This window comes from Paenibacillus sp. FSL P2-0173 (assembly GCF_038008045.1).
GTDB classification, from domain to species: domain Bacteria; phylum Bacillota; class Bacilli; order Paenibacillales; family Paenibacillaceae; genus Paenibacillus; species Paenibacillus polymyxa_B.
Genome location: NZ_JBBOYK010000003.1, coordinates 346,029 through 461,371 on the forward strand (window position 1 = coordinate 346,029; position 115,343 = coordinate 461,371).

Genomic DNA, 115,343 nt, shown 5'->3' on the forward strand with positions numbered 1-115,343 from the left:
TAAGGGCGAAACCCGAAATCAAGGCGCCTGCTGTAAACAGTAATTTAGAACGTGTTTTCCACATCGTCTACATATCCTTTTTCCATTGTTTAATTTTTTGTTCCAGACGTTCGATCAACTTCGGATCGGCCACCTCCAGAGCATCAATCATATGATTGACAGCAAGCGGACCAAATTCATCAACCAATTCGTGACTCAGTCCCTTGGATTGCTCATCCATGAACTCATCCCTGCTTAATACTGGACGATATAAAGACGTTCTCCCACGTATACTCTTACTCAGTATTCCCTTTTCCACTAAACGGTTCATCACGGTCATTACCGTATTGAAGTTAAAGTCCCGATCCCCCTCCAACGCGGTCTGCACTTCTTTGATACTCCGATCCGAAGTGGACCATAAAATATCCATAATTTTGGCTTCCAGAGGTCCGAAAAATCGGTTAAGCCCGGTTTCGCCAGCTTTAAAATTCAGTCGTTTCATAAGAAGCACCTCACACTACCGATTGTAGTGTATATATCCGGATAAAGTCAACCGTCACACCTAATGTCAGTTTCTTCATGGAATCATATACAAACCGCCGAATGTCTCCATCCGGCGGAAATTCATCGGTATTCATAGCTTTTAGTTCAATCTGCCAATCTGTATCCTACACCTCTTACGGTTGCAATATATTCAGGTTCTGCAGGTCGATCATCCAGCTTCTTGCGCAAACTTTTGACATGCACATCTACAACGTTGCTGCCTCCTACAAAATCCGTCTCCCAGATATCGTGCATCATTTGCTCGCGGGAGATCACTTTGCCTTGAGCATCAATCAGCTTCAGCAGCAAATCGTATTCTGTTTTAGTCAGATTCAATTGACTCTCTTCTTTATATACCAGCATTTTATCTCGGTCAATCCAGATGTCCTTGAATACCGTACGACGGCTGGCTTGCGCTACCTGACGGGAAGCGGCAGGATGGCGTACAATCATCCGTTCAATGTCATGCACCATATGATTGGAAGCCAGCGGCCACACCAGCACCTCTTCTGAAGGAAGCAGCTCATGCGCATGTACAGACACCCGATCCTGTACCACATACATAACCGGTGTGTCTTTCATATGTTCTACCTCAAGACGATTGCGGATATCCAGTAATTCACTCTGTGGTTCGGTGGCGGTCAAATCGTAAATCAACAAATCGCTTCCCAGATGACGCTGCACTTCAGGCTCCCAGCGATGAAAAACCATCACATCAAAACACGCATCTGACAACGTACGCACCAACCCATGAACTACACCCGGTACCGAACTGATCAGAATGATACGACGTGTAGTCGGACAATACAAAGGCTCATTGGAGGGAACGGTCTGCACCGTAGGTGTAGAGGGAGCTGCTAACATCGATGTCCAACTGCCCTTCACCCGTCTAGGCATGTCAGCCACTTTGAAACGATTCGTTATCTGATTCGCTTGCTTTGACATTCCTTACACACTCCTCCGAATACGACATGGGCATGGGCAATATTATACCCCGTTTCATGCGCAACCGTGTCAATCCAATCATGTGGGACTTCACTCATTACTTCATCTACTCGGCCGCATACCTGACAAATAATATGCTGATGATCGTCCATCCGTCCATCATAACGACTAGCAGCTTCCCCCAGCTTCAATTCACGGATTAATTCCTTATCCGTCAAATAACGTAGGGAATTATATACTGTTCCATAGGCCAGATTATATCCGCGCTCCATCAACCGATTCATAACATCAGCCGCAGTAGGATGATCGTGGGCTTCACGAACCACATCATATACCGCTTGGCGCTGCGAAGTTAAATTTAAAGTTCTCATACCGCATCTCCCTTAACCAACGCAGATTATATTAATTACAAAATTACAATCACAATAAAGATCAATTTAGAATAAGTATAAATCTTAATTTATTTCAAGTCAATGGGATCGGATAAATTGAACGGCTTTGCAACACAATGTATACATGGTACATCTCAGCCCATACACATCGGAGGAATATTTTATGAAAATACTGTGGATATTCACCCTCTTTATGATACTTATGCTCGGCACCAATCTGCTAGTGAACTGGCTATTCGGTACTCATACCCCATGGGAGCCCATGGCATTGGCTTTTAGTACTATGCGTCCATCCGAATATATCGTCTTGTCAGGAATGCTGCTCGTATTCTTTGTGACCGTGGCAAAAAAACAAATTGAGTACGGATTTCGCTTCCTTTTTTCACGATGGTCCCGTTTTCTGAAAGTTTCCGCTTCTTCCTCGGGTTCTAACTCTGCTTCGATGCAAAAGAGCGGCCAAAAAGAGCAGCAAGGGAAAGATGTAAACAAATAACGGATGAATATAAATAAACGATAATCGTCCAAAAGCAAGGTGCTCAATCATGCTGGGTGTTTGCACCTGTGACCACAGTAAGACAATGATCCCGACAAAAAGTAGTGTTTTCCGGTAGGGGAGGTTAAAAATATCGGAGATCCCGAGCACCGCAGCATAGAAGAACAGGGCAATTTTAAAAAAATCGCCGATAATCATCGTCATCAGAACAATCACATCCAGACGCTGTAAATATTCTGAAAACTGTACATTCCCAAATGTGCTGAGTAAAGGAAAGATGGAGCGCTGTGCAATGTCAGTGCCCATAACAGCCACATTTAGTATTGCGGCTTCAGCTAAAACGAGACCACCTACGATAATGCCCGCATAGCCTGTTCTGGCCATCTGCGACGTTTTTTCCAAATGGGGCACGAACATCATAAAACAAATCATTTCTGCGTATGGAAATGCCAAATGTTCCCTAATGGCTGAATGAAGTACAGATTTAAAGCCATGCTCCATCACCGGCGTCAGCTCATGCAAATGAATGCTGTCCGATAAAATCAACAGTACATTCCCCACAAAAATGACGGTCACCACTGCAATAAGCATTATTTGTCCTGTTCGAGCTAATACTTCAAATCCTAACCAAAGGACATACATTACGCACAAAACCATAAGGAAGGCAACGACCAGGTTGGGCGTTTGCTCCAGTACGGAAATACGAATCAGCTCTGTCTCATCGCGCAAATTCCCACCTGTTAGAAATAAAAAAAACAAAATATATAATACTCCCATGACTGTTCCACATGTATGACCGACCAATTCGCTAGCATAGGTTGTGAGAGGCTTACCAGGGAACGTTTCAGCTGTGTAGCAGTACATTCGGAACAATACCATACCCAGAATCATAGCAACGAGTTGAATAATCCATGTGTCCCGCTGCATATAACTATCCATATTAATGGTGACTGCGTTCCCAATCAGAAAATGAAACATAAGAATGAGCAGTTGTCCGGTGCTGATGTATGTTTTGTTTTCAAGACGATGACTCACGAGGCATACCCCTTTCTTTTTTTGTTGCGGATCTTTTTCAGCCATGACACCATAAGCAACAAGAAAGGAAAAAACACAGCAAATACCGGAAACATCCATTTCAGTACAAACTCGCCTGTTGCAAGATGTTCTTGATAACCTTGGGTCATCAACACGCAAGAAACAAGCATGATAAGCCCAAACGGCAGGATCAGTTTATGGTACGAAACACGCAATACATCTTCAGCAGCCTTAACCGCTGCATAATAGAAAATAAAAATTTTAAAAAAATCAAAAATAATGACAGTCATGACCCCAATTACATCCACTCTATCGACGAAATCTGATATTTCGACCTTGCTGATCATAGAAAGCAGCGGGTAAGTGGCCCGTTTGAATACGTCCTCCCCAAGCACAACCACATTTGACAGTGTAACAAAAGACAGGATTGCGCCTCCCAACAATACAGCGGTGACCCCAACCCCGTTGGCACGGTAGCTTTTCTTTAATGTGGGAAGGATCATCGCAAACGTGACCATCTCACCGTATGGCAACATCAAGGCTTGTGAATAAACAACCTCCCATATCGGCTGCCAGCCATGCTGGGCAATAGGAAATATATTGCTCATATGAACAATACCTGACAATAAAATCATGATATTCGTAGCGCAGCCCAACAGCAGCAGCAAGAATAACAGCATAAGTCCCGTCCGGCCTGCGACCTCAATTCCCAAATGCATCACATACATGACAAGACCAATCATCAGGACACAGACGATAGTTAACGGCGTATGCTGTAATGTCCGATCGGCAATCAGTATTCCAGTATCTCGAAGATCGCGTGCTCCGCCGTAAAGAAAAAACACAATATATAAAAAGGCAAGCACGCTCCCAGCAGTTTTGCCTAGGAGCACCTTGCAGTACTGTGTCATGAGCAGGTCGGGAAAGTGGCGGTGAAGGCTGCCGTAGCATAGAAAAAGTAGGGCTCCCAAACCTGTGGCGATAAGAATAGCAATCCACGCATCCTTGCCCGCATCTCTTCCGGGAATAGACATCATGGACGTCCCCAACTCAAACAGCATCATCAGGGAAATCATCTCTTTTGCGTCGATTTGTATCTTTTTCAATGCCTTCCCTCCTTTCCCGATTTCACTAATTGGACTCTCCCTTCGAATAAGGGTTAGTCCGTGACTGTGTATGCTTCAGTACCGAAGTCACCTGAACACGAACGGTGCTTTCTGCAAAATAGCGGTTCCATTCAGGTGAGAGTTTTTTCCACTGTTCAGGATGGCTTTTCTCCAGTGCATGGCCTAGGCCGAGTACATCACTACGGCTACGCTGAACCTCCTTAACCGTTGAAGTAATCACTTTTTTTGTTTCCTCTCCCCACTGTTTCTGCAAGCTATACATAACCTCTGGACTTTTTAAGTCAATCGAGCACTCGGCTTCCTGAATCGTCCCGGTCTGCTCCAAATTAATAACAAAAACCGGCTTCCCTTGCTCGATCAGACTGTGTACATGGGTTTTAGAATACAAGGTTTCGATTCCAATGATTTCACCTTTTTTGCCGCAGCTCAACGCGGTTTCAGCACTTTTCACCTTGTTATTCACCATAGATAGTCCCAACGCTTGGTCATCGTCCAGCCATTGGATGAGACGATCCTTCTGGAACACTCCCATACCCTTGATGCTAACAATCGCTTCGGGCAAAATACTATCCACGTTAGCCTTAAGGTGGGCCTGCTCCAAATTACCTTCTACTTCTACACCAGTAAGGACAGGGCCACTACCTTTATTGGACATACTCCGGATAACATCGTCTAGACTCACTGCGTAATCCCCGGCGTACATACGCTGGGACGCTTCCAGCTTACCCGAGATATCATTAGCCGGAATACGACCGATGGCGGTCATGGATGCCAGTACGTTCTTGGCCGTTTCACCGCGTGCTACCAGCATTTTCATCGTTAGTCGGGGCTCCGCAGCCCTTTCCAAATAATCCAACGTATCCCCGATACCACGTCGAGCCAGCTTTTCTCCAAAAACGACAATCCTCGCATGGGCCAGAGAAACTACCCGCGGAATCTTCTGTGAAGCTTTGCGAATTACTTGAAAAAGGTTGCTTCCCTTTTGCTGATACAGCACGACTGGGGTATTTCCTCGGGCCTTAGCCCCGGCAATTTCATCCGCTACGATAATCTGTAGGGAAACCTCATAATCCGATTCCCCATCCGCATCAATGCCTATAGCCGCGACTACTGCCCGCTGGTTCAACTCCACTGAATCCCAGCAGCCAGAGAGAAGCGGCATGACTAGTAGCCCCACCAAACTCAGCACCCATATTCTCCATTTAAAGGTTACTGCGCTTCGTTCACTCCCCTTCTCCAGATACACCCTGAGCGCCCCCCTCCCGCATCGGTGAAGTTTTATCGGAAGGGGAAATCCCGCTTCCATCCTTCATTCGTGTCTGATTCGTTGATGTAATACTTTTAGGACGTTTCCGCATCATCCAAAACGGCATTCGCAATACGGCATCCTTTTGACTCTCCAGCACAAAAGGACTGAAAGGGGCCATGTAGGGCACCCCAAAGGAGCGAAGGCTGTTCATATGAGCGATCAGCGCAATGAGCCCCAATGTAATGCCATACAGTCCCATAAATGCAGCCAGCACCATAAAAACAAACCGGAACAGTCTCCCGGCTACCGCCATGTTATATGTCGGAATCGCGTAGCTGGCAATCCCCGTCAGCGCTACTACAATCGTGAGCAGCGGAGTGACAATTCCAGCCTCCACAGCCGCTTGTCCCAATACAAGCGCACCGATAACGGATACCGTTTGTCCGCCCACACGGGGCATTCGAATACCTGCTTCTCGCAAGATTTCAAAGGTGATTTCCAGAATAAACGCCTCCAGAAATGCCGGAAAAGGAACGGATTCCCGCTGCGCTAGTATGCTGATGAGCAGTGGGGTTGGTATCATTTCATAATGATAAGTGGTTAAAGCGATGTAGAGAGAAGGCCCCAAAATCAGAATAATAAAGCTGATATATCGGATGAGTCGGACGACAGTCGCCATGTCGTAACGTTCCGAATAATCGGAAGAACTTTGAAAAAATTGAGCAAATACAGTAGGCATCACCAGTACAAATGGATTTCCATCCACAATGAGTGCCACCCGACCCTCCATAATGTTGCTGCTAATTGTATCTGGTCTTTCTGAGTTGTAAATTGTCGGAAATGGTGTGAGATTTTGATCCTGTATCATCTCTTCTACCATGCCTGACTCAAATATGGCGTCAATATTGATGGCTTTTATCCGTTCGCGAACTTCATCTACAACACTTGAATCTGCAATATTCTTCATATATAGTATGGCCACATTCGTGAGGGACGTACTTCCCACTTTGAACATCTCCATCGTAAGATCGGAGCTTTTAATCCGCCGACGTACAAGAGAGATGTTCGTGAACAGGGATTCCACAAATCCGTCCTTCGGCCCCTGGACGACAGACTGTGTGGAGGGCTCGTTAACCGCCCGCGTCTCTCCTCCACGTGTGCCGCATGCGATGGTTTTTATACAGCCTTCCAGTAAAATGATCGTATCTCCCATCAAGAGTTGTTCCATCATGGAATTCCAATCATCGCACTCCTTCACTTCACCCAGTTCCAGCGCGTGAGCCTGTATTTGATTGTAAAGCTCTTCTGCACTTTCCACCTCAGCAGCCACCTCGGCAGATGGGCGGCTAAGCAATGATTTCATGACGAGTTCATTCACCGTATCCGTCTTGACCATACTATCTAGAAATACAATAGCGGCGGGCACATCCGCCTTTAGTCCGACATTAAAACGACGAATCAAGAAGTCTGGGCTGTTTGACGTCGACTCCTTAATTTGCTGCAAGTTGGTATCCACATGAGCCTCGATCTTTAAAGAACGTGAAGAATTTTCATTATTCTTGTCCGCACCCGACTTTTTATTATGTTTGCGATAGGGATAGCGAATCATGAGCAAACCTCATCTCCAGTAAGGCAGCAATAGATACCGCCCATTTTTCCTTATTCTTGTATCTTTGGAGTATGCTCAATCTATTCCCAGTTATGCACCAAACACATGAACGAAACGTTATAAGCGCATCAGCGTAATAAATTTCAATAAATTCTTCATTTTCAAGCTTAATGTCAGTTTTTTTGATAAAATGAAGAAATATGCCTCTCGGGAGGGTTAGCATCTTGTTCAGTACGTTTTTTGTAAATACCTGTATCCTTGTCACCTTTTTGTACATAACTGGCCTCATATCACAAAGATATAAAATCCGTCTGCACACCTTGAAGCGTAAGATACATTGGATCGGAGGCGGCCTTTTTGGGTGCTATGGCATTGTTATGATGTACTATTCAATTCCAGTAGGATTTAATACGATTGCCGATCTTCGTCATTTGGCCATCGTAGCTACCGCAACGTACATCGGCGCCCCAGCAACGCTCATGGCTACCCTATTTATATGTGTAGGTAGATTATTGCTGTTTGGTATCAACACTCAAGCCATCGTAGGCGCTATTTTTATGATGCTCGTTGGGCTGGGGTGCGCTTTATTGTCACATCTGTCCTGGTCACGTTTACCCAAGCTGATGATTATGAACGTTTTTGCTATGGGCATTATATTCTGTTCCCTTATGATTAATTTGAAGAATCTTGATGATGTTCTGCATGTTTATCCGCTCCAATTATTCATATCCATGATCGGCGGATGTCTTCTGTACCTCATTGCTGAATCTATCAACACATCCAATGAGCTATTACTTCGACTGGAGCATACCTCCTACACAGACCATCTCACTAATTTAAGCAACAGAAGACAGCTTGAGTTTTCATTGGAAGAGAAGCTCCCTCAAGCTCGTCAACGTCATGAGCACTTATCTGTACTGGTGTTGGATATTGATCACTTCAAGGAAGTCAACGACACCTATGGGCATGCGGCAGGAGATGCAGTGCTGCGCCAGCTTGGGCAGATTCTAATGGAAAAATGTCGTCCTAATGATGTAGTCACCCGCAGCGGGGGGGAAGAATTCACCGTGCTTTTGCCAAATTGTGCTTTTCGGCAAGCGTTGCGAATAGCTAATCAGATTCTTAGTGGAGTAAATCAGCACGAGTTTATTTTAGCGGATGGTCTTGTTCTTAAGGTCACGGTGTCCATCGGTGTGACGACATTTCCTGGTACCGGGGAAGATATGTCCGGGGCAGCCCTGTTGGAGCAGGCAGATAAAGCACTATACGAAGCTAAAAATGCAGGACGTAACCGGGTTTGCTCATATGAAACATAATTTGAGGCATGACCATTTCATAGAAATAGCCGATACAACCCTCTTTTGAGAGTCGTATCGGCTATTATCATTTTGAATGAAATGTGTTAATCCCTCTGGGAAGGAGACTTGGCATCCTTATCTTCATTATGATTGCATTTTCCCACCACGAGTGATGTACGATTGGCAAGCGAAGCCAGCGTATGGGACCCCCATACTTCCAGCATACGTCGTTCGCTCTCGGCTAAAATTTCGGATACGGCTATCGCCAACTCCTCACAAAAAGGATTGGTTTCCGGTTCATGCATCATACCCGGGAAAATCGGATCACATATTTCAATGGCGTGGTATATATCGGCAAGTGTAATATGGTCGGCCGAACGGGTAAGCACATAGCCTCCCTCACGACCTTCGCGTGCTGCAATCAAATCTGCCTGTACAAGTCGCGTCAGCACCCTGCGCACCAAAGTGACTTCGCAGTCAATGGAACGGGCAATAGAACCGCTGGCACAGAGTTCTCCGTGCTTTTCCAAATAGACAAGCGCCTTTACCGCCACCCCAAGCCACTTGGGCGTTGCGGTGCGTAGTCGTTTTTCACTATTCAAATGAGATGACACCCCTAAGCTGTAGAAACTTCGTTGAATGCATTGTACGTGATGTCAGAAGTAAGTTCAAGCCTGAAAGCCGGAATCCTCTGTAGCATTAGCGCCCAAAGTAAAATGAGCTAGCCGCACTTCCCCGCTCAACAACAGGTATACATCACGTGTGCCAAAGACTGAATGTACCGCTTCCGAAAGCGTAACCCATGCTTGCGCCCCTCCTGTATTGCCCACGTTCACACGTGCCACAGCTTCGCTGTCCGGTGCATCCAAACGCAGCTCAATTGTGGCATCGCTACTGTTGCCTGACACGCGACACTGAAGCTCGACCACACTCACCGTATCCATGTCTACGCCATGAAAGGCAATCCAACCGGAACGTTGAGGTGTGCGCGGACGTACACAGGCCTCCCTTTGCTCCTTGCTTTCATCCAGTACGATGTCGGAGCAATCATCAAAGTTTTCAGCGCGGATACTTCGTCCAGCTTGGCGTGGTGGAATAACTTCGCCACGAACGTACACAGGGTGCTCCAACCGGATATCCGCTGAGGAAGCGCCTGCCAGCAGTGTATATTCACCCGATTCAACGCAATAGCAATCCCGTGTAACATCCCAAATCGCCCAATCCTTCATCCGAATCGTAAAGGAAACCGTTCGCGTCTCGCCTGCGTCTAAGCGAATACGTTGAAAACCGCACAATGTCTTCAGTGGTCGCTTTACTCGTGAGGCACCGGGCCGTACATAGAGTTGTACAACCTCTTCACCAGCAGCTACACCCCGATTCGTCACCTCTACCCACACCTGGAGCGTATCCACGGCATCCAGTGCAGCAATAGATTTTACGCTATCCTTTGGGGCATCCGTACGCAGGTCATTATATTCAAAAGGCGAATACGTCAATCCATGGCCAAACGGATACAAGGATTCACCTTCAAAATATTGATAAGTACGACCGCCGCGAATAATATCGTAATCTTTGATGTCGCCCAATTGATCCTCACTCTGAACCCAGGTCATGTTCAAACGCCCCGCTGGCGCGTAATCTCCAAATAACACATCCGCTATTGCTGTACCATGCTCTTGTCCCGCATGAGACGTGTATACGATCGCTGGAATATGCTCCTGAACCCAAGGGATGGCAAATGGATAGCTGCCCGTCAGAACCACAATCGTATTCGGATTGACACGATACACTTCCTCGATAAGCCGTTGCTGGGAAGCTGCCAGTTCCAAGCCTGGGCGGTCATTCTCTTCCTTTCCATTGATGAGCGGGTGATTTCCAACAAATACAATTGCTGTATCTGCCGCTTGCGCAGCGGCTATCGCTTCCGCTAAACCATCTGACACCGTCTCTACCTGGAATGTTTGGCTCTGTCCTAAAAATGTCGAGGATGTCGAGGCGTTACTCTCTACAGCGTTAAGTGCAGATTTTTCAGCCTCCACTACCTTTAATGAGCCCTCCGTTCCGGCAATCACTGGTTTGCCATTCCATGTTGTCCACAGATGCTCTCCTTGTCCAACAGGAGTCAGCCCAAAGACCTCTTTGACATACCAGCCATACGCTTCATCAGCTGTAACACGGAGCGTTTCCTCATCACTCGTCACGTAAGTACCCAGATGCTCATCATGTAACGTCACACTGCCATAGCCCCAATCCGTCATGGTCAATACTGTGGGCTCTCCATCCTGGGACAGGCGCATCTCACCGGAAGAATCGACTGTGAGCTTCGCTCCGTCATTCACCGCCGTCAAGATCACGCGTTTCTTACCGTCACGGTACACGACGCGTTCCTTTGCGTCCTCGCCTTCCAGCTTGGCACGAATCGCCTCCAGCGGTGTAACCCGGTAGGGCAGCGTACCGGAATACCAGTCGCGGTACACCTCATTGCCATGCGTACCAATGACCGCTACTTTGCCACACTGGGCAGGGTTCAATGGCAAGAGTTCATGCTCATTTTTAAGCAGTACGATCTGCTCCCTCGCCGCACGCAGCGACAATTCACGGGCTTGCTCTGTCAGGAGAGCTTCCTCTCCGATTGAGGCATAAGGATTGTCTGCCGCCGGATCAAATTCCCCCAAACGAAAACGGACACGGAACGTATGGAACAATGCCCGATCCAGGTCTTCTTCTTGTAGCGTTCCTTGCGCCAAGGCTTCACGAATTGCCTGTTTGGAGAGCTCTGCATCATCTGTAATGCTGTCAATTCCCGCCCGAATAGATTCGGCCACGCCAGGCGTATGGGAATCGTAATACTGATGATCGTTGACAATCCCCATGACATCACCCGCATCACTTACGACAAAGCCGTCCATCCCCCATTCGCCCCTGACAATATCGTTAACCCCATGATATAACGTAGCAGGCGTTCCATTAATCAGGTTGTAAGAAGTCATCATCGACTGGGCGCCGCCTTCTGTAAAAGGCTTCTCAAAGGCTCTTAAGTAATATTCTCGCAGATTTCGTGGGTCTATACTGGAGGAGCCGATTCCCCGGTCCACTTCATTGTTGTTACCCAGAAAATGTTTTAAAGTGGCAACCGCTTTCAAATATACCGGATGATCCCCCTGTATCCCCTTGACTAACTCCTTTGACAACTCTCCCGTCAAATACGGATCTTCGCCGTAAGCTTCCTCATTGCGTCCCCATCTCGGGTCACGCTCCATATCCACCGTAGGTGCCCACAGGGTCAGACCGTTTAATTTTGGATCACGACGATAGTAAACACGTGCCTCATCTGCGATAACAGAGCCGATGAGGCGCATTAATTCCGTATCCCAAGTACATGCCAATCCTACAGGCTGAGGAAATGAAGTCGCCTCACCTAACCACGCTATCCCGTGTGCCGCTTCCGTACCGTGCTTATAAGCTGCGACTCCCAATCGGTCAATGGCCGGCTGGTATTGCAACATGGATTCAACCTTTTCCTCCAAGGTTAGTCGCGAAACGAGATCCCGTACACGCTCATCCAGATGAATCTTCGGATCTTGAAATAAATATTCGATACCCGTTGTTTCATGACTCATATCCGTCATCTCCTTAGCTTAATTAAGATGATAAAAAGTACTTTTATGAAAGCGTTTTAATATATCATAGCTAAAAAGGGGTACCCCGGCAACAATACCGAAAACATCCTATACTGTTTGAAAGAGAGACCGCAGCATAAAGACAAAAAAAGTTGTATTTTACCTTCAATATACAAAGCTAAAAATAATATTTTTTGGTATAATCAGGATATATCACTGAAGGAGGAAGCGCTAATGAAAAATACCGGAATGACAAGGCCTCTGGATCAATTGGGGCGGATCGTACTCCCTAAGGAAATGCGCACCACAATGGATATCAATATCGGTGATTCACTTGAATTTTTCGTAGATGAAGAAGGATTTGTATTAAGAAAATACACGGGTGTCTCCTGCAAATTTTGCGGCGCGGTGGATCATTTAACTTATTTTCGCGACAGCTTTATTTGCGCAGAGTGCATCCAGGTATTAAAGACCGATGAAAATGTGCATGCCACAAGCACCGATGCTATCCAGGCTCAAGAACATTCCAAGCCGACCCGAACCAATACAACCTGGCAACCCAAGCAATCTAGAGTGCAGCAAGGTGAAATGGTAAAAAAGCTACGCAAGCTGATTCAGGAACACCCGAACCTGCCACAAAAAGTATATGCCGAAATGCTAGATATTTCCCAAGGCCGGGTGTCCCAGTTGAAAAAGCTACTCTAAACCTTCTCAAAACAATATCCCAAGATCATATACTATGTACTCGCAAGCCTATCATTTTCATCGCAACTATGATTGCCAGATATAGAGTAAGATACATATCCGTGGATGTGTCCCTTACTCTGTATCTGGCTTTTTTATACCGCCCACTCCTATCAATGTGACAATAGTCACATACTCTCAATGTTTACGTATATACAATATATAGATCGAAACAATTGGTTAACACAAGATATCATCAATATGTTGTTTTTGTGAAAAATATATATATTTTACTATATGGAGGGTTTTACGATGAAGGTGCTGGAGGAACATCAATTATACGACATCGGCGAGCGGGTCATTGGAGCACAAGATCTGGACATGCTGCGGGAGAATGCGAATTTGAATGGAGAATCGTTCAGCGGCAAAATGAGCAAGCTTGGGTCCGAGTATGCCAAATGGTATGCGCGCCTGCGGGTACTTCCGCCTGAACTGACGAACGCAATTGACCACGGATATGTATATGTTCACGATTTGGACCAATATGCGCTCGGAACTACGAATTGTATCTTTATCCCGTTTGGTCGTTTACTGCGAGACGGCTTCAATACAGGCAACGGCTCTGTGCGCACACCGCAAACGATTATGTCCGCTATGGCACTGGTCGCTATTATTTTCCAATCTCAGCAAAACAGCCAATTCGGTGGTGTCTCCGCCAATAAAATAGATTGGGACCTTGCCCCATACGTTGCCCGGTCCTTCCGCAAGCATCTGCGCAAGGGACTTCGGTTGTTCGAGGAAGAGATAGAATCCCATCTGTCTGACGACGAACTACATATGGCCAATCCCCATTTGCAAGAAGTCTGCCCTCGTTCATACGCATTCGCACGCGAAGAAACGGAAACGGAAACCCGGCAGGCTGCTGAATCGCTCATTCATAACCTGAACACCATGAGCAGTCGGGCGGGTGGACAGATTCCATTCACTTCACTGAATTACGGAATGTGCACGTCTGCTGAAGGACGGCTTGTTACTCAATCGCTGCTGGAGGCCACTATTCGCGGCTTGGGCAGCGGGGAAACTCCTATTTTTCCGCAGCATATTTTCCAATGCAAAGAGGGAATCAACCAGGCAGAAGGCGACATCAATTATGATTTGTTCTTACGGGCGGTAGAATGCTCTAGCAGACGGATGTATCCCAATTTTGTGAATGTGGATGCCACCTTCAACTTGCCTTTTTACCGTGCTGATGACCCGGATACCATTATAGCGACAATGGGTTGCCGTACCCGCACCATTTCTGACCGTTTCGGTAGAAATCGGCAGAGTGGCAAGGGAAATCTCTCCTTCAATACCATTAATCTGGTGCGGCTTGGCATTGAGTATGGTATTTGCACAGGCAAACGCTTGACACCTGACCGTGATCGCTTTGATGCGAGACTGGAAGAAGTTATGCGCATTGCGGTGGATGGCCTAATCCATCGCTATCAAATCCAGACCAGCCAGCCGGCCAAAGCTTCGGACTTTATGATGCGCGAAGGGGTATGGGAAGGTGGAGAAGAACTGGCGCCAGATGATAAGGTGGGAAGCGTACTAAAGCACGGTACGCTTTCGATCGGGTTCATCGGGCTGGCTGAGTGCATGAAGGCACTATACGGGAAACACCACGGGGAGGATGATTTCGTATACCGCGAGGCACAGCGAATCATCACTTCCATGCGCGTGTATTGCGATCGAATGAGTGAATATCACAATTTAAATATTACATTGTTCGCTACGCCTGCCGAAGGTCTGTCGGGCAAGTTCACATTGCTGGATCAACGTGATTTCGGAATTATTCCTGAGGTAAATGATCGAGAATATTACACGAATTCTTTTCATATTCCCGTGTATTATACGCTCCCGGCTGCTCGTAAAATCAGCTTGGAAGCTCCGTTCCATAACCTCTGCAACGCTGGTGCGATTTCATACATCGAACTGGACGGCAATGCGCGGAATAACCCGGATGCGTTCCTTAAAATTGTTCAGTACGCGCTGCATCAGAACATTGGCTACTTCTCCATCAACCATCCGGTGGATCGTTGTACGGAATGTGGTTATGAAGGGATTATCGGGACAAGCTGCCCCCAATGTGGCACAGATGAGGAGCACACACACTTTCAGCGCTTACGTCGGGTAACCGGATATCTGACAGGAGATTATACCGTTCGCTTTAATGCTGCAAAACAGGCAGAAGTTCGAGACCGGGTGAAACATAAGTGAATTTGTGTGGCTACATTCCGGAATCTCTGAACGAAGGATACGGCCTGCGCACCGTCGTGTTCATTAGCGGTTGCCGTCATGCCTGTCCCGGATGCTTTAATCCAGCGTCGTGGAGCTTCCGTGCAGGTGAGCCATTTACACCCCAACGACAACAGGAAGTCATTCGTGACATCATGGATAATCCGTTGTTGGACGGACTGACTCTCTGCGGGGGAGATCCGTTTTTCTCAGCAGCAGAATGCTCGCAATTTGTGCGTGACTTCCGCGAGGCCTGTCCCGACCGAACCGTGTGGGCTTATACTGGCTTTGTCTATGAAGATCTACTCACAGATCAGGAACGACAGGAGCTAGCGCTTTTGTGCGATGTGATTGTGGATGGTCGTTTTGTAGAACAGCAAAAGGACCTGACCCTTCCCTTCCGGGGCAGTCGCAACCAACGTCTGGTAGATGTAAAAGCCAGCATTCAGGCAGGCTATACCGTTTCATTGGCTTAACGCGAAGTTTACCCGGCAAGATGCTATATCCAAGACAAGCCCCCATCATGGGTAAGGCTTGTCTTTTTTTATATAGCTAACTGTTTCCATTGGAGTTTCTATTGCGCATCCTGTAAGTTTCACTTATGATGGTGAACAAGTATACGAGTGCATAATTATTCGTCATACCTTAACCGCATAGCTTGGAGATAGGTGTCTGTTCTATTCAGATCAGGCTTAAAAGGGAAGCCGGTGCAAATCCGGCACGGTCCCGCCACTGTAAACGGGGAACTTTCAGCTGTTCATATATCCACTGGTCCACAGACCGGGAAGGAATGCTGAGAGTCATGATCCGTAAGTCAGGAGACCTGCCTATTTTAACAACATCGCAAGTACCTACGGAAGATAGGGAGGTGTTAAGAGCAGTCGCCGTATTTTTGATTTTTTAATCACGGAGGCATTCTTTCCCCTACTTATTTTTAACTCTGGGGGAAGAATGCCTTTTTTGGTACGTAAAAATAAAACAGCTACCCACTAGGAGGAAAAGTACATGTCCATTATTGAATGGCCTGAATTGTCCGGCTTGATTAGCAGTAATCTGGGATATCCGCGTATCGGCGAAAACCGGGAATGGAAGAAAGCACTGGAACGCTTCTGGAACGGCAGCATTAACGAAAGCGAACTGCAGACGGAGATGAAAAGATTACGGTTGGAGCATCTGAGCAAGCAGCGTGACAAGGGGATTGATCGCATTCCTGTCGGAGACTTCTCCTATTACGATCACATGCTGGATACATCTGTAATGTTCGGTCTGGTACCCGAACGGTTCAACCATCGTCCCGCAGGACCGGTTCCTCTGTCCGTGTATTTTGGGATCGCTCGTGGACAGAAGGGAGCAACCGCCAGTGAAATGACCAAATGGATGAATACCAATTATCACTACATCGTTCCTGAATTGGCAAACGCAGTCCCGGTGTTCACTGAAAATAAACCCTTACAGGCTTATCGTGAAGCAAAACAAGAACTAGGCATTGATGGGAAACCGGTCCTCATCGGCCCCTATTCATTCGTTACCTTATCCAAAGGCTATGACCGTAAGGATTTGGCCGCCATCGTACGAAGCTTCCTGCCACTGTACACCCGTATCCTGTCTGAACTAGCGGCAGAAGGCGTTCAGTGGGTCCAAATCGATGAACCTGTCCTAACCACCTCATTCCCGGCAGAGGATTTGGACATTATTCAGGAAGTCTATGAAGCTTTGACTCAAGCTGCGCCCTCCTTGAATATAATGCTGCAAACCTACTTTGGCAGCCTGGACCATTATGAGCGTCTGTCCGCACTTCCGGTACAGGGATTGGGTCTTGATTTTGTGTATGATGATGGCGAAAATCTTCAGCATATATTGCAGCATGGCTTCCCTAAAGGAAAAACGCTGGGCGCTGGGGTTATTGACGGGCGCAATATATGGCGAAGCGACCTGAACGCTGTGGCTGCCCTGCTGGGTCAGTTAGCAGAACAAACCACTGCCGCACAGATTATCGTACAGCCATCATGCAGTCTGCTGCATGTGCCAGTCAGCCTGGAGGCAGAGCACAAGCTGGACAAGGAGCTGGTGCAAGCGCTGGCCTTTGCCGATGAAAAGCTGGAGGAAATCGCCGTCCTGACGGCTGCACTTGGCAAACACGATCCTTCCGCACTCGCCAAGCTTGAGCAAAGTGCGGATGCGGTAGCCCGTTTCAACAGTTCAGCGGCACGCGTACAGACAGCTGCCGATCTGGCCGACCTGTTGGCAAAAGAGCCTCTGTCACGCAGCGTTCCTTTCGCCGAGCGTCGTGAGATTCAGCAAAATAAGCTGAAGTTGCCTCCACTGCCTACGACGACCATTGGTAGCTTCCCGCAAACCGCCGAGATCCGCAAGGCCCGCCTGCACTATCGCAAAGGAGAATGGTCAGCCGAGCAATACCGGGCGTTCATCCAACAGCAAATTAAGGAATGGATTGATATTCAAGAGGACATTGGCATTGACGTGCTTGTTCATGGGGAATTTGAGCGGACCGATATGGTTGAATTTTTTGGCGAAAAGCTGAACGGCTTTGCTTTTACGCAAAACGGATGGGTGCAGTCCTACGGCTCCCGCTGTGTCAAACCGCCGATTATATACGGAGACGTTTCCTTTGATCAGCCCATGACCGTGGAAGAAACGGCATTCGCCCAATCGTTAACTTCCAAGCCTGTTAAGGGAATGCTTACAGGCCCTGTGACCATTTTGAACTGGTCTTTTGAACGTAACGATATTCCTCGTAGTCAAGTTGCTTTACAGTTGGCTCTGGCATTACGGGCAGAGGTAGAGGCACTGGAACAAGCGGGCATCGGCATGATTCAGGTCGATGAGCCTGCAATTCGTGAAGGGCTTCCACTGAAAAAAGAACAACAGCAAGCCTATCTGGACTGGGCGGTTCAAGCCTTCCTTATGACCACGGCCACCGTTGAACCTGCGACCCAAATCCATACGCACATGTGCTATTCCGAATTTCAGCATATGATTCAGTCCATCTCCGATATGGATGCCGACGTCATATCTATTGAAACTTCGCGAAGTCACGGAGAACTGATTGTCAGCTTTGAAGATCAGGTATACGACAAGGGCATCGGTCTGGGCGTGTACGATATCCACAGTCCGCGCATCCCCGATGTATCTGAAATGCTAAGCATGATCCAGCGTGCTCTGCGCGTACTGCCATCAGATTTGTTCTGGGTTAATCCGGACTGTGGTCTGAAAACCCGCACCAAGGAGGAATCTATCGCCGCCTTGCGACTAATGGTACAAGCGGCTCAAGCAGCCCGGGCTGCATTGGCTGTATCCAACTAATCTTTTTATCGTATCGAATCGCACCATCATTTCACCATATCCTATTCCCCTTTCCGGCCCTTTTTGGTAAAAGCCGGGAAGGGGGATTTATTCTAGGTCATATAATGTATAAACGCCTTGAATATGCTCCATTTTCATCTGCTTCATATGTACGCCTAAGCCATGTTCTTGATCCCAGGAGCAACTAAAATTCAAATACAGTTCATCCTTTGCCGATGAGTCGGAAATCAGTATAGACACAAGCTGTATTCGATCCAGCAATTGTTCCGGCCGCTCCACATAAGGCGCATATTCATCTGGGTCCTCTCCCCATATACTGTAAGCATTCCGGTACTTTTCCACTATGCCAGCATAATGATGGTGTATGGACTCCAACACTTGAGGATGAATAGCTGACGAATATTCCATATACTGCTCCCATGTGTTTTTTTGCAACTGTGTAGGTTCTTCTATAGTCTGTGCCTGTTCTTCGGAGTCAGCCCCCACGATAAATTCGACTTCTACTTCCGAGGGCTGCCCGCAAAAATTAAGATGTACTACACCACGCAGAACAATCTCCTCAGATACATCCCAAGACTCATCATCCTGTTCCAGTTCCATATACCAATTTTTCCAATCCACCCTTTACCCACCTCTTCATAAAAAGTAATATTTAACCCTATTGAATACTTTACAATCTATCATTTTAATGAATGAAATTAAAGTAGCATCCTATTTGTGCTTCCAGCCATATTTCGAGTAATTTCCAAATAAAAATACTTTTTTCTACAACATTCGCTATTCAATAAAGCCTTCAAGAAAGAAAATCTGCCCATTTTGGCACAAATATTTTATTATTAAAAATTTAGTACCTTGCATTAATCAGTACATGATGTTAAATTATACCTGACTACTGTTCTATAATTAGTACCCGTGACAAATTATGCACAAACACACGTTTCTTCCCCTTATTCCGAACGACACCTATGAATTATTGATAACATCCAGGAAGGGAGCACCGCTCGTGAATGTGAACATCCAATTCAAAAAAGGGGTACTGGAACTGTGCGTTCTAGTTCTAATTGGACGCAGAGACCGTTATGGCTACGAGTTGGCTCAAGCCGTCTCCCGTCATATTGAAGTAGCTGAGGGAGCCCTATATCCATTGCTCCGCCGTCTGGTATCAGAAGGATACTGCACAACGTATTTACAGGAATCGACCGAGGGGCCTCCCCGCAAATATTATCGGCTGACTGATACTGGAAGCCATTATACAAGAATACTTACGCGGGAATGGAATGATTTTGTCCATCATGTCGCAAGCCTACTGGAGGAAGGGAATTCCGATGAATAGAAAACAGTTTCTTACAGAGGTAGAGCAGCGTCTTTCTCCTCTCCCTGCAGAGGTACGCAATGAGCTGCTTAGTGATTTGAGCCAGCATTTTGACTACGGGTTGGTTAATGGCAAAAGCGAAAGTGAGATTGCCAATGAGCTGGGTAACCCGGAGGATATTGCCCGAGAAGCGTTGGATGATCCCAATGCAGCCTGGAACGCTTCTCCTCCGCTTCGTCAGGGAAGCTTCGCACGCAATCTTTTTACTTTCTTAGGGCTGCTGTTTCTCAATTTGCTAATCTCCATCCCGATTATGGCTACCCTATGGGCAGTATGGGCTTCATTGACCGTGGTATCGGTCAGCTTCATTGCAGCCCCCCTTCTCGCCGTTACTGATTATGCACTAAACAGCACCTTTTACCCGGCCAAATTCTTTTTCTCTATCACGATGACGGGTATAGGTCTATTGCTGCTGCCTGGAGTCCGTTATCTCTTACTCCTTATGGTCAAAGGCACAGTACGATACTGGAAATGGAATCAGACTACCCTGAGGGGAGCTTACTAACAACATGAATAAAAAGTGGTTTATTGCAGCAGGTCTGTGCATTGTGATCGGTGTAGCCGGAATGGTGGCTTACGGTGCCCCATGGAGTCAACAAGTCATGAAGGAAACAACTGCGATTAACAAAAAATGGACGTTCACACGTGGTCAGCTACAGAAGCTGAAAGTGGACAGTTCTGATGATGTCTCTATTTTGTTTACTCCCGGCTCTGGCGACCAAGGTACGATACGCATTAGTGGAGAAGTTCAGACAAAGGTAGCCGACCAAATTCATAATGCCCGAATTGAGAACGGTAAGCTTACGATTCAATCGGAGCCGGCCGCTTCCTTGTCATTTCTTTCGATCACCCCTGATGTGGATCAAACGATTACCGTAGAGATGCCCTCCGGCGAAACACTAACTGACCTACAGATAGATGCACATTCAGGGAATGTAAAACTTCAAGATGCCTCCGTGCAGAATACTTCCATCACCGCTACTTCAGGCACTGCCGAGATTACAAACCTCCAAAGTACCCACCTGATCGCAAATTTAACATCCGGCAATTTTACAGCCAGTCAGCTTGCAGCAGATATGGAGTTGAAGCTTACTTCTGGCGATGTTACCATCCACGATTATAGCGGTAATGGCCTTATTTCCCTAACCTCAGGGGAGACAAATATTACACAACGTGCCGTAGCCAACTTGGAAGTGAATGCTGATTCTGGTGACGTGAAGATTAAGCAAGCTCCCGATTTTAAAGGTGTTTATAATGTCCACTCTGACTCTGGGAGTATAGATACTCCCGAATCTGTTCCCGGTAGTGTGAACGTGATAAAGGCAGAAACCACCTCAGGGGATATTAATATTTCCAAATAGGAGACCTCTAGATGAATACCTCATCAGAGGCGAAGTTTGGTTCAATGAGTTTAACCTTGTATAATGTAACCATGTGCTCACATGCACAACCACGTTATGGAGTGAAAAGGAGGAGACTGGATGGAACTTAAGAATAAAACAGCCATTATTACAGGAGCCAGCAAAGGAATCGGTAAAGCAATTGCCGAAACTTTAGCTAAGGAAGGCGTTAACCTGGGATTAATCTCACGAACATTGACTGACCTGCAAAAGCTGCAGGATTCGCTGGGGAGTACATACGGTGTGAAAGTGGTGAGTGCCGTTGCAGATATATCGGATCGCGCACAGGCCGCTGCCGCTGTAGCTTCACTGGAACATGAGCTGGGCGCTGTCGATATTTTGATCAATAATGCAGGCATTGCTACCTTTGGCACAGTCGCAGATATGGACCCCGAAGAGTGGGAACGTATTATTCGCGTAAACCTGATGGGAACCTATTATGTCACACATGCTGTTCTTCCAAGCATGCTGGCACAAAAGAGCGGGAACATTATTAATATTTCCTCGACGGCAGGAGAACGAGGTTTTGCAACAGGCTCGGCATATTGCGCATCCAAGTTTGCTTTGATGGGCTTCACGGAAGCACTGATGCAGGAAGTTCGCAAATCTAACATTCGCGTCACCGCGCTGACTCCAAGTACTGTCAATACAGAACTGGCGGCAAACGCAGGATTGCCTATTGGTGATGAGGATCGCATGCTTCAACCGCAGGATTTGGCCGATCTGACATTAGCCGCATTGAAACTGCCTCCACGGGTTCAATTAAAAGTAGCCGGTATTTGGACAACCAACCCACAGTAATTCGACATGACATCTTAGATTCATTGGCTGTACAATGCTCCGGCAGACGTAATTGTTCGTCATGCCGGAGCTTTTTTTCAGCATAGCTATACCAAAACAAACTGTAATATAAGCGCTTTGTACTTCCAGCATATATACATACAATTCCTACAACTATAAGCGCATTTCAGGAAAGGGGAAAAATGATGAAGAACACAGGAATGACACGGCCATTAGACCATTTGGGCCGCATTGTGCTGCCCAAGGAGCTGCGCAATTCTATGAATATTAATATTGGAGATGCCCTCGATTTTTTTATTACCCCAGAGGGACTGATGATTCGCAAGTATACGGGGGTTTCTTGCTATTTTTGTGGTGCCGTAGATCATTTGAGCTATTTTAGGGATCATCTGATATGTAAAAGTTGTATTGAAAATCTGAAGAGCGATAATCCTTCCAGTCATTTGAGTGAATCCCGTCCTGTCCAGCCCAAGAAAAGAAGGAGTTACAGAAATCAGAATGATCTCCTGAATAAACTAAAACAGCTCATGCAGGAGCATCCTAATGTATCTCAAAAAGAATTAGCCGAAATGCTCGAACTATCCCAGGGACGCGTGTCACAGCTTAAAAAGCTACTCCTTTAAATGATCCTGCCGATCCGTCTGTTATTATCAACAAAAAAAGAGCCTGACGGCTCTCGGATCATCATCGTTACGCAATGTCAGAATGCTCCATAACCGGGACTCGATAGGCCAGCAAGGACTCGTCTATTACGGCAGAAATAAACGTTGCTTCTATTTCAGGCACCAATCTAAGCGCATAATTCCATGCGTTTTCTTCAATTTGCAGCGCAAGTCGTTGCCGGGTCCCTATCCCGCTCTCTTGCTCCAAAGCATCGGAGAGGTCCACTAATTCCGTATCGGCGGCGTGCCCGATCTCATGTGCAAGCACAACCGTAAAATACTCCTCAACTCGATCAACGCTGCCGAACATTTGTAAACACTGTGTTTCAATAACGTCCGTATACATGGTAATGGCGTGAGCATTCATGGCATATTTGCCCCCAATCAGCCTTCCACCAGGAAAACGTTTCTCCAGCTTAACTGTCACACCTATAGCAGCCCGTTCCAAAAGCTCAGCGACAACGCGCTCTGCCTGATATCTTTCCAACTTAGCTTCGCTCCTCAAACCAGGATATATAAAGTTATATTTACTTTAAACTTATGAAATCATGGATGTGTTCATACCATACACAGTACGATATTATACCTTTTTACAAAGGAGAATACCATGTCAGAAGATTATTATATAGGCTGGGGAACGCTTGCCCTTATTAATGCCGGTTTGGCACAATCCAAAAATCGGAGCGGGCTAAATTGGTTTCTGCTCTCCCTATTAATAGGGCCACTGGCTACCCTTTTTATCGTTGCATGGGATAAGCTGGAATCCTAATCCAGCCATTAGGTCATTCCCATCATTATCCGGAATGAAAAGGGCAACCTTGGCGCTTCTGCTGAAGCACTGCATCTGATGCTGTATTAGCCTGTCTCGACATATACGGCTTCTCTTGAACTCCGAAATTCGGCTTCACAAGCCGATTATCGTAGGAACTATGAAAAATATGCGTTGTCGCCGGGGATAGCGGAGGGATCAGCCATGTCCAATTGCCTGTCAGTGCGCGCCCAGCCTTGGCCTCCCGTTCCTCAAACAGCTTGAATTGTGCCGCTGCGGTATGGTGGTCGACAATGCTGACTCCCGCTTTTTTAAAAGAATGCAGCACAGCAATATTCAATTCCACCAGCGCCCGATCACGCCAAAGCGTTGTTTCACTCGTCGTATCCAGCCCCATCAGCTTAGCCACCTGTGGCAACATATTATAGCGGAAGGTATCCGCAAAATTACGGGCGCCGATTTCTGTTCCCATATACCAGCCGTTAAAGGGAGCCGCCGTATAGATGATACCGCCAATTTCCAGCGTCATGTCCGAAATCATAGGCACGGCATACCAACGTAATCCCAAGGAAGCGAAACCCGAAAGTTCTGGATGCTCAATGGCTACCTCCATCACCAAATGCTCAGGAATATCAAATAGCTCGGGAGGCCGCCCGCCTGCTTCCACAACCAGTGGCAAAATATCAAAAGGAGTCATCGCTCCTTGCCAGCCCATATCTTTACAAACATTGGTAAAATCCACCGAGATCGGGTCCCCGATGATCCCTTGATCGGTTTCATATCCAGCGTAACGAATGAGTTGATGGTTCCAGATGCGGATATTCGGCTGCCCCGGCTTGGAGGCGCGAAATACAGTAAGCGTTGGCTTAATTTTACCGCCATTCGTTCCTATGCGCATATGCTCCAGGAGCTCGCTGACCACCTCCGCCGCATCTGACGCGGCCCGCGCATCTCTGACCAAAAGCTTGTCCCATAATAAGCGCCCTATGCAACGATTGCTATTGCGCCAAGCCATGAGTGCTCCGTGCTCCAGCTCTTCGTACGTATGATCATACGTTCCAGTTGTCTCTATGTCGTGACGAATATGAAGAAGCCGGGCTTCCGCTTCATCGCGGCTTCGGCCCAGCTCCTCATAACATGTATATATAAACTGCTCCGCTTCATGCAAAAGCTGTTGTTTCACTTCCATAACACACACCCCATCCCGGCAGCTCTATGACTCAAGAGCCTGTGGTCTTCCACGCCTTCACGTTATTATACTCCAGTGGCAGAGTGGAACCAACGGGATGTGTATCTTGTTCACCTGATCTCCATATACGTGGAAATATATCCCAATATTTTATCCCAAATACGCACTCAGCATCCAGATATGTTTATCCATTGCTTCTCTCAAGCCGTTAAGAAGATCCTCTGTCGCTTTATCCTGTGCTGCTTCCGCTGCTTCCATCCCATTAGCCAGTTCAACAGTGATGGTTTTAAAATCAGCAACAACGGACTTCACCATATCGTCAGCTGTCTGCTCACCTGCGGACTCCTGAATAGCTGAAAGTTGCAAATGCTCCTTCAAGGTCGCAGCCGGACGGCCACCAGTAGCCAACAAACGTTCAGCAATCGTATCTAGATTAGCTGTTGCTTCATTGTAAAGTTCTTCAAATTTAGCATGCAGTGTGAAGAATTTAGGTCCTTTCACATACCAGTGAAAATAATGCAGTTTCGTGTACAATACAGACCAGGTAGCTACCTGACGATTCAATGCCTTGTGCAATTCTTGAATGGCCTCTTGTGTAGGTGTGTTCGTATGATTTAATGTACTCATGTTAAAATCCCCTCTCGTTTTCATTCAAAATATAGTTGGTGTAAAGCTTGGATACTCGTTAACAGTAGTGTCTGATTTTCTTCAAAATCCCATGCGTGAATCCAATAAATATTTATTTATTAATTTAGACTTAATCTAAATCCTGTTTTAATTATAACACTGTGTCGATGTTTTTCAAGTCTTTATTCGGTTTTAATCATGAAGATTACGTGAATTGATTGTAAATCTAACTCTACATGCAATAGGACATCCACAATCAAGACTTATTTATCTTTTATACATAGGTTACATCAATAGGAGTAAAGAAGATGTTAATTTTGTCTGCTAAAGTATCTGTATTGTAGACAAAGTCCATAACATACTACCTCATACCTAGCCACGACAAAAAAGAGCCGGCCCGTAAGAGGGTCGGCTCTTTTATTATTCTTGCATCTCTGAAGGTTCCACGATTAAGGATACAACCTTGCCAGCATTTACATCAATCAGACCATGATCGGTAATCTTCAAGGCTGGGCTGACCGGCAAAGAATGCGTACTCAGCGACATGATTGGATTGTAATGGCGGTAACCCAGCGACAGCAAGGCTGAACGCAGCTCCTTCACATGGGCTGCAACCATTTCCAGCGGTCCTTCTGTTAAAATCCCGCCTACGGTTAACGGCAAATGGGACAGCACCTTGCCATTTTCAACTACGCAAAAGCCACCTTGGCTGGATAAAACCGTATTCGCAGCCAATATCATATCTTGCTTGTTATGCCCTACGACCAGCAAGTTATGGTTATCGTGCGAATAGGTGGTTGCCACTGCCCCACGTTTAATCGTATCTCCCCCGATCAAACCATAAGCACGGTTGCCATTCTTTCCATATCGTTCAAACGTAGCGATGAGTCCATGTTCACCATGTTCCCATACCAGTTCACCCTGCTCCACATGTGCAGGTGCAATCCGTTCGCTCGTAAAAGTTGAGCCATCCTTGACCATCATAATACGACATTGATGTGTGCCATCAGCTACATCCATCTTTACCGTAAAATCCTGCTCCGTGAGCGGATTGAGCTTCACACTTTGATAAAAATGGGCGGGGAAGCGGCTTTTTATCGGTGCTTGATGGTATTCCTCGAACTTATCGAATACCTTGAGTCCGTCCTTATAGACTTGCTCCACATCAAATTGACCAAGATCGGACAGCAGTACAAAGTCAGCTATTTTTCCCGGTGCAATTGTTCCGCGGTCATGCATACGCATCCGTGCAGCAGGAGTAAACGTAGCTGCATAAATGGCATCCTCAGGCTTCATGCCCATTCCGATAGCTTTACTTACGATATGGTTCAGATGCCCTCGTTCTACGAAAGAGTCTGGCATCACATCATCCGTTACGAAGCAAAAATGTTGTGCCACATCTTCCTGAATAAGATAGTCCATCACTTCAGGGGTCATCGATTTTTCTTGAATTTCAATAAACATCCCGGCGGCCATCCGCGCCTTCATACCTTCAATACTTTGGTGAGTATGGTCCGAGCCTATCCCCGCATAGATCAACTGATGCAGGTCCAGATCAAGCAGCTGCGGCGTATGGCCTTCAATGATCAGCTCCGGGTAATGCTCACGAACATGGCGTAAGATGCGATTCGTCTTGCTTTCCGGATCACGAATGACATCCACATAGTTCATAATTTCACCCAGGCAGATCATTTCACCGGTTTGCAGCAGGGCATCTATCTCGGGAATACCGATCTCGCCTCCTGAGGTTTCGAGCGGCGTTGCCGGGACAGAGCTTGGAATACCGTAGAACATATCAGCCACGCAATCTTTGCTGGCTTCCATCATTTCCTGAATGCCTTCCAATCCGAAAACATTCGCCATTTCGTGCGGTTCCGGTACAATCGTCGTTACCCCATTGCGAATCAGCCCATAGGAAAAGGTTGCCGGTGTCACCATTGTGCTTTCGATATGCAAGTGGATGTCGATCAGGCCGGGAATCATATATTTCCCATGCCCCTCTACAATCTCAGCCACCTCGAAAGACTCCAGACCACGCTGACCGATATACATAAACTTACCGTCAAGTATAGCTACATTACCTTCTTCGAACGTCTTGTAGTAACTGTTATACACCTTAACTTGTAAAATCATTTTGTCTGCACGCATGATGTATCTCCTTCATCGAACCCGCTGATTATTGGACCAGCACCATTTTATCTGCCGGAAAATGCAGGGTAACCCGCTGACCACTCAGGTAAGGCGTATCCATTTCCTGATTAGCCGTAAAGTTGCCTTTCACCGTTTCTACCACATACTGATAGCTACGCCCCAGGTAAGTACTTACCTTAATAATACCGGGAAGCTCATTTTCCCCTGTCTCGTTGCCTTCTGTTCGAATGACCAAATCATCCGGGCGAATAGCGCCCTGACGAGCACCCGGCTGAGCAGTACCCTGATTACGCGCTACGCCGAACGAAAGATCGCCTGTATTCAGTCGAATACAATCCCCTTCTTCAGTACGCTCGTCAAAACTCAGAAAATTATTAAACCCAATAAAACGGGCGACAAATTCGGTCGTCGGATATTTAAAAATGGTCGATGGAGCATCTAATTGTTCGATGTTCCCCTTATTCATAATCGCAACCTGGTCAGAAATCGAAAAACATTCCTCCTGATCATGCGATACATATACGGTAGTGATGCCCAGTTCCTGTTGAATACGGCGGATTTCCACACGCATATTTACACGCAGGTTAGCATCCAAGTTACTCAGAGGTTCATCAAACAACAGCAGATCGGGTTCAATCACAAGCGCTCGCGCAATCGCAACACGTTGACGCTGTCCGCCTGACAATTCACCGGGGAAACGTTTTTCAAATCCCCCTAGGCTAACCGTTTCCAGCATGGTCATAACGCGGCGCTTTACATCATCTTCCTTTACCTTGCGTAACCGCAGACCAAAGGCAACATTATCAAAAACGGACAAATGCGGGAAGAGTGCATAACTTTGGAATACAAAGCCGAAGTTCCGTTTATTTACCGGAACCCGAGTATAATCCTTATCGTCAAACAAAAATGTTCCTTGTTTAGCTTCGAGAAATCCTGCAATGAGACGAAGTGTGGTCGTTTTGCCACAACCACTCGGTCCGAGTAGCGAGAGCAATTGCCCCCGTTCGAGCTGCAAATCGAAATCCTGCAAGATCAGTTGGTTGTCATAAGCGACCGATACGCGATCCAGAGTAAGCAGTGCCATAAGGTTGAAGCCTCCATTACCTTTTAGTGAAGTAAGACAATCCCATCAGTCGTTCAATCAAGAACATCAGGATACCGGTCAAAATCATCAGCATAACCGAAATCGCCGCAATCGTCGGGTCAAAATAATTTTCGACGTAAGTCAGCATTTGAATGGGCAGGGTGCTGAAGCCCGGTCCTGTCATAAAGACGGAAATGTCGACATTGTTGAATGATTCCAGAAAGGCAATCAGGATAGCCGCAATAATACCTGAGCGGATGTTGGGCAGAACCACCTTGAAAAAGGTTTCCAGCCGTCCAGCCCCCAAACTAAGCGCTGCTTCCTCAATCGCAAAATCAAAGTTAGACAAACTGGATGCAATGACTCTAATAATGAACGGCAGCATAATCACCGTATGTCCGATCAATAGTCCAGCATATACTGGTAAATGGTAAACAATGATCAAATAGCGCAGCAGTGTAAAACCAAGAACGATACCCGGTATAAGCAACGGAGAAAGGAACAAAGCATTCAGCGCATCCTTCCCGCGAAACGAAAAACGACTAAGTGCATAGGCGGCAGGCATACCGATCAGCAGTGCCAAGATGTTGCCTAGCAGAGAAACGACAATGGACGTTTTGAACGTGGACATAAACAAATCCACTTCAAAAATATTTTCATACCAGCGCAAAGAAAAGCCCTGCGGAGGAAATTTTAACACCGTGCCCGGCTCGAAAGAAGTGACCGATATGATCAACAGCGGACCGAGCAGAAAGATGAAGACCAGCAGGCTAAAGAAGCCTAGTCCGTAATGTTTCTCCCGCATATCCACCTACCCCTTCGGATTGAGTTTATGGGCCGCCTTATTTAAGAGACCGACCACGATAAATGTAATAACAATCATAATTGTTGCAATAACAGAAGCTAAAAACCAGTCGTTTAGCGTCATCGCGTTCTGATACAAAAATGTAGCGATAACCCGCTGTTTTCCTCCAAGTAGTGCTGGTGTCGTATATGCAGTCAGACTGCCTACGAAAACGAGAATGCTTCCAATGATCAGGCCCGGCACAGACAGCGGAAATAAGATTTTACGAAATGCGCTGAATCTAGAAGCCCCGAGGCTCTGAGCAGCATGAACAAGATCACCGTCGATATTTTCGAGTACACCAATCAGTGAAATAATCATCAGCGGTAAAAACAAATGAACCAGACCAATAATCATCGCTGCCGGAGTATACAAAATATTCAGCGGCTCATCCACGAGTCCTAAACCGATGAGCACGTTATTTAACAGCCCCTTGCGACCCAGAATGACCATCCAACTGAATGACCGCACCACCGGACTCGTCAACAAGGGGAAGATAGCCAGCGCTAGCAAAATCCCTTTACGACGCGGGGCCTTTTGCGAAATATAATAAGCCGTCGGGAAGCCGAGTAATACGCACACAAGTGTCGTTACGACACTGACTTCCAGCGTAGTCAGCAATATTTTCAGAAAATAAGGGTCCTTGAAGAAATGGAGATAGCCTTCTAGGGTGAATGAGCTGTTCTGTACGAAGGTCGAACCGATCGTCAACACAATCGGAATGACCATGAACACCGCCAGAAAGAGCAGACCTGGCAGCAGCAGCCAATACAAGTATGTTTTCTTCATGGGTAGCTCCTTGCGGTTATCAAAATGTTATTCCTTATTCAGCACCTGGATAAACAGCTCCAGAAAAGCTTCGCTGTCCACCTGTTCGCACACATTCATATTAGGGCTATGATTGAGGCGGTTCTGTACATCGCCCACTGTTTGTCCATCACATATGCGACTCGAGGTTTCCACGTCGACATACAACAGCGAGGTATTTACTAACCTCGAATTCAACGCGACACCCACGGCAAGCGGGTCATGAAGCGCACACGCTTTTACCCCGTTGCGTTCTTCATAACGCTTGGTATAAACGGCCGTGCTTTCAGCTACATAATTACGAATTGCTGGGCGGGTCAGACGAGCAATATGATCCGCAGTCAGCAGAGCCTTCCGTGTTACATCCAGTCCCACCTGTATCAATCGACCAAATCCTGCATGAAATACGATTCGTGCGGCTTCAGGGTCAGCATACATGTTGTACTCCGCTACAGGTGTAATATTGCCGCATCCGTGAATAACACCGCCCATAAAAATGACCTCATGGACGTGATCCGTCAGCTCGGGACACTTGAGCAGCGCCAGTGCCAGATTGGTGAGTGGGCCGGTGCAAATGAGCGTCACTTCCCCCGGGTGAGCCATCACGGTATCAATGATGATATCCGGTGCAAAACCTTCGGACGCAGACATGGCTGGTACTACTCCACTCAATGCACCTCCAATGCCGTCTTCTCCATGGACACGGTGCTCGTGCAGACCTTTACGTATTAAGGGAGCCTCTGCCCCCCGATAAACCGGAATATCCGGTCTATCCAAAAGGTCGAGGATTTTGCATGTGTTCAATGTTGCTTGTTTAAGTGAAACATTACCGCATACTGTAGTAATCGCTTGAATATCCAGCTGACCACTTTTGGCCGCTAGTAAAATACCCAACGCATCATCAATACCCGTATCTACATCTAGTATGACCTTTTTCATTATTGTGCAACTTCCCGGTTCCAGCGATCTGTCCATGCCTTGATATGATCGTTAACGAACTTCATATCCAGCTTGGTCAGCTTGTTCACTACATCCGCACCGTACGTAATTCCCTCTGTATCCGCACCAGATAGTACCACCTGCGTATTCACCGGGGAATCAACCTTTGCCTTGGCGGATTTTTCTTGAACTTCCTTGCTCAGCTGCCAGTTGATAAATTCCTCAGCCAGCTCCTTCTGGTCGGAGCCTTTCACTACATTAATCGTGTTCATTACTGCGTAAGCACCTTCATTAGGAGCTACAAATTTCGCTCCTGGCACAGCCGCCTGCAAATCTTTGAAGTACATTTCCATGATCGGACCGCCCGCAATTTCTTGTTGACTAAACATGTTCACGAACTCGGACGTTTTACTATAAAACTTAACGATATTCGGACTCAGCTCTTTCAGTTTTCCGAAGGCTTGGTCTTCATTAAACTCCTTACTACCCGCTACTTTGGAGGCTGCATCTACCATCATTGGTCCGGCAGTCGCCGTAATGTTCGGCAGAGTCACGTTTCCTTTGAACTCACTGCCCCACAGGTCAGCCCAAGAGGTCACATTCTTTTTCACCAGCTCCGGATTATAGGCAATACCGAGGCGCCCAACTGTATAAGCAGGACCATACTCTTCACCCAGCGGTGCTTTGGCAATGTCATAAATTTGGTTCAGGTTCGGCACCTTGCTGCGATCCAGCTTCTCAAACAATCCCTGTTGAATTCCCTGTTGAGCATAATAATCAGACAGATAAATCAGATCGACGTCTGTACTACCTTGACTGATTTTGTTCAGCCGTTCTGCGTTATTCCCAATTTCGACCACGATGTCAACGTTATGTTCCTTTTCAAAAGGCTCGTACACTTCTTTGTTAAAAAAGTCCTCGGAAAAGCCCCATGTTGAAATAACTAGTTTCTTTTTCCCATCAGCTGAACCATCTTTTCCATCTGTCTGACCGCCAGTAGCATTGCTGCCGCAACCTGCCAGTACCACAGATGCCAAGGTCACAGCCATAAATCCTTTAAACCATTTTTTCATATGAAACTCCCCCTGTTTTTTTATTCTGCACACCTTATGACACAAAAAAGAAAAGTACTCTTGTAAAACAAGAATACTTTTCTTCGTAAACAAAGAATAAGTTGATCCCGCTGCGCGTTATAACAGGTTCTCCCCTCAGATAGATCCGAAGCGAAAAGCCGAATATCCAATTTTATTAGGATTCTTTCAGTATGATGTTCGTAATTGCCCACTGCGTTGCTGCATCATAATCGCGCAGTAAAGCTTCTATATCGAGCTCCATATCCTCAATCAGCTTCTCGCGAAGTCTCTTCTTGTACAGCATGGACATTCGGAAATCCACTTCCAGCTTCAAGCCGGGGGCTTCCACTTCCAATGCCGCCGAGCGTGGAGAACGCCGGTGCTTCGCCACAAAGGTAACAATGTTGTTCTCAACGGTGGCCCGCAGCAGCGTGGTCCCGAAGCCGAACAGTTCCTTTGAAACTTCATTGTAAATCTGGCACATCCGCTTCTTGCTTTCGTTACTGTCGAGCAGCGTCAATGAACCCACCCTCATCAGCATATTACGTACAATCAATCTTTCAACACGATAGATTATACATAAATATACGATAAATAGCAAACAAAAATCCCTAATCTAATAACATATGATGCGAAAAAGCGAACAATATGTCGAACTTTGTAGCTTTTCAACATTTTTACACTTTTTCGTCTAACCCTTAAGTTTCCGAACACTGCTATATTCTCCGCAGGAAAATTAAAGTAGACTACAAAGTCGTTATCGTCATCACTCTGGGAGAATATTTTTTTCTTCTACTATATATGTAGTTTTATTTAAACGCAATTAACCGTACCCCGCGGGAGTCCCCTAGCGATTGTACGGTTTTTATATGTTATGTAGCTGACTTAATGGTTGAGCTCTACATCACCATTGTGCAGCCCGTTTGCGTCTCTCCTCACGCCGATCAGCTTCTTCCATTTTCCGAATATAACGTTTCAACTGCTCTTTATGATCGTCCAATTCCTGTATTCGTACAGTTGTGCCTTGGAGAAACGTCTCCATTTTACGTGTTAATTCAGTAGCTGATTCTCCCCGCCATTCATGCAGCCGACCATATATATTTTTCATCTGCTGCTCCTGATGCTGAAGTCTTTGCTTTAGCTGTTCGCATTGCTGTACAGCCCTTCGCAGATCCCCCAGACTCAAAGATATTCTGCCCATCTCTTTTGCCCCCTGTTGTGTTCTTACAGCTGATCTATTACTGATCCACCATCGTGAATTCCTGACCCTTGCGATCTATATATTCTGCTATCTCCGTAATTGATTCCTGATACCAGCGATTAATCCGATCTAGCGTTGCCGTTGCACTATGCGCAATTGGGGTCAAAGACTGACTTTCACTTGTCCCGATATGAGCCTGAAATAACTGGATGGATGCTCGGGTATCGCTAGAGAACCCATGCAGGCTGGAACGCATCTGGTTAGCCGCATGCTTTAGCTCCTCAGGTGTTAATTGAATTGTGCCCCCATTTTTGTTGCCCACAAAATATGCCCCACCATGGGTGCGACCATTTTGCTGTCCTTCTCCCATCAGATTCACTCCCAGTGTAGTAGCAGCAAACTGCCCGAAAGCACCCATTTGTCCACCGTAGCGTTCAACCAGGTCGCCCATGACTTCCTTGAGTTCTGCTCGCGCGGCCAGCATTTGCTCGTACGCCTGCACCCGTGGATTGCCTTCCACCAATTGACCGTCCATGGTGTACAGTGGATTGCTGATATTGCCATTTTCATCAAACGTAAAGTTTCCCATGCTATGAGTGTTCTCTCCACCTAATACAGAATTATAGAATTTGGTGAATGCATCTTGCTGCATCATAGGCAGCGTAACCGGGACAAAAACAATTGGGGACCATTGAGGACCAAAAATAAGATCTCTTAATTCATTATTTTTTTTAAGTGGAACTGAAACAGGAATAGTAAACTTGGCCGCATTGGCAGTCTTATAATCACTCCCAATATGATACGTTTCCCCCACATGTTGATTAGCTTTAGTAGCTCCCCCACCAACGCTATCTCCGGGATGGGCAAAAGCCACATTAGTCTTCTTGAATTCTCCTGCTTTCACCCTCTTTTGAAGATCTTCAGGCAATAAATGTACAATACCCGGAGCAGCAAAACTCACGGATGATAAACCATTTTTCACTGCAATATATTCTGCTTCTGCACCGCCTAAAGAATGGCCTGTCGTAGAAATTTCAGCAGCGGGGTACTTCTTCTTCACTTCGTCATACAGTGTTTGGGCTTTTGTAAATTGATTATCCTGATACTGTGACTCATACTGATGAAATGAACTTTGTACCTGTGGGGGGAGCTTTTTTATCTCTTCTTGATTATTGGCATAATAATCGTGAACTTGATTTAAAGTTTTTGCTCGTCCGCCCACAACATCGCTAATGTCCGTTCCTATGTCCATCGCTCTACTCCATATTGGTCTTCCCCCTGGTTCAGTTCCCCTATATCCTATAATCACCTGATTGCTATTCTCATTGTGAAAAACGGTCGCATCAAATCCAGAACCGTTCGTGTCATGTAATAGTTTCTCGTCTAAATCAGCAACCCTCCAACCAGGAATGTTATTATTTCTATAAGTCTTTGGATCAATATTCAATTCGTAAGCTTCATTCGATATGATCCAGTAAGTTTCATCTTTAACGTAATTCAATTTTTCCCCACCTTGTCTAAATAGCTGAGATATTATAAAGTTATAAAAAGTCATTATTTCCATTAAAGGAGAAAAGAAAATTGAAAAAGAAAATTTGGCTTTCTGCTCTTACCTTGGTTTCAATCCTTGTTGGAATCTTTTATTACATGCAATATACGGCGAATGTACAAAAAGAAGAATACGTCCAATCTGGCATACCTATTGGAAAAGAATACATTAGGAAACATTATAATGCCGAGTTTATATACAAAAATTACGACTATATTGGCGGCTATGTTAACTCTACCGTTTATCTTCGTGGCTATATAAAAGGACATGAAGGTCAGATAATCTCACTAAATTACGACTATAAGAAAAAAAAGGTACTCTACGTAACTGGACCGGATTGGTTCATCGATAGTCAGGATCCCAAGAAGGACGTATCTGTTCCATAAAATAAGATTCGCTTTATTCAGTAAATAAGTTCACTCTTCCATTCTCAGGAAGCAATATCATTATAATGTATTATATTTATTTCGAGTATCAATCGGAACAGAAATGAGAACAAAGTCGGAGAGGATTGTATTTTTGGTGATAGTTCTTACCTAATAACGATTAGGACTTTATAGCTGTATGTTAGGAGAAGATTACGTAAATGAACATACCTTTTAAGTTGTGTCTAATATTTCTATGACGCCGCTTATTCTGACAGGATTCGGTTTCTCAGTACCTCAAGAAAAAGAGTTATAGATGTCGCAACTCCCATCGGCATCAACCTTATCCACTACAAACTACGCTATATTAGAGGTCACGAGAACAGCAAAATCACCATTCACTACACTTATTAAACTAAAGAAGTGATCAACGTTTCTGGACCGGGTTGGTTTGTTATTGGTTTATTAATAGTAGGGTTATAGATGAGGATGCTCGTTATTCCTAAGAAAGCGTGTAGCATATTCACTCCCAATTCTAAGGAGATTAATTCAACTTGAAAAAGAAACAATTATGGCTTTTTGTCTTTATATTACTTGTCATTCTGGTAGGGGTCTTCTATTACATACAGTATGCATCGAATGCCAAAAAAGAAGAAATCGTTCGGACAGGCATACCTATTGGAAAAGAGTACATCAAGAAATACTATAGGGCAGATTTCATATTTAAGAGTTATGACTATATAGGTAGCTATGTTAATAACACGGTTCATCTAATCGGTTATATAAAAGGGCATGAAGGCCAATCGATATCTATCGCTTACGATTTTAAAAAGAAAGAAGTGTCTAGTGTAACCGGACCAGATTGGTTCATTGACAACCGCTATCCCAAAAAGATTATTTTTCCATTCTAAAGTCAAGTCCAGTATCCAAATAATCAGCCCTCTAACAGATGATTTTTTCCTAATATGAGGAAATAGTATCATTATAATACTTCCTGTTACTAAAAGATATTTGCAACAAAAATAAGAACCAAGTCATTGTTCACTGCATTCGGGTTGTAGTTCACTTAAATTATAAATAGCATGTTAGGGGAATGTTGCGTAAATGAACACAATCCTTAAATGTTGCACAGTTCTCATCATAATATTAACCATTCTGGGCGGTTGTGGTTTTTCTACCGCTCAAGAGGAAGAGATAGTGGAGTCTGCTACTACTGTCAGTATCAAATATATTAAAACTCACTATAATACGGATTTCGTATTAAAAAATTACAATATTGAAGAAAACAGTGTCTTTTCAAGAGTACATCTTTACGGCTATATAAAAGGAAACGATACAGACTTAATTAGGATATCCTATGACTTGGACTCAAAAGAAATCGTCAATGTTACGGGACCGGATTGGTTTATTGATAGTAAGGTCATAGATAAGAATGCACCTTATTCCTAAGAAAGCGTGTAGCATATTCACTCCAATTCTAAGGAGATTAATTCAACTTGAAAAAGAAACAATTATGGCTTTTTGTCTTTATATTACTTGTCATTCTGGTAGGAGTCTTCTATTACATGCAGTACGCATCGAATGCCAAAAAAGAAGAAATCGTTCGAACAGGCATGCCTATTGGAAAAGAGTACATCAAGAAATACTATAGGGCAGATTTCATATTTAAGAGTTATGACTATATAGGGAGCTATGTTAATAACACGGTTCATCTAATCGGTTATATAAAAGGGCATGAAGATCAATCGATATCCATCGCTTACGATTTTGGAAAAAAAGAAGTTCTAGATGTATTAGGACCGGATTGGTTCATTGACAGTAGGAATCCTAAAAAGAATTAGAATATTGAACCATGATTGCAGAAAAGGCTCCTTAGGAGCCTCTTCCAGTCGTCGTTAGTCCCCACCTTTGGTGCTATGCTTAGTTACATGAATAAAAGGATATTCTCCTTTGCTAATTTTACGTTTCCATTCTTGAATCATATCTTCTTGGGTAGGCGGTTTCTCATTCACGATTGCTCCTGTAGTTACTTTAGCCATATTCTTTACCCTTTCACGATGGATTAGTTATTGCGTCTTAATCTTTTCTCCAGTCATTTTGATGTTACCATCCATTTCTACCAAACTCGTTTTACATTTTAAGCCGATGGCATCCTTCGCGGTGACCTGTATTGTGTTACCCGCATTGAACACCAGGTTCCCGTCAGCTTTTACACGGATATCCTTTTTGCTTCGCAGTTCAATTCCATGGTCATCCAGCAGTCGAATCACCACTTCATCGTCGTTCCCCGTGATTAAAATTTCATTTTTCTCAAAAATAATAGCTTTGCGGTACTTGGTCATAAAGATTTTCGTCGACGGGTCCTTAATAAAGTCACCGCCCTTGGATCTCTTTCGGATCGAGTGAGTTACAATGGCGTCTTTTTCTTTAGAGGTCGGAAAGTAGATATCTACAAAGTCAAACAACTCTGGCATGCAGTACCATCCCGTATTCCCTTCCGATGTATAAAATGTAGCCGTTGGAAAAGCGAAGGTTTCCTTGACGTTAGGCTTGACCTTATCCATTTCATAAAAGAAAACCTTTACATGATCCTGCTCGATTCCAATGACCTTGGACTTCAATGATATGCCACGAATGCTCTCATTTAAAATCAAATCCTGTTTCATTCCATCCGATGTAGTCAGCACATATTCATGCCACAAGACACTATGCCGTATAAACGCAACAGATTGCAGGACATATAAGGTTTTTCCTTTGAATTTGACCTCTGCGCCAATATGCAGCAGAACATCTTTGGCCCCTGTCGTTTGTACTTTGTAATACAAAAGATTGTCGTCCTTGCTGGCCCCTGGCTTGGTTTTTCTGGTCATCGAGTAGTTATACTGTTTTAGCTCACCTTGATTGACACCATCCGGTAATCCAAAATAAAACTGAGGTTTGTCTCCAATCGGATCAGGTATCAGTCCCCAACCAAGCCGAGACGCTATACGTTTTAGAAATGACCAGTCCGTTTCGTCGAATTGCATCGTAAATTCCTGTAAAAGCTGATCTTTTAAGCGGCTCGTACAATTGGCTTTGGGATATGATTTAAGTACATGTTCAAGTAATGCCTGCACCTTCATCTTCACATTTTGAAAAGATTGTCTATGAAGCACTTCATCCAGCTGGCTTGTATAGGAGAGGGCTTCGACGACCAAATAGGCTACATTGGACACCAACTTGATTCTGAACTGCATGACTAATCCCCTAAATAATACAATCTGCTTTTGATCATCATTCACATAAGAAACGACTAACTTAGCCCCTGCCTCCATATGATCTGTGTACTCTTCCATTTGGGCACCCGTTAACACACCTGTCAAAAAGACTTTCACATGCTCATTCATTTTCTGTACAACTTTAACTTTCGGATTTTTAAGAGATAAAACCGTTCCGTTATACTTTATGATTGGATATCCCATGTCTCTGCCCCTTTTTGTCGGTTAGTTTACAATTATCCGTTGTTTGCTTACGTACTGAATGACATCTTTAACAGTTTGATTATGCTCCTGATCGTTGAGAGCCTGATCCAATGCAGGGAGCGTGGTAAAGGTTTTATTTTTTTTCTGAAAATATATCTCGGCCATAGGGAATTCATCAACTCTACCAGGTCCATGAATCCCATTATCAACATTGGCAATGACGACAACATCCTTCAATCCATCCTTATTTACATCCTTGAAGGCCACCGCTTCTACGCCTCCAAATCGCGCTACCCACTCATGGTTCCCGTAGAACTCTGGGAATGAGTATAAAATATGTCCTTGATCATCTAATAGAAAGAAAAAGAATTTACGAAGACCTTCCGGATATCCATATGTGGATACAAATCTTACTTTCCCAAAGCCTTCAAGAGTAGTTTGAAAAGACTGTGACTCTTCAACTTCATACTGGTCGGTATCCAATTTTTCACCGCCAACTGTGGAAACAGACTGATCCTCAACAGAACTTAGCTCACTCCATAGTTCCTCATTCTGCCTGATATTCTCTGGAATTTGTGCAAAACGAATTTCATACTCCGCATGGTCCCCTACCACATGTGCCATAGGTACACTCACCCCCAATGAATCATTTGTGAAATAACTAAACGATTCCATTTCTACTTCCGCAAGCGAACCTTTGGTTACATCCGCATTTGTTAACAGTTTAATCAAATCATCTTTTGTGAAATCACCAATTAACCCTTGTTGCTCCGGCTGAACAGCTGTAATCTTCCCGCTTTTTATAAGCTCAATAAAAGGTTTCTCGATCTTTACCAAATCCCTCAATCTTATTCTTGAAACCTGCTTCATATCCAGGTTCGTCGTATAAAACATATGAGTAGGATAGGCTGCGTCCTTCACATAATGAATACCCGTATATTGAACACTCAAGAATCGTTCACTTTGTCGTTTGATCTCATAATCAATTTCGACATGGACTCCAGAATTGGAATCCGCATAGTCTTGTAATCCTTCTAAAGCTTCGGTCTTAAGAATTTGGTTTAAATATTTTTGCTTTGCAATATCCTTGAGTTTTGAAATTTGAGGGTATCTAATCACGATCCCATTTTCTGAATATTTCTCTTGAATGAATTCATAGCTTTGCGGTTCACTATGAGTATTCGAGGCGATGCTATATTCGGAATCAATACGGACTTCTCCACTTTTGGAGAACTCAATGATAAGGTTCTGTTCAGAATCATCACTGTTTATGAAGAAGCCATCGCCGTGGTCTAAAACTCCGATACTCATGCTATCATGTTGTCGACTCTCTAAAATAATAGGCTCATTCATATCCCTGTTCAGTTCCCACGCATCAGGGAGCTCCATCTTACCTACATTTATGATTTTCTCCGTCCACTTTTGTCCAGACAACTCCCACAAATCCACAAATATAGGGTCTGGGTGATATATGGAGACATCCCCCCCTAACCACAACTGTATTCCGTGCTCTGAATCTCGAACCACAAAATCTGTAGTCAATTCTGGCCCGCCATCCTCAATTATCTGGGCGTGTACAAGTTGCCTCGAACTCCACCACTGAATAAATGTGTATTTATCTCCGATCGTACCTGTCACCGTTTTAGGTGCTCTATAATTCATAACCCTAACGTTTAGCCGTCCACTTTTTAACTGAAACGATTTTGTTAAGATAGTGAGATTGTTATCGAACTTTTCTACTAATTCTCCATCCTTCATCTCTACACTTTTTGGCTCGTTTAACAACAAATTAAATTCCTGTGTGAACTCCTCAAGCTTGTTTTGTCTGACATCATAATCCATATTCTCATTGTTGACTATATGAAGTTTTTTCACTAACGTGTCCAGCTTTTTCGAATAGGAAATCGTTTTATCGTCATTTTGGAGAGAAAGCGCATGATTTGTTTCAGTTGCTGGAGAATCCTGTTCCTTCATGCATCCATTTAGCACTACACAGGAAATGAGTAGTAATAGGATGCAAGAAGCTCGCCCGTACTTCAAGTAATTCATGCTGCATATCACACTTTCTACAATTTATCGTTCATCTCTATACTCATAATCTTCCACTTGCCTGACTGCTTTTCTAACGTAAATAGAAGTCCTTGGTTTGATTCCTCTTCTTCTGAGCTACTCTTTACCAAAAACACCCGCTGATTAGCCTCATAAGCAATCTCTTTTACATTCAAGTCTAATCCTGTATAGTCCATAGCGGAAAAATCTATGATATCTTCAAAATGATTTTTCGGGCTTGCTGACAACGCAGTGAATTCCGCCATTTCAGGCAAGTGTATCAAAAAGCGATTCATAAGATAATGATCTTCCAAATAATTTTGGATAATATCTTTAGGAACCGTAGGGTATACAAATTTTTTATTCTTATTTTCATATAGGACTTTTGTTTTTTCGGGTCCGCTGCTATCGAATTTCTGATATGTCATGATTGTATGTTGTTGAGTATCCTGAAAACGGTAATAACTCACATCCTCAAAAACACCATCTTTATTAATATCCTCCAGCTTCCTGCTTCCTTGCCCTGTTGCTTCTGGATAATTGTAATTCAGGTTGCTAATTCGGTTATGGTCTAAAGTAAATATAGAGAATCCTTCGGCCTCATCCACTTCGCTAGTGGAATATACTACGATGAAATCACGCTTAGTTTGGTCTAAATGCATAACCTTAACGTCCTTATTAATATGCTCTGTAACTATCGGATCATCCAATTTTCCAATTATTTTAAGGTGGTCATCCTTATTTCTTACTACATATATAGATTCTAAATGATCCGATTTTTTCCCATAAGCAATCACAAATTCTAAAGTACCTTCCTTATCAATATCCTGTTTTATTAATTTTTGTAATTTCATATTAGCGGGTTGAATTTTCTTAATAAACAGATCTAATTTATTCGATTCTTGCACAATAGCTTTGCTTGAATCATACGTTAGCTCATGGCTACTAGCAGTCGATATAGCTGATTTAGAGACTGTGCCCTTTACCTCAACGTCTTTCTTCAGACCACAACCACTAAAAATTAGAACAACTAAAACAAGCACAAATAGCTTCTTCAATTACACTCCCTCTTCTTTCGAAACATAATTTTTTTTATAACCTGATTACCTTGACAAAGGTTGTGTAGGCTCAGGGAAAGCAGTGTCCGGCAGATTTTTAAAAATTGGGATCCTAAAACTAAGAGGTGCATCAACAGTTTTAAGACCTTTTGAAAAACGGTCAGCTTTCGTATAAGCATCCATAATATTCGTAGCATATTGTTTACTAATAGTTCCGTTCTTCTTGAATGAATTTACATTCCACTTTAAGCTATAGAGAGTATCTTGTCCCTTTTGAATATAATTCTCATTAATCCACTTACCTCCACCAATTATCGCACTATCTACAGAGTTCCAGTTCTCTGACTTGGCTTTTTTTGCACCCTTTATACGTGCATTTCCATCATTCGCACCAATGCCATACATATTGTACCATCCGATATATCCTGGAACCTGTCCTCTTCCTAAAGTTGAAGTCCCTCCTCCTGATTCGACCATGGCTTTTGCCGCTAAAAATACTGCACTCGCCTCATTCCCTCCTGCCTTTAGAAATACCTCTCCTTTATTAGCTAGACTTTTGCTTAACACTTTATTAACTGCCTCTTTATTTTGGGTGTTCTTATCATACTTTCCAGATAAAAATTGAAATACACGAGATTCAGTCAGAAAGTTACGTGGATCTAAAAAATATGAAACAGCTTTAGGGGAAGCGGCGTTATAATCATTATCATATTTAAGCTTCGAGTCCCTCCAAGGCGGTGAGTATCCATATTTGCTCACTTCGGTACATACCAATCCATTTTTCATTTCTGCCTTGAGAAAACTATTAAAATCTACATTCGTTTCTTCCGCTATAAAACGCCAAGAAGGATGCTGCTTGTGTAATTTTAACAGCGCAGACCTGTATGATTCCGGGAATTTAGCAAGTTCAGCTTCAAAACTATCATTTCCTGAATTATCAGGAGGTACTTGTACGGGTTTAGAATCATCCTCCTTAGGTACCTCAGGATTTGGATTTGGATTTGGATTTGGATCGATCAAACCCAGCTTCTCGCGAATGGCTCGTCCTGCCTTCTCAGCAGCTAACTTTTCTTTGATATTCCCGCTTGCCTCAGCAGCCATCCAACGAATTGTTTCTTTTTGCATTTGCTCTTGAGCCCATTTGGGGAACGTAGCCATTTCGCGTAGTTTGCTTCGCAGTCCCTCTGCCAGCTTTTGCGCTTTACGCATACCGACCTCGTCGCCGTTGGCTTGAGCGGTGTACCAATCCTCTTTGTATTTGCGCATCCAGGTCTGGGCCCAGTCGGGATAGTTCAGTTTTTGTTTCTTTTGTTCTGCTGCCAGATCAAAAGCCATTGCTTTACTGTGTGCATTAGCGGTTGTTAAAGCTTTCAACATAGGGGTTGCACCAAACGTTGGCTCTTTCCATTTCATAGGCTATCTCCCTTTTGTAAGAATGCTAGAAGAATCGTATCTCCGACATACAGGTATCGTGATATTTGGTTCCTCGCTCTACGGCCTCAATCGTTATTTTCACAAATGAAGTATGAATGGCACTACCTGGAAACTCATTACTTAAAAAATCATTATCTACCATTATGGCCTGCCCATTCGAGAACTCTAGTTTCATTCGCTTAACTCTGTTATTTGCTTGGAAAGCATTAGATGACTTAGCCAAGCCATTGATGAGTTCGAAACCCTTCAATTCTTGCACAGAACCAAAATCAACCTTGACCCACTCTCCAATCCCGTCTCCCTTAACTCCTTCGCACCAAGCTGTGCTTGCATCTCCATCCATGATGTTACGGGCAGCATAGAAGTTCCCTGCTTGATCAGAAAGCGTAGAAGAAGCAATGATTTTCTGTGCCGGGATGGTTTTTCGATACTTCATTAAATCCGTTGTTGTCTGTACCCATTGTGTAGGGGACACGTTATAGCCTATCCTGTGGAATAGATTGGAGTATTTTATAGGCAGACCTGTTTGGATGTTTCGTTGTTGCATTTCACCCTTGGAGTTCAGAAAAGCAATCCTGTGGTTATCTAAAGTTAAAATAGGAGATTCTGTGGCTTTCATTAGTTGCTTCTTCTCCCCTGTCTGTATATTGAACATATACGACTTATCATTATCATAAGAAGAGAGAAGCAATTGATCGTTATAAAGCCACTGTTCGATCTGTATTCCTTCTATTCCTAGCTTTATTTGTTGAATTTGCTTATTCTTGGACAAATCATAAATCAATACATTATGGTTACTATCTACAAGGGCAAATTGATTACCGTCAGGCGAAAACACTGGAAGATTGAGATAGTGACCATCATTTAATTGCCCCAATGCTTTAGTTTCCTGCCCCTGGTTCATAAGATAAAAAAAGGCTGCATCCCCTGTGTAAACACACTTGCGTAAGTCAGGAGACATAACAGCGTAGTCCCTATTGGGCACCTTAAATTCATATAATTTCTTTGTAGTAGATAAATCAAAGATTTTGATCATTAAATAATTCAAATCCTGCGACTCTCTACATAAAGCGATATGTTTGCCATCATCCGAGAAACCAGCCAGATACAACTCATTTTCAGGATACGCTTCACCTTCACTTGCATATAATTCATCTATAATATCGTCTAAATCAATATAGGTATTGCCTGTGGGATCATCCATATCAGCGAGATATTCCATTGGCATGTTTCCATTTTCCGCTTCAAAGAGCAACCAATTTACAGCCTTTTTTGTTGGAAGAGGTTTCTTGGACTGAGAGACAGAAGCATAAGTTTCATTCCGCTCCTGTACTGCTTCTTGGCCCTCGCTCGATTGTATACACCCGCATAGCATGGAAAAGATCAAGACGAATAACGTAATTTTACTTATCCATACCGCAGTTTTATTTCGCTTTCTACTGCTCATCACAATAACTTCAGCTCACCTATACAAGTATTTGGGAAATCCGTGCCTTTTTTCACTTCTAGAATGGTAATTTTAACGAAAGATGTTCGTATAGGTTCATCAAATTTGAAGCGTGTGTCATTGTTCTCAAGCACCACAGATTGTCCATCCGAAAAATCAAGTTTCATTTTTTGGATTGTATTCACGTCTAAATACTTATTGTTCACTCGTATAATGCCGTCAACCATCTCCATACCTCTGACCTCTTGAGTTGGACCCAAATCCATAGTTACCGTTTCTCCTACCCCGCCTTCCTTCGTTCCTTCACACCAAGGGGTTAAATTATTATCGTCCGTTAAATTGTCAACGCTAAAAAAATAGTTACTCTGATTAGGAAGTGTGGAAGTGGCCGTAATTCTTTTCACTTTGACCTTGTTGCTATATTTCATATAATTGGTTTTTGTTTCGATCCACTGTATTGGAACCACCCAAGTTCCTTCACCATTTACAATGAACGAAATATCTTCTTTTTTTCCACTAGCTACATCAATCATGAACATTTTCACAACCTCATCATCTGCCAGTACTAGTTTTTTTGATCTGGAGATAGAATAAACTCGCCCTCATTTTTAGTTATAAACTGTACTTTTCCAGTGTATATATCTAGTGAATAAATATCGTTTATGAAAGTATTATCTTTTTTATAAGTGGTATAAATAAGTCGGTTCCCCTGATCCCATTGCATAATACTCGAGACATCAGTGCCTGCAAGCAGAAGCTCCGTACCACTATCACCAGATAGATCAAGCATTACGATCCCTGTCTGATCATCAACAAAACATAACTTGGTGTTATCCGGTGAAAACACTCCCTGAGCAATATTACTAACATCAGCTTTGCCTTTGTTAGTCTTCAATTCTGTAGTTCTTTTACTTATTGCATCATATAAATACAAACGTCCGTCCATTACGTATAGATATTTGCTTAAATCAGAAGAGATCACAGGATATTGAGCCGTTGGCGGCAATTTAAACTCTCGTTCTTTTTCTCCCGCATCCAGATCGTACACTTCAATAATGAGCAGCTCCTCTGGTTGCTCCCCATAAACATCTCTTATAATCGCCATACGACTACCGTCACTTGTTATTTTCCCGACATATACTTGTGAGCCCCGATATTTTATACGTTCCTCCTTAGTTTCCATAGTGTCAATTAGGTCGTCGATACGAATATTAGCTTCTCCAGTAGGATCATCTAAATTGGTTAAGAATTGAACTCGATCTTCTACGCCTTCTTGACCATTCAAAAGCCAGCTTGCTTTCTTTTCAGTTTCTTTTGCAGCATTCTTACTTACCTTAACTTCATTGTTTGAAGGTATATTGGGGGACTGCGAAGATGTAAGAATGTCCCCTCTTGTGGTTGCTGTACATGCAGATATCGACATTAAAAAAACAATAATCACAGTTGCTTTTATAAGACGCATGAGCTCTCCTCTCCGTTACACTCTCAACAAAGTCCTTCTGCTACCAAGTCAAAAGCCTTTGCTTTCCTGTGCGCATTAGCGGTTGCTAAAGCTTTCAACATAGGTGTTGCACCAAACGTTGGCTCTTTCCACTTCATAGGCTATCTCCCTTTTGTAAGAATGCTAGAAAAGCCGTACATCGGATATACATGTATCCTGATATTTCGTTCCACGTTCAACTGATAAAATAGTAAGTTTAATAAATGAGGTATGAATAGGCTCTTTAAATTTCTTTCGTATGTTAAAATCATTCATTACTAGAGAGGAACCATCCGAGAATTCCAGTTTTAGTTGTTGAACTCTGTTATTCTCCCGATAACTTTTTTCAGATTTAGCATATCCGTTAATCAGCTCGATACCCTTTACCTTCTGTAATGATCCCAAATCTATCCGTATAGTTTCCCCTTCCCCGTTGCCTTTCACACCTTCACACCATGCAGTAGATGTATCTCCATCCAACAGATTTTTGGCATCATAAGTCTGCGTGCCTTTACTTGGCAGAGTGGATGAGGCTTTAATTTGATGCACTTTTATTTCACTATCATATTTAGAAAAATCATTAGCAGTATAGAGCCACTGCACAGGTGTTGCCGTATTCCCACTAATTGTAGTGATAGATGCGGCTTTACTTTCTAAACCTGTATTTATATTCAGTTTATAATTAGACGGTGAGTCTGACTTTTCAAACCATAACTCCGACCCATCACGAGACATTAAAGGTCGTTCCATCCCTTTGCCTAAAAGGTGCTCCTCTCCATTATTTAAATTTAACAAGTACGTTTTATTTACAGACATGGAGTCAATAGAATAGATTAGTTGGTTCTTCTGAGCCCATTGATTAACTATCGCCATACCAGAATCTATATGGATTTGCTTAATGATTCTATAATTTGATACATCAAATACGACAATATTCTGCTGGCTGTCGGTAAAACAAAACTGGGTACTGTCTGGAGAAAATTGTCCTTGATGAATGTCATCTATATCTATAGAACTTCCATCTAATTGAATAGCTGTTGATTGATTAGTTAACGTGTCATATATATACGCTTTGTCTTTATCCTCATATAAATACTTGGTTAAATCAGACGAAATTACTGGATGGTTATAAGGCAGCTTAAATTCATTTACTTTGTTACCCAAATCCAAATCATAAATCTGTACTATTAATCTCGCTTCTTCAAATAAATCTAATACGAATGCGATTTGACTCCCATCTTCTTGGATTCTCCCTACATTCACATAAGAATCTCGATATTTCTCTTTATCCTCCTTCGACTGTAGGAGACTAATCAGTTTCTCGGCACTTAAGAACCGTTCAACTTTTGAGCCTTCCAGCTGAACTAAAAATTCTGCTGGATCTTCTTTGCCTTCTTCTACGGTTAAAGCCCATTCTTTCTTGCTATTCTCTTTAACAAGCTCCGTTTTATCATTTTCATTAGCTGATTCCACCACTTCTGACGTCATATCTACCGTTTTTGAAGAAAAGGGAGTAGAGGCTTTTTGAGAAGCATTACATGCTGACAACACGATTAAAAAAAGAATGATTAATATGTTTCTGATCATCTTCACTTTGATCTATCCTTCCGATCAAGAATAGCTAGTCCTTTTACAGGATTAGGTTTTTCATTTAATGAATTCTTCACCACGCCTACTGAACTCAGAAATCTTACATACTCGTCTTTATGAACCGTTATACAAGCTGTCGAAGTTGGTTTAGGCTTTTTATCAGCATTATAGCCCTGGTGTATATTTACACCGTCTGCTGTGCAATCCTTTTTTTGACTTCCTTTGGTTGCTGGAACTGCTGCACCATCCCGAATACGCAAAGCAGGATAAGTACTCAAATGCAACCCGCCTACAAACTCGTATACTCCATCTTTAACCGTTTTATACTTGCTCTCATAATCAGGAAGTGTGCTGGCATTTTTGCTTGAATACTTAATTTCGCCATCTATCACCACAATTGCCATAGCTCCATATCGACCTTCCGGGTGATCTTCTTGTGCATAACTATACGAACCGTCTCCTTCAAAGAAAAACACAAGGGGTGCCTTACGGTTCGATGACAGTTTCTTTTGAACAATACTGTTATTCGTGTAATCGTTTATTCTATACAAAGCTCGGGCCTGATTACCTTTTATGCCCTTACTACTTATATAGCTTTCAATCTTTTTCACCGCTACCAATCCATCTTTATAATTCTCAGGATCTAATGGCTTTGGTTCCTCCTTCGCTGGCTTTTCAGGAGTAGTCGGCGGCTTCTTGCCCGGTTCCGTTTTCGTTGTTGTCGTTGCTGGAATTGTTGGCGTTGCAGCCTTGCTAACCTTAGGCCATGGAAGGATACCATTGGCTACTTGATGCAGGTACACTGCGAGCACATCACGACCATAGCCCTTATTCTCCAGGCCGTATTTTTTCGCAAAATCATGCAAAGCGGCGTTAAGCTCCTTATCCCAATCGCCTGTAGTTGGTAGCTTGTACGAGAAGCTATCTGGATACTTCTTGGCAAGCTTGTTCAAATTCTCCCTGGCAAGCTGGCTGTTCACGCCATACTTACTCCGCAGGGCAGCCGCTTCCTTAGCAATAGCCTTTTGATCAGCAACGGTCAGCTTATGGGCCGCATCTGCGTATTGTCCGGACAGCTCCTCCAGCCGATTCGCATCTAGATAGGATTTGGCTGAATGACCACGAATCAGCTCGTTGATTAGCACGTTGTCACGCAGTTGGTTCGCGAGAAGATGCATCTGCTTTTGCTTGGCTTTGTCGTTGGCTCCATGCGCTTCCCACCACTGGGACGTGTATTCATGCATTTGCGCCCTGGCCCAGGCAGGCATACGATCTATTTCTGCCACCTGTTGACGCAATTGCTTGGCCTTGGTTGCTGCTTCCTTGGCCCCCTTTTGGTCCCCTGCTGCCACGGCTTTGTAGTAGTCCGTTTTATATTGAAGCAGCAAAACCTGTACCCATTGCGGATATCCCTTCCCCTTCAATTCTTGAATCAGGGATTTATAGGCTTTCAGTTCGGCATCAGGTACCTGATTTTTCATGAACTTACTAGCCTTAATATGAAGTGTTCCATCGGTTCGGATATAGCTGGTTTTGCACGTCAGAGATATTTCGCGAGTAGCGGTCATCTGTACCTTTTTGCCATGCAGCACCAAGTCTGTATCAGCGTGAAAGGTAAGATCGTGATGACTATACACGTGAATACCGGAAGCTGGATTTAAGCGTACAAGTATCTTTTCTTTTTGGGTGGAAAGTGCCACTTCTTTGTCGTCGAATCTCGCCACTTTTTGAGTTTTGGTATGAAACAGCTTTCTTGACGGCTTGCTGATTTCATCTCCTTTGAAGTCTCTCTTACGTAGGGATTGAACCACACGAGCTTCCTTTTCTTTGTTGGATGGAAAATACAAATGAACATGGTCCCCTAGCTCGGGCATGCAATGCCAACCGATTCCATCACTGGTATACATGGTGGGGTAAGAAAACCAGCACCCCTCAACTTTGGACTGCATAGAATCCACGGACAAGTGCAGTTTAACGGATTCGTTTTCACCATCTAACTCTATGACTTTCCCTTCAATAGAGGTACCTTTGATTAAGGGGTTATGTATAACCTCCCTCGGAATACCTGCTTCTTCCGGAACGAGAACGTAGCCATATGTCATGATGCCTTGCTTCATCTCTGCATGAATCTGATTAATAACCCAATGCTTTCGTTGAAACACGACGACATCTCCAAGTTCAAAACGCTTCGTATCCTCCACTTCAGCATATGTATATTCTGGACCTGACTTTGTTTTTTGGAGGGAAAAGTTAATGCTACGCAGTTCACCTTTCACCTGTTCTTTTGAGGTACCTAACCATAATCTCGGGAATACGGATGTAATCTCGGCAATGAGTCCAGTTTGCTGATGAGAGGCCATTCTTTTTAGAAACTCCCAATCACTCTCCCCATACTGGATAGTAAAGCCGCCCAGCTTTTGATCGCTGTCCGTCAGGTCAATAAAATCCCCGTGTGGATAGGCATCTATAAGTTCGCGGAACAGTTGATAATACGTCAAGTTGCTATTTTGAAACGAACGATTTTTCCGTTGTTGATCCATCAGATATGTAAAAGAGGCAGCCTCTATGTACATGTGATATACGCCATTTTTGAATGCAATTCTAATATTGGTGACAATTCCTTTAAAGATGCTAACTGTCCCTCGCTCTTTATCCGTCTCATATACCTCTAGCACATCTTCATCGTAAGCTAATCCATCATACTTTGCATGATCCTCATCCGGTATGAGAGCAGTGATGTACACCTTGCCGTGCTCATTTATCTTCTGTGTCAATTCAAAATCAAGCAGCCTGATAATTTCATACGGTGCATTCACTCTAATATTTCCATAAGTCAGCACAGTTCCTGCCAGTCCCATCTTACTCCCCCCGTTTGCTTTTCATGTGATGCAAATCCTACAATCTGTTAACTATTCCTGCCCGTCTGTGGTGAACGAGATTTTTCCACACCACATGCATAAGTTCGTGGAGCAACTCATAAGAGCCGGAGATTGATCTACGTATACATCCTTTTTCCCATTCAACCAAGGCATAGAAACGCTCGGTTTGCAGGGCAGCGGAATGATTTTTCCGGAATTTCCTTTGTTAGCAGAAGAGACTGTAGGATTATGCATACTACGGCACATTCCGAAAGAAGGGATATGCGTCTGCGGGTGAAAATCCTGAATATTCCCTTGCAGTTTGTCGCCAATACTAATCCCCCTGTTAGCTGAAACACTAAATCTTCCCGTATGACTTCCATAGCTGCAATGTATCTGTGCCCCATCCACTACATAGCTCTCACTCATTCTTGGACTCTCCTTTGTATAATTGGCCCCTCTGTATCGACCTTTTGTAATTTCAAGCCTGCCAGATTGAACTTCAAAATACATTCAGCCACATCGAGGTCTACAATGATATGATGATTGGCACCCTGAACCCTGAATATTTTATGATTCTCGACTGCATATTCATCTAAAATGATTTTCTTCAGTGTACCGTCCCTATGATATTCACTGCGTGGTGATAAACACATCAGGCTAGGCGGATTTGCCAGCCAATACCTTGTTTGCTGCATTCGCTGCATATCGGCAAAAACAACCAACTTCCAGCTTAATCCGGATTGATATATATCAAAGATTTCCTTTAGTTGTTCAGAAACGATGGATACCGGATGCTCTATAAAATCAATATAATCCGCATCACCTGATACATAAAATTGTAAAATAGATTCTTCATCAGTACATGATGAGCTTTCTGCCCATTCCAATAACTGCCTGCGATTCGTCTCTACTGGATACATATACTCCGTAATACGATTATCCTGTTGAATCATGTAGTACTCCATAAGCTGTTGAATACACCACCTCACTGATTCCTTTATACTCCCCTATTCTTACTTCCAAATCGTCCTCGCATTTCAACGCCTTGAATTCAGGTAAATGTACAGCCTGCTGAATAGCATCTTTCGCTAATTTCAGAATATATTGATGAAATTCCCCTGCAGCCTGGAGTACAAATCGCTCCACATCAGGCTGAAAAATCTTATTCATATAGGGTTTTCGAAGCCGATTCAATTCATCCTCCACTTCTGCTAAAAAGCTGAATACCCAGCCTGCATCATAGATTCCATAACAAGGTTGAGGATCAAAGAACCAATTTTTATCATAGGCTTCGACGACATAGTTATAGTTGCGATCCATCAGATACGTGCGCCTCATAGAATAAGTAATGTATCCGATCCTTGTCTTGGCCACTTCTCCGGAATGGGCTTGCAGACAGATCGATTGAAAGGATTGAATAAAAGAAAAAATGAGCTCATCTTTTCTTTGTTCATACAAATACGCTGCTTGATGTAATTTCTGGTTCAATACATCTTCCGCATAGGTCTTATGGAAGTGTTCTAGGGCTTCCAGTCTATTCATAATTCCACCTCTGAACCTATTATATAGAATATTTACATGATATTACTGGTCCTATCCTCCTATTTTATTACACAATTTTCATATCATGAGATTACATATGAATTTATGAAAATAGAATGAAAATAATCACATTTTTTCGTGAATATGTAATGATATAAACAAAAACTCTCCAAGAAAGGCTAGCATTAGACCTAAGAAATGAAGGTTTGCGCAAGTGAATAGGTAAATGGAAGTAGAAAGATCGGTTTATAATGAAATAATCATGTATAATTAATGATACGCTCCAAAAACACATTCAGAGGATCGGGAATGGGATACACAAACTGCTAGAGTTTTGGATAACCACCACTTTGCATCAGGATTGGAGATACATGATTACTTCACCTACAGGTTTTTATAATAGTATTCAAGAGGCTACCGCGCATGTCATTGATGTGCTAAGTGGTATTTTATATGTAAACACCATTTTTATTGCCGCTAATGACGGCATTACGAATGTGATTGTAGATTCATTTAACCGGGAAGAGGTGCTCGTTAAGGAAGGGGATGTGCTCCCTTTTGAGCTTAGCTATTGTAGTCTGGTGTTGGACCATCCTGCCGATCACCTCACGATTTCAGAAACAACTATTCACCCGCACACATGTGATTTAGATGTGACTAAAACCATTGGAAACCACTCATTTACAGGAATCCCTATTCGCATGAAAAATGGTCAGGCTTACGGAACCATTTGTATCTTGGACGCGCCATCTGTACATTTGACAGAATCCGAACTGAAGGCCCTTCAGGCTATGGCTGTGTTTCTGGGTTATGTGGTAGAACTGGAGAAAGACAAGATAGATGCTGAAATCTCTTCCCTGAACAAGCTGGATTTGATATCTTCCCTGAGTAATAAAATTCGGTTTTCGCTAACCGAAATATGGGGAGCCACCGATCTCATGCTGACGACGGAGTTAACTGAGGAACAACAGCAATATATGAGCATCATGGAGTCGAGCAGTCGCTCGCTCATGACGTTATTGAGTAATATTTTGGATTACAGCACTATGGAATCCAGGCAGATTGATGATATTGAAGATCCGTTTGATCTGAGAACGATGATGGAAAATGTATTGAGCCTGTATACAGAGGTAGCCGCGCAGCGGAATCTCGAGTTGAAGCTCGACTGGAATCTCACCAGCTCGCCTATTTTTATCGGGGATGAAGCTAAAATTCGCCGTATGCTGATTAATTTGGTAGATAATGCAGTGAAGTTTACAAGCACAGGAGCTGTCACTTTATCTGCAACCACCCAATCCGTGACCGATGCACCTGAGATTGAACTGGAATTAAAGGTGAAGGATACCGGAATCGGTATATCTCCGAATAAATTGAATTTGTTGCTTGAACATGACCGTGGGTACTCTCTCTCATATGGAAATCCAGGCTTGGGTTGGCAGATTACCAAACATCTATTAAAACGAATGAACGGTAAGATGATAGGGAGCAGTGAACCTGGTAGCGGGACGGAGATAACGCTCCAGTTCACCCTGAAAATATACCAGGAGTCTGCCTAAAACAGAGATTAGCTTGTGATGATATGGCATATCCTATAATAGAAGCCCGTGACGCATAACGTCACGGGCTTTATGTTATGGGTACGTGTCACTAGGCAGTATTATCACCCTATGCCGCACGTTTGTGCATAGTCAGACTTAGTAACGCTTAGGAGCTGCCAGCTTGGCCAAATCCGCCATATACGTAAAAAAGGCTTCTGGATCTGTATCGTATACCAGGTTCACAGGACGTCCACTTGCCTGTTCCACCGTTCTGCCCTGACTTGGGCCTTCTGCGATAACGCTGCAATGCACCGTCTTTTTCTTGACAATGTCCGGGCGTCCTACGGATGCAGTGGTCAGTACATCCCACAGATAGTAGGTTGAGTTCGTTTCGCTATAAACGAGCGGAGGACATCCTGCATAGCAATTACCCAGGAAATCCACGCCTTCATATCGGCGCTCCGCAGCCCAACGATTGCGTACTGCTGGAGTTAATGGCACTTTGCTTGTGCTTTCCAGCGCTACCAGATCAATCGTAATGCCGCTTTGCCACACCCGATATGCCGCTTCTGGGTCCCAGAACACATTCCACTCTGCTGTGCCGTCATGCTCCGGCTCTTCTACATTCCCTTTTTCAAAGGTGCCCCCCATCCATACCAGCTTTTCAATCTTTGCTTCAATATCCGGTGCTTCATCCAGCGCTCGCGCCAGATCGGTTAGCGGTCCAGTGAATAGCAACAGCGTCTTACCTTCAGCTCCGCGTACCTTTTCAATCAGGTGCTGATGAGCTGGCAGGGATGAAAGCGGTGCTTCCATACGCCCTGATTCATTCAGTACGGGTAATGCATCCACATAGAAGGAATGTAAACGCCAAGCGGCAGGAAACGGATTTTTACCGCGTGAATTAGACTTTGCGACTTCCACAGGCCCTTTATTTTGTCCAAAACGATCAATAATTTTACGACTGGCATCCGTCGCAGGCTCCAGGTAACCATCTGCTGGAATCACCGATACTCCGGTCAAATGAACCTGCTCCATCTGAAGCAGCATAAAAAGGGATACTAGATCATCCACTCCACCATCATGATTAAAATAAACGTTTGTCTGACTCATCTGTCTCTTCCTTCCTTTATCCCCGTAAAACAGGCTTGTTCTTATCGGCAACCATCCTTCATTATGCCTGATCGCTTCACAGGAGTAAATGTGGGATAGTGCGTGAATCAGGGATTTTTTGCTTACTCCATGCTTAAGAAAGGTAGAAATGTGTGTAATAACAGGGTAGAATCATGGGTCCTAATCGGAAGCGTATGAAGGAGAGATGCATATGACAGCCCGAACAATAGAAGAGTTGGAGCAGATCCGTAAAGAATGTAAATCCATGGTGACGAAAAGGGCTGCGGCTTCAGGTGGGGCGGTATTAGTTCCAGTTCCAGGGGCTGACGTTCTTGCTGATGTTGGCATTTTGATGCAGCTACTGCCAGCTATTAATGGAAAATTCGGATTATCTGAGAAGCAGCTGGAAGGTCTGGACGCAGAAACAAAATCCATGGTGTATGGTTTTATCACCTCAATTGGCAGCAAGCTGATCGGGCGACTCATTACCCGTGAAGTCATCGTGCAGATTTTGAAAAAAATGGGCATTCGTATCGCTACCAAGCAGGTTAGCAAGTTTGTCCCCCTTCTGGGGCAAGGGCTAGCCGCGGCAATTGGCTTTACTGCTATGCGAACCATTGGTAATCGGCATGTCGATCAATGTTATGAAGTGGCCAAGCGCTTGCTGGAGCAGCGAACTGCGGCAGATATCGCGCGCAACTGGACGGTTCCACAGCAGCCGCTAGAGCCTGTGGGAGTTGATCATTTGCCAAACCGGGACCCGGAAGCAGCAATTCCACTACTGCCAGCATCCACTAAAGATTAAGTCCTTCAAATTCAAGTCAACCATCCATTTCACCCACACGGGGTACTGCAGATCGAGACAGCTCCTGTATCCCGTGCTTTTTAGCCTTCCACCTTGGCTCCATAGGAGCGAGCTACCGCTACTGCCTGCTCGATATCCAGCTTGGCTCCAGTGATGTCCAGATCTTTAAAATTCACACCATCCATTTTCGCACCGCGCAGGTCTGTTCCTTGAAGATGGGCTTTGTGCAGTCTTACTCGGGTAAGATCCGCCTCCCGCAAATCTGCTTTTTCCAAATTGCATTCGGATAAGTCAGCTTCCTTGAATCGTATTTTTCGCAAATCTTGTTTTCTTAAATCTGCATGACGCAAATTCGTATAAGACCAGTCTCCGCCCGTAATTGTGATACCATCCATATTCGCCCCCGCAAAATCTGAACCTACTAGCTTGCAGTTATCAAACCGGACTACAAACAGATTGGCGCTGGTGAACAAACAATTGGTAAAAGCCGACTCCTTGTAGTGAGATGCATTCAGAATGGCTCCGGTAAAATCACAGTCCACAAAAGTACAGCCCTCCACGAGGGACTCATTCATCTCCACACCCCGAAAGCGACATCGGGTAAACTCGCAATTTCTCCACTCGCCTTCTCTGGCATCCATTGATCCAAAATCACGGGCTTCATAGACCTCATCTGTATAAAAGAACATGTTCTCTCTCCTATTCCTTATTCCTTATATTAGGAACTCAGCATTTCGGCAAGGACCGCTCAAAACCGCCTTTCATTTTTCCCAGTAAACCCTTCATCATCTTATGATCCTGCGGCGTAAACTCAGACATACACGACCGAATCAACTTCGTATAATAAGGGACTATCTTACTTAACAGTTCTCGTCCCGCCTCTTTTAATCCGACAGTCACCATCCGCCCGTCACTCTCATGAGCCACACGTTCAATCATGCCATCTCGCTCTAATCCGTCGATCAGCCCCGTCATGGTTCCACGCGTCACATCAGCTTTTTCCGCCAACTCTGATGGTGTCATGCGATGCGGCGAATGGCAATGCAACAGGCTAAGAACAATAATCCGGCCCTGAGAAGCCCCCAACTTGCTAAAATCGGTATCCATTTCTCTGAAAATACCGTTAGCCAAGCGCGCAAATGTCACAAAAGTCTCTATATTATCCACTTCGGCATCTTCATGTCCAAAGCTACGCAGCACCCCGCGTATGGAGTCATTATGAAAATTAAAGTTCATAGTCTATCCATTCCTTCCTTAATCCCGCTTGTTCCGTCAGACGGTAGCTTTTCCATTCGTCTGGCAGCAAAGAAGCATACGGTTCCTTGGCAAAACGATCATCTACCAGGACCAACAATCCTTCGTCGTGCTCTGTGCGAATAAGTCTGCCACCTGCCTGAAGAACCTTGTTCATCCCTGGATATACATACGCATAGTTGAAACCATTCCGTCCCTGTTCGGAAAAATAATCCCGCAGCACATCCCGCTCTGCTCCAATTTGCGGCAAGCCGACGCCGACGACCACTACCCCATTTAAGCGATCCCCAGGTAAATCGACACCTTCAGCAAACACACCACCCAGTACGGCAAAGCCAAGCAAGGTGTGCTCTTGCCCAGGCTGGAAAGCCTCTAGAAATCGATCCCGCTCTGGTTCGGTCATCCCCGGACTTTGTACCAACGTATTTGCGGACACGTCCCGAAGCATGAACTCCTCATATACCTCACGCAGATATGGATAGGACGGGAAAAATACAAGGATATTTCCTTTCCGTTCTACAACCAATGCAGCCAGCATATCCGCAATCGCCCCTTTGGAACGCTCACGATCCCGATAACGGATGGAGAGCGGCAACAGACGTACATCCCACTGCTCCTGATGGAAGGGGGAAGGAACCTGTAACGTATAATCTTCCTCGTTTGCTCCGAGCATGTCCCGGTAATAAGCAAGCGGTGTCAACGTTGCGGAAAAATAAATGGCTGAGCGGTAGCCCTTAATAGCTTGTCCCAGCAAGTGAGAAGGATCGAGGCAGAACAGCTTGACCCTCACTTCACTGCGCCCCGCTTCCACATAAGTAACGTATCGTTCATCGTATAAAGCAGCAATGCGCAGCATATTCTGAGCGGTAAAATACGTATCTAGAAGCAATGCATAAGCCGTACTCTCACCGCTTGCGTGGCTTGTACTGCCCCCCGTCACCAGTTCACGTTCAGCTGCTTCCACAAAAGGCGCCAACAGCTCCAGCACCTCTTGCGGTGCTACTGTCTCCACTGCTTTTCCTGTATCTGCATATTGCTTGCGCAGCGTAATCATATGTGCGTTCACTGCACTCGCAGCCGCAGCAATCTCTGGGCTTAGCAACTTAAATTCTCGTTTCAGTTCTAAAAAAGAAGATTTCAAAATTTCCGCCGAAAACATGTCCCGACCGCGTTCTACCAGATTATGCGCCTCATCCACCAGTACGACACCTTTTCGCTTGTGCTCCTCCAGTAATCTTTTCAAAGAAATCCGTGGATCGAAAACATAATTATAATCACTGATTATACCATCCGAGGCATACGCCACATCCAGCGAAAATTCAAAGGGACATACCTTATGCTTGCGCGCATAACGCTCAATCACCGCCCGGGTCATTAACGTCTCATTCGCCAAAATATCGGATACCGCACCGTTGATCCGGTCGTAATAGCCCTCGCACATGCTGCATGATCCAGCATCACAATCATTTTCATCCTTAAAGCAAATTTTATCCTTCGCAGTCAAAGTCACCACATGCATGTGCAGCCCTTGGGCCTGCATTCTAGCGTAAGCTTCTTCGGCTGCTGCCCGAGTGGTGGTACGAGCCGTCACATAATATACTCGCCTAACCTGCCCCTCACCGATAGCCTTGATCGCAGGAAACAAGGTGGATACCGTTTTACCAATACCTGTAGGCGCTTTGGCAAACAGGTTAACCCCTTCGGCAATCGTCTTGTACACCGAACCCGCGAGAGTTCGCTGACCCGAACGATATGTGTCAAAGGGAAAGTTCAACATAGCAATGCTGGCATCCCGCTTTTCCGCATGTGCTCTCAGCAGGAATGCATACGGTGCATAACCAGCAATCATCTCTTGTGCGAAAGCTTCTAGCTCAGCAAAGGATAGCTCGCGCCTAAATCGGCGAATGTCTTCACTGTGTGCCTGTACATAAGTAAGCTGGACCTGCATGGAATGATGTTGTTCCTCACGAGCAATCATATAGGCATACAGAAATGCTTGTGCCCAGTGTACGGGTTGACCGTCACCCTGAATATCTTCGAGGGGCAAAGAGATCGATTTAATTTCATCAACTGTCCATACGCCATCCAGCTCAATCAGTCCGTCACAGCGGCCTTCAATGATAAACAATTCGTCCTTATACGAAATTTCTGTACGTAAATGTACCTCTTTGCGGTCATGCTCCTTGTAACCTTTCTGGATAACCTGATGCACGCGAGTTCCTTCGAGCATACTGCTATTCGAGCGAAAGCCGCTATGAATGCTGCCGCTCCGATGCACATATTCCACAAGTGGACGCACCGATATGTGAATTGGTTCCTTCATACGATCACCCGTTCCGGTCATAGTCCTTTCACTGTACCACGTAGATAAACGAAACGTAAGGGACATAAGAATCGTTTGTGGTCGATTGGTATTCACTCATGCCTACTTTTTACCGAAATATAGAAACGAGGCCTTTTGCTTTATTCCCCACGATACTACAACTCTCATTTCAGCATAAAGGATAGGGATATGTTAAAAGAATTAATTAACAATTTTGCGTTATTAACAAGCTTCTTATTCTTTGGAAATTTATTTTTCCGGAAATATGAGCGTTACCTAAAAAAACATGTATTCATTTATCGGGTAATGAACGGTTTAATGCTGGGTCTGTTTGGCATTCTGTTAATGATGACCGGTTTATGGATCCGTGGGCACTTTGTGGTCGATCTGCGCCAATTGGCGATTATCATTTCTGTTTATATGGGAGGATCGGTATCCGGTCTGCTGACTACCTTGATCATAAGCCTGTACCGTATTTACATCACAGGTGGTTGGACAGATGTTTCTCTGACTGCTACCGTCAATTGCTTCATGACACTGGGCATTTCACTTATTTTTATTCGAGAAAAAAGCCTAACACTCCGCATGTGGATGTCGGCTGTGCTTGGAGCTGCTGTAGTGTCACTGTTATCTACTTTCTATGTGGTTAATCCTCCTGATAATGAATCTATGATAATAATCACAACCGTTAAGTTACTTGGCGGCCTGTTCACTTATTTTATGATGTCCCATATCAAAAAAACAGAACGAGCTGTTCATCTGCTGGAAGAAGCTGCAAATCGGGATCATTTAACCGGACTCTACAGTCCGCGTGCTTTCGATGCGCTATTCGAAGAGGTCTTTCATACTTCCAAGACTACAAAACAGCCCTTTGGACTCGTGATGCTGGATATTGACCACTTTAAAAATATTAATGATACGTATGGTCATTTGAACGGAGATACCGTCTTAAGCCAATTAGGAATGCTGTTAATCCGGGAATCTACAACGAGGGCGTACCCCTCCCGTAAAGGCGGAGAGGAATTTGCCATTCTGATTGGAAATTGCGATAGTCAGAAAGCAGCAAGCTTTGCCGAAAAGATTCGGAAAGCTGTGGAAAATGAACGTTTTCTTTTGAATGACGGAACCTCGATCTCTCTAACCGTATCCATTGGAGCAGGCAGTTCACCTGTCATTGCATCGAGGCACTTACTGGAAAAGTCAGATGAGGCATTATATGAAGCTAAGCGTTCAGGACGCAATCAGGTGAAACTGGCAAAACCATAAATATTAGTCGCTAAATGTCAGGAAAGCTGGATTATTGTTAATAAAAAGTGGTAAAATGGAAATAACATCGTTATCAAAAAAACTTCTGCCGCTAGTGGAGACATGCCTTACAATCGACATGGGGGGTGGGCTTTGTGAACCTCGAACAATTGGAAAAACTCATGGAAAAAGAACGCCGTGAACTGAATCGCATGGCTGACTTACACGGATTAAAAGATGAACGTGTATTGGACAAATCCTCCAGACTTGACCGTATTATGGACAAGTACCTTCACACCAAGCGTGCAATAAACCAAACACACTCATAGAAGCAAGCTACATCGCTGCCCCTCAGGGCAGCTTTTTTATGATGTAAGCAGTATTCGTCCTCCTTCGGTGCACCTCTGCATCGTACTCACCTTCTTGTTGACTGACTATTTTCCGCCATATTCCGTCCGCAACAATTGTTGTGTGAACGATATCCATTCTCTGGCGGCAAAGGACAGATAACGATCGTTCCGCCAGATCATCCCCAAATGCCAAGGTATGACGGGGTCCACCAATGGAAGAACACGCAAGCGCTCGGAATCCAGATCTCGGCAAATGGCCTCCGGCAACAGCGCTACTCCCAGGTTTGCAGCAACCATTTCGCTAATCAGATCCCATTGTGAGCTTTCGTAGACTACACGCGGCTGAAAGCCAGCACGAACACATTCCGCAATGATACGGTCATGCAGCGTAAAATCCTCACGGAACAGTACAAACGCCTCCTCCGCCAACGCAGATAACGGTACCTCCTTGCACTCTGCCAATGCATGCGTAGGATGAACGAGCAAATTCAGCTTTTCCTCCACAAACAGAAATGTCTCAAACATATCTCCAACCGCAGGCAGCACAATCACCCCGATATCCAATGCCCCGGCTTCTACGTCCTGTTCCACTTTCTTCGCCCCGTCCTCAAATAATTGAATGGTCACATCAGGATATGCCTTATGGAATTCTCCAATGACACGCGGAAAAAAGCTTGATCCGACCATAGGGGGCAGGCCAATACGGATATGTCCCTTTTTCAGGTTCATCAAATCACTCAGCTCCGAGGACAGGCTCTGAAAGGACTTTACAATCGCTTGTGCTTGAAGCTCAATTACCTTTCCCGCGTCCGTCAGTTCGATTCTTTTGCCAATTCGGTCGAACAAAGCGACCCCCAATTCATCTTCCAGACTTTTAATCGTCTTACTGATCGTCGGCTGGGTAATAAACATGCTCTGGGCTGCCTTTGTAAAGCTACGCAACCGCGCGACTTCCAAAAAGTATTGTAAATGTCGGATATCCAAAGCTACACCTTCTCCCATAGACAAACGGAATAGATTACATTCTTTATATGCATTTTACTCATGAAAGCTTGTGATGTAAAATTTCATTACAGTTTGAAAATAACCGATCTCAAAGATAGGAGCCATTATATATGAAAAGCTTCATACGCGGTGTCCTCCAGATCGCCGTCCTGATGGCCTTTTCGCTCATCCTGAACGCGGTAGTCTCTTGGCTCCACCTGCCTGTACCCGGTAGTATCATTGGTATGCTGATCCTTTTTATTCTGCTGCAAACCGGCTTGGTCCGGCTAAGCTGGATTGAAGTTGGCGCAAACTGGTTGCTGGCCGAGCTGCTATTATTCTTTATTCCCTCCGCTGTCGGCGTTATGAATTATTGGCCGATGCTGGAACACGATGGTATGAGCATTATGCTGGTCGTGTTGCTCGGCACCTTTCTGGTGATGGCCTGCACAGGTATGGTCGCTAGTCTGCTTGGTAAACGAAAGGAGCATAAATCATCATGACCGGTCTTCTATGTATTGTATTGACACTCGCTATTTACTGGATGGCCAAACGCATGTACCGCACACTACCCAAGGTGTATTTGTCTCCATTGCTCATTACACCTATTGTTATCATTTTGATTTTGACGCTGACGGGTGTGAACTACCGTTCTTATAATTCGGGCGCTCACTTGCTGTCCATGCTGCTACAGCCAGCTACGATTGCATTTGCTGTCCCTTTGTACCGATATTTCCCTGTGTTAAAAAAACACGCGACCCAAATCGTGCTTAGCGTGCTGTCTGGGTCTGTTGTAGCCGTGTTGTCCTCCATGGCGCTTGCTAAGTGGATGCACCTGAATTCTTCGCTGCTGAGCAGCCTGATTCCTCGCTCCATTACGACGCCCATTGCGATGAATGTATCGCAAACGATTGGCGGCAATCCGACGGTCACGGCTGTATTCGTTATTCTGACCGGATTGAGCGGTCTTATTATCGGTCCGATGATTGTAAAACTGTTCCGTATCGAAAATGAAGTCTCACGCGGGGTGCTGCTCGGTACCGGTGCTCATGGTACAGGCACTTCCAAAGCATTCGAGTTCAGTTCGCTGACGGGGACGATATCCAGCATCTCGATGGTGCTCGCCGCTCTCTTTACCTTGGCGGCTGCCCCGTTCCTGTTCCACTTGATGCTGTAAGCCATCTGTATACAAAGAAGCAGCGATTCTCTTGTTATGAAGAATCGCTGCTTCTTTGCTTTCAGTCCATGTCTCAAAGCAATGGATGGCTCAAGGATATATATCCCTCGCGGCCTCAAATAGCTTTAACGTCACCGGGTTTCACCTCTACCTCTACAGGCGTTACAGCTTCATACAGGTAAGCATCCAGCTCAGCCGTATATTGTCGTTCTTGCGCGGCGCTCCAGCCTGCACGTTCAGACATCCATGCGATGGCGGGCTGTTTCCAGCGCTTCACCTCGTCAATCTGGAAGAACAGAGCCCCAGTTCGGCGTATAAAAAAATCAGACGGTGTCACTGTCATTTCCTGTTCCATCGCATACAGGAGCGGGGCACGCACTTCCACTGGCAGCGCCGCTTCCTTCTCGGTAGCCTCCTTCATGCTCTGTGCCGCTATGGCAAACAATCGCTCTGTGTTGGAGCCATAGCGGGTAGCCCATGCTCTAGCTATATCCGGCGACAGGCCGAGCGCAACACCTGCTGCGGTTTGCTTACCTACGTACGCGTCCCAGCCCGCTGAGCCTCCTACGCTGCCACCCGAAATCGGGATATGTCTGGTGCGGCATGCCCGGAAGCTCTGCCCATGCAAGCGCCCCAGCTCCTGTACCGCACGATCCACGACGAGTTCGGACATTTTCCGGTAGCCCGTCAGCTTGCCGCCTGCAATCGTGATCAGACCTGAACGGGATTCCCAAATTTCGTCCTTGCGTGAAATTTCCGAAGGGCTTTTACCGTCTTCATAAATGAGCGGCCGTACCCCTGCCCAACTGGATTCTACATCCGTAACAGTCAGCTTTACATCCGGAAACATTCCGTTGATCGCTTGAAGCACATAGGCCCGATCTTCGGCGGTCATCCGGGGATGCGCCGTATCCCCCTCATACACCGTGTCGGTCGTACCTGCATAGGTTTTTCCATCACGTGGGATGGCAAATACCATGCGTCCATCCGGTGTATCGAAGTACACTGCCTGTTTGAGCGGAAAGCGCTCAGCATCGAACACCAGGTGAATACCTTTCGTCAGGCGAAGCACCTTGCCCTCTTTGGAGCGATCCATTTCCCGCAACGTATCTACCCATGGTCCGGCTGCATTAATAACCAGCGAAGCTCGAATTTCGTATGGCTTTCCCGTTACCCAGTCCGTTACGCTCGCACCGCTTATTCGTCCTTCGTCATACAGCAGCTTGTCAGCCTTGGCATAGTTCACCGCCAGCGCCCCTCGTGTAACAGCTTCCTTCATGACCTCAATCGTCAGGCGAGCGTCATCTGTGCGGTACTCTACATAGCTGCCGCTTCCCTTCAGTCCATCACGCTTCAGCAAAGGCTCGCGCTCTAGTGTAGCTTGGATGTCCAGCATGCGGCGGCGCTCACTACGCTTAACACCAGCAAGGAAATCATATACCAGCAGCCCGACAGAGGTGGTGAATGCGTTAAACGTGCCGCCCTTGTGAAAAGGAAGTAGCATACGCTCGGGTATGGTCACATGTGGACCATTTTCGAATACGATTGCCCGCTCCTTCCCGACCTCGGCTACCATCTTAACTTCAAACTGCTTCAAATAACGAAGACCACCATGCACTAGCTTGGTCGAGCGACTGGACGTACCCGCTGCGAAATCCTGCATCTCCACCAATGCTGTCTTCAAACCACGATCCGCCGCATCCAGCGCAATACCCGCCCCTGTAATGCCGCCGCCAATGATTAAAATATCAAAATGCTCATGTCCCATACGTTCCAAAACAGCGGTTCTCTCCTGCGCAGCAAATCCCTGTTCTCCCATCATTTATCCCTCCAGCTTTGTATATATTCACGATGCAATCTGCCAACCGAATCATCATAAGGTACAAAAAAAGACCACGAACATCGCTGCGGCGGATGCCGAGCGGTTCATGGTCTCTCCAAGTCTCCTGACGAGTATTAACTTATCTATATCGTAGCACACACGGTACGCTATGAAAAGGGAAATCTGCCTGTTGCCAGATGGCTGCCTTCTATCGCAAAACCGTCTCTACTTGAACGCCATTGCGGCATGAACTGCCTTTTTCCAACCACCATAAAGCTCAGTCCGCATGTCCTCACTCATGGACGGAGTAAAGGTATGATCACTCTGAGCATATCCCCGGACTTCATCCAGACTGCTCCAAAACCCAACTGCCAGTCCCGCTAAATACGCCGCACCGAGTGCAGTTGTCTCGTTCACAGCAGGTCGTTCTACAGGCAGATCGAGAATATCGCTCTGGAACTGCATCAGGAACTCGTTCATCACTGCGCCTCCATCTACACGCAATGAACGCACAGGTACACCCGAATCGCTCGCCATGGCAGTTAGGACATCTTTAGTCTGGTAGGCCAGCGATTCCAGTACCGCTCGTATAAAGTGCTCCTTGGTCGTTCCCCGCGTCAAACCAAATGTCGCGCCGCGCACGTCACTGTCCCAATACGGGCTGCCCAAACCCACAAAGGCTGGGACAAAATATACCCCTTCCGTCGAGGTCACACGCGCCGCATACGCTTCACTATCTGTGGCCTCGCGGAACATGCGCAGCCCGTCACGCAACCACTGAATAGCAGACCCAGCTACAAAAATGCTGCCCTCCAGCGCATACTTTACCTGACCATTCAGCCCCCATGCAATGGTCGTAATCAGTCCATGTTCCGAGTCACAGGGTTCATCTCCGGTATTCATCAGCATAAAGCATCCCGTACCGTATGTATTTTTAATCATGCCCTTGTCAAAGCATCCCTGACCGAACAGAGCTGCTTGCTGATCGCCCGCCGCTCCGGCAATAGGGATTTCCTGCCCAAAAAAGTGATAATCCACCGTATGAGCATATATCTCAGAAGATGATTTCACCTCTGGTAGCATAGACGCAGGAACGCCGAGAATATCCAGCAGCTCCTCATCCCATTTTAGCTCATATATGTTGTACATGAGTGTGCGGGCCGCATTGGAGTAGTCCGTTACATGTGCTTTACCACCGGACAATCTCCAGATTAGCCAGGTATCAATCGTACCAAACAGCAAATCCCCGCGCTCCGCTTGAACTCGTGCTCCTTCGACGTTGTCGAGTATCCATTTGACCTTGGTGCCAGAAAAGTAGGGATCAATGAGTAGTCCCGTTTTGCTATGAAAAATATGATCAAATCCACGGCTTTTCAATTCCTCGCAGATTCCGGTTGTTTGCCGTGACTGCCACACCAGCGCATGATATACAGGCAGACCCGTATGTTTATCCCACACCACTACGGTTTCCCGTTGATTCGTAATACCAATCCCGGCAATTTGGCTGGCTTTCACACCTGATTCCGACAGGCAGGAGGCGATGACGGCCAAAATAGAGCTCCATATTTCATTTGCGTTTTGCTCTACCCACCCCGGCTGGGGAAAATACTGTGGGAACTCCCGTTGTGCCTTGTATACCACTTTTCCCTGCCGATCAAACAAGATGGCCCGCGAACTGGTTGTGCCCTGATCCAAGGCAAGAATGTATTGCTCCATCACTTCCCGATCTCCTTGCTTATAATGTTATGATGCCCACTTTTTAGGATTATCCAGACTTATTCTAAAAATCCTTGGCCCAATAATGAAAAAGCGGCGAGCTAAGACAAGAAAATAAAGTCTTAGACTGCCGCTGCTTGTATTGAACTAACGTTTCCCGTTAGCGAAATGACCTGACTTTCTATCGTCCTCAAAGAGATCCCTGTAATAAATCTTCTAACAGCTCATTAGTTCCTGTGTTTTCGATTGGCGTATATATCCCCATCACGAACTCACCACTTTCAGAGACTGTAAAAGTATTGTAACGAAATGTCAATAGTCCTGCTTGAGGATGATGTATCACTTTTTCCCCTTCCGAGTTTCTGGAAACATCATGGCGTCCCCACCACTCTCTAAACTCCTCGCTTCTGTCACTTAACATGTTAACTAAATCCTGATACCACGAATCATTCATGTGTAAGGCGTATCGGCTTCTGAAATGGGCCAACAGCATGGTGGCGACGTCTTCCCAATTAACTATGCGAGCTTTGTTATCCTTCATCATAAAGATGCGCCAAAGAATATTTCTTTCAATTTCTGCTATTTGGTTAAAGTCTCCACACAATATACTTGTCATTTTGTTCCAAGCAAAAAGGTTCCATCGCCTGTCGATGACATAGGCAGGGTATGTTCCCAGCTTGTCGAGAACCTGTTGAAGGGCTGGAGAAATGGATTCATCTTCTGTTACGTTTGGAAGTACAGAATGGTTAGCCAATACGAATAGATGGTTGCGTTCGTCATTACTGAGTCGAAGTGTTCGCACCAAACTCTCCAGTACTTGTTCCGACACTTGAATATCCCGCCCCTGCTCCAATGCGGTGTACCATGGTAAGGAAATGCCTGATAGACTTGCCACTTCTTCTCGCCTCAGACCAGGCGTACGACGACGTGAGGTCTCAACCCGAAATCCCACATCATGCGGGGATAGACGTGTGCGACGAGTCCGAAGAAAATCAGCTAGTTCTTTTCGTCTTCTTTCAGAATTCATAACAATGATACACCTCTATATCCTGATAGAATTTATAACAGTATCCGTACAATTAGCATTCAGAACAGTACTACAAATACAGACCTATTTGGGCGTTTACAAAACTGATTATAATCGATTTGTCGCCTACAGTGTAGGAGGAATCGGCAGTCAAGGCTGAATAGGTTGTACTTCCGTTCCATAACAAATAATCGAAGAAGAGAGGATTTAGGGTGAAACCAGAACAGAACGATCGTAGCAGTACTTTGAGAGGCCAACGCATTATTCTCTTCGGAGGAACTTCTGGAGTTGGATTTGCGACAGCCGAAGCCGCTGCACGGGAAGGAGCGTCCGTAGTCGTAGTATCCAGTCGAAAAGAGAAGGTTCACAATGCGATCTTGCGCCTCCCCCAAGGTTCGGAAGGACATGTGGTTGATCTATCTAGCGAGGAGCAGGTTCAAACATTTTTCAGCCAAATTGGTGAATTAGACCACTTGGTTTTCTCGGCAGGCGATTCATTACTAATCAAAAATCTCAGCTCAATTGACGTGGAGACTGCACGGCGATCCTTTAACCTGCGGTACTGGGGAGCGTTTATGGCCGCAAAATACGGAAGTGAGAACATCAGACAGAACGGTTCCATCATTTTAACTTCTGGCATTGCCGGAGTCCGACCTCAGAAGGGTTTGACGGTCGCAGCCAGCGTATGTAGTGCTGTTGAATCTCTAGCCAGGGCGCTGGCTGTTGAACTCAGTCCTCTTCGTGTCAACACCGTTAGTTTAGGGCTAATACGTACTGAGATGTGGGACAGTATTCCTGAGGAAGACCTAAACGCGATGTATGAAACTGCCGGAAAAGACCTCCCTGCTGGCCGAGCGGGAGAACCCGAAGACGCAGCTGAGGCTTATCTTTATTTAATGCGTGGAAAATATTCCACCGGACAGACCATTGTCGTGGATGGCGGTTCTACACTGGTGTGATTTAATTGTACAAGAAGTGTAATATGTCTATACTTTACGCTCCAATGAATTTCACATCGAGTCACTACAGACTCAATCATGGAGTTGCCTCCAACAACAAGGGTACTCTTAATGTCAGCATGCTTTAACCCATTACCATTCAGCAATGAAAAGACTGTACGAGGTCACCAGAGCATGATCATGTTCCTAGGTGGCCTCCCACCAAATAACTTCTTTATATACGGGACTGCTTAAGTCCTCGACCAAAATCTTGAAAATCAGAATTCTACTGATTTAGATCAACCTCGTGATAGGACTAAACAAACATCTTGCAGAAATACCCAAGATACAAAATGAGTTTTTTTGAATTTATGCAAAATACATATGATCAAATCTAATCTATTGCCTATAATGCTCGAACAGTTGTTTATTGGAGGTTGTAACTGCTGTAGCTCCCGCAGCCAACGCCGCTTCCACATCCTCTGGGGTGCGAATAAGTCCACCCGCCAAAATAGGAATGCCCGTGCGTTCGCTGACTTCCTTAATCATAGGTGGAACAACACCGGGCAGCACCTCAATATAATCAGGTCGTGTTTTTTCCACCAGTGCGTAGCTTTTTTCCAGCGCAATCGTATCGAGCAGGAACACCCGCTGTACAGCAAGAATCCCTTTCTTTTTAGCAGTTGCAATCACCCCGGATCGGGTCGAAATAATCCCAAACGGCTTAATTTCCTGACACAAATATTCAGCCGCATACTCGTCATTCTTCAAGCCTTGCACCAGGTCGGCATGCAGAAGCATTTGCTTGCTGCGACTCCTAGCCATCTGGTACAGGTTGCGCAGCTGCGCTACATGCGTATCCAGAAAAACCGCATACTCATAAGAGCTGTCCAAAATACCCTCCAGCTGCTTCATATGCTTAGCTGCAGGTAAAATGCGTTGTCCCTGAAATGGCATGGATATCCCCCTTAAAGCTGAATGTCGGTCAAACTCGTTCAAATTTTATATTATCACTCTGTTCGACGAAGGTGAAGCGGTTTCAAAAGAATACCCCTTTATACTCCATATGTGCCTTTATTTCTAAACAACATCCATGGATCATCTCTATTGGCTGCCACATCTGCCAGGTTCCTGGGATATTGTGGTTGGAACTCCCCATCATCCCCAACTGTGCGCTCGATTACTCCCGCCTCTTTTACTTCCCTACCACAAAAACATTGAGATATTGCTTTCTTTTTTGTGCTTTTTAAGCATCCATATGTCTATTTCATTTTCGAAAAACTCGCATAAATTAATATTAATCTTTCAAAGAATGGAGTGAATAGAATGGGTTTTTATGTTCGTAACAGTACACCTAACCCTATTTCGGTTGCTGTTGGATACTATGATTCTGGTTGTAGTCCTATCACCTATGCTAAGAGAGGGTGGTACCGTATAGAACCCGGTAGACGCGCACTTCTTGTAGCTGGATCAGCAGCAAACCAATTTTTTTATGTCTATGGACATGACAGTTTTGGTAATTGGTGGGGTGGTGGTTTCTACACAGATGTTCCTAGAGAGGCTTTCACAAGATGCTGGATAGCAGGTTGCCAAGGTCAAGGCTGTAGAAGTGTGGGGTTCGATGAGATTAATGTTGGTAATTTCGAAAACTACACACTAAACCTTGTAGATAGTACCCAAGGTGCCTCTAAGTCAAGACGTACTCTAGTGGCGAAAAAAAGAAAGGCCAATTTTAAATTAGGGAAGTTCAGCTTTATAAAATCACCTGGAAAATTAGGTAAGTTAGGCAAGAATAGAAAACCACTATATGGTAAACGCAACTAGAATTATATATACAGAACCAAAAGAAGCACCTCCAGACATGAACTGGGAGGCGCTTCCTTACATACTCGCTTCGTATTCCTTCGCTCGTCTGTAAAGCGTGTTTGGCTTCATGCAGATCCGATTTATTTCTGCCCTTACTGTTATGCTCTAACTGTACCCCTTTACCCAGCACGATCGCTGCTATCCTCTCAGCCTGAAGCTAATCTAGCCTTCAAACCCTTGGCGCAGCCATGAGGTAGCGAGCGTGATCGCACCGCGCTTGGCCGCTGTTTCCGACAATGGGTTCAGCATCACAAAGTCGTGGATGATGCCTTGAAAGCGTGCAGCGGTCACATCTATCCCCGCTTCACGCAGCTTGTTCGCATAGGCCTCACCTTCATCGCGCAGCACATCGGCCTCGCCTGTAATGACCAGCGCACGCGGTAGCCCTTTGAGCTGTTCTGTGGTGGCACGTAACGGGGACGCCGTGATCTGCGCTCGTTCGTTGGGATCCGTCGTATATTGATCCCAAAACCATTGCATTCCTTCGCGGCTCAGGAAATATCCTGTGGCGAACTCCTGGTATGATTCCGTGTCAAAGGAAGCGTCCGTCACCGGATAAAATAACAACTGCTGCCGGATGGAAGGACCACTGCGTTCTTTGGCCAGCAGCGTTACGGCCGCGGTCATGTTACCGCCGACACTGTCTCCGGCTATCGTCAGCGTATCGGGCTTCAATCCATGCTCGCGCCCATGCTGTGCCACCCATTGAACGACCGCGTAAATTTCCTCAATTGCCGTCGGATATTTAGCTTCAGGTGACAAGCTGTATTCCGGGAATACAACGGCTGCCTGTGAGCCGACTGCCAATTCACGAATCAGACGATCATGCGTATGGGCATTACCGAATACCCAGCCTGCTCCATGAATATATACAATGACCGGGAGATCGCTTGTCACTTGTTGTGGGCGAACAATTCTGACCTTCACCTCGCCGCCAGGCCCACCTGGAATAGTTAGATCCTCTACATCTGCGGCGGGTTTGTCTGCTGGACCGGATTGAACCTCATTGACCGTTTCACGTCCTTTTTCAGGACCCAAATCATATAGAAACGGAGGCTTGGCATTGTCGTCTGCAAATTTCTGCGCTGCGGGTTCAAGCTGTACTTTTTTACTCATATCGTTTCACTCTTCCTTTCTTATCTGTGCTCTACATATATCCAATATGGCTTAAGTTTGCTCATTCAGTTTCACCTTATATATTTAAACGAGTTCCTCTCTTTCCAATCGGAGGACTTTAGTTTGCCCAACAGAAGAGCTTGACTTTTATTTTATATTGTAACTATAATAGTTACATGTTAAAGTTCGTAAATGTACCAGGTACACTTACGATCAAACTAATGAATCATCCACATCATATTTATAGGAGGCTATCTATTATGAAAATTGCAGTTATTGGTGCAACCGGTAAAGCAGGAAGTAATATCGTAAAAGAAGCATTAGACAGAGGACATGAAGTAACCGCAATCGTCCGTGACTTGGCTAAAGTAACGGAAAGCCGTGCTACTGTAGTACAAAAAGACGTTTTTGATCTGAAAACAGATGATCTGAAAGGTTTTGACGTAGTCGTTAATGCTTTTGCCGCTCCACTCGGACAAGAGCATCTGCATGTCGATGCAGGTAACGTACTGATTGAAGCCCTGCGTAATGTATCCGGTACTCGCCTAATTGTCGTAGGTGGTGCAGGCAGCTTGTTCACTGACGAATCCCAAACACTTTTGGTAAAAGATACTCCTGGCTTCCCGGATTTCGTATACCCTACAGCAAATAACCAAGGAAAAAACCTGGAAATTCTGCGTGGTACCCGCGACCTGAACTGGACTTTCATTAGTCCTTCCGCTGAATTTGCACTGGGCAAACGTACAGGCTCTTACCAAGTGGGAAAAGACACTCTGTTGGTTAATTCCAAAGGTGCAAGCTATGTCAGCTATGAAGATTATGCAGTTGCCGTAGTGGACGAAATCGAAAAACCGCAACATCTGAACCAACGTTTCACAGTGGTGTCCGAGTCTTAATTTTTCTATTCTTGCAGCGTTTATAGCATAAAAGAGACCCTTCGCCCATTTTCTCATGCTGCATGGAAAGTCCGCTTTACTCTAAATCAGACTTTCCATGCACGCTATGAGAAGCTGAACCCGAAGGGTCTTTTTGTTATGACCTGTTGATACTCTCGTTATGAATTGTCAGTGCTGACCTTCTTTTCTATATCGTGAGCGGAAGTCTCCCTCTTATCGCTAAAACACAGCTTGAGAATCGGAGGCGAAGCCAAGGTCGTCAGAATGATGGCAATGATCACCGATGTAAAATATTGCTGTGCCAACAGACCCGTCTGTAGACCGGTAGCTGCAATAATAAGTGCGACCTCGCCGCGAGATATCATCCCGGAGCCGATCGCAAGGGCAGAACGGTTATCAAAGCCCGTCAGCCGCGCCCCGAGACCTCCCCCGATTAGCTTTGTCACCAGCGCAATCAGTGTCAAAACAACAACAAATCCGAGCTGCTGCCCTACTCCCTCAAAGGAAACATTTAATCCGATGCTGACAAAAAATACAGGAACAAAGATGGAATAAGCGATGGGCTCCACCTTTTCTTCTACGACGTGCTTAAAGCTGGTTTGTGCAATGGCAATCCCGGCCGCAAAAGCCCCGATAATACCTGCCATCCCCAACATATCCGCAAAATACGCAAACCCAAAGCAAATAATCAACGCAGTCGTGATGACTGCTTCAGTCACCTTGAGTGGAGCAAGTATTTTCATAATCCATGGAACAACGAACCAGCCACCCAGAATAGCTACCACGAAGAAAACTAGCTTTTTGCCAACAAGAAGCCCCAGCGAAGTTTCTCCACCCATACCGAATATACTCATTACTACCGCTAGTAGCACCACGACGAGCACATCATCCAGCACTGCCGCACCCAGAATAGTCGAGCCTTCCCGGGTATTCAGCTTATTCATATCCTTGAGTACCTGTACCGTAATGCTTACAGAGGTAGCACTCAGAATAATTCCTAGAAACCAGCCTTCATGCACCGAGAATCCAAAGGCTTCCCCTACACCAAAACCGCAAATTAGCGGTAAAATAATACCTCCAACCGCCACAGCTACGGCAGGCTTCCAGTTACGTCGAAGTTGATCCAGATCCGTCTCCAGTCCAGCAATGAACATCAGCAGCAGCACGCCGATTTCAGACATATTATGAATCAGCGAATCATTCTGAACCCATCCTAATACGGCTGGACCCAGCACAATTCCTGCGATTAGCTTTCCCAACACTGCTGGTTGAGCGAGCTTGACAGACAAATGACCCGCGACTTTTGTGAACAACAGAATCAGCAGTAGATACAATATAAATTGCATAGGCTGATAACCTCCTTTGGTTTAATCCTTGAACTTATTTGCGCATAATTCACGATATTGAAGAAAACTGATAATCGAGGATTTTGCAAAAATCCCATAAGCGACTTCCAATGAACAAGATATAGATCGAAATGGTTTAGTTCGTCTATATCTTGCACTTCGGAGCGACTGGAATCGAATTTTGCAAAATCCTGAATCATAAAGTGTAAAACAAACGTGCAAAATATGTGTCTGACTTTAACGGACAACTCGCAAAATAAAAAGGGGAACCCGAGATACAGCACAGGTTCCCCTAAAAAAGACATAAAGGAGCCTTGGTGACAGGCTCCTCCGGTAATTCATATATTCATTTGATGTTGTCGGTCATACTTGCGCAAACAAGCAACTTTATCCTTTAATTATATCTCTTCTGTAAACCCGTGTAAACGTGTTGAATTAACTTTCTGCTTTTTTCACATAGCGGTCGCGGTATTCGTGGTCCAGCATACTCATCAGAATCGAATCATGGTATTCATGATTGTAGAATAAAGCATCCCGTTGTACACCTTCACGCTGAAAGCCTACTTTTTCATAGCAACGAATGGCGCGTTCATTAAAATCAAATACATTCAGCTCAATCCGATGCAGATTACAGATACCAAATCCGTAACCCAGCATGAGTACAAGCGCTTCGGTGCCGTAGCCTTTCCCCTGATTTCCCTGCTCATTGATTGCAATACGGATGTTGGCGCTGCGGTTCAAGCTGTCCATATCCTGCAGGGCTATATCCCCAATGACACGATCATCTTCGCGAAGCGCAATCAACAGAAGCAGGCTTGAGGCATCCTGTCCTTTAGCTTCAATATAACGGGCAATTTGATCCTTGGTAAAGCTGCGTTGTGTGCCTGTCAGCCGCCGCACATCCTGATCGAACAATGTATTATAGTATAGCTCGGTGTCCTCTACGTTAACGGGACGCAAGTATACCCGTGATCCTTCAAGTAACCGTGCCACAGGCTCTGAGGATGAAGTTTGTTGAGTCATCATGATCTCTCCCATGCTAAAAATATAAATGACGAAAATCAAAGCAAATTATTGCGCAAGATCGACTACGCAAGGTCTGCATTTTGCTCTGTAGTCAGGCTAGAATCGGCGAGGGACTCGCGCCAAATTACAGATTGAAGCAACAGTCCCGTCAAACCCAGGATTCCAACAGTCATTCCGATCCAGACAAAAGCCGTGCCCGCCCCTGCTATTCGGATCAATACTCCTCCGGCAAGCGGTGAAACGACCATGATTGCTCCAATCACGGTACTTTGGATACCAAAGACGCGTCCTACCATATCAGCAGGGGTTTTGGCTTGTAATATATAGTTCTGGGTGATAATGTACAGGCCGTTGCCCACGCCCAGCACGGCCCCGATCATAAGCAGTACGGGCAATCCAGTTCCAGGTTGCGCCCAGCCTAAAGCAGCAATAGCTCCGCCAACCAGCACATATCCACCACCGAGCCCCCAGCCTGCGCTTATGCGATTCAAGCGATTAAGCACAAGCATGCAGCCGACGGCGCCAGCCCCAATGGCTGAAACCAGCCAGCCAAGCAGCGATTCATTACCTGGAGCGAGCACTCGCAGCAATGTAGGGAACTGGTAGTCGATCATGAGAATGGCGATTAAGCCGAAAAGTCCGAATATGAGCGTATGCAAAAGCATTCGACTGCGCCATAAGAACGCCCAGCCCTCACGCCATTGGTTGAAAAAACGAGATGCGCGGACATGCTCCTCCCGCATCTTAGCTTCATCAGCCTCAGGCGCTGTATGCGCAGCCGACTTTCCTTGCTGCTCGGCTGCAACAGCTTGTTGGTCTGCGCTGACCAGCGCCGGACCGATTCCGCGCAGCGGCCACAGCAGCAGGCCGGAACAGAGACGCAGCAATGCATTGAGAATAATGCATGCCTGGGGGGACAACACAGTCAAGGTCATAGCACCCAGTAATGGCCCTGCCACTTTGGAGGCCTGATTGACCAACCCATTCAGCGAGGTTGCCCGAAATAGGTCGTCGCTGGCGACTACCGTGCGAGTCAAGCCTTGCTGTGAAGGCATTTGGAATACGCCAGCGGCCGCGCGCAGACCGAGCAAAGGCAGCAGCCACACCGGACCCGGGACGGCGAGGATGGACAGCGTCAATAAGGCAATAGCTGCATCGCAGACGATCATCAGCCTGGCCTTGTGTACCCGGTCGGCTAACGTGCCCGCGATGGAACCCAGCAGCAGACCCGGTAGGGCCATCACTACCGGAATCAGTGCAATCATCATAGGGTCGGCTTCCCAGCGATAGGCAACAAGCACCTGAATGGCGATAGCATCAAACCAATCGCCAAAGGAAGCAGCCGTGTGCGCCGCAAACATCCGCCGAAAACGGCCATTGCGCCAAATGCTAGGCGTGGATTGCAGTTCTTTCTTTTCCTTCATTATCTACTCACCCTGCTCTCATTTTCAGCTTCTTTAGCAATAAGAACATTCTAGCGGGTCTATATCAGAGGAAAATCAGACAGCTAAAAACATCAGACGACAGAAAGTGTTTGTTCCAACCAGCGCCTTAGCGCTGGACGATGCAGTGTTAAACTGTTATCCCGGTCAAGCCGATCATATTGAGCCGCATATTTCTCTTCCAGCATGGGATAGGAGCCGCAAAGCTTCAAAAAACTGCGGATTTGGCAGATCGCCTTGATTTTTAGCAATTCCTGTTTAGCCATATCAAGGGTGCCCAGCCCTTCATCCATGAGCCGCTCGGCGTTGCCCACATCTCCAGTACGTAAAAGCATAAGTCCGCGCATCATGCGATAACGGCCCAGTTCGCGCAAATACGGAGCTTCCGACAGCATGCCTTCCAGACGATCAGACAGTTCCGCAGCCTTTTCCATATGATTGGAAGCCAGATGCATGTACATCTCCATCAGTGCAACAGGCATCACAAATTTATCGAGATCATCCCGCTCCATGACCATCAAGGTCAGTGGTAGACCTTCCTGTGCGCGTTCAGGTTTTCCATTTTCCACATAAGCCTCCAGGATGTTGAGAATGCGTAATTCCCGTTCCTGATCACTGGACAGCAGCCTGCTGGAAAGCGCACACTCACATAGAGCAAGCCCCTCATCCGTCACCCCTGCTGTGCACATATATAGCAGCAGCATCCAATACAGTCGGTCTGCGCGTGTAAAGTCCTCCCGCTCCAAGAACCAGGACATATCCGCCTGTACAAAACGGGTATACATTTGATAAAAGACAGACAATTCAAAACCCATCTGCTCCTGCTGGGCAGCCAACGCTACGATGGAGTTCCCCTGCCCCAACAGCTGGTATTTCCGGAATAGTCCATGTACGGCGTCCTGCACCTCCTGATCGTGCAAGGACGGATGATTCTGTGGCTGCACGTCAGTCAAGGTCAAGCTGTAGCCATACCCTCTGACCGTATGAATACGGAGCACATCCCATGATTTAAGTTTTTTGCGCAATCTGTAGATATGATCATCCACCGTACGCTCCACCGGATACTCCAGCGGCCACACACGATCCAGCAGTTGTTCCCGGGTGAACACCTGATTCCGGTTATCGTACAGAAAGCGCAACAGCGCAAACTCTTTAGCCAACAACATAACACGATCTGCATTACAGATCACACTGTAACCGTCTGCATCAAATTGCAGTCTGATCATCCACCTCGCCTCCGACATATCGTTTCTTGGCTGCACCCAGCCCTATAAACATAAGCAGAACACTCAGGCACAAGAGCAGCAGCAGCGGAATTGTCCAGCCTTGTGTCGCATCATGCAAATAACCGAACAGTGTCGGCCCGGTCGCTGCTAGCAAATAACCAAAGGATTGCGCCATACCAGACAGCTCTGCTGCCTGCTGTGGTGTCCGCGTCCGCAAATTAAAGAACATCATCACTAACGGGAAAGCAAAACCACCCGCTATACCGATACAAATGACCCAAATCACACTCCACTGTGTAGCTCCAAGCAGAAATCCACCCAGACCGATAAAATACAGCACAGCCATAATCAGAACCAATACCCGCTGATCCTTCACCCGTGCCGCCCAAATAGGCACAATAAAGGTAAATGGCATTTGCGAAAACTGCAGCACAGACAGCATCCATCCCGCAGTCTCTGAATCCATTCCCTGTCCGCTCATCATTTCTGGAAACCAGGCGGCAGGAACATAGAACAGAGCAGATTGCAGCCCCATAAACAGCGTCACCTTCCAAGCCAAAGACGATGTATATACATTCACGGTTCGGGCAGACACTGCCGCTTTATTGGCTGTTTTGCGTGCCTTAAGGAGCTGGGGCACCCAGAGTAAAATACCTACGACACCCACAATCCCCCATATTCCCAAAGCACCTCGCCAGCCCATACCTCCATTTATAGCCAGCGGTATACTCAGGCCAGATGCGGTTGCTGCGACCACATTCATGGATACTGAGTATACGCCGGTCATTAGTCCGCTGTTGCGAGGAAACTCCTCTTTGATCAGACTGGGCAGTAACACATTACACACGGCAATAGCCAGTCCCAACATGGCGGTCCCGACAAATAATGCGGTCACCCCCAGCGTTGAGCGCACCACAATACCTGCGGTCAACAGCAACAAGGCTGCAAAAATAATAAGAGACGACCCGAAGCGGCGCGACAGTTTGGCTACAAAAGGCGACAACAGGGCAAAAGCCAGCAGCGGCAATGTCGTTAATAGGCCACTCAGTGTATTCGAAATATGCAAAGAATCCTTAATCAAACCGATAAGAGGTCCTACCGAGGTAATCGAAGCGCGCAGATTGGCACCTACCAGAATGATCCCTACGGCAAGCACCCAAGGACCGGCATGCCACAAAGATTTGTATACCAAAGCTCGTTGGTGTTGCTGTGAACTCATCTCTCCATTCTCCAATCCATCTGTATTATGCTCAAAGGCTCCAACCAAGTGTACGGCTGGAGCCTAGCAATTTTTATCTCATTAAATTATAAAGGCATTCGTGCCATATGCATAGGACGGATCGACACAGCGCCCCAAGTCTTCAAGTTCACCATATAGCTTCATTGAAAAAATAAAAGCTGCCTGAAAGGATAGTTTCCTTTGGAGGCAGCTTTTAGTTCATAAACTCCGATGCGACCAGCGCTGCTTAACGTACCAACCAGCCGCCGTCCACCGCCAAGATATGACCGTTCATGTAGTCGGAACCCTGACTGGCGAGGAAAACCACAACTCCCATCAAATCAGACGGATCGCCCCAACGACCCGCAGGAATACGCGACAAGATTTCTTGATTGCGACTTTCATCCGCACGGATTGGAGCTGTATTTGCCGTAGCAATATAACCCGGCGCAATCGCATTAATCTGAACGTTATGAACTGCCAGCTCGTTCGCAAATGCCTTGGTCAAACCAGCTACCGCATGCTTGCTCGCTGTATACGGCGGAACGAATTTGCCACCCTGAAAAGCAAGCATAGAAGCGACATTGATAATCTTCCCGCTTTTTTGCTCTACCATCACCTTTGCCACTCCCTGGCTCAGATGATATACGGCATTCAGGTTGATCTCCATAACAGCGTCCCAATCCTCATCTTTATACTCCAGCAGAGGGGCGCGACGAATCGTACCTGCATTGTTTACAAGGATATCAATTTTACCGAATTCATTGACGCATTCTTCTACAATTTTTTTAATGGATTCTTTTTGCGTCAGATCCGCCTCATGAAAGACAACCTTCACACCTGTAGGTTCGAGCAGACGTCTTGTTTCTTCATAATCATCATTGTTAGCTACAATGAACAGGTCTGCACCCGCTTTGGCCAAAGCTACGGAATACCCTTGACCCAAACCACTGTTGCCTCCTGTTACAATCGCCGTTTTACCTTTTAGACTGAAAAAATCCAATGAAAAATTGTCCAGACCCATGTCTACGCCTCCATCACAAATTAGTATAAAAACCTATATTTCCTGAAGCCTACAGCGCTGCGCGTACTTCCTTATATTTAGCTACATAACGTGCTGCATTTTCTGTGATCAAGTCGTAGCGACCTTCCTTGGCTGGAGCCGTCAAATTACCCCCAATTCCCACGGCTACACATCCATTACGCAGCCAGGTTTCCATATTGTCCAGATCAACGCCACCGGTTGGCATAATCTGTACATGAGGCATTGGACCTCTGACGGCCTTAACAAAGTCCGCTCCCATTGCACTTCCTGGGAACAACTTCACGACATCGCTACCCAATTTCATGGCTTCCTTAATCTCATTCAGCGTCATACAGCCGGGCATATAAGGAATCGCGTACAAATTGCATAGCTTCGCTGTTTCTTCTTCAAAAGAAGGACTCACAACAAACTCTGCTCCGGCCAGAATAGCAATTCTCGCCGTCAGTGACTCCAATACTGTTCCTGCACCAATCACTGCCCGATCTTTAAATTCGTCTCTCAATCTTCGAATGACCTGATCCGCATCCGGCGTCGTAAATGTAAGCTCAATATTATCCAAGCCGCCTTCAATGCAGGCTTTAGACATGAGATATGCTTCCTCCGCCGTGTTTCCCCGAATGACTGCGACGACACCTACTGAAGTGATATGTTCCAAAACTTTCTTTTTCGTCATGTTCCTGATCCTTTCCACGAATGGGATGATCATGTACCCTCAGCCGCTTGCAGGTCTACGCTCCAACACACTGATCGGATTAACGCAACTCGCTCATGGCAACCTGATCCATGTCTTTGTATGTTTTATTTTCACCGGCCATGCCCCAAATGAAGGTATAGCTGCCCGTAGCCGCACCGCAGTGGATAGACCAAGGTGGAGAAATAACGGCTTCATCATTCTTCATCACCAGATGGCGCGTTTCGTTCGGTTCACCCATCAGGTGGAACATTCTCGCATTCTCATCCAGTTCAAAGTAGAAATACACTTCCATACGACGGTCATGAACATGTGTCGGCATGGAGTTCCACACACTGCCGTTCTCCAACGTCGTCATCCCCATAACCAATTGGCAACTTTGAATGCCTTCATCATGGATAAAGCGACGCAACGTACGGTTGTTGGCTGTTTCCTGCGAACCCAGACTTTCAGACGGTACATCGGCAAAAGACTGCTTTGTCGTCGGATACGTGGTATGAGCCAAAGCTGAAACGATATAAAATTTCGCAGGCTTTTCACTGGAATCGCTTTCAAAGATCAACTCCTTGCCACCTTTACCTACGTAGAGACAGTCTTTTGTGGCCAGCTCGTAAGTTTCACCGTCCACCTTGACCGTACCGCTGCCCCCGACATTAAAAATACCCAGTTCGCGGCGCTCCAGGAAAGTTTCCGCTTTGATTTGATCGTTACCTTCCAGTGCAACAGATTTATTCACGGGATAAATGCCCCCGATAATGACACGATCTTCATGCGTATAGACCAGCTTTACCTCCTCAGGTACAAACAGTTCCTGGATCAGATAGTGCTGACGCAACTCTTCAGTCGTAAAATGCTTGGCATGTTCGGGATGAGTTGAATAACGCATTTCCATAAAAACATTCCTCCTGTTTAGATAAACTTTTTTATCAACGGAATTGTTATAAAAGCGGTTTCTAACTCTACTTCTTAGCTAGAATTGTAATAATTATCTAAGAGGGTGTCAACCCAAAACTTCACTAATCCTAGAAAAACCCTTAATACACACGAAGTTTTACACGATTTTCACATTTTGATAAACAAAATCGATTTTTTTTATCTATATTACCCAAAAAGTTTTTAGCAAATATATCAACTTCATCATTGTGAAAAACCGATTTATGTGATAATTTCAATTTATTCAGTTGGTGCATGCGCTTACAGATTAAGTTTACTAAACATAAGGAGGAATACAAATGACCGCAACATTGGATGCTGTTACCTTCGGAGAACCGATGGCCATGTTTTATGCCAATGAAGCAGGCTCTCTGGATGAGGTGCGTTCATTCACCAAAGCGTTGGCCGGGGCAGAGACGAATGTTTCAGCCGGTTTGGCGCGTTTAGGTCTACGGGCGGGACTCGTGACCAAACTCGGCGAGGATGCGTTCGGCAAGTTCATTGCCAGTGCGCTACGTCAAGAAGGGATCGACACCCAGAACGTCATGTTTACCAAAGACCACTCTACCGGCATGCTGATTAAATCCAAAGTTACAAGTGGGGACCCAGAGGTGGAATACTTTCGCAAACATTCCGCCGCCTCCACACTAAGCATCGCTGATTTTAACGAGGCTTACTTTTCCGGAGCTCGCCATCTGCATTTTACAGGTATTTCTGTCGCCCTCTCCCCTGAGTGCCGTGATTTCGCACGACATGCGCGGCAATTTATGAAAAAGGCTGGCAAAACCGTATCCTTTGATCCGAACCTCAGACCCAAGTTATGGCCTGACACGCAAACGATGGTGGAGGCGATTAACGAAGCATCTGAGGGGTGCGACTGGCTTCTACCCGGCATTCATGAAGGTAAAATATTGACAGGCTACACCTCACCGGAGGATATCGCTTCCTTCTATCTTGACCGAGGTACCTCGCTGGTCATCATCAAGTTGGGAACCGAAGGTGCATATTACAAATCCGCAGATTCTGAGGGATACGTCAAACGCTTCCGCGTAGAGCATGTCGTTGATACCGTAGGCGCGGGTGACGGATTTGCCGCAGGTGTTATCAGCGCGCTACTGGAGGGCTTGCCCCTGGCAGAGGCCGTCAAACGCGGTAATGCCCTTGGCGCACTGGCTGTCATGTCAGCTGGAGATATGGACGGCTATCCGACACGAGCCGAGCTGGAATCCTTTTTGCTCAGCGCCAGCACGAATTAATCCGGTTTCATTCCCCGCATAGCCTTCACCGCTATTAGCGCAAGCTCAACAAGGCCGAAAGAAGTCGGCCTTAACTTTTAATAGCCCGTATTCGCGTTTGTACGATCTGAGCAGCATACGCATACTCAGATCGTACAAAGGAATACGGGCTATTTTTATAATATATGACACATTGCTCGTCTACAGCGTTTTGACGGATTCTCCCCGATTAATATCCGGTACAAATCGGTAGATAATCGGAACCGATTCGCCGCCCTCCTCAATGCTGGACAGCAGCGTCTTTGCCGCTTGCTTCCCCATATCCGCAATCGGTTGCGTAATAGTCGTAATCGGCGGATTGTAAATATGGGCAAACTCCGCATCGTCAATCCCGATAATAGACAACTCCACCGGAATGCGTATACGGCGGGCATTCACATATTTCAGCGCTTCTGCTAGCACAATATCATTCCCGGCCAACAGCGCAGTCGGTGGCTCTGGCAGCTGGAACAACTCCTTCAGTGTCTGCTGGATTTCTTCTCTCGGCACACTGCGCATATACTCTTCTCGAAATGGCAAGCCATGCTCCTCCAGCGCCTTTTTGTATCCGCTGAGCCGCTCCACCCGTGGAGTAATCCGATTCAAGCCAAGCGGCAAAGTAATCAGCGCAATTCGCTCATGTTTGTGAGCCACAAGTTCCTGAATCGCCAGCTTAATCGCCATTTCGTTATCCAGCAGCAGGCTGCGCGTATTCACCCCGTCTACCAAACGGTCCAAAAACACTAACGGATACTTTTCACGAATGAGCTGGTTGTAAATATCTGCATGCTTGCCTGTCGGGAAGATGATCAGGCCGTCCACCTGCCGAGCCTTGAGCATCTCAATATATTGGCCCTCCTTGTCCGGGTTTTCATCGGCGTTGCAAATGATTACCTGAATGCCAAAACGCTGCAATTCCTCCTCAATCGCACGGATGGACTGGATCGAAAGGGTATAGTCAATGTTGGCTACAATGACCCCGACCATAAACGTCCGGTTTTGCTTCAAGCTGCGGGCCAGCCCGTTAGGCTGATAGTTCAGCTCTTGAATAACCTCGGCAATCCGGTCTCTGGTCTGGTCGCTCATATATTTATATCGTTTGTTCAGAAATTGCGAGACAGTGCTTTTAGACACTCCTGCCTTCTGGGCAACATCTTCAATCGTCGGCTTCTTCATCGGTACACTCCTTGTCTTTCATGTACTGCGTTAGTGCAACAAAAGTATATCTTTTTTTTAGTAAATTTACCATACTTCTATTTATGAATGCCATTATGATATAAGTCGAACTTCAAAGTTGCCTATCGTGCCACCGTGTAGAAGTATGGTTCTCCAGCAGCAAAAAGAGGCAGTTCAAGATGTTCTCTTGAACTGCCTCCACGTAACCATAAATACTGCTCGGATCAGTGTGCCGGAACGGGCGTTGCAGACTGATCTGGTGTATCGTGCTCGACCAACGCATGTTTTTCCCATAACCGGCTTTTCCAGCGGGCATACATGATGACAGCACGAGTCCATTCATCAGCAGCAATCGCCAGCCACACGCCGGCGAGCCCCATGTCCAGCTTGAACACAAGCAGATAACCAAGCGGCAAGCTCATGCAGACCATGGAGATCAGACCCATAAAGACCGGGAACTTCGCATCTCCAGCAGCACGCAACGAGTTAATAATGACGATATTCGTTGTCCGGCCAGTTTCTAGCAGAATGCTAAGTAAAATGACCTGTGCTCCCAAACGAATAATTTCAGGATTTTCCGTGAACAAACCAAGCAAGGGAACACGGAAAAAGATGACCACCGCATCAATAATCACGGTCACGAGCAACGCCCATTTCACACTGGTCAGTACACGTTTATAGGCAGTATCCTTCTGTCTGGCTCCCACGAGCCTTCCTACCACAATAGCCGTACCCATACCGACTGCCATACTGAACAAGTAAATATAGCTTGAAATATTATTCGCATATTGACGTGTCGCCATTGCTTCTGCGCCCAGATAAGTCACGTACAGTGTGAAAATGAGCTGACACGACTGATACATAATGGACTCCAGCGCGGATGGTACACCAATGCGCAATATCTTAGAGATAAACTTTTGGGACAGTTGGACGTAATATTTCCACTCGACACGAACCTCAGTGACCCGGTACATCAGCCAGAAGAAGATCAAGAGACAAATAAAGCGGCTACCTACTGTAGAAATAGCAGCCCCCTCTACTCCAAGTGCAGGCATTCCCCAATGCCCAAAAATCAAAACATAGTTGCCGACCACGTGGATCACGTTCATAAAAACCGATACATACATCGTTTCTTTGGTAAAACCATGTGTACGAATGGTCGCCGCCAGCGCATTAATCAATGCTTGAAGAAAAATGGCACCCCCGACGATGCTCATATACGACTCCGCGTAAGCCAGAATCTCACCCTGGACATTCAGCCATTGCAACATGTGCGTACCAAATACAAGAAAAATTACGCTAAGTAAAAGACCTACCATCAAATTCAACGTAATGGCCGTACCTGTAACCTGGGCCGCTTCGACTAGTTTCTTAGAACCGATATATTGAGCTACGACGATAGCAGCGCCGTTGCCGATAACCTCCAGTACAAGGATGGCAATTGAAATAATTTGATTGGACGCGCCCACACCCGACACTGCATTATCAGATACAGAACTGATCATGAACGTGTCGACGCTCCCCATTAGCATAAACAGAAACAATTCAAGGAAAATAGGCCATGTTAAACGGAACAAATTCAGTTCCTTAGCTTCGGACAATACCGAACCTTTTTTTAGTGCTCTGGTTGTCATTCATTCACCTTTCTTCATAGATTTATTTAACGATCAAAAGGTATGTTAGCACAGTCATTCTGAAAATACATCCCGTTTACGTAAAATGATTTGCAAAATGCGTAAGAATTCATTTATCACTCTCTTTATAATTGATTATCGAACTTTATTGAAACAGAATATTGCAAGAATATACCAGGAATCTGGTCTTTTCGACGTAATTATGAGCTAAAGAGTATAATAGAATACGAGCCTGTGAGCATTGCCGCTGACAGGTTGTGAAGATTGTTGTATGCTTCCTAAGCATAATTTGTGAATTAAAGATGGAATATATAGGACATTCATAGGGTTAAAAGGTAATAAAGGAGGCTTTTACAGATGACTCAATCATTTCAAGCTCTTGTCGTCGATCAGACGCAGGACGGTGAAGTTCAAGCAGAGGTACGTTCTCTGGAAGCTAGCAGTTTACCTGCTGGAGAAGTATTGATTCGTGTCGCTTATTCCAGCATCAATTATAAAGATGGGCTTGCTGCCCACAAGGATGGAAATATTGTCAAATCCTATCCGTTCGTACCAGGCATAGATTGCTCGGGAACCGTCGTCTCTTCGGAGGATAGCCGCTTTAGCGAAGGACAAGCGGTGCTCGTTACCGGATACGGGCTGGGTGTGTCTCAATTCGGGGGATTCAGCCAATATGCACGTGTGCCTGCGGACTGGGTGGTTCCACTTCCAGACGGACTCACGCCGAGAGAGGCGATGATTTTCGGGACAGCTGGATTCACCGCAGCCCTGTCGTTATATCGGCTGGAGCAAAACGGCGTTACTCCGGAGCAGGGCAAGGTACTCGTCACCGGAGCGACGGGCGGCGTAGGCGGGGCAGCCATTGCCCTGCTGAACAAGAGAGGCTATCATGTCGTAGCCAGCAGTGGCAAGGCTGATGCTCACGATTACCTCAAGGCGCTCGGAGCAGCCGAGGTCATTTCCCGCGAGGAGGTCTACGACGGTGCGGAGAGCATCCGCCCGCTGAGCAAGCAGCTTTGGCAAGCGGCTGTTGATCCTGTAGGCGGAAAGCCGCTCGCTTCGCTGCTCAGCCAAATCGCCTACAACGGCTCTGTAGCCGTGAGCGGCCTGACGGCAGGCACCAAGCTGCCTACGACGGTGCTGCCGTTTATTTTGCGGGGCGTAAGTCTGCTGGGCATAGACTCTGTCTTCTGCCCATACGACACCCGCGTAGCGATCTGGAAGCGACTCGGCAGCGAATGGAAGCCGGAGCGGCTGGAGCAGCTCGTTGAGCGCGAAGTCGGATTGGCTGACCTGCCAAGCGCGCTCGAAGACATCCTTGCAGCCCGCTCGCAAGGAAGAACGCTAGTACGACTGGTTGACTAAGCGGAGTAGGTCCGCAAGCTAATCCGTTGACGCGGTTTCGCGTGAAGGAATGTTCATTCCGTAAGCTCTAGCTTCGGAAAATGTAAGAAGCCTGTAAATCTGCATTTTTTGAGATTTACAGGCTTCTTTTCGTTTATTGCTACTTCCTTATCCATAGATGAGCAAACAACATAGATACATCATGGTACATTTGAAGCAGACGGTTTACTTTTCGCAACCAAATGAACCTTTTGAGGACCTCAGTTGTTATATAGATAAACTGCACGAGAAAGGAGAGCACATCATTGGAGAGTAATCGAGAGTTGTTTGATTTGTATCAACGAGATGTATACCGAACCTGCTACTACATGGTACATAATGCATCCGATGCAGAGGATTTAACACAGGAAGTGTTTATCATCCTGTTTCGCAGCAATCGTGAACAGATCGAACAACTAAAAGCCTGGATTATGAAGATTACGGTCAATCATTGTCTGAATTACCTTAAACGCCAGAAAAGCCTGCATTTGAAGGTATCGGCTAATCCCTATCTATTTAGCGGGGCGGAAGGTAAGCCTGTAGACAGGCTGGTGGAAGAACGCGAATCGGCAGAGGAATGGGCCGTTTATATGAATCGTCTTCCAGCCAAAATCCGCGCTGTGCTGACACTCCGCTATATGCATGATTTCACGCTGGCGGAAATATCAAAACTGCTAGAAATTCCGCTGGGAACCGTCAAATCGAGGACTCACAAAGGGCTAAAGTTAATGGAGAAAATACTGCGGGATGCAGGTGTACAAATTCCCGAGATGGAAGGAGAGAACTATGAACAACATAGAAAAGGCATTGAAGCGCAAGTTAAATGATGATTCGGAGATGGCCTATCCTGACTTCGATGAGATGTGGAACCGGATGGAACAGACAGGGCATACTGCCCCTACGCTAACCGACACTTCCGATTCATTCACTCCGCACCGACACAGAAATTGGCGCAAAATAGCTATCGCCGCCTCTCTGAGTGCACTTCTCGTTGCCGTTCCCGTCTATGCCGCCATCCACTATAATTGGGGCGATCTGCTGCACGGAAGAAGCGGCATTCAGACGGCACTAAATCAAGACCTTGGACAGCCCTTGGAGCAATCCGTAACCAGAGACGGAGTGAAGCTGACGCTGCATACCGCTATTGTCGATGAGAACCGGACCGTGATTCTGTACAGCTTGGAGGTCGGAAAACGCGCAGACAACGAGTTTTGGAATGTCAAAGGCGTATCACTTAAAAGTGCTGCGGGGAAAAGCAGTGCGGGCGAGTATAGCTTTCAACAATGGGACGAGAAAAACCAACGTTATAACGGCTACTTTGAAAGCGATTGGACACCGCAGCAAGAAACAGAGAACGTGCGACTGACCGTAGATCATATTGAGCTCACCAGCGTTCAGGAACTGGAATTGCCGCTCGATATCAAATCGCCTCAGATGCAGACGTTCAAGCTGGATCGTAACGGCTTACAAGATTTGAAGGTACAGGTATTCGAACAAGGGAAGGATAAGCTAATGCTGTCCTCGGCAATTACCTTCGATTCGTCCAAGCCGAAGGAATGGGACAATCCACAAATCATTGCCTACAAAGGTGGAGAACCTGTGCGGCCTCAGCCTGGAGGAGCTTTTGGTACACCCGGAGAGAATGGGGAATACACAGCCCAGCAGTATTTTACTAAAGCAGATATACCGGAAGGACAGACTACTTTCAAACTGCAATATGCGCAAACTGAGAAAAGTATAAATGAACCCATAAACCTTGATCTGCAGCTAAGCAAGAAGAAAATGGAAAGCGGAACGATTAAAAGCGTGCTGAATACCCCATTGGAGAACGGCAACCCGAATTTTACGCTAGAACAAATGATTGTCACACCTACACAAATCCGTGTCACGATCAGAAGCGAAAAGAAATTCGCCATGTTACCTTATCAAAAATACTTTCTTTCTGTGAACGGCACAACGCTGGAGGGTAGTCGTTGGTCTTCACCTGATCAGGAACACGATCTGAACACGATCCGTTTTGAACGACCGTCCAATCTTGTGATTATCAAGGACACTCCTGTTACTTTTACAGGCAAATACAAGGTTACGCCCCATTCGGATGACAAAACGCCACAGCGTTTAACTGATATTTCTGAGCAAAAGCAGACGCTAACGACGCAAATCGGTGGCTATCCTGTGAAGTGGACCTACTACAAACAGGGATCGGACTTATTCGTAGAAACCGAAAGCGAGGACGCTCACTTTGGAGGGATTAACCAGACGCATATTGGCCTGGGTAAAGAACGAATTATCGGCAAGCCGATCACAGCCAATTTCGCCGGAGACGGCAATAACAAGGCAGTGGATGTCTACAAGAACTTCAAAGGGAAGGAAGCTTCTATCTATATGTTCTACTATACAACGGACGACCCGGAAGCAGAGACAACCGTACCCTTGCAGCCTCTGACAAGCAACAGCGAAGCAGCTAAATAGCAATGCTATAAAAAGAGGGTCCTCTATACCTGGGTGAACCGTGGTATAGGGAACCCCTTTTTAATTTCCTAGGAAGGCACAGTCTGCCTGAAACGATTGACTCCCGCCCTACTTCACAGAACCTTGCGTAACGCCATTGATAATCCATTTTTGTGCAATCAGATAGACAATAATCATCGGCAGCAAGGCCATCAGGTACGAAGCAAAAGCCAGATTAAAGTCGGTATTGAACTGCCCCTGGAACACATACTGAACGAGCGGCAGTGTATACTGCTCTGCATCGCTGATAATAATGAGCGGCAGCAGGAAGTCGTTATATGTGGACAGACAAGTGAGAATTCCCACCGTAGCACTAATCGGCGCCATCAGCGGGAATATAATGCGCCAAAAAGTACCCCATGTCGTCGCACCATCTACCGTGGCTGCCTCTTCCAATGCCACCGGAATGGAGCGAATATAACCGACATACACGAAAACATTAAACGCCAAACCATACACTGTATGCAGCATAATGAGACCCAACAGATTAGTCATATGAAGGCCCGAGGCCAGTTTTACAATCGGCAGCATGATGATCGGGAACGGTATAAACATGGCGCTCACAAAGTAAAAATATAATCCCTTAAAAAAGCGTCGCTGCATATTACGGGCAATCGCATAAGCGACCATCGAATTGGTTAGCAAAGTGAGTATGACCGTCGATGTCGTGACCATCACACTGTTCTGAAAAGCGCTGAAGAAGTTGGTCATTTCCACTGCACGACTAAAATTCTCCCAATGCAGCTCGGTCGGAAAGGCAAAGGCGGAATGCGCCATCTGCTCGGGATTTTTAAGTGCTATCGTCACCGTCATATAGAGGGGAAACAGAATAAATATTGTCCCCAACGCTACCAGAAGCAGCACAGGCCAGTTGGTACGTCTGCTTGTTTTCATCAGTTATCCATCTCCCTTCTCTGGAGGAATCGCAGCTGTAAGATGGAAATGATCGCGATCACAATAAAGTAAATAACAGAGTTAGCCGACTGATAAGCAAATTCTCCGCCTCTAAAGCCTCCGGTGTATATCAGGTGGGAAATCGACTGGGTGGCCCGACCCGGCCCGCCATTCGTCAAAGCCACGATCTGATCGAACACCATCAGGGAATTTTTCATCGCCAATACCATATTGATCGTAAAAAATGGAGCAATTAACGGAAAGGTAATGCTCCAGAATTCGCGCCATTTACCCGCACCGTCCAAATTGGACGCCTCATACAGACTTGTCGGAATGGTTTGCAGCCCGGCCAGATAGAGAATCGTATTAAAGGCAATCCCCTGCCATACAGCTACGATGACAACCCCCACCCAAGCCAGTTGTTCGCTGCCCAAAATGTTCGTCGACAATGAGGTAATCCCTAAATTTTGCCCCCAAATCGTAAACACGTTCGAGAACAAGTAATTGAATATGTAACCCACGATTAGCACGCTCAAAATATTAGGCAGAAAATAAATACCGCGGAAAAAGTTACGAAACCGTATTTTAGCATTCAGCCCTAGCGCAATCAGCAAACTAAGGATATTAGTCGCAATGGTAACCACAATCGCAAATTTGAAAGTAAACCAGTATGCGTTCCCCACATTGTCATCCTGAAACAAATTAATATAGTTCTTAAACCCGACAAAGTGATACTGATGACCAAAGCCGTTCCAGTTCGTAAGCGAATAATAAAAGCCCTGCAAGGCAGGCAAGGTCAAAAATACAAAAAACAATAGCACCGCCGGCACCGTCATCCAGTAAAAAGTCGTTAGTCGCTTATTCATGTCTCCTCCTCCTCTCCTATCGGCGGTTAGCTACCTTATTCCACTCACTGTCTAGCTTGGCCAGATAAGCGTCGATGTCTCTGTTTTGCAGGAAGGCCTGCACAATAGAATTCAATTGGACCGCTTTGGGAATATAGTGATCGGCAAAATCAATGACGCGGCCCGATTTAAAATAAGGCAACAGCTCCGCCACACTCGGATCATCCTGCGTAACTCCCTTCACCGCCGAAAACAGCGTTTGCTCTGTAATGTATTGCTTGCTGTTCTCCGGCTTCAACAAGAAGGCAATGAACTCCTCGGCTTCCTTTTTATGCGGAGTGCTCTCCGATACGGCTAATAGTGTATCTATACCGGACACCAGTTTGACCGCCTTTTCATCATTCCCTGTCGGTAATGGGAAAAAACCAAGCTCCACTTTCGGGTTGGCTTTGCGAATTTCAGATATGGCCCACGAGCCCTGAATGTACATCAATCCCTGCCCGTTAGCGAAGGCACGATTACCGTCGGCATAGTTTTTGCCAAAATTATCACCATGCCCGTATTTCAATAGCTCCAGCTGCTTTTCAGCAACCTCGCGGTACTTGTCCTGAAAGGTGACCTGATTTTCACGCCGTTGCAGGAAAAAATCAATGCCCACCAGATTCGGGCCCAGCGCATTAAAGGGGAGGTTCGTTTGCCAATCATCTTTATATGTAAAATAGAACGGGATTTTCCCAGCAGCCTTGATCTTTTGCGCCGTTGCAATCAGCTCATCCCACGTTTTAGGCACCTGTAATCCCATTTCCTTAAAAAGAGTTTTGTTATACATCACACCATTCGCATTCGCAGCATAAGGAATTCCATACACGGGATCGACCCCGGTCACATCCTTAAGCATTTTGAGGTAAATCGGGTCAATCGTACGTGGCAATTCTGTATTCGCCAGATCCGTAAAAATACCGCTTTGTGCCAAAATGGAGTAGGTATCTGTGGCCCCAAGCCCCACAATGTCAGGTACATCGTTTTTGACAACCCGGGTCAATAACACGGTCTCTGCCTCTGGCGGGTTGACCTGTGTCACTTCAATACTGGGATGTTCCTGATTGAATTGAGAGATTAGCTTATCGAATGAACCCTTGGCCTCCGGCTTGTTTTGAAAAAACTCAATTTTCACCTTACCCGAAGCATCGCCCTTGTTGCATGCGCTTACAAAAACAGCCAACAAAAGGATCGCCGCCAGTGTAGACAGCTTTTTGACCCAACTCCACATGCTCATACCTCCTTTTCCCCTATGTCAATCTATGCGGGACTAGACAATTAATACCCGTCCCTTATGGAAAAGAAACGATAAAAGATCCAACTGACCCTCAAGCGGTCAATTGGATCTTTCTTTTACTTTTATGATGTTCAGGCTACGGATGCCCCTAATACAGATAATCATCAGTCACAAAACGGCGGTATGCGCCCCAAGTAAAAAAGATAAGATATAGACTAACCACGGTGATAATCGCCCCATTCACAGACGAATTCCCGATTAAGGATCTATCTAATCCTGTATGCTGCATATATGGAATAATCATAAATGCGATCACATTGTATAGGTATGGGATATGAGAAACAAAAGAGACCAATTTTAAATACAATGAATCAAACAACAAAGAGCCCAGATTGTAAACCATACAAACACCGATAGCATACGTTACACTTTTGCTATACATAGCGATAAAACAATAAAAGGAGCTTATTGCTAATAATGAGGCAAGCGCCCAACCATAGTATTTAAGCATCTGCAGTCCTTGAGATCCGGACAGCCCCGCATCACTTACATCATAGGAAAGAGTCCATACTTCAACGATCACCTGCGAGGATACTGCAAATACAATGAGAAGAAACAAAATAGTAGCATTTAAAACCAGCAGTTTACTCCAGAAAATCTGCCCGCGGGTAAATCGGCGCATAAATAACAACCGCAGTTGCCCGCTTCGAAATTCCTCTGTGTATACAGCAGCAGCTAAAGCAGCCACAGCTATGTTGCATACTAAAAACAAATTCTCACGCAGACCAGTAACGACAAAGTTTAAGGATAATACCTCTACAGGAACCTTCATCGTGCGCAAAAAATATACTCCTGTCGAACAGGCTAGAATCGGTGTACATAATACCATGAGCCAGAACCACTTTCGTCTCCACAATCGCTCGAACTCGCTGTATATTAATGATTTCATAGTCCCATCAATCCCATAAAAGCATCCTCTAGCCGTTGGCCGTCCTCTACTAATTGATCAGTAGGTCCCTGCCAAACTAGCCTGCCCTCTTTGATAACCATGAGTTCGTCACACATCTGTTGCAGTTCATCCAACAGATGACTGGAGATAAAAAAGGCAAAATTCGCTGAATCACGCAAACCAAGCACAATATCTCTCAGTTCTCTCATCCCCATAGGATCGAGACCGTTGGATGGCTCATCCAGCAGCAGGAGATCAGGAGCGCCTAGCATGGACTGCGCAATACCTAGCCTTTGCTTCATTCCGAGAGAATAGGTTTTCACCTTGTCGTCCCCTCGTTTTTCTAATCTTACCTTTGTAAGTAAATCTTCAACATGTATCTCCCGATCAGAGGGTGCAATTTCAGAGTGCAGCCGTGACAAATTGCGCAAAACCTGCCTGCCTGTCATATAATCAAAAAAGACCGGAGATTCAATAATAGCCCCCACCTTGGACAGCGCCTTTTCCCGATCCGTCTGTACATCATATGAGGCTATCTTTACAGAACCGCTGGTTGGCTGCATTAATCCGGTCATGATTCGCATCATTGTAGTTTTACCAGCTCCATTAGGTCCGATGAATCCATAGATCTTCCCTTTCTGAAGCTTAAAAGAAACACGGTCTAACAAGTGCCTTTTTCCCATTTTTTTCGTTACCTGACTGACCTCTAGTAAGGAGTCCGACATACTATTCCCTCCATCCATAACAAATCACAACATAGTTCCAACGCGTGCATTTGATATGTAAGATCATGATGGATAACACAAACTTCATTTAACAATGAATCATATTATTTATTCAATTTAAAAAGTATCATATGTTGCGAAATGCAAACAACTTTCTTTATATGTAAAATATAATAACAATAATATATCAATACCATTTATCTTAATTAATGGTCATTAATTTTTGTGATGATATCTTTGTCTTTTCACTGCAAAAAAGGTAGCCCTTCAGTAAACGTTCTACCTCAGGGCTACCTTCTATATAAAATAAACTGTTTTCTAGCCAGTAACTACTAGCCTGTCACCTACTCCAGCTCAACCCACTCGCCGAGCAACGTGTCCAGCTCGGCTTGCAACCGCTCACGCGCATCCCACAGCTCCGCCATGTGGATCGTATCGCCGCTTGTGCCGAGCAGCTCCAGCTCGGCATCCGCCGCCGCCAATTCTGCTTCTTTGGCGGCGATGGCCCGCTCCAACCGCTCGCTGGATGCAGCGGGCGTGCGTGATGGCTTCGCGGCCTTCGCTTCGCGGGCCCCAGACCCGGCAGCGGGCGAGCCCAAGCGATTTGAGCGTGCACGGCTCGCATCGGCTCCCGCAGTCGCTCCCGTATGCGCAGCCGGCCCCGTGCCATTGCTCGCTGCACTGGAATGTGCAGCTGTACCCGAGCCTGAGCCGCCACCGGATGCGGCTCTGCTTGCAGATGTCGGGCGCGTCCCGGTACCCCCCTCGCTCTGTAGACGAGCGTTTTCCAGCTCCCGCTTCTTCGCTCGGTACTCGTCAAAGCTGCCCAGATAAAAGGTCAGCTTTCCAGCCTCCAGCTCCCACACGCGTCCTGCTAGCTTATTCACAAAATAGCGGTCATGTGAAATCGCCAGTACCGTTCCCGTGTAGGTGTCTAACGCTTCCTCCAGCGCCTCGCGTGAGTCAATGTCCAGATGGTTCGTCGGCTCATCCAGCACCAACAAATTTGGCTTTTTCATGACCAGCAACGCCAGCCGCAAGCGGGACCATTCGCCACCTGACAGCATGCTCACGGGCTTAAACACATCGGCACCGTAAAACAAATACTTCGCTAGCAACCCGCGCGCCTCGCCTTCTTCCACCCCTGCTTCCTCCTTGAAGTAAGCAAGCACAGTCGCTCGGCTATTCCGCTCTCTCTCTTGCTGCGCCAAATATCCATACTCCACGCGCGCACCCCACTGGACCGAGCCTGCATCCGCGCTTTCCTGACCAAGCAGCAGCTTGAGCAGCGTCGTTTTGCCTGAACCGTTATCGCCCAGCAAGGCCACCTTTTCACCGAATTCCAGGCTGCCCGTTGCCCCGTTTAATATCTGACGCTCTCCATAGGCTTTAACGATTTCTTCAAACTGTAGCACCCGGCGACCGGAACGATCCTCCAGCTTTAAGTGAAATTCCGCCCCCTGCGGGTCCAATACAGGCCGCTTCACCAGCTCCATACGCTCCAACGCCTTACGAATGGAGGCTGCTTTTTTGAAAAACTTTTCGTTGTCGCCATTGCGCCCCCACTCTTCAAAACGCCGAATGGCCTCTTTCATCTTTTTAATCCGCTTTTGCTGTTCCTTATAATCTTCAAATTGCAGTAGCAATCGTTCTTCCTTTTCCTTAACATAGCCGCTGTAGTTCGTATAATACGTAAACGCCTCGCCATCCTCAAGCTCAATCATTTTAACGGCGACCCGATCCAGAAAATAACGATCATGAGATACAACCACACACGCACCTGTGTAGCCCTGCAAAAATTGCTCCAGCCATTCCAGCCCCTTCAAATCCAGATGGTTGGTCGGCTCATCCAGCAGCAACAAATCCGGCCGCCCGATGAGCTGTGATGCCAGCGCTATTTTTGTTTTCTCTCCACCTGACAGCGAGCCGAAGCTGCGCGTATACATTCCTTTGGGAATACGCAGACCATCCGCTACCTGATCAATATTTGCATCCATTTCATAGCCGCCGTTGCGCTCAAACCGTTCCTGCAAGGCAGCATACGATTGCAGCAGCTTCTCCAGAAGGCCTACGTCTGCTGCCACAACCGGATCTGACATTTCCCGTTCCAGTGTGCTCATCTGATTGCGGCAATCCTTCAGCTCACGATAGGCGTAAGCCAGCGTTTCGTACACAGTAAAACTCTCAAACTCCGCCGGAATTTGCGGTAAATAGCCGATTTTCGTATCCTTGGCGATGACGAGCTGCCCTTCATCCGGGCGGGACAAACGTGCGATTAGGCGTAATAGGGTGGTTTTACCGCTTCCGTTGCGGCCGATGAGTCCCACCTTTTCTCCTGTATGGATATCAAACGATGCACCATCCAAAATCAGATTGGCAGCGTGGTATTTTTTCAATTGTTGACCGTTTACTATATACATGTTCAGGCTCTCCTTTATTTAGGAAGACCCTTACCTGGGTAACACAAAAAGAGCCGCAGGAGCAACCCCGCGACTCTTCGGAAGATACAGCAATCCGTTCGAGTTAAGGTAGGCGTCTTCTCGCGATGTTTACAACCGTATGATTAAAATTGGACAGACTTCTCCCGTTGTATGGAAAAGCATGAACAATGCCAGCCATAGCAATCGGCAGCTGGCTAATACGGTTGTTCAGCATCTCGTGATTCACCTACCTCACCTCCTTCTTCATAATTGTGTGTAGTATAACATGTTTGCTCGCATTATAAAAGAGGGCGATGGTTCAGCGAATTATGAAACAGAGTGGTGCCCTCTGACAGCCTGTGATGTCCCCGCTCTGGTAATCGAAAATACGCCGCAGACAAAAGCAACAATCACAAATGCCCCACCCACCCAAGCGTTCGTGGCAACAGATTCACTATTCTCAATCACTACTCCTCCCAGGGCAGAACCGAGAGCGATCCCGACCTGGAGTGCGGAGAAATTAAAGCTTTGCTGAATACTACCCGATTCGGGTGCATTTTCAATAAGATAACTTTGCATCGGGGGCGACAAGGCCCAACTCAGTATGCCCCAGATGATCAGTAGTGGCGCAAATACATAAATCGAGTGGATTGAGAATGGCAGCAAGAACATCACGGCGATAAACACGCCTACGACGACTAGAATACTTTTCGCTGTGCCGAACCGATCTGCCAAAGAGCCGCCAATAAATCCGCCGCTCACTGCCGCCAGCCCAAAGACAAAATAGGCCACACTAATCCACGAAGCGTTTAAGCCCATCATATTTTCTAAAAATGGAGTGAAATACGCATATAACGTGTAATGGCCCGCCAGTGTCAGCGTGGTCACCAGATGAGCACTGATGACTTTAACATTTTTTAAGGATTTCAGCTGATCGCGCATAGGCACAACATGTTCCGTCGGAATCCGCTCCATAAACAAGTTGATAACGATCATAGCAACGACCGTCAACAAGGCAATGATCAGGAAAAGCACCCGCCAGCCAAACGCATTTCCAATCAGCACCCCGGCTGGAATACCTAGAACGATGGAGGAGCTAACCCCCATGGAGATGACACCAAGGACACGGGCCTGATAAGCCTTGGACACCACTTTGACTGCAATGGTCAACGACAATGTCACGATCAGCGACCCGCTTGCAGCGGTAACGATACGGGATACAAACAAGACAGCATAATTCGGACTCCAGAAGGCCAGCAGACTTCCCAGAATAAAGATAAACATCGACCACAGGTACAGTCGTTTTCGTTCAATTTTGGCGGTCAACGCCAACAAAGTTGGCCCAGCAATAGCATACACGAGCGCATAGATCATGATAAGCTGTCCTGCCGTGCTTACGGAGACATTCAAATCCTGCGCAATTTGGGGTAGCACGCCACCGATAATCAGCTCTACCAAACCCACCGTAAAGGTCGCAATCGTTAAAATAACTACTTTGAAGTTCATTACATTAGCTCCTTTGCTGTCATGTAAATTCCCTCGTATTACGCAAAAAAATCCTGACCACAAGAAATGTACAAGACGTACACTTTTTGTAATCAGGATTTATCGGTTCCTGGTAGAGACCCTCAAACCATATTATTGAGGTTATACAAATGGGGCATTCATTTATTACGCATTCACGAAGGTTATAGCTATTACTATAAAGGAGCCTGTGGCTAAGTTCAACCCCCTACAGCCGCAAAAATTCGCTCATGGCACGATCCGACAGATAGGGTAGATACTCATGACCGTATTCGTGATACAGGAGTATTTCCTTGTCTGATACGATTTTATTGTACACCGCAAACTGCGTGGAGGGTGGACAGATGGTGTCCGACAGCCCTGTCACAAACAACACACGACCACGAATACGATCTGCCAAATGTTGAATATCGATGTAGCCTAGTCGGTGAAAGAGCTCCTCCTCGCGCATATGATTCGGATCAAACCAACGAAAATAATAAACCAGTTCTTCATATGCAGATGTAGTGGCATCCAGCGCCCAAGCTCTTTTATAGTCCGACAGAAATGGATATACCGGAACTGCCATACGGACACGTGGCTCCAATGCAGCGCAGGCAACCGTTAAGGCCCCTCCCTGGGAGCAGCCAAATGCGCCGATCCGTTCAGGGTCGACCTGCTCCATAGACATCAGAATGCGTACCGTCTGCACGGTATCCAAAAATACATTGCGGTAATACATCCGATCCGGGTCCGGGTCGTCAATCCCCCGGATGATATGGCCGCGAACCGTCGTTCCCTGAACCTGCAAATTGTCCTCGGACAGCCCACCTTGCCCCCGGCAATCCATAGCCAGCACGGTGAATCCGTGTGCCGCATAGCTCACCTTGTCGAACCAGTCACCACTGTCGCAGGAATATCCATGAAACATGGCCAACGCTGGACCTTGTTCCGTAAGGTGCTTAGGACGAGCCAGCTTCCCATGAACCTTCGCTCCGCCCACTCCAGTAAAATATAGATGGTAACACTCCACCATGGGAGAGACAAAATCAGCAGGCTCCAGTGTATAATCAAGCGGCTGCCGCTCCAGCTCCTGTAATGCCCGTTCCCAGTATGCGTCAAAGTCCAGCGGCTTCGGGTTACTCCCCATATATGACTGCAATTGCTGTAAAGACATATCCTCTGGCATTCAAGTTCCTCCTACATCCGGCCCGACTCACGGTCGTCTGCGACCACTTCATCCGTTGCGATAACATACTTCATAATGTCAGTTACTGTCGTGTATGCGATACCTACATACGTGTCAGCGGCTCCATAATAAATCGCAATCCGCCCAGTGTCCGCATCATGTAGCGTAGCACACGGGAAAACCACATTCGGCACAAAGCCCCGTTCTTCGTACCATTCCTCTGGGGTCAGCACGAAATTCGAGGAACGATATTTAACTTTAGACGGATCATCCAGGTCAAGAACGGCTACGCCCATACTGTATACCAGCCCATTGCACGTGCCCGTCACCCCGTGGTAGAACATCAGCCAACCCTCGGTCGTCTCAATCGGGGCCGGTCCGCCGCCAATCTTTACCGATTGCCACCAGCCCTGTCCGCCCTTGCTCATGACATGACGGTGCTTGCCCCAATAGACCAAGTCAGGACTTTCACTTAGAAAAATGTCGCCAAACGGTGTATGTCCGCTGTCGCTCGGACGGGATAGCAACATAAAGTTTCCGTTTAGCTTGCGGGGCAACAGCACACCATTGCGATTAAACGGCAGGAACGGATTTTCCAATCGTACAAAGCTTTTAAAATCCTTTGTTTGTGCTATCCCCAACGCTGCACCGTAAAAATCTGTACACCAGATGATATAATACGTATCCTCCACGCGGACCAGACGCGGATCGTAAGCATAATTAGGCTGGTAATCGCTTCCTTCCTCATCGACCAAATGCAGACGTTCTGTCTCAATGTCCCAAGCCAACCCGTCGTCACTCCAGCCTAGATGCAAATGCGGACGTCCATTAATCGTTTCAGCCCGGAATACCCCTACAAACCGTCCCTCATACGGAGCTACTGCACTGTTGAAAATACGGGCAATACCCGGCACCGGATTGCGTCCAATGACTGGGTTTTCAGTATGCCTCCACACCGGAGCCTCGCTACCTTCCGGCTTATCCTGCCACGGCATTTTCGACAGACTTTCTCCCAAAATTCGTACGTCACCTACATCCAAATCCACATTCAATTTACTCATACGTATATTCTCCTCTCACCGATATACTTGATCTCATCATTTTTCTATTTCGCCGTTATTCTATTTCACTGAACCCTGCGCGAATCCGTTATAGATATATTTTTGTAATGATAAAAACGCAATCAGCGTCGGAATAATGGCAATGATAATGCCCGCGCTAATAACTTCCCATTGCGAGCCATATGGCCCTTTAAACTTGAACAGCGCCGTCGATATAACCTGAAGGCTTGTTTTGGGCATATACAGGAACGGGGTGTAAAAGTCGTTGTAAATATTAACGCCTTTGATAATGATCACCGTCACAATGGCAGGCTTCAGCAGGGGCAAGATAATGCGCCAGTAGATCGTCAGATAGGAGGCCCCATCCAGCATGGCTGATTCATCTAGCGCCACCGCAATGGAATCCAGAAATTGCAGAAAAATATACACTGCAATAATATCCGTTCCCAAATACAGCAAGATCGCCGCCCAAGGCGTGTTAAACAGCTCCAGTTTGTTGATAATTTGAAATGTCGATACCTGTGTCGTTACCCCCGGAATGAGGGTCGCGAGCAGGAACGCTCCGAGCATAAGACTTTTGCCCTTAAATTTAAAACGGTTCAAAATATACGCGATCATGGAACCCGTTAATGTGGCTCCGATGATCGAAATCAACAGGATAAAAGCTGTGTTCACAAATCCGGTCAGCATATTTCCGTTAATAAAGGCTTTGGTATAGTTAGCCCAATTCAGCCAGTTCACGGGGGGAGTCAGAGGACTGGTTGCCGCATATTCAGTCTTCGTCTTCAAAGATGCAAACAAAATTACGACAATCGGCAGCAGTGCAATGAACGCACCTAGTAGTAGCGCCGCATACTTGATGCTGCTAGCCAGTATTATTTTCAGCTTATACATGATTAGTCCTCCTCTCCCCGAATTAGCAACCGTTGAAGCAGCGTAACAGCGATTACGATCAGCAGCAGAACAACCGCCATCGCCGAGGCCAAACCGACCTTGCTGTATTTGAATGCCACATCAAGCGTTTGAATGACGAATGTTTCGCTACCGTTGGAGCCACCGGTCATAATATACGGAATATCGAATGCACTGACCGCACCGCTAATTGCCAAGATGAGATTCAACTGCAAAATCCGCTTGATGCTCGGCAAAATAATTGAGCGGAACTGATGCCAGCGGTTGGCTCCATCGATATCGGCTGCTTCATACAAATCACTGGATATGGAAGAAATCGCACCCAGAAACACAATAAAGTTAAAGCCCATGTATCTCCAGATCGACGTGCCAGCCAGCGAAATATTGATAATCTCCGGGTTGCCCAGCCACAGCTTGACATACGAACCCAGCCCCACTGCCTGAAGCAGGGTATCGAGCGTGCCGTCTGGCTTAAAAAAGAAAAGAAAAATAAAACCAATGGCCACCCCGTTCATTAGGGAAGGAAAAAATAAAACGCCTTTAAAGAAATTTTTAAACCAGGTCTGAAAGCTGAGAATGGTTGCAAAATAAAGGGCCAGACCCATCTGTACAAACGTGGCTACAAAGTAATACAGACTGACCTTAAACACCGAGAAATACTCGGGGTCGGTAAAGATTTTGATATAGTTTTCAAAACCCACATATTCCAGACGCTTACTATAGCCGTTCCAGTCCGAAAAGCTGTATTTAAACATATTGATCACCGGCAAGTACGCAAAAGTGATCAGCAGCGCTAGCGGAATAAATGAAAAGGCAACAATAATCGCCAATCTTTGTTTGGAGTAGCTGAGATTCGAAAATTTTAACATGCTGCACCTCCTGGCTATCCGTCCATCGACTGCTACGTCGATCCTTTCTTTTCGTCAGTTCAGATGGCTATTTTGCTTCCTTTGCAGCCACTTCAGCACGCGCCTTCACCCATGCGTCGTTCAGATCCTTCATAATGGTGTCATACGATTCCGGGCGGTTACCGACTGCTGCCTCAATAATGCGTTTTTTGAAGTCAGGCTGCCACAAGCCGATTTCTCCCTTTTTGTCGATTTTATCGACAATCCCTTCCTGTCCTTTTGGAGACGGAGTGAGCGTTTCAAAAACGACTCCCTGATCTTCGTATTGCTTCAAAATGCTAGGCATTGGGGCACCCTTCAGCGGACTAATGCTACCTGCCTGCTCTACGGCATAGTTGGACTTTTCGGTAAACCAATCCACCCAGGCACGGGCCGCCGGTTTATTTTCACTGTTTACGTTAATACCGAGGTTAAAATCACCAGCCAGAGGCACAAGTACCTTGGAGGCATTCGTCGGGAAAGGCATAAAACCGATATCATCCTTGTTAGAAGCTGTGCTTTTGATCTGGTCAATCGCCCAAGAGCCAAGCACCATCGTACCGATTTTGCCTTGAGCGAGATCCGCCTTGGAGGTCTCCCAATCTGTAGTCGTTGGATCTTTTTCAATCAGGCCTTTTTTAGCCGCATCGTACAGGACCTTATACAGTTCATAGTGGGGCTGGCCCTTCGTGAAATTGTCATCTGTATTCGGTTGTGTGACATTCACATATTCCTTCGTACCCGCCAATGTTGCCAGACTAGACTCCCACTGGGTCAGTGCCCAACCAGAGGCATAGTTCGTAAACAGCGGCACTGCCTTGGTTTTGTCCTTAATCTGCTGTAACGCTGTCAGGAATTGATCCGGTGTTTTGGGAAGCTGCGTGATTCCTGCGTCCTTGAACACCTTTTTGTTATAAATCACACCAGAGTAAACCATCGCAATTGGAATACCGTAGCTGTTATGATCCACCGTACGTTCTTCAAGGCCGGTATACTTGTTTTTCATCTCCTCATAAGTACCCAGCGGCTCGAAAAAGTTGGGCAGCTCTTCAACTGGAATACTGCCAGGAATCAGCAAAACATCTCCATAATCCCTGGTCCCCATACGGATTTTAATTTGACCCTCATAATCGGCCAATGCCTGAAAATTGACCTTCACGTTCGGATAAAGTTTGTTAAATTCCTTGGCGTAATCCTGAAATACGGTATCCACAATATCAGTCCGCTGTGTGATAACCGTAATTTCACCTTCCACACCCTTCGGATCAGAGCTGGCAGCTGGCTCATCCTTCTTTGAGGTACAGCCAGTAAACAGCCCCGCTAACAAAACCACGGATAGTAATGACATCAAAACCTTGGACAACTTCATGAGACGACTCCTCCTGTTGTTTTCGAATAAGGTTATCGTTAAAGTAACAAAATCATTTTATTATGTTAGCGCTTACTATGTCAATTGCAATATTCTTTTTGTAAAGTGGAATGGGTCACATCTTATAAAAAAACACCAATTTAGCATGGTTGACAGTTTACAAACACCTAGATATGATACTTCTGTAAAGTTAACGATAACCTAATAACTTATTTTCCGAAGGAGGCTTTGTCTCTTGGAAACACTACTGGACGAAATTAGACAGGAATGGAAGGAGCACATACTCCCATTCTGGCTTGGACTGAAGGATGAGACACACGGTGGGTTTTACGGCGAGGTGGACGTGGATCTGCACATTCATAACCAAGCTAACAAAGGCGGGATTGCCACTGCACGGCTACTCTGGTCATTCTCGGCGGCTGCCCGTGTAACAGGGGAAAATACCTATGCAGAAGCCGCACGACATGCATTCACATTCCTGCGGAATCACCTGCTTGATCCATTACATGGAGGAATGTACTGGATGGTGGACTACACCGGGCAACCCGTGGACACGTGCAAGCATGTATACGCGCAGGCATTTGCGATCTATGCGATAGCAGAGTATGCACGTGCCACAGACGACCCGAATGCATTACCACTAGCTATGGAGCTGTTCCATCTGCTGGAGCAAAAAGGATATGATCGCACCCGACAGGCATACGGCGAACAATATGACCGCTTGTGGAACACGCAGCCTAATGAGCTACTCAGCGAAAATGGAGTCACCGCGCATATCACCATGAATACGCATATTCATGTTTTGGAGGCGTATACCCAATTGCTGCGCGTCTGGCCAAATGAAGAGGTTCGAGATGCACTGACGAACGTACTGGATATTTTATATCATCGTGTTTACGATGCTTCTGCCCGGCGACTGGGGGTATTTTTCGATCGTGAATGGCGCTCTCTGCTTGACCTGACCTCATATGGTCACGACATCGAAGCCAGCTGGTTGATTGAAGACGCTATGAATGTGCTGGGTTATTACCCGTCAGAATACGTGGATATGGTGATGGATATTGCCAATGCGGTAGCAGAGCGCGCTGTTCAGCCAGACGGATCGCTCATCAATGAGCGGGAAGGAGAGCGAGTAGACACCTCACGTATCTGGTGGGTACAGGCCGAGGGGATGGTTGGTTTTTACAATGCGTTTCAACGTACAAAAGACGAACGTTTTTTGCAAATTGTGAAAAATCTATGGTCCTATACCCGGCAATATATCATCGATCCGCGCCCCGGAGGCGAATGGTTCTGGTCAGTTCAAGCGGATGGTAAGCCTGATGCGAGAGAGATTGCAGGACCCTGGAAGTGCCCTTATCACAACAGCCGATTTTGCATAGAAATGCTAGAAAGGATGGAAAACCAATGATCCATAGCAAATACAATGAGCTGCGGTTGCAGCAAGAGGAACTGATTACACGCCCCAATGAGGTTAAAACTACCTTTTATAATGGTATCTACGAACGCTACCTCTATCCAGTGCTCACACGCCATCATGTTCCACTTCACTGGCGGTTTGATCTGGATGCGCAAACTAATCCCTTTTTCATGGAGCGGCTGGGTGTAAATGCGGCATTGAATCCAGGGGCAATCTATCATGAAGGAAAATACATTCTTGTTTCGCGTACCGAGGGACTGGATCGAAAATCATTTTTCGCTTTAGCAGAGAGCGATAACGGCATTGATCAATTTCGATTCATTGACGCCCCCCTAGTATGGGAGGATATCGACCCAGAAGAAACAAATATGTACGATATGCGGCTGGTGAAGCATGAGGACGGCTGGATTTACGGTATTTATTGCTCAGAGAAAAAAGACCCTGACGCACCACCTCACGATACCTCCAGTGCTGTCGCTCAGGCCGGACTGGTCCGTACTCGTGATCTTCGTACATGGACCCGGCTTCCCAACATCACTACCCAGTCCCCACAGCAACGCAACGTTGTCCTGCACCCTGAATTTGTGGACGGTCAATACGCCTTCTATACTCGTCCCCAGGACGGATTTATTTCCACCGGCTCGGGCGGAGGCATCGCCTTCGGCCTGTGCAAAGATATTACACAACCCGTGATTGAACACGAAACCGTCATTGATGAGCGTTGTTATCATACGGTGTACGAAGCCAAGAATGGTCAGGGCCCTGCCCCGATCAAAACCAGTCGCGGCTGGATTCATATCGCTCACGGGGTACGCAATACGGCCGCTGGGCTGCGGTATGTGCTGTATACCTTTGCCACCAGTCTGGAAGACCCTACGCGCGTCATCGCTAAGCCCGGCGGGCACTTTCTGGCTCCTTATGATGAGGAACGCGTGGGCGACGTTTCGAATGTTATTTTTTGCAATGGGGCAGTCGTTAACGAACAAGATGAAGTCTTTATTTACTACGCATCCAGTGATACCCGTATCCACGTAGCGACGACCACCATCGCTCGACTGGAGGACTACACCTTCAATACACCATCCGACCCGTTGCGCTCTCTCAGCAGCGCCGCTGTTCGTCGTGAGCTAATTCATCACAATGAAGCGCTATTGCAAGCACACTCCCGTCCTTCCCAGCGGACATAAGCCGCAGGCTTTATCCTGCTTGCGGAACCATGTATACTATCCATAGAACAACTGTTACCCGCAGGCTAACAGTTGTCTATGGGCAGCCATGCTGCCAGTCTTTGTATCTTTACAGGACAGCAACCCTGCTAAGTCTTTTGGATTTTTACAGGCGGCTAAGCTACTGATATATTCCCCAGCATTTTGCATCCATTCTCTGGATTAGGCAAAATGCTTATCTTTTTAAAATTGGAAGGCGGAACAGGAATGAAGAGCAACGTAACGATGCGGGATATTGCAGATAAGCTGGGAGTAAGCAGCGTGACCGTGTCGAAGGCGCTCAATGACAAGGATGGGGTTAGCGAGGAGCTAAAAGAGCGTATTAAGACGCTCGCAGGAGAAATGGGTTATCGTTTCAATACCGTTGCCAAGTCCATGAAGGAGGGCCTCACCTATAACATTGGTGTTGTCATCCCTGAACGTTTTACCGGCCCTGGCCAATCGTTTTATCTGCACATCTACCAGCAAATTTCACGGGCACTGGAGCCATACGGCTACTACGGTATCCTTCACATCCTCCATCGCGAAGACGAAGAACAGCTTAATCTGCCACGTATCTATTACGACCGCAAGGTGGACGGCTTCATTCTCCTGGGCCAAGTGAGCAAGCCATATATTGAGCTTGTACAAACCATGGACCTACCCAAAATGTTTCTCGATTTTTATGATGAGCATGCCGATATCGACTCCGTGGTGACGGATAATTTTTACGGAGCCTACGAGCTGACCAACTATTTGATCGCCCAGGGACACCGGGATATTGCATATGTGGGTAATATCTATTCCACCAGTAGTATTCAGGATCGTTTCCTCGGCTACTATAAATCCTTGCTGGAGCACAGGTTGCCCCTCCGTAACGAGTGGGTGCTCAGTGACCGGGACGACGAAGGTACTTATGTTGAAATGGAGCTTCCTCAGCCGCTACCAACTGCCTTTGTATGTAACTGCGATCAGGTCGCTCACAATCTGGTGCATAAGCTCATTGGTCTGGGATACCGCGTACCTGAAGACTGCTCTGTGGTCGGCTTTGACAACGATGTATACGCCACTCTTATTGTTCCGCAACTGACCACGGTCGGAGTAGACATCGAGCAGATGGCACGTACCGCGATTGATTCGATGATGAAAAAAATAAGCCATCCCGGTAGCCGCTTTGGTCGAGTCCTGGTGCAGGGACATATTGTATATCGTGATTCCGTGCAGCCCATCCAGAGACCATGATCAATGCATACCTTACTTGGGGACAGGTCACCCCTACTCTAATTTCCACAACCAAAAGCCGCTCAGCATGTCGCTGGAGCGGCTTTTGACGTTCATAAATTCTGCAGTGTGATCATCGTACTCACATTCAATTGTAGATTTTGCAAAATCCTGGATTAGGAGCGCTGGGCGACAAAGGAATTGCCCGCCCGATTGAGAATCGGCAGCATCCGCATTTCTTGCCCCATCGAGGCTTGGCAAAGTGGACAAGCTGGCTCGTTCAAAAAGGTGAAATCCGTTCGCATCCAACCGTTGCAACCCTCGTTTGTACACGACCAAATAGCCGTATTTTCCTCTGGAATGATTTCCGGGGCCTGGCGTCTGTACATCTATATTCCCCCTCGGTTTTTATAGGGTAATATCCCCTGTCGGCTTACTGTTAATTTCCACCTGTCCGGGTATTAATATGCTCTAACGTCCAAAAAATATGCGCAATTTACCAAAATGTTTATTTACGGATAGCCTTGGTCCAGAAGCCGCCATGAAATTGCTTCGGCTCTACCGTAATGACAAAAGCCTTAGGATCCAGCTCCAGAATGGACTGATACAGCTTATTCTGGTTTTTCCGTTTAGCCAAAATTTCCATCACCAGGCGCTCTCCATCACGTCCACTGCCCAGCCAGGCTGTAACACCGTATCCTTTGTCCCGCAGCGCATTGGCAATTCCTCCATTGATCTCATTACTGATCACCTTAACGGTGACATAACCAAGCGCTATTTTTTCCTCAATCCATGCTCCAATAAGAATGCCCAATGCATAGCCAATGGCGTATACTGCAAGACTTGCCACTTGATCCAGGTACTTAAGCACAACATTCAAGCCCAACACATAGACCGTAACTTCCACGGTGCTAATGAGCGCAGCAATGTACTTCTGTCCTTTCAGCGTCAGAATCATGCGCAGTGTATACGCCGATACGTAAATAATTTGAATAACAAGAATAAACAATAAAATTTTGAGCATGCGCTCACTCCCCACTTCACGTTCTGATTTAACCCGTATCCAACATTATACCCCCGTCTGTGATATACAGCCTCTGGTTTCGTATTACCCTCGCTCGGGTAATGACTAACTACAGCATGCTGAATGAAAGTTCGATCACATAAGGAGGGCTACAACATGAAGGATAACGGAACTAGCGATAAAATCAAAGGTAATGTGAACAAAGCCAAAGGTGAAATCAAGGACCAAATCGGGAACGCTACCGATAATAAGTCCCTTCAAGCCGAAGGCAAACTGGATAAGGCCAAAGGCCATCTTCAGGAAACAGCAGGCAAACTGAAGGACGGCAAATAATCCTGAATGGATACCTCGACGCACTATTTTACCAACAAGTCACGCTGTCTTGTGCAGCGGGCTTGTTTTGTGTTGTTCGGATACTTTTGGAAAAACTTTTGCGCAAACAGGGCAACTTTTACGGTTGCTGTTGCGTCTAACCAATATAAGCACGACCCATAATGACTCTCCAACCTGTTGGATTTTGTAGGCATTAATGTTACTCTAGTCTATGAACCAGGCTATAATTCTTAAATAAAGGGGTAGACCAACGAATGAAATCACTGAAATCTATCAAAAAACCTGTCATCATCACTGCCGTATCCGCCTTGGCCATATCCGGGGCTCTTTTCAGCCAATCCACATATGCCGCACAAGTGACTAAGCCGATCCAAGCAGTATATAACAATATCAAAATCATCTACAACGGAACCGAGGTTCCTTATGATGCCAAAACAGAACCGTTCCTGCTGGATGGCGTAACGTATATCCCACTGAAGCTGGCAGGTACAGCTTTGGATAAAAAGGTAACATGGGATGGTACAAACAAACGCGTAGTCATTGCCGACAACGGCGTTCCGATTGATCAGTCTACAGTTACGGCGTTGAACAACCAGATTACGACGCTGACTCAAGAGCTCAACACAGCGAAAGCAGCGAACACGACGAAGGACGCTACCATTGCTCAATTGCAAAAAGACAACCAGACGCTAAAAGATGACGCGAGCAAAAGCAGCTCTAGCACCTTGAAAGATCTTCAAAAGCAACTGAACAAGGATTACAGCGATTCCTACAACACCAACTCGGATATTACGCTGGATGGTAACAAAAGCGATATTACAGTAACCATTGAAATGACAAAATCCAGATGGGATGATCTATCCGATAGCAGAAGGGAAAGCTACCTGGAGGACATCGTGGATGATATTTTGAAAGAGTACAAAGATGCCGATATTGAAGGCACAGTGAAAAATTCCAGTAATAGAGATAAATTAGCAACCTTTACAACCAACAGCAAAGGTGATGTGACAATTAAGAAATTAGCCTCTACTCTGGATACAAGTACGATCCAACGTAATTTGTCCGATAGATATGGCACCTATAGCGGAGTCGGCTTTGATTTCACCGTAAGAGGTGATAGCAGTGAAGCCACCGTTGATGTCTATGTAAATTCGGATGACTGGAATAAACTTTCCAACAATCAAAAAAATAACCTGACAGACGGCGTTATTAATTATCTTAAAGACAGAGAGTCTGTATCCAAAGTCGTGGGATACGTACGCAATAAAGGAAACAGCAGCCAAATTATTACCTTCTAAGATTAATCTTTCAAAAAAAGCGACAAAGGCTACAAAGCCTTTGTCGCTTTTTTTTGATGTACAAGCAACATACATTTCACTACTTAATTAATCTGCCAACAGAAGTAATATATTTTATATAATCATTATCAGCGTCAATTGTATCAATATTCATTGTATAAACCAAATGACCGTGGCTGGTTATTTTCACTTTGTGAAATGAACCGGGTTTAGAATAAGGATCTACAGTATAGGTCCCTTTGCTATATACAATCATAGGATTAAAGTCAATTTGCTTGAAGGCGGGCGATAAGTCACTCTTATACGTAGCATGAATATTCAATACACCTTGCCTTTGATCCCAGTCAAAGGAAATAAGATCAAATGCATTCGCATCAATGACTTGGGCCAAGTCTTGTCCCTTAAACCTCATAAGAACTGGACTTTCCGTAAAGCTATCATGCCTTAGCTTCAATAAGCCACGCTTGGAATCCCACTCCATCTTCGCATCTGTATCTTTCAACAAAATGGATACCGGTAAAAACATTGCATTACTTAGCATGATAGGAACTGTGTCCATTGTCATGGGTTCGCCGTTAACCGATATATCGGGTGATCCAATCGTTGCCGTTACATTACGGTCTAACAGATCAACAGAAGCGGTTTTGTTCGCTGCATTATAAGTTACTTTACCGCCCAGTATATCCTCAGCCACTTGGAGCGGTATAAGCAGCCTTCCCTTCTTATCCACAAAGGGGGATGCAGGGTAGGTGTATAAAACGTAATGATCATTGACCTTCAAGTGTATGGGGGTATGATCTTGAGCCGATGCCAAATTCGAGTTTGTAGTAGCAAAACTTAGTACAATCATAAGGCAGACCAACAGTCTGATTTTCATAATGCTCTCCTTTGTTAGCGTTTAGGCTAAAACAAAAATTTGTTCAAGTAACAGTTCTTACGACTTATTTTTCATAACTAGCTTATCCTCACAAAAACATAACGTCAACCATAATTTATAATTTTTATCTAAATAAAGATCATACCATCCAGTTGGCTCACTCTATAATAATGAGGATTCACCTTACAGGTATATCTCGATGTTGGATGCTAAAACCTTCCTTATAGCCATATAATTCATAAATACATTAATAATATTTATAAATAGAAAGGTATTTAGCAATGAAAGCAGAATATATCACTGTATTCCAATTTAGAAAGGGGCAAATGTGTATGATGAGAAGTTTTGTTAAACGTAAAGTCAGGAAAAGCATTGCAATAACACTAACATTATTATTAGCAATCGCAAGCGCACCATTAGGTGCAATAGACGCGGCGGCAACAGTGCCAGACCAAAACAAAAAGCAGGATGCGCCAACCTTCTCTAATGTATCGGTTCATGACCCTTCCATTGTCAAAGACGGTGACACTTATTATGTATTTGGGTCACATATCTCTGCGGCGAAGTCAAAAGATCTTACAAACTGGACTTCTTTTGCAAACGGTTACACCACGCCTGGGAACACACTTTACGGGGATTTATCGAAGAATCTGGCCGGATCTTTCGCTTGGGCGGGTGAGAATGATGCGGATAGTAAGGGAGGATTCTCGGTATGGGCGCCCGATGTATTTTGGAATGAGCATTATGTCAATGAGGATGGGACAAAAGGGGCATATATGATTTATTATAGTGCATCTTCCACCTACATTCGTTCCGCGATCGGCATTGCAGTTGCACCCAAAATCGAGGGTCCATATCAATATGTGGATACCATTATACACACTGGTTTTACGAAGGAGACTGCTTTCGATAAAGATAGCAAGGTAGATAAAAAATGGACAAATACGCCGATTCAACAACTTATTAAGGAAGGCAAGCTTGAGGGGCCCAGACCGGGATGGTTTAATACCGATGGTTCTTATGCGAATCGGATGTTCCCAAATGCAATCGATGCAAGCGTTTTTTACGATGCAAACGGTCGCTTGTGGATGACGTATGGATCATGGTCCGGGGGAATATTTTTACTGGAGCTGGATAAAGCAACTGGCAAACCCATGTACCCAGGTCAAGATGGAACTACAGAAGACGGTCGGCTCATTGATCGTTATTTTGGCACCAAGATCGCAGGTGGATACGGTGAGTCAGGGGAAGGTCCGTATATTGAATACAACCAGGAGACGGGTTATTACTATTTGTATGTAACCTACGGCGGTCTTGCAGCGGACGGGGGGTATAACATGAGGTTATTCCGTTCCAAGAGTCCGACAGGACCTTATAAAGATGCCAAAGGACAGAATGCTGTTTTGCCAGCAAATACCAAAAATATAACTTATGGCAACAAGTTAATAGGTAATTTCTTGTTCGATAGTAAAATAGGTGACCCCGGTACAGGCACTGGCTACGGCTATGTTTCCCCTGGACACAATTCTGTATACACCGATCCTGCTACTGGACAAATGTTTGTCGTCTTTCATACCCGATTCCCTCATCAGGGGGAGACACATGAGCTGCGTGTACACCAAATGTTCATGAATCAGGAGGACTGGCCAGTCGTAGCTCCTTATCGTTACGGTGGCGAGACGCTTACAAAGCTAGATGAGAAACAATTCATTGGCGATTATCAATATATTAATCATGGCAGTGATTCTTCGGCTACGATCAAGAATACGCAATTCATTCAGCTTAAAGCAGATCATACCATTGAAGGCGATGTGCAAGGAACATGGCGCAAGTCGGGGGATTCGAATATCCAATTAACACTGGATGGTGCTGTATTGGATGGGGTGTTCTTAAGACAATGGGATCAGGTTACGAATCAATACATCCTGGCGTTTACAGTTTTATCGAATAAAGGTGAGAAGGCTTGGGGCAGTAAGCTCCCTGATATGACCGATACGACAGTAGTGGACAGTGTGTATCGTGAATTAGATCTTGGCGATACAAGTCGGGTGACGGCTAGCCTGAATCTTCCGAAGGAAGGCAGTCGGCAATCCCGGATTACCTGGAAAACTTCAGACCAAAGCGTCATTACGGATACAGGTGAAATCAAGCGTCCAGGAATCGGAGAAAAGGCTGCATCTGCCACTTTGACAGCTACCATTACCAAGGGAGAACGTAGTCGGGACAAAATTTTTAACATCACGGTATCCCCTTATGAGAAGGCAACATTGACTGCGTCATACACGTTTGAAAATAATCTGGAGGATCAGCAAGATGCTTTTGCTAATGGCGAAGTTATCGGTGACCGAATCGATCGCCAGGGAGGGAGTGTGTCCTACGCTGAAGGCGTAAGAGGCCAAGCTGTAGTCCTTGATGGAAAGTCGGGCATTGCTCTGCCTGAAGGACTCATATCCAGCTCAGCATATTCCGTGTCACTGTGGGTAAAACCAAGCGAATTGACTGTTCATACACCAACTTTCTTTGGAGCTATGGATAGTAATCACTGGATTAGCCTTTTGCCCAGAGGACCTGAGAAGGATAACACAATGGTCTGGTCCGGCAGCTCACCTTGGTATACTGGCAGTACCGGCCTAAAGATCAAAACAAATGAATGGACACATCTCGCCTTCACTGTAGATCGTGGAATGTTAGCCTTGTATGTGAATGGAAAGATTCAATTTACCGGCTCAGGATTTCCAGATGTCTTTACCTCTAAATCTGGAACATTCAGCTTAGGTGTCAACTGGTGGGACCCTGCGTTCAAAGGATCTATTGATGAGCTGAATATATTTGAAGGTGAGCTCCCTCCTGCACAGGTGGCAGAGTTAGCGAAGATGAAAGTGAATTAAGACTAATGAATCGTGAGTATCGCTAGTGTCGAAAAGAAAAGCTACAAAAAAGAGAGCGCTGAATAGCGCTCTCTTCCAATGAACCATATAAAATGTAAGAAATATTAATAGGCCAATGCAAAAAGTCCTTTGATGTGGGACAAGTAACGGATGTTACTGCCTTCCTTCATCAAAGTGGCTACAGCGCCTTTCAGTTGGGTGCCATTCGCGCCTACAGTACCAATCGCGTCTGTTCTGCCCAAGCTGCCCAGTGTACCGGAGAATACTGGTGTAAAGCGTTCCATTTTCGCTCCGTTGAAATAAGCGAAGATGTTGTAACCAACTAATTCGCCCATTTGCCAAGCCAACTGTGCAGTTGGTGGGTATGGACGCTCGCCTTCACTCGGGAACACCACTGCACTGTCGCCAGCGAGGAAGATGTCTTCGTGAGAAGTCGATTGCAGCGCACCATTCACAGTTGCGCGACCACGGTTTACTTCGATACCAGATGCGCCAACCAGTGCATTACCTTGTACGCCGCCTGTCCAGATCAGTGTGTTCGTTTTGATCGAACGTCCGTCTTTCAAGAGAACTTCGTCAGCTTTCATTTCTGTAATCGGAACACCCGCTACGATTTGAACGCCACGTTTTTCAAGGCTTGTTACTGCACGATCAACCAGTGGTTGAGGGAAGCCTGCCAAAATAGATGGTCCAGCTTCTACGCAATACAAGTTGATATCTTCGTAGTTAATACCTTTTTCGCGACAAATTGCAGGCAATTTGTCAGCATATTCGCCCACCAGCTCAACGCCAGTCAGACCGCCACCACCGATAACGATTGTAGCGTCCGCTTGGTTACCGGATTGCTTGTAAGCATCCAGACGAGCTTCCACATGTGCGCGAATGCGATTGGCTTCTGCCACTGATTTCAGCGTGAAGCTATGCTCTTGCAGTCCTGGAATACCGAAGTAAGCCGTTTCACTGCCCAGGGAAATAACGAGAGCGTCATAGCTCAACGTAGCGCCACTGGCCAAGGTTACTTTTTTATCGTCAGGCTTGATTTCGGAAACAGTATCCACTTTCAGGATAATTTCCTTGTTACGCAGCAGTTTTTCCAAAGGAAGCGCAACAGCTTTTTCAGCAATTGTACCTGCCGCCAAACGGTGCAGTTCCGTAATAATTTGGTGCGACGCAAAGCGGTTAACCACTGTAATGGTTGCTTGGCTAGCGTCCATATGCTGGCGTGCTGTAAGAGCGGCCAGCAATCCGCCGTATCCGCCGCCCAAGATCAAAATTTGCTTCGACATGTCCATCCTCCGTTCTTGATCAGGTAATTATTTGCTTTCGCGTTGGCGCTCATTCAGAATATCCAGGAAAGCCTGGCTGAAACGCAGCGTTTTTTGTACATTCGGATCTTTAAGCATTTTGAGCAGGCCAAACAGACCTACGCTGCCGTCCGTAGTTTGTACACGGTCATTTGCTTCAATTGCAGCAGAAGCCAATCCTTTAGCCGAATCTGTAACAGGCTTCACAAACTCTCCCATGGAGCTTTTCATATCTCCGATAAAGACAGGGTCAGTCGCCAGACTGCGAGCTACATCATAAGCATCGGTCATCAAAGTAACCATCTCAGTCAACTTGGGCAGATTTTCTACCAGC

Annotated in this window: 108 protein-coding genes and 2 riboswitches (2 of these 110 cut by a window edge); of the genes, 34 read left to right on the forward strand and 74 right to left on the reverse strand. The window is 45.9% G+C overall.

The features are described 5' to 3' along the window. From MKX30_RS17955 to MKX30_RS17990, 8 genes are all read right to left on the reverse strand, one after another. Positions 1 to 64 carry the beginning of a M56 family metallopeptidase gene (locus MKX30_RS17955; RefSeq protein ID WP_028540752.1) on the reverse strand. The gene continues 797 nt to the left of window position 1, outside the view, so 64 of the gene's 861 nt are visible here — the first part of the coding sequence; the start codon lies at positions 62 to 64; the stop codon falls past the left edge of the window. Positions 65 to 67: 3 nt separating this feature from the next. Then, on the reverse strand, positions 68 to 481 hold the full coding sequence (locus MKX30_RS17960; RefSeq protein ID WP_023990807.1) for a BlaI/MecI/CopY family transcriptional regulator: 414 nt from the start codon (positions 479 to 481) through the stop codon (positions 68 to 70). A gap of 146 nt (positions 482 to 627) precedes the next feature. Continuing rightward, a complete protein-coding gene (locus MKX30_RS17965; protein WP_076264517.1) occupies positions 628 to 1,467 on the reverse strand; it encodes a response regulator transcription factor in 840 nt (279 codons plus the stop codon). After that, complete coding sequence (locus tag MKX30_RS17970; protein WP_023990809.1) at positions 1,443 to 1,838, reverse strand: Fur family transcriptional regulator; 396 nt, start codon at positions 1,836 to 1,838, stop codon at positions 1,443 to 1,445. The genes MKX30_RS17965 and MKX30_RS17970 overlap by 25 nt, the downstream gene beginning before the upstream one ends. Before the next feature lie 403 nt (positions 1,839 to 2,241). Beyond that, positions 2,242 to 3,387 (reverse strand): GerAB/ArcD/ProY family transporter, encoded by a 1,146-nt coding sequence (locus MKX30_RS17975; RefSeq protein ID WP_025720332.1) that lies wholly within the window; start codon positions 3,385 to 3,387, stop codon positions 2,242 to 2,244. Then, positions 3,384 to 4,493 carry a GerAB/ArcD/ProY family transporter gene (locus MKX30_RS17980; RefSeq protein WP_068938994.1) on the reverse strand — a complete coding sequence of 370 codons (1,110 nt, stop codon included), beginning with the start codon at positions 4,491 to 4,493 and terminating at the stop codon, positions 3,384 to 3,386. The genes MKX30_RS17975 and MKX30_RS17980 overlap by 4 nt, the downstream gene beginning before the upstream one ends. Before the next feature lie 25 nt (positions 4,494 to 4,518). Next, on the reverse strand, positions 4,519 to 5,760 hold the full coding sequence (locus MKX30_RS17985) for a Ger(x)C family spore germination protein (RefSeq protein WP_226887719.1): 1,242 nt from the start codon (positions 5,758 to 5,760) through the stop codon (positions 4,519 to 4,521). Continuing rightward, complete coding sequence (locus MKX30_RS17990) at positions 5,738 to 7,372, reverse strand: spore germination protein (RefSeq protein WP_069080096.1); 1,635 nt, start codon at positions 7,370 to 7,372, stop codon at positions 5,738 to 5,740. The genes MKX30_RS17985 and MKX30_RS17990 overlap by 23 nt, the downstream gene beginning before the upstream one ends. Positions 7,373 to 7,596: 224 nt before the next feature. Between MKX30_RS17990 and MKX30_RS17995 the strand changes: the two genes are divergently transcribed. Continuing rightward, the gene (locus MKX30_RS17995; RefSeq protein ID WP_023990814.1) at positions 7,597 to 8,688 is read left to right on the forward strand and encodes a GGDEF domain-containing protein; all 1,092 of its coding nucleotides are present in this window, start codon (positions 7,597 to 7,599) and stop codon (positions 8,686 to 8,688) included. Positions 8,689 to 8,774: 86 nt separating this feature from the next. Here the strand turns inward: MKX30_RS17995 and MKX30_RS18000 are convergent, their stop codons facing one another. Together MKX30_RS18000 and MKX30_RS18005 are read right to left on the reverse strand one after the other, a co-directional pair. Continuing rightward, the gene (locus MKX30_RS18000; RefSeq protein ID WP_025720321.1) at positions 8,775 to 9,272 is read right to left on the reverse strand and encodes an Rrf2 family transcriptional regulator; all 498 of its coding nucleotides are present in this window, start codon (positions 9,270 to 9,272) and stop codon (positions 8,775 to 8,777) included. A 66-nt stretch (positions 9,273 to 9,338) separates the two neighbouring features. After that, the gene (locus tag MKX30_RS18005; RefSeq protein ID WP_341063175.1) at positions 9,339 to 12,290 is read right to left on the reverse strand and encodes a glycoside hydrolase family 3 C-terminal domain-containing protein; all 2,952 of its coding nucleotides are present in this window, start codon (positions 12,288 to 12,290) and stop codon (positions 9,339 to 9,341) included. A gap of 234 nt (positions 12,291 to 12,524) precedes the next feature. Between MKX30_RS18005 and MKX30_RS18010 the strand changes: the two genes are divergently transcribed. From MKX30_RS18010 to metE, 4 genes are all read left to right on the forward strand, one after another. Further along, complete coding sequence (locus MKX30_RS18010) at positions 12,525 to 12,995, forward strand: AbrB/MazE/SpoVT family DNA-binding domain-containing protein (protein WP_160789270.1); 471 nt, start codon at positions 12,525 to 12,527, stop codon at positions 12,993 to 12,995. Between the two features lie 291 nt (positions 12,996 to 13,286). Then, complete coding sequence (locus MKX30_RS18015; protein WP_028540758.1) at positions 13,287 to 15,236, forward strand: anaerobic ribonucleoside triphosphate reductase; 1,950 nt, start codon at positions 13,287 to 13,289, stop codon at positions 15,234 to 15,236. Beyond that, on the forward strand, positions 15,233 to 15,730 hold the full coding sequence (nrdG, locus tag MKX30_RS18020; protein WP_023990818.1) for an anaerobic ribonucleoside-triphosphate reductase activating protein: 498 nt from the start codon (positions 15,233 to 15,235) through the stop codon (positions 15,728 to 15,730). Before MKX30_RS18015 ends, nrdG begins: the two co-directional genes overlap by 4 nt. Before the next feature lie 173 nt (positions 15,731 to 15,903). Continuing rightward, positions 15,904 to 16,099: riboswitch (cobalamin riboswitch) on the forward strand. Between the two features lie 160 nt (positions 16,100 to 16,259). Then, positions 16,260 to 18,578 (forward strand): 5-methyltetrahydropteroyltriglutamate--homocysteine S-methyltransferase, encoded by a 2,319-nt coding sequence (gene metE / locus MKX30_RS18025; protein ID WP_341063177.1) that lies wholly within the window; start codon positions 16,260 to 16,262, stop codon positions 18,576 to 18,578. An 87-nt stretch (positions 18,579 to 18,665) separates the two neighbouring features. Here metE and MKX30_RS18030 read toward each other — a convergent pair whose 3' ends face one another. Beyond that, complete coding sequence (locus MKX30_RS18030) at positions 18,666 to 19,199, reverse strand: DUF6985 domain-containing protein (protein ID WP_023990820.1); 534 nt, start codon at positions 19,197 to 19,199, stop codon at positions 18,666 to 18,668. 382 nt (positions 19,200 to 19,581) lie between these two features. Here MKX30_RS18030 and MKX30_RS18035 point away from each other — a divergent pair, with 382 nt between their 5' ends. From MKX30_RS18035 to MKX30_RS18055, 5 genes are all read left to right on the forward strand, one after another. After that, positions 19,582 to 19,911, forward strand: coding sequence for a PadR family transcriptional regulator (locus MKX30_RS18035; protein WP_023990821.1), 330 nt, complete (start codon positions 19,582 to 19,584; stop codon positions 19,909 to 19,911). Further along, positions 19,904 to 20,455, forward strand: coding sequence for a DUF1700 domain-containing protein (locus tag MKX30_RS18040; protein WP_069080090.1), 552 nt, complete (start codon positions 19,904 to 19,906; stop codon positions 20,453 to 20,455). Before MKX30_RS18035 ends, MKX30_RS18040 begins: the two co-directional genes overlap by 8 nt. A gap of 4 nt (positions 20,456 to 20,459) precedes the next feature. Next, complete coding sequence (locus MKX30_RS18045) at positions 20,460 to 21,311, forward strand: DUF4097 family beta strand repeat-containing protein (RefSeq protein WP_316244373.1); 852 nt, start codon at positions 20,460 to 20,462, stop codon at positions 21,309 to 21,311. Positions 21,312 to 21,431: 120 nt separating this feature from the next. Then, positions 21,432 to 22,151 carry a 3-ketoacyl-ACP reductase gene (locus MKX30_RS18050; RefSeq protein ID WP_013312448.1) on the forward strand — a complete coding sequence of 240 codons (720 nt, stop codon included), beginning with the start codon at positions 21,432 to 21,434 and terminating at the stop codon, positions 22,149 to 22,151. A 185-nt stretch (positions 22,152 to 22,336) separates the two neighbouring features. Next, entirely contained in the window at positions 22,337 to 22,774 is a 438-nt protein-coding gene (locus MKX30_RS18055; protein ID WP_013312449.1) for an AbrB/MazE/SpoVT family DNA-binding domain-containing protein, read from the forward strand. A 67-nt stretch (positions 22,775 to 22,841) separates the two neighbouring features. On the opposite strand, the gene MKX30_RS18060 is transcribed toward MKX30_RS18055, so the two are convergent. Then, on the reverse strand, positions 22,842 to 23,300 hold the full coding sequence (locus MKX30_RS18060; protein WP_053326325.1) for a hypothetical protein: 459 nt from the start codon (positions 23,298 to 23,300) through the stop codon (positions 22,842 to 22,844). A 120-nt stretch (positions 23,301 to 23,420) separates the two neighbouring features. Between MKX30_RS18060 and MKX30_RS18065 the strand changes: the two genes are divergently transcribed. Then, on the forward strand, positions 23,421 to 23,582 hold the full coding sequence (locus MKX30_RS18065) for a hypothetical protein (protein WP_013312451.1): 162 nt from the start codon (positions 23,421 to 23,423) through the stop codon (positions 23,580 to 23,582). A gap of 25 nt (positions 23,583 to 23,607) precedes the next feature. On the opposite strand, the gene MKX30_RS18070 is transcribed toward MKX30_RS18065, so the two are convergent. The 11 genes from MKX30_RS18070 to MKX30_RS18120 all read right to left on the reverse strand — a co-directional run bounded on the left by MKX30_RS18070 (position 23,608) and on the right by MKX30_RS18120 (position 34,998). Beyond that, entirely contained in the window at positions 23,608 to 24,771 is a 1,164-nt protein-coding gene (locus MKX30_RS18070; RefSeq protein ID WP_341063179.1) for a nitric oxide synthase oxygenase, read from the reverse strand. Between the two features lie 150 nt (positions 24,772 to 24,921). Continuing rightward, entirely contained in the window at positions 24,922 to 25,398 is a 477-nt protein-coding gene (locus MKX30_RS18075) for a Dps family protein (protein WP_341063180.1), read from the reverse strand. Between the two features lie 420 nt (positions 25,399 to 25,818). After that, positions 25,819 to 27,546, reverse strand: coding sequence for an adenine deaminase C-terminal domain-containing protein (locus tag MKX30_RS18080; protein WP_023990828.1), 1,728 nt, complete (start codon positions 27,544 to 27,546; stop codon positions 25,819 to 25,821). Between the two features lie 28 nt (positions 27,547 to 27,574). Continuing rightward, positions 27,575 to 28,633: an ABC transporter ATP-binding protein gene (locus MKX30_RS18085; protein WP_341063182.1), complete on the reverse strand. Its 1,059-nt coding sequence runs from the start codon at positions 28,631 to 28,633 to the stop codon at positions 27,575 to 27,577. Between the two features lie 16 nt (positions 28,634 to 28,649). Continuing rightward, positions 28,650 to 29,438: an ABC transporter permease gene (locus tag MKX30_RS18090; RefSeq protein WP_013312456.1), complete on the reverse strand. Its 789-nt coding sequence runs from the start codon at positions 29,436 to 29,438 to the stop codon at positions 28,650 to 28,652. A 6-nt stretch (positions 29,439 to 29,444) separates the two neighbouring features. Beyond that, positions 29,445 to 30,266, reverse strand: a complete 822-nt coding sequence (locus tag MKX30_RS18095; RefSeq protein ID WP_341063183.1) for an ABC transporter permease — start codon at positions 30,264 to 30,266, stop codon at positions 29,445 to 29,447. 27 nt (positions 30,267 to 30,293) lie between these two features. Then, a complete protein-coding gene (locus MKX30_RS18100) occupies positions 30,294 to 31,223 on the reverse strand; it encodes a nucleoside hydrolase (RefSeq protein WP_053326327.1) in 930 nt (309 codons plus the stop codon). Continuing rightward, positions 31,223 to 32,296, reverse strand: coding sequence for an ABC transporter substrate-binding protein (locus MKX30_RS18105; protein ID WP_069080084.1), 1,074 nt, complete (start codon positions 32,294 to 32,296; stop codon positions 31,223 to 31,225). The genes MKX30_RS18100 and MKX30_RS18105 overlap by 1 nt, the downstream gene beginning before the upstream one ends. A gap of 175 nt (positions 32,297 to 32,471) precedes the next feature. After that, positions 32,472 to 32,816, reverse strand: coding sequence for a hypothetical protein (locus MKX30_RS18110; protein WP_023990832.1), 345 nt, complete (start codon positions 32,814 to 32,816; stop codon positions 32,472 to 32,474). Between the two features lie 384 nt (positions 32,817 to 33,200). Next, positions 33,201 to 33,497, reverse strand: coding sequence for a WXG100 family type VII secretion target (locus MKX30_RS18115; RefSeq protein WP_220026307.1), 297 nt, complete (start codon positions 33,495 to 33,497; stop codon positions 33,201 to 33,203). A 37-nt stretch (positions 33,498 to 33,534) separates the two neighbouring features. Beyond that, complete coding sequence (locus tag MKX30_RS18120) at positions 33,535 to 34,998, reverse strand: lipase family protein (protein WP_341063187.1); 1,464 nt, start codon at positions 34,996 to 34,998, stop codon at positions 33,535 to 33,537. Between the two features lie 80 nt (positions 34,999 to 35,078). Here MKX30_RS18120 and MKX30_RS18125 point away from each other — a divergent pair, with 80 nt between their 5' ends. From MKX30_RS18125 to MKX30_RS18140, 4 genes are all read left to right on the forward strand, one after another. Continuing rightward, the gene (locus tag MKX30_RS18125) at positions 35,079 to 35,432 is read left to right on the forward strand and encodes a hypothetical protein (RefSeq protein ID WP_023990835.1); all 354 of its coding nucleotides are present in this window, start codon (positions 35,079 to 35,081) and stop codon (positions 35,430 to 35,432) included. 533 nt (positions 35,433 to 35,965) lie between these two features. Continuing rightward, positions 35,966 to 36,322: a hypothetical protein gene (locus tag MKX30_RS18130; protein WP_023990836.1), complete on the forward strand. Its 357-nt coding sequence runs from the start codon at positions 35,966 to 35,968 to the stop codon at positions 36,320 to 36,322. A 193-nt stretch (positions 36,323 to 36,515) separates the two neighbouring features. Further along, complete coding sequence (locus tag MKX30_RS18135) at positions 36,516 to 36,860, forward strand: hypothetical protein (protein WP_023990837.1); 345 nt, start codon at positions 36,516 to 36,518, stop codon at positions 36,858 to 36,860. A 47-nt stretch (positions 36,861 to 36,907) separates the two neighbouring features. Then, positions 36,908 to 37,252, forward strand: coding sequence for a hypothetical protein (locus tag MKX30_RS18140; protein WP_053326331.1), 345 nt, complete (start codon positions 36,908 to 36,910; stop codon positions 37,250 to 37,252). A 54-nt stretch (positions 37,253 to 37,306) separates the two neighbouring features. Here the strand turns inward: MKX30_RS18140 and MKX30_RS18145 are convergent, their stop codons facing one another. The 13 genes from MKX30_RS18145 to MKX30_RS18205 form a co-directional block, all read right to left on the reverse strand. Then, entirely contained in the window at positions 37,307 to 37,450 is a 144-nt protein-coding gene (locus MKX30_RS18145) for a hypothetical protein (RefSeq protein ID WP_167348641.1), read from the reverse strand. A gap of 27 nt (positions 37,451 to 37,477) precedes the next feature. Next, positions 37,478 to 38,872, reverse strand: a complete 1,395-nt coding sequence (locus MKX30_RS18150; RefSeq protein ID WP_028540772.1) for a hypothetical protein — start codon at positions 38,870 to 38,872, stop codon at positions 37,478 to 37,480. Positions 38,873 to 38,893: 21 nt separating this feature from the next. Next, entirely contained in the window at positions 38,894 to 40,921 is a 2,028-nt protein-coding gene (locus MKX30_RS18155; protein WP_069080081.1) for a hypothetical protein, read from the reverse strand. A 17-nt stretch (positions 40,922 to 40,938) separates the two neighbouring features. Next, the gene (locus tag MKX30_RS18160; protein ID WP_068939017.1) at positions 40,939 to 41,979 is read right to left on the reverse strand and encodes a hypothetical protein; all 1,041 of its coding nucleotides are present in this window, start codon (positions 41,977 to 41,979) and stop codon (positions 40,939 to 40,941) included. A 45-nt stretch (positions 41,980 to 42,024) separates the two neighbouring features. Then, the gene (locus MKX30_RS18165; RefSeq protein ID WP_076317354.1) at positions 42,025 to 43,392 is read right to left on the reverse strand and encodes an N-acetylglucosaminidase; all 1,368 of its coding nucleotides are present in this window, start codon (positions 43,390 to 43,392) and stop codon (positions 42,025 to 42,027) included. A gap of 25 nt (positions 43,393 to 43,417) precedes the next feature. After that, a complete protein-coding gene (locus tag MKX30_RS18170; protein WP_341063190.1) occupies positions 43,418 to 44,860 on the reverse strand; it encodes an NADase-type glycan-binding domain-containing protein in 1,443 nt (480 codons plus the stop codon). Next, positions 44,860 to 45,399: a discoidin domain-containing protein gene (locus MKX30_RS18175; RefSeq protein WP_341063192.1), complete on the reverse strand. Its 540-nt coding sequence runs from the start codon at positions 45,397 to 45,399 to the stop codon at positions 44,860 to 44,862. The genes MKX30_RS18170 and MKX30_RS18175 overlap by 1 nt, the downstream gene beginning before the upstream one ends. A 26-nt stretch (positions 45,400 to 45,425) precedes the next feature. Then, the gene (locus tag MKX30_RS18180; RefSeq protein WP_341063194.1) at positions 45,426 to 46,322 is read right to left on the reverse strand and encodes a TolB family protein; all 897 of its coding nucleotides are present in this window, start codon (positions 46,320 to 46,322) and stop codon (positions 45,426 to 45,428) included. Between the two features lie 162 nt (positions 46,323 to 46,484). Continuing rightward, entirely contained in the window at positions 46,485 to 47,927 is a 1,443-nt protein-coding gene (locus tag MKX30_RS18185) for a discoidin domain-containing protein (RefSeq protein ID WP_254348599.1), read from the reverse strand. A gap of 2 nt (positions 47,928 to 47,929) precedes the next feature. Then, entirely contained in the window at positions 47,930 to 50,788 is a 2,859-nt protein-coding gene (locus MKX30_RS18190; protein WP_341063196.1) for a PspA/IM30 family protein, read from the reverse strand. A gap of 51 nt (positions 50,789 to 50,839) precedes the next feature. Further along, positions 50,840 to 51,217, reverse strand: a complete 378-nt coding sequence (locus MKX30_RS18195; RefSeq protein ID WP_028540779.1) for a DUF4280 domain-containing protein — start codon at positions 51,215 to 51,217, stop codon at positions 50,840 to 50,842. Beyond that, positions 51,214 to 51,744 carry a hypothetical protein gene (locus tag MKX30_RS18200; RefSeq protein ID WP_341063198.1) on the reverse strand — a complete coding sequence of 177 codons (531 nt, stop codon included), beginning with the start codon at positions 51,742 to 51,744 and terminating at the stop codon, positions 51,214 to 51,216. Before MKX30_RS18200 ends, MKX30_RS18195 begins: the two co-directional genes overlap by 4 nt. After that, positions 51,728 to 52,333, reverse strand: a complete 606-nt coding sequence (locus MKX30_RS18205; RefSeq protein WP_341063200.1) for a hypothetical protein — start codon at positions 52,331 to 52,333, stop codon at positions 51,728 to 51,730. Before MKX30_RS18205 ends, MKX30_RS18200 begins: the two co-directional genes overlap by 17 nt. A 371-nt stretch (positions 52,334 to 52,704) precedes the next feature. Here MKX30_RS18205 and MKX30_RS18210 point away from each other — a divergent pair, with 371 nt between their 5' ends. Continuing rightward, on the forward strand, positions 52,705 to 53,889 hold the full coding sequence (locus tag MKX30_RS18210; protein ID WP_341063202.1) for a sensor histidine kinase: 1,185 nt from the start codon (positions 52,705 to 52,707) through the stop codon (positions 53,887 to 53,889). Between the two features lie 138 nt (positions 53,890 to 54,027). Here the strand turns inward: MKX30_RS18210 and MKX30_RS18215 are convergent, their stop codons facing one another. Then, positions 54,028 to 54,984, reverse strand: coding sequence for a nucleoside hydrolase (locus tag MKX30_RS18215; protein WP_053326338.1), 957 nt, complete (start codon positions 54,982 to 54,984; stop codon positions 54,028 to 54,030). A gap of 211 nt (positions 54,985 to 55,195) precedes the next feature. On the opposite strand from MKX30_RS18215, the gene MKX30_RS18220 reads away from it, so the two are divergent. Next, positions 55,196 to 55,789 (forward strand): hypothetical protein, encoded by a 594-nt coding sequence (locus MKX30_RS18220; RefSeq protein WP_028540784.1) that lies wholly within the window; start codon positions 55,196 to 55,198, stop codon positions 55,787 to 55,789. A gap of 80 nt (positions 55,790 to 55,869) precedes the next feature. Here MKX30_RS18220 and MKX30_RS18225 read toward each other — a convergent pair whose 3' ends face one another. Genes MKX30_RS18225 through MKX30_RS18235 form a run of 3 tightly spaced genes read right to left on the reverse strand, consistent with a single transcriptional unit; the run spans position 55,870 to position 59,387 of the window. Next, positions 55,870 to 56,478, reverse strand: coding sequence for a pentapeptide repeat-containing protein (locus tag MKX30_RS18225; protein ID WP_028540785.1), 609 nt, complete (start codon positions 56,476 to 56,478; stop codon positions 55,870 to 55,872). 37 nt (positions 56,479 to 56,515) lie between these two features. Further along, positions 56,516 to 57,025 carry a MarR family winged helix-turn-helix transcriptional regulator gene (locus MKX30_RS18230; protein ID WP_013312480.1) on the reverse strand — a complete coding sequence of 170 codons (510 nt, stop codon included), beginning with the start codon at positions 57,023 to 57,025 and terminating at the stop codon, positions 56,516 to 56,518. Further along, positions 57,015 to 59,387, reverse strand: coding sequence for an ATP-dependent DNA helicase (locus MKX30_RS18235; protein WP_341063318.1), 2,373 nt, complete (start codon positions 59,385 to 59,387; stop codon positions 57,015 to 57,017). The genes MKX30_RS18230 and MKX30_RS18235 overlap by 11 nt, the downstream gene beginning before the upstream one ends. A gap of 168 nt (positions 59,388 to 59,555) precedes the next feature. On the opposite strand from MKX30_RS18235, the gene MKX30_RS18240 reads away from it, so the two are divergent. Together MKX30_RS18240 and MKX30_RS18245 are read left to right on the forward strand one after the other, a co-directional pair. Then, a complete protein-coding gene (locus tag MKX30_RS18240) occupies positions 59,556 to 60,632 on the forward strand; it encodes a GGDEF domain-containing protein (RefSeq protein WP_279833484.1) in 1,077 nt (358 codons plus the stop codon). 134 nt (positions 60,633 to 60,766) lie between these two features. Next, positions 60,767 to 60,940: an aspartyl-phosphate phosphatase Spo0E family protein gene (locus tag MKX30_RS18245; RefSeq protein WP_013312483.1), complete on the forward strand. Its 174-nt coding sequence runs from the start codon at positions 60,767 to 60,769 to the stop codon at positions 60,938 to 60,940. 105 nt (positions 60,941 to 61,045) lie between these two features. Here MKX30_RS18245 and cidR read toward each other — a convergent pair whose 3' ends face one another. Then, positions 61,046 to 61,945, reverse strand: coding sequence for a cidABC operon transcriptional activator CidR (cidR, locus tag MKX30_RS18250; RefSeq protein WP_023990853.1), 900 nt, complete (start codon positions 61,943 to 61,945; stop codon positions 61,046 to 61,048). Between the two features lie 131 nt (positions 61,946 to 62,076). Here cidR and MKX30_RS18255 point away from each other — a divergent pair, with 131 nt between their 5' ends. Continuing rightward, positions 62,077 to 62,448, forward strand: a complete 372-nt coding sequence (locus MKX30_RS18255; protein ID WP_013312485.1) for a CidA/LrgA family protein — start codon at positions 62,077 to 62,079, stop codon at positions 62,446 to 62,448. Beyond that, on the forward strand, positions 62,445 to 63,122 hold the full coding sequence (locus MKX30_RS18260) for a CidB/LrgB family autolysis modulator (protein ID WP_013312486.1): 678 nt from the start codon (positions 62,445 to 62,447) through the stop codon (positions 63,120 to 63,122). The genes MKX30_RS18255 and MKX30_RS18260 overlap by 4 nt, the downstream gene beginning before the upstream one ends. 115 nt (positions 63,123 to 63,237) lie before the next feature. Here MKX30_RS18260 and MKX30_RS18265 read toward each other — a convergent pair whose 3' ends face one another. The 3 genes from MKX30_RS18265 to MKX30_RS18275 form a co-directional block, all read right to left on the reverse strand. After that, on the reverse strand, positions 63,238 to 64,941 hold the full coding sequence (locus MKX30_RS18265) for a glycerol-3-phosphate dehydrogenase/oxidase (RefSeq protein ID WP_341063320.1): 1,704 nt from the start codon (positions 64,939 to 64,941) through the stop codon (positions 63,238 to 63,240). A 228-nt stretch (positions 64,942 to 65,169) separates the two neighbouring features. Further along, positions 65,170 to 66,660 (reverse strand): glycerol kinase GlpK, encoded by a 1,491-nt coding sequence (glpK, locus tag MKX30_RS18270; RefSeq protein ID WP_341063203.1) that lies wholly within the window; start codon positions 66,658 to 66,660, stop codon positions 65,170 to 65,172. Between the two features lie 190 nt (positions 66,661 to 66,850). Beyond that, positions 66,851 to 67,687 carry a helix-turn-helix transcriptional regulator gene (locus tag MKX30_RS18275; protein ID WP_028540790.1) on the reverse strand — a complete coding sequence of 279 codons (837 nt, stop codon included), beginning with the start codon at positions 67,685 to 67,687 and terminating at the stop codon, positions 66,851 to 66,853. Between the two features lie 212 nt (positions 67,688 to 67,899). Here MKX30_RS18275 and MKX30_RS18280 point away from each other — a divergent pair, with 212 nt between their 5' ends. Next, positions 67,900 to 68,646 (forward strand): SDR family oxidoreductase, encoded by a 747-nt coding sequence (locus MKX30_RS18280; RefSeq protein ID WP_028540791.1) that lies wholly within the window; start codon positions 67,900 to 67,902, stop codon positions 68,644 to 68,646. A gap of 378 nt (positions 68,647 to 69,024) precedes the next feature. Here MKX30_RS18280 and MKX30_RS18285 read toward each other — a convergent pair whose 3' ends face one another. Next, positions 69,025 to 69,582, reverse strand: a complete 558-nt coding sequence (locus MKX30_RS18285; protein WP_028540792.1) for a glycerol-3-phosphate responsive antiterminator — start codon at positions 69,580 to 69,582, stop codon at positions 69,025 to 69,027. 369 nt (positions 69,583 to 69,951) lie between these two features. Between MKX30_RS18285 and MKX30_RS18290 the strand changes: the two genes are divergently transcribed. Further along, a complete protein-coding gene (locus tag MKX30_RS18290) occupies positions 69,952 to 70,449 on the forward strand; it encodes a DUF1036 domain-containing protein (protein WP_025721808.1) in 498 nt (165 codons plus the stop codon). A 204-nt stretch (positions 70,450 to 70,653) separates the two neighbouring features. Here MKX30_RS18290 and MKX30_RS18295 read toward each other — a convergent pair whose 3' ends face one another. Next, complete coding sequence (locus MKX30_RS18295; RefSeq protein ID WP_341063206.1) at positions 70,654 to 71,607, reverse strand: alpha/beta hydrolase; 954 nt, start codon at positions 71,605 to 71,607, stop codon at positions 70,654 to 70,656. Positions 71,608 to 71,867: 260 nt separating this feature from the next. Between MKX30_RS18295 and MKX30_RS18300 the strand changes: the two genes are divergently transcribed. Beyond that, entirely contained in the window at positions 71,868 to 72,503 is a 636-nt protein-coding gene (locus MKX30_RS18300; RefSeq protein WP_023990858.1) for an NAD(P)-dependent oxidoreductase, read from the forward strand. A gap of 158 nt (positions 72,504 to 72,661) precedes the next feature. On the opposite strand, the gene MKX30_RS18305 is transcribed toward MKX30_RS18300, so the two are convergent. The 8 genes from MKX30_RS18305 to kduI form a co-directional block, all read right to left on the reverse strand. Further along, on the reverse strand, positions 72,662 to 73,849 hold the full coding sequence (locus MKX30_RS18305; protein WP_341063209.1) for a cation:proton antiporter: 1,188 nt from the start codon (positions 73,847 to 73,849) through the stop codon (positions 72,662 to 72,664). A gap of 435 nt (positions 73,850 to 74,284) precedes the next feature. Further along, positions 74,285 to 74,875, reverse strand: a complete 591-nt coding sequence (locus tag MKX30_RS18310; RefSeq protein WP_071558084.1) for a GNAT family N-acetyltransferase — start codon at positions 74,873 to 74,875, stop codon at positions 74,285 to 74,287. Positions 74,876 to 74,937: 62 nt separating this feature from the next. After that, positions 74,938 to 76,299, reverse strand: a complete 1,362-nt coding sequence (locus MKX30_RS18315; protein WP_075154899.1) for an MFS transporter — start codon at positions 76,297 to 76,299, stop codon at positions 74,938 to 74,940. 92 nt (positions 76,300 to 76,391) lie between these two features. Further along, the gene (locus MKX30_RS18320; RefSeq protein ID WP_071558083.1) at positions 76,392 to 77,543 is read right to left on the reverse strand and encodes a winged helix-turn-helix domain-containing protein; all 1,152 of its coding nucleotides are present in this window, start codon (positions 77,541 to 77,543) and stop codon (positions 76,392 to 76,394) included. Next, entirely contained in the window at positions 77,524 to 78,762 is a 1,239-nt protein-coding gene (locus tag MKX30_RS18325) for a CynX/NimT family MFS transporter (protein WP_023990863.1), read from the reverse strand. The genes MKX30_RS18320 and MKX30_RS18325 overlap by 20 nt, the downstream gene beginning before the upstream one ends. 247 nt (positions 78,763 to 79,009) lie before the next feature. Beyond that, positions 79,010 to 79,786 (reverse strand): 2-dehydro-3-deoxy-D-gluconate 5-dehydrogenase KduD, encoded by a 777-nt coding sequence (gene kduD, locus MKX30_RS18330; RefSeq protein ID WP_023990864.1) that lies wholly within the window; start codon positions 79,784 to 79,786, stop codon positions 79,010 to 79,012. 49 nt (positions 79,787 to 79,835) lie between these two features. After that, positions 79,836 to 80,480, reverse strand: coding sequence for a bifunctional 2-keto-4-hydroxyglutarate aldolase/2-keto-3-deoxy-6-phosphogluconate aldolase (locus MKX30_RS18335; protein ID WP_025683172.1), 645 nt, complete (start codon positions 80,478 to 80,480; stop codon positions 79,836 to 79,838). A gap of 79 nt (positions 80,481 to 80,559) precedes the next feature. Next, entirely contained in the window at positions 80,560 to 81,390 is an 831-nt protein-coding gene (gene kduI / locus MKX30_RS18340) for a 5-dehydro-4-deoxy-D-glucuronate isomerase (RefSeq protein ID WP_023990866.1), read from the reverse strand. Positions 81,391 to 81,730: 340 nt separating this feature from the next. Between kduI and MKX30_RS18345 the strand changes: the two genes are divergently transcribed. After that, a complete protein-coding gene (locus MKX30_RS18345) occupies positions 81,731 to 82,687 on the forward strand; it encodes a sugar kinase (protein WP_339201112.1) in 957 nt (318 codons plus the stop codon). Between the two features lie 180 nt (positions 82,688 to 82,867). Here the strand turns inward: MKX30_RS18345 and MKX30_RS18350 are convergent, their stop codons facing one another. Together MKX30_RS18350 and MKX30_RS18355 are read right to left on the reverse strand one after the other, a co-directional pair. Then, positions 82,868 to 83,881 carry a LacI family DNA-binding transcriptional regulator gene (locus MKX30_RS18350; RefSeq protein ID WP_023990869.1) on the reverse strand — a complete coding sequence of 338 codons (1,014 nt, stop codon included), beginning with the start codon at positions 83,879 to 83,881 and terminating at the stop codon, positions 82,868 to 82,870. Positions 83,882 to 84,105: 224 nt separating this feature from the next. Further along, positions 84,106 to 85,515, reverse strand: coding sequence for an MATE family efflux transporter (locus MKX30_RS18355; protein ID WP_075154902.1), 1,410 nt, complete (start codon positions 85,513 to 85,515; stop codon positions 84,106 to 84,108). Between the two features lie 357 nt (positions 85,516 to 85,872). On the opposite strand from MKX30_RS18355, the gene MKX30_RS18360 reads away from it, so the two are divergent. The 3 genes from MKX30_RS18360 (at position 85,873) to MKX30_RS18370 (ending at position 89,370) form a co-directional block, all read left to right on the forward strand. After that, the gene (locus tag MKX30_RS18360) at positions 85,873 to 86,880 is read left to right on the forward strand and encodes an acrylyl-CoA reductase family protein (RefSeq protein WP_264454415.1); all 1,008 of its coding nucleotides are present in this window, start codon (positions 85,873 to 85,875) and stop codon (positions 86,878 to 86,880) included. Positions 86,881 to 87,164: 284 nt separating this feature from the next. Continuing rightward, positions 87,165 to 87,725, forward strand: a complete 561-nt coding sequence (locus tag MKX30_RS18365) for an RNA polymerase sigma factor (RefSeq protein ID WP_053326350.1) — start codon at positions 87,165 to 87,167, stop codon at positions 87,723 to 87,725. Continuing rightward, positions 87,685 to 89,370, forward strand: a complete 1,686-nt coding sequence (locus MKX30_RS18370; protein ID WP_053326351.1) for a DUF4179 domain-containing protein — start codon at positions 87,685 to 87,687, stop codon at positions 89,368 to 89,370. Before MKX30_RS18365 ends, MKX30_RS18370 begins: the two co-directional genes overlap by 41 nt. A 108-nt stretch (positions 89,371 to 89,478) precedes the next feature. Here MKX30_RS18370 and MKX30_RS18375 read toward each other — a convergent pair whose 3' ends face one another. The 13 genes from MKX30_RS18375 to MKX30_RS18435 form a co-directional block, all read right to left on the reverse strand. Then, a complete protein-coding gene (locus MKX30_RS18375) occupies positions 89,479 to 90,303 on the reverse strand; it encodes a carbohydrate ABC transporter permease (protein WP_023990874.1) in 825 nt (274 codons plus the stop codon). Next, complete coding sequence (locus MKX30_RS18380) at positions 90,303 to 91,169, reverse strand: carbohydrate ABC transporter permease (protein WP_053326352.1); 867 nt, start codon at positions 91,167 to 91,169, stop codon at positions 90,303 to 90,305. Before MKX30_RS18380 ends, MKX30_RS18375 begins: the two co-directional genes overlap by 1 nt. 16 nt (positions 91,170 to 91,185) lie before the next feature. Then, a complete protein-coding gene (locus MKX30_RS18385) occupies positions 91,186 to 92,418 on the reverse strand; it encodes an ABC transporter substrate-binding protein (RefSeq protein ID WP_053326353.1) in 1,233 nt (410 codons plus the stop codon). 154 nt (positions 92,419 to 92,572) lie between these two features. Beyond that, a complete protein-coding gene (locus tag MKX30_RS18390; protein ID WP_071558076.1) occupies positions 92,573 to 93,373 on the reverse strand; it encodes an ABC transporter permease in 801 nt (266 codons plus the stop codon). Next, on the reverse strand, positions 93,370 to 94,098 hold the full coding sequence (locus MKX30_RS18395) for an ABC transporter ATP-binding protein (RefSeq protein WP_053326355.1): 729 nt from the start codon (positions 94,096 to 94,098) through the stop codon (positions 93,370 to 93,372). The genes MKX30_RS18390 and MKX30_RS18395 overlap by 4 nt, the downstream gene beginning before the upstream one ends. Positions 94,099 to 94,442: 344 nt before the next feature. Beyond that, complete coding sequence (abc-f, locus tag MKX30_RS18400; RefSeq protein WP_103744473.1) at positions 94,443 to 96,518, reverse strand: ribosomal protection-like ABC-F family protein; 2,076 nt, start codon at positions 96,516 to 96,518, stop codon at positions 94,443 to 94,445. Between the two features lie 103 nt (positions 96,519 to 96,621). Further along, positions 96,622 to 96,765, reverse strand: a complete 144-nt coding sequence (locus MKX30_RS18405; RefSeq protein ID WP_016822706.1) for an RAxF-45 family protein — start codon at positions 96,763 to 96,765, stop codon at positions 96,622 to 96,624. An 80-nt stretch (positions 96,766 to 96,845) separates the two neighbouring features. Next, positions 96,846 to 98,024, reverse strand: a complete 1,179-nt coding sequence (locus MKX30_RS18410; RefSeq protein ID WP_023990880.1) for an MFS transporter — start codon at positions 98,022 to 98,024, stop codon at positions 96,846 to 96,848. 69 nt (positions 98,025 to 98,093) lie between these two features. Beyond that, positions 98,094 to 98,193: riboswitch (purine riboswitch) on the reverse strand. Between the two features lie 57 nt (positions 98,194 to 98,250). Beyond that, a complete protein-coding gene (locus tag MKX30_RS18415) occupies positions 98,251 to 99,210 on the reverse strand; it encodes an acetylxylan esterase (RefSeq protein WP_071558075.1) in 960 nt (319 codons plus the stop codon). 11 nt (positions 99,211 to 99,221) lie between these two features. Further along, positions 99,222 to 100,271 carry a glycoside hydrolase family 130 protein gene (locus MKX30_RS18420; RefSeq protein WP_028540809.1) on the reverse strand — a complete coding sequence of 350 codons (1,050 nt, stop codon included), beginning with the start codon at positions 100,269 to 100,271 and terminating at the stop codon, positions 99,222 to 99,224. Between the two features lie 60 nt (positions 100,272 to 100,331). Next, complete coding sequence (locus MKX30_RS18425; RefSeq protein WP_028540810.1) at positions 100,332 to 101,165, reverse strand: carbohydrate ABC transporter permease; 834 nt, start codon at positions 101,163 to 101,165, stop codon at positions 100,332 to 100,334. A 2-nt stretch (positions 101,166 to 101,167) separates the two neighbouring features. After that, entirely contained in the window at positions 101,168 to 102,052 is an 885-nt protein-coding gene (locus MKX30_RS18430) for a carbohydrate ABC transporter permease (protein ID WP_053326360.1), read from the reverse strand. Positions 102,053 to 102,119: 67 nt separating this feature from the next. Beyond that, positions 102,120 to 103,439, reverse strand: coding sequence for an ABC transporter substrate-binding protein (locus MKX30_RS18435; RefSeq protein WP_235306645.1), 1,320 nt, complete (start codon positions 103,437 to 103,439; stop codon positions 102,120 to 102,122). Positions 103,440 to 103,674: 235 nt separating this feature from the next. On the opposite strand from MKX30_RS18435, the gene MKX30_RS18440 reads away from it, so the two are divergent. From MKX30_RS18440 to MKX30_RS18450, 3 genes are all read left to right on the forward strand, one after another. After that, positions 103,675 to 104,850 carry an AGE family epimerase/isomerase gene (locus tag MKX30_RS18440; protein WP_279833407.1) on the forward strand — a complete coding sequence of 392 codons (1,176 nt, stop codon included), beginning with the start codon at positions 103,675 to 103,677 and terminating at the stop codon, positions 104,848 to 104,850. After that, positions 104,847 to 106,046 (forward strand): glycoside hydrolase family 130 protein, encoded by a 1,200-nt coding sequence (locus tag MKX30_RS18445; RefSeq protein WP_028540814.1) that lies wholly within the window; start codon positions 104,847 to 104,849, stop codon positions 106,044 to 106,046. The genes MKX30_RS18440 and MKX30_RS18445 overlap by 4 nt, the downstream gene beginning before the upstream one ends. 246 nt (positions 106,047 to 106,292) lie before the next feature. Continuing rightward, positions 106,293 to 107,306 (forward strand): substrate-binding domain-containing protein, encoded by a 1,014-nt coding sequence (locus tag MKX30_RS18450; protein ID WP_023990888.1) that lies wholly within the window; start codon positions 106,293 to 106,295, stop codon positions 107,304 to 107,306. A gap of 155 nt (positions 107,307 to 107,461) precedes the next feature. On the opposite strand, the gene MKX30_RS18455 is transcribed toward MKX30_RS18450, so the two are convergent. Both MKX30_RS18455 and MKX30_RS18460 read right to left on the reverse strand, forming a co-directional pair. Continuing rightward, a complete protein-coding gene (locus MKX30_RS18455) occupies positions 107,462 to 107,674 on the reverse strand; it encodes a cold-shock protein (protein WP_023990889.1) in 213 nt (70 codons plus the stop codon). Positions 107,675 to 107,793: 119 nt separating this feature from the next. Then, on the reverse strand, positions 107,794 to 108,309 hold the full coding sequence (locus MKX30_RS18460; RefSeq protein ID WP_023990890.1) for a DUF2179 domain-containing protein: 516 nt from the start codon (positions 108,307 to 108,309) through the stop codon (positions 107,794 to 107,796). A 156-nt stretch (positions 108,310 to 108,465) separates the two neighbouring features. Here MKX30_RS18460 and MKX30_RS18465 point away from each other — a divergent pair, with 156 nt between their 5' ends. Next, the gene (locus tag MKX30_RS18465) at positions 108,466 to 108,642 is read left to right on the forward strand and encodes a CsbD family protein (RefSeq protein WP_013312524.1); all 177 of its coding nucleotides are present in this window, start codon (positions 108,466 to 108,468) and stop codon (positions 108,640 to 108,642) included. 254 nt (positions 108,643 to 108,896) lie between these two features. Further along, positions 108,897 to 109,940, forward strand: coding sequence for a stalk domain-containing protein (locus tag MKX30_RS18470; RefSeq protein WP_076295221.1), 1,044 nt, complete (start codon positions 108,897 to 108,899; stop codon positions 109,938 to 109,940). A 79-nt stretch (positions 109,941 to 110,019) separates the two neighbouring features. Here MKX30_RS18470 and MKX30_RS18475 read toward each other — a convergent pair whose 3' ends face one another. Next, entirely contained in the window at positions 110,020 to 110,817 is a 798-nt protein-coding gene (locus MKX30_RS18475) for a copper amine oxidase N-terminal domain-containing protein (protein WP_069080709.1), read from the reverse strand. Positions 110,818 to 111,149: 332 nt separating this feature from the next. On the opposite strand from MKX30_RS18475, the gene MKX30_RS18480 reads away from it, so the two are divergent. Further along, positions 111,150 to 113,705 (forward strand): LamG-like jellyroll fold domain-containing protein, encoded by a 2,556-nt coding sequence (locus tag MKX30_RS18480; RefSeq protein ID WP_341063216.1) that lies wholly within the window; start codon positions 111,150 to 111,152, stop codon positions 113,703 to 113,705. 104 nt (positions 113,706 to 113,809) lie between these two features. Here MKX30_RS18480 and MKX30_RS18485 read toward each other — a convergent pair whose 3' ends face one another. Both MKX30_RS18485 and MKX30_RS18490 read right to left on the reverse strand, forming a co-directional pair. Then, on the reverse strand, positions 113,810 to 114,991 hold the full coding sequence (locus MKX30_RS18485; protein ID WP_023990895.1) for an NAD(P)/FAD-dependent oxidoreductase: 1,182 nt from the start codon (positions 114,989 to 114,991) through the stop codon (positions 113,810 to 113,812). Between the two features lie 27 nt (positions 114,992 to 115,018). After that, positions 115,019 to 115,343: the 3' portion of a DUF1641 domain-containing protein gene (locus MKX30_RS18490; protein WP_013312528.1), read on the reverse strand. The gene runs 107 nt beyond the window's last position; 325 of the gene's 432 nt are visible here — the last part of the coding sequence; its start codon lies beyond the right edge, outside the window; it ends in the stop codon at positions 115,019 to 115,021.

Coding starts and splice junctions, on each gene's coding strand:
- MKX30_RS18070 (WP_341063179.1), bottom strand. CDS start 24,771: ATGGAAGTGAAACAACAGCTTTTGCATGAAGCGGAGCAGTTTATATAT.
- MKX30_RS18095 (WP_341063183.1), bottom strand. CDS start 30,266: ATGAAGAAAACATACTTGTATTGGCTGCTGCTGCCAGGTCTGCTCTTT.
- MKX30_RS18090 (WP_013312456.1), bottom strand. CDS start 29,438: ATGCGGGAGAAACATTACGGACTAGGCTTCTTTAGCCTGCTGGTCTTC.
- MKX30_RS18355 (WP_075154902.1), bottom strand. CDS start 85,515: ATGACAACCAGAGCACTAAAAAAAGGTTCGGTATTGTCCGAAGCTAAG.
- MKX30_RS18300 (WP_023990858.1), top strand. CDS start 71,868: ATGAAAATTGCAGTTATTGGTGCAACCGGTAAAGCAGGAAGTAATATC.
- MKX30_RS18305 (WP_341063209.1), bottom strand. CDS start 73,849: ATGCAATTTATATTGTATCTACTGCTGATTCTGTTGTTCACAAAAGTC.
- MKX30_RS18215 (WP_053326338.1), bottom strand. CDS start 54,984: ATGAGTCAGACAAACGTTTATTTTAATCATGATGGTGGAGTGGATGAT.
- MKX30_RS18200 (WP_341063198.1), bottom strand. CDS start 51,744: ATGATTCAACAGGATAATCGTATTACGGAGTATATGTATCCAGTAGAG.
- MKX30_RS18220 (WP_028540784.1), top strand. CDS start 55,196: ATGACAGCCCGAACAATAGAAGAGTTGGAGCAGATCCGTAAAGAATGT.
- MKX30_RS18040 (WP_069080090.1), top strand. CDS start 19,904: ATGAATAGAAAACAGTTTCTTACAGAGGTAGAGCAGCGTCTTTCTCCT.
- MKX30_RS17970 (WP_023990809.1), bottom strand. CDS start 1,838: ATGAGAACTTTAAATTTAACTTCGCAGCGCCAAGCGGTATATGATGTG.
- MKX30_RS18230 (WP_013312480.1), bottom strand. CDS start 57,025: ATGAACTTTAATTTTCATAATGACTCCATACGCGGGGTGCTGCGTAGC.
- MKX30_RS18105 (WP_069080084.1), bottom strand. CDS start 32,296: ATGAAAAAATGGTTTAAAGGATTTATGGCTGTGACCTTGGCATCTGTG.
- MKX30_RS18150 (WP_028540772.1), bottom strand. CDS start 38,872: ATGGGATATCCAATCATAAAGTATAACGGAACGGTTTTATCTCTTAAA.
- MKX30_RS18395 (WP_053326355.1), bottom strand. CDS start 94,098: ATGTCGGACTCCTTACTAGAGGTCAGTCAGGTAACGAAAAAAATGGGA.
- MKX30_RS18135 (WP_023990837.1), top strand. CDS start 36,516: ATGAACACAATCCTTAAATGTTGCACAGTTCTCATCATAATATTAACC.
- MKX30_RS18265 (WP_341063320.1), bottom strand. CDS start 64,941: ATGGGAGAACAGGGATTTGCTGCGCAGGAGAGAACCGCTGTTTTGGAA.
- MKX30_RS18080 (WP_023990828.1), bottom strand. CDS start 27,546: ATGCGTGCAGACAAAATGATTTTACAAGTTAAGGTGTATAACAGTTAC.
- MKX30_RS18065 (WP_013312451.1), top strand. CDS start 23,421: ATGTCAGAAGATTATTATATAGGCTGGGGAACGCTTGCCCTTATTAAT.
- MKX30_RS18010 (WP_160789270.1), top strand. CDS start 12,525: ATGAAAAATACCGGAATGACAAGGCCTCTGGATCAATTGGGGCGGATC.
- MKX30_RS18225 (WP_028540785.1), bottom strand. CDS start 56,478: ATGTTCTTTTATACAGATGAGGTCTATGAAGCCCGTGATTTTGGATCA.
- MKX30_RS18435 (WP_235306645.1), bottom strand. CDS start 103,439: ATGAAGTTGTCCAAGGTTTTGATGTCATTACTATCCGTGGTTTTGTTA.
- MKX30_RS18165 (WP_076317354.1), bottom strand. CDS start 43,392: ATGAAATGGAAAGAGCCAACGTTTGGTGCAACCCCTATGTTGAAAGCT.
- MKX30_RS18465 (WP_013312524.1), top strand. CDS start 108,466: ATGAAGGATAACGGAACTAGCGATAAAATCAAAGGTAATGTGAACAAA.
- MKX30_RS18085 (WP_341063182.1), bottom strand. CDS start 28,633: ATGGCACTGCTTACTCTGGATCGCGTATCGGTCGCTTATGACAACCAA.
- MKX30_RS18175 (WP_341063192.1), bottom strand. CDS start 45,399: ATGTTCATGATTGATGTAGCTAGTGGAAAAAAAGAAGATATTTCGTTC.
- MKX30_RS18450 (WP_023990888.1), top strand. CDS start 106,293: ATGAAGAGCAACGTAACGATGCGGGATATTGCAGATAAGCTGGGAGTA.
- MKX30_RS18455 (WP_023990889.1), bottom strand. CDS start 107,674: ATGTACAGACGCCAGGCCCCGGAAATCATTCCAGAGGAAAATACGGCT.
- MKX30_RS17960 (WP_023990807.1), bottom strand. CDS start 481: ATGAAACGACTGAATTTTAAAGCTGGCGAAACCGGGCTTAACCGATTT.
- MKX30_RS18155 (WP_069080081.1), bottom strand. CDS start 40,921: ATGAATTACTTGAAGTACGGGCGAGCTTCTTGCATCCTATTACTACTC.
- MKX30_RS18325 (WP_023990863.1), bottom strand. CDS start 78,762: ATGAGTTCACAGCAACACCAACGAGCTTTGGTATACAAATCTTTGTGG.
- MKX30_RS18055 (WP_013312449.1), top strand. CDS start 22,337: ATGAAGAACACAGGAATGACACGGCCATTAGACCATTTGGGCCGCATT.
- MKX30_RS18005 (WP_341063175.1), bottom strand. CDS start 12,290: ATGAGTCATGAAACAACGGGTATCGAATATTTATTTCAAGATCCGAAG.
- MKX30_RS18460 (WP_023990890.1), bottom strand. CDS start 108,309: ATGCTCAAAATTTTATTGTTTATTCTTGTTATTCAAATTATTTACGTA.
- MKX30_RS18170 (WP_341063190.1), bottom strand. CDS start 44,860: ATGAGCAGTAGAAAGCGAAATAAAACTGCGGTATGGATAAGTAAAATT.
- abc-f (WP_103744473.1), bottom strand. CDS start 96,518: ATGTATATAGTAAACGGTCAACAATTGAAAAAATACCACGCTGCCAAT.
- MKX30_RS18285 (WP_028540792.1), bottom strand. CDS start 69,582: ATGCCATTTCAGGGACAACGCATTTTACCTGCAGCTAAGCATATGAAG.
- MKX30_RS18115 (WP_220026307.1), bottom strand. CDS start 33,497: ATGGGCAGAATATCTTTGAGTCTGGGGGATCTGCGAAGGGCTGTACAG.
- glpK (WP_341063203.1), bottom strand. CDS start 66,660: ATGGAGCAATACATTCTTGCCTTGGATCAGGGCACAACCAGTTCGCGG.
- MKX30_RS18255 (WP_013312485.1), top strand. CDS start 62,077: ATGAAAAGCTTCATACGCGGTGTCCTCCAGATCGCCGTCCTGATGGCC.
- MKX30_RS18385 (WP_053326353.1), bottom strand. CDS start 92,418: ATGTGGAGTTGGGTCAAAAAGCTGTCTACACTGGCGGCGATCCTTTTG.
- MKX30_RS17990 (WP_069080096.1), bottom strand. CDS start 7,372: ATGATTCGCTATCCCTATCGCAAACATAATAAAAAGTCGGGTGCGGAC.
- MKX30_RS18075 (WP_341063180.1), bottom strand. CDS start 25,398: ATGAGTACATTAAATCATACGAACACACCTACACAAGAGGCCATTCAA.
- MKX30_RS18350 (WP_023990869.1), bottom strand. CDS start 83,881: ATGAAGAAGCCGACGATTGAAGATGTTGCCCAGAAGGCAGGAGTGTCT.
- MKX30_RS18445 (WP_028540814.1), top strand. CDS start 104,847: ATGATCCATAGCAAATACAATGAGCTGCGGTTGCAGCAAGAGGAACTG.
- MKX30_RS18045 (WP_316244373.1), top strand. CDS start 20,460: ATGAATAAAAAGTGGTTTATTGCAGCAGGTCTGTGCATTGTGATCGGT.
- MKX30_RS18050 (WP_013312448.1), top strand. CDS start 21,432: ATGGAACTTAAGAATAAAACAGCCATTATTACAGGAGCCAGCAAAGGA.
- MKX30_RS18420 (WP_028540809.1), bottom strand. CDS start 100,271: ATGAGTAAATTGAATGTGGATTTGGATGTAGGTGACGTACGAATTTTG.
- MKX30_RS18290 (WP_025721808.1), top strand. CDS start 69,952: ATGGGTTTTTATGTTCGTAACAGTACACCTAACCCTATTTCGGTTGCT.
- MKX30_RS18295 (WP_341063206.1), bottom strand. CDS start 71,607: ATGAGTAAAAAAGTACAGCTTGAACCCGCAGCGCAGAAATTTGCAGAC.
- MKX30_RS18015 (WP_028540758.1), top strand. CDS start 13,287: ATGAAGGTGCTGGAGGAACATCAATTATACGACATCGGCGAGCGGGTC.
- MKX30_RS18145 (WP_167348641.1), bottom strand. CDS start 37,450: ATGGCTAAAGTAACTACAGGAGCAATCGTGAATGAGAAACCGCCTACC.
- MKX30_RS18345 (WP_339201112.1), top strand. CDS start 81,731: ATGACCGCAACATTGGATGCTGTTACCTTCGGAGAACCGATGGCCATG.
- MKX30_RS18275 (WP_028540790.1), bottom strand. CDS start 67,687: ATGAATTCTGAAAGAAGACGAAAAGAACTAGCTGATTTTCTTCGGACT.
- MKX30_RS18485 (WP_023990895.1), bottom strand. CDS start 114,991: ATGTCGAAGCAAATTTTGATCTTGGGCGGCGGATACGGCGGATTGCTG.
- MKX30_RS18195 (WP_028540779.1), bottom strand. CDS start 51,217: ATGAGTGAGAGCTATGTAGTGGATGGGGCACAGATACATTGCAGCTAT.
- MKX30_RS18185 (WP_254348599.1), bottom strand. CDS start 47,927: ATGATCAGAAACATATTAATCATTCTTTTTTTAATCGTGTTGTCAGCA.
- MKX30_RS18370 (WP_053326351.1), top strand. CDS start 87,685: ATGAACAACATAGAAAAGGCATTGAAGCGCAAGTTAAATGATGATTCG.
- MKX30_RS18190 (WP_341063196.1), bottom strand. CDS start 50,788: ATGGGACTGGCAGGAACTGTGCTGACTTATGGAAATATTAGAGTGAAT.
- MKX30_RS18310 (WP_071558084.1), bottom strand. CDS start 74,875: ATGATGACTCAACAAACTTCATCCTCAGAGCCTGTGGCACGGTTACTT.
- MKX30_RS18380 (WP_053326352.1), bottom strand. CDS start 91,169: ATGAATAAGCGACTAACGACTTTTTACTGGATGACGGTGCCGGCGGTG.
- MKX30_RS18320 (WP_071558083.1), bottom strand. CDS start 77,543: ATGATCAGACTGCAATTTGATGCAGACGGTTACAGTGTGATCTGTAAT.
- MKX30_RS18410 (WP_023990880.1), bottom strand. CDS start 98,024: ATGAACTTCAAAGTAGTTATTTTAACGATTGCGACCTTTACGGTGGGT.
- kduI (WP_023990866.1), bottom strand. CDS start 81,390: ATGGAAATGCGTTATTCAACTCATCCCGAACATGCCAAGCATTTTACG.
- MKX30_RS18240 (WP_279833484.1), top strand. CDS start 59,556: ATGTTAAAAGAATTAATTAACAATTTTGCGTTATTAACAAGCTTCTTA.
- MKX30_RS18205 (WP_341063200.1), bottom strand. CDS start 52,333: ATGAATAGACTGGAAGCCCTAGAACACTTCCATAAGACCTATGCGGAA.
- MKX30_RS18260 (WP_013312486.1), top strand. CDS start 62,445: ATGACCGGTCTTCTATGTATTGTATTGACACTCGCTATTTACTGGATG.
- MKX30_RS18425 (WP_028540810.1), bottom strand. CDS start 101,165: ATGTATAAGCTGAAAATAATACTGGCTAGCAGCATCAAGTATGCGGCG.
- MKX30_RS18360 (WP_264454415.1), top strand. CDS start 85,873: ATGACTCAATCATTTCAAGCTCTTGTCGTCGATCAGACGCAGGACGGT.
- MKX30_RS18210 (WP_341063202.1), top strand. CDS start 52,705: ATGATTACTTCACCTACAGGTTTTTATAATAGTATTCAAGAGGCTACC.
- MKX30_RS18180 (WP_341063194.1), bottom strand. CDS start 46,322: ATGCGTCTTATAAAAGCAACTGTGATTATTGTTTTTTTAATGTCGATA.
- MKX30_RS18430 (WP_053326360.1), bottom strand. CDS start 102,052: ATGTTAAAATTTTCGAATCTCAGCTACTCCAAACAAAGATTGGCGATT.
- MKX30_RS18235 (WP_341063318.1), bottom strand. CDS start 59,387: ATGACCGGAACGGGTGATCGTATGAAGGAACCAATTCACATATCGGTG.
- MKX30_RS18470 (WP_076295221.1), top strand. CDS start 108,897: ATGAAATCACTGAAATCTATCAAAAAACCTGTCATCATCACTGCCGTA.
- MKX30_RS18475 (WP_069080709.1), bottom strand. CDS start 110,817: ATGAAAATCAGACTGTTGGTCTGCCTTATGATTGTACTAAGTTTTGCT.
- metE (WP_341063177.1), top strand. CDS start 16,260: ATGTCCATTATTGAATGGCCTGAATTGTCCGGCTTGATTAGCAGTAAT.
- MKX30_RS18375 (WP_023990874.1), bottom strand. CDS start 90,303: ATGAAAACAAGCAGACGTACCAACTGGCCTGTGCTGCTTCTGGTAGCG.
- kduD (WP_023990864.1), bottom strand. CDS start 79,786: ATGGGTCTGGACAATTTTTCATTGGATTTTTTCAGTCTAAAAGGTAAA.
- MKX30_RS18480 (WP_341063216.1), top strand. CDS start 111,150: ATGATGAGAAGTTTTGTTAAACGTAAAGTCAGGAAAAGCATTGCAATA.
- MKX30_RS17965 (WP_076264517.1), bottom strand. CDS start 1,467: ATGTCAAAGCAAGCGAATCAGATAACGAATCGTTTCAAAGTGGCTGAC.
- MKX30_RS18335 (WP_025683172.1), bottom strand. CDS start 80,480: ATGACGAAAAAGAAAGTTTTGGAACATATCACTTCAGTAGGTGTCGTC.
- MKX30_RS18390 (WP_071558076.1), bottom strand. CDS start 93,373: ATGAAATCATTAATATACAGCGAGTTCGAGCGATTGTGGAGACGAAAG.
- MKX30_RS18315 (WP_075154899.1), bottom strand. CDS start 76,299: ATGAAGGAAAAGAAAGAACTGCAATCCACGCCTAGCATTTGGCGCAAT.
- MKX30_RS18415 (WP_071558075.1), bottom strand. CDS start 99,210: ATGCCAGAGGATATGTCTTTACAGCAATTGCAGTCATATATGGGGAGT.
- MKX30_RS18100 (WP_053326327.1), bottom strand. CDS start 31,223: ATGAAAAAGGTCATACTAGATGTAGATACGGGTATTGATGATGCGTTG.